This is a genomic window from Halomicrobium sp. HArcel3 (assembly GCF_058933135.1).
This window is the reverse complement of record NZ_JBZYDN010000003.1, coordinates 170,956-286,298: the sequence shown is the minus strand read 5'-3', so window position 1 is coordinate 286,298 and position 115,343 is coordinate 170,956. Positions and strand designations below refer to the sequence as shown.

The 115,343-nt window shown below is 67.3% G+C and carries 92 protein-coding genes and 1 tRNA gene (2 of these 93 only partly in view); 45 read left to right on the top strand and 48 right to left on the bottom strand.

From position 1 onward, the window contains the following. Window positions 1–172, bottom strand: the beginning of a protein-coding gene (locus tag AC5FRV_RS10875; protein ID WP_493561120.1) for an anthranilate phosphoribosyltransferase. 932 nt of this gene lie to the left of the window's left edge; the window shows 172 of its 1,104 coding nt (coding positions 1–172); it begins with the start codon at window positions 170–172; its stop codon lies beyond the left edge, outside the window. A gap of 732 nt (window positions 173–904) precedes the next feature. Here AC5FRV_RS10875 and ahbB point away from each other — a divergent pair. The 3 genes from ahbB (at window position 905) to mptA (ending at window position 3,655) form a co-directional block, all read left to right on the top strand. After that, complete coding sequence (ahbB, locus tag AC5FRV_RS10870; RefSeq protein ID WP_493561119.1) at window positions 905–1,942, top strand: siroheme decarboxylase subunit beta; 1,038 nt, start codon at window positions 905–907, stop codon at window positions 1,940–1,942. Between the two features lie 106 nt (window positions 1,943–2,048). After that, window positions 2,049–2,645, top strand: coding sequence for a response regulator transcription factor (locus tag AC5FRV_RS10865; RefSeq protein ID WP_493561118.1), 597 nt, complete (start codon window positions 2,049–2,051; stop codon window positions 2,643–2,645). Window positions 2,646–2,722: 77 nt separating this feature from the next. Then, entirely contained in the window at window positions 2,723–3,655 is a 933-nt protein-coding gene (mptA, locus tag AC5FRV_RS10860) for a GTP cyclohydrolase MptA (protein WP_493561117.1), read from the top strand. A gap of 133 nt (window positions 3,656–3,788) precedes the next feature. Here mptA and AC5FRV_RS10855 read toward each other — a convergent pair whose 3' ends face one another. Together AC5FRV_RS10855 and truD are read right to left on the bottom strand one after the other, a co-directional pair. Beyond that, on the bottom strand, window positions 3,789–4,826 hold the full coding sequence (locus AC5FRV_RS10855) for a sensor histidine kinase (protein WP_493561116.1): 1,038 nt from the start codon (window positions 4,824–4,826) through the stop codon (window positions 3,789–3,791). Window positions 4,827–4,978: 152 nt separating this feature from the next. Beyond that, complete coding sequence (gene truD, locus AC5FRV_RS10850; protein WP_493561115.1) at window positions 4,979–6,355, bottom strand: tRNA pseudouridine(13) synthase TruD; 1,377 nt, start codon at window positions 6,353–6,355, stop codon at window positions 4,979–4,981. Between the two features lie 252 nt (window positions 6,356–6,607). Here truD and AC5FRV_RS10845 point away from each other — a divergent pair, with 252 nt between their 5' ends. Further along, complete coding sequence (locus AC5FRV_RS10845) at window positions 6,608–7,930, top strand: sodium-dependent transporter (RefSeq protein ID WP_493561114.1); 1,323 nt, start codon at window positions 6,608–6,610, stop codon at window positions 7,928–7,930. 108 nt (window positions 7,931–8,038) lie between these two features. Here AC5FRV_RS10845 and psmB read toward each other — a convergent pair whose 3' ends face one another. The 3 genes from psmB to pth2 form a co-directional block, all read right to left on the bottom strand. Further along, window positions 8,039–8,734, bottom strand: coding sequence for an archaeal proteasome endopeptidase complex subunit beta (psmB, locus tag AC5FRV_RS10840; protein WP_493561113.1), 696 nt, complete (start codon window positions 8,732–8,734; stop codon window positions 8,039–8,041). Then, window positions 8,727–9,470, bottom strand: coding sequence for an archaeal proteasome endopeptidase complex subunit alpha (gene psmA / locus AC5FRV_RS10835; RefSeq protein ID WP_493561112.1), 744 nt, complete (start codon window positions 9,468–9,470; stop codon window positions 8,727–8,729). Before psmA ends, psmB begins: the two co-directional genes overlap by 8 nt. A gap of 92 nt (window positions 9,471–9,562) precedes the next feature. Beyond that, window positions 9,563–9,901, bottom strand: a complete 339-nt coding sequence (pth2, locus tag AC5FRV_RS10830) for a peptidyl-tRNA hydrolase Pth2 (RefSeq protein ID WP_493561111.1) — start codon at window positions 9,899–9,901, stop codon at window positions 9,563–9,565. Window positions 9,902–10,141: 240 nt separating this feature from the next. Between pth2 and dcd the strand changes: the two genes are divergently transcribed. The 3 genes from dcd to AC5FRV_RS10815 all read left to right on the top strand — a co-directional run bounded on the left by dcd (window position 10,142) and on the right by AC5FRV_RS10815 (window position 12,338). Beyond that, complete coding sequence (gene dcd, locus AC5FRV_RS10825; RefSeq protein WP_493561110.1) at window positions 10,142–10,729, top strand: dCTP deaminase; 588 nt, start codon at window positions 10,142–10,144, stop codon at window positions 10,727–10,729. 70 nt (window positions 10,730–10,799) lie between these two features. After that, window positions 10,800–11,699 (top strand): thiamine-phosphate synthase family protein, encoded by a 900-nt coding sequence (locus tag AC5FRV_RS10820; protein WP_493561109.1) that lies wholly within the window; start codon window positions 10,800–10,802, stop codon window positions 11,697–11,699. Beyond that, entirely contained in the window at window positions 11,700–12,338 is a 639-nt protein-coding gene (locus tag AC5FRV_RS10815; RefSeq protein WP_493561108.1) for a class I SAM-dependent methyltransferase, read from the top strand. 6 nt (window positions 12,339–12,344) lie between these two features. Here the strand turns inward: AC5FRV_RS10815 and AC5FRV_RS10810 are convergent, their stop codons facing one another. Further along, window positions 12,345–13,682: a serpin family protein gene (locus AC5FRV_RS10810; protein ID WP_493561107.1), complete on the bottom strand. Its 1,338-nt coding sequence runs from the start codon at window positions 13,680–13,682 to the stop codon at window positions 12,345–12,347. 102 nt (window positions 13,683–13,784) lie between these two features. Further along, entirely contained in the window at window positions 13,785–14,549 is a 765-nt protein-coding gene (locus AC5FRV_RS10805; RefSeq protein ID WP_493561106.1) for a DUF7001 family protein, read from the bottom strand. 96 nt (window positions 14,550–14,645) lie between these two features. Between AC5FRV_RS10805 and AC5FRV_RS10800 the strand changes: the two genes are divergently transcribed. Together AC5FRV_RS10800 and AC5FRV_RS10795 are read left to right on the top strand one after the other, a co-directional pair. Then, the gene (locus AC5FRV_RS10800; protein ID WP_493561105.1) at window positions 14,646–15,383 is read left to right on the top strand and encodes a DNA alkylation repair protein; all 738 of its coding nucleotides are present in this window, start codon (window positions 14,646–14,648) and stop codon (window positions 15,381–15,383) included. Window positions 15,384–15,453: 70 nt separating this feature from the next. After that, window positions 15,454–16,161, top strand: coding sequence for a class I SAM-dependent methyltransferase (locus AC5FRV_RS10795; RefSeq protein ID WP_493561104.1), 708 nt, complete (start codon window positions 15,454–15,456; stop codon window positions 16,159–16,161). Window positions 16,162–16,210: 49 nt separating this feature from the next. Here the strand turns inward: AC5FRV_RS10795 and AC5FRV_RS10790 are convergent, their stop codons facing one another. After that, entirely contained in the window at window positions 16,211–17,755 is a 1,545-nt protein-coding gene (locus AC5FRV_RS10790) for a (R)-citramalate synthase (protein ID WP_493561103.1), read from the bottom strand. Between the two features lie 233 nt (window positions 17,756–17,988). Between AC5FRV_RS10790 and AC5FRV_RS10785 the strand changes: the two genes are divergently transcribed. Continuing rightward, the gene (locus AC5FRV_RS10785; protein ID WP_493561102.1) at window positions 17,989–18,954 is read left to right on the top strand and encodes a hypothetical protein; all 966 of its coding nucleotides are present in this window, start codon (window positions 17,989–17,991) and stop codon (window positions 18,952–18,954) included. 36 nt (window positions 18,955–18,990) lie between these two features. Here AC5FRV_RS10785 and AC5FRV_RS10780 read toward each other — a convergent pair whose 3' ends face one another. After that, entirely contained in the window at window positions 18,991–19,365 is a 375-nt protein-coding gene (locus tag AC5FRV_RS10780) for a DUF192 domain-containing protein (RefSeq protein WP_493561101.1), read from the bottom strand. Window positions 19,366–19,970: 605 nt separating this feature from the next. On the opposite strand from AC5FRV_RS10780, the gene AC5FRV_RS10775 reads away from it, so the two are divergent. From AC5FRV_RS10775 to AC5FRV_RS10760, 4 genes are all read left to right on the top strand, one after another. Then, a complete protein-coding gene (locus AC5FRV_RS10775) occupies window positions 19,971–20,531 on the top strand; it encodes a DUF7097 family protein (RefSeq protein WP_493561100.1) in 561 nt (186 codons plus the stop codon). Window positions 20,532–20,602: 71 nt separating this feature from the next. After that, complete coding sequence (locus tag AC5FRV_RS10770; protein ID WP_493561099.1) at window positions 20,603–21,154, top strand: GMP synthase subunit A; 552 nt, start codon at window positions 20,603–20,605, stop codon at window positions 21,152–21,154. Between the two features lie 39 nt (window positions 21,155–21,193). Further along, window positions 21,194–23,053 carry a DUF2070 family protein gene (locus tag AC5FRV_RS10765; RefSeq protein WP_493561098.1) on the top strand — a complete coding sequence of 620 codons (1,860 nt, stop codon included), beginning with the start codon at window positions 21,194–21,196 and terminating at the stop codon, window positions 23,051–23,053. 330 nt (window positions 23,054–23,383) lie between these two features. Next, window positions 23,384–23,536 (top strand): hypothetical protein, encoded by a 153-nt coding sequence (locus AC5FRV_RS10760; protein WP_493561097.1) that lies wholly within the window; start codon window positions 23,384–23,386, stop codon window positions 23,534–23,536. 414 nt (window positions 23,537–23,950) lie between these two features. On the opposite strand, the gene AC5FRV_RS10755 is transcribed toward AC5FRV_RS10760, so the two are convergent. Next, window positions 23,951–24,035, bottom strand: a tRNA-Ser gene (locus AC5FRV_RS10755). 91 nt (window positions 24,036–24,126) lie between these two features. On the opposite strand from AC5FRV_RS10755, the gene AC5FRV_RS10750 reads away from it, so the two are divergent. After that, window positions 24,127–25,080 (top strand): AAA family ATPase, encoded by a 954-nt coding sequence (locus tag AC5FRV_RS10750; protein ID WP_493561096.1) that lies wholly within the window; start codon window positions 24,127–24,129, stop codon window positions 25,078–25,080. Here AC5FRV_RS10750 and AC5FRV_RS10745 read toward each other — a convergent pair. The 11 genes from AC5FRV_RS10745 to AC5FRV_RS10695 form a co-directional block, all read right to left on the bottom strand. Next, window positions 25,077–25,682, bottom strand: coding sequence for a DUF7519 family protein (locus AC5FRV_RS10745; protein ID WP_493561095.1), 606 nt, complete (start codon window positions 25,680–25,682; stop codon window positions 25,077–25,079). The genes AC5FRV_RS10750 and AC5FRV_RS10745 overlap by 4 nt on opposite strands. Beyond that, window positions 25,679–27,043: a DUF58 domain-containing protein gene (locus AC5FRV_RS10740; RefSeq protein WP_493561094.1), complete on the bottom strand. Its 1,365-nt coding sequence runs from the start codon at window positions 27,041–27,043 to the stop codon at window positions 25,679–25,681. The genes AC5FRV_RS10745 and AC5FRV_RS10740 overlap by 4 nt, the downstream gene beginning before the upstream one ends. Next, window positions 27,040–27,609: a DUF7269 family protein gene (locus AC5FRV_RS10735; protein ID WP_493561093.1), complete on the bottom strand. Its 570-nt coding sequence runs from the start codon at window positions 27,607–27,609 to the stop codon at window positions 27,040–27,042. The genes AC5FRV_RS10740 and AC5FRV_RS10735 overlap by 4 nt, the downstream gene beginning before the upstream one ends. Further along, window positions 27,606–28,544: a DUF4129 domain-containing protein gene (locus tag AC5FRV_RS10730; RefSeq protein WP_493561092.1), complete on the bottom strand. Its 939-nt coding sequence runs from the start codon at window positions 28,542–28,544 to the stop codon at window positions 27,606–27,608. Before AC5FRV_RS10730 ends, AC5FRV_RS10735 begins: the two co-directional genes overlap by 4 nt. Before the next feature lie 135 nt (window positions 28,545–28,679). Next, the gene (locus tag AC5FRV_RS10725) at window positions 28,680–28,922 is read right to left on the bottom strand and encodes a hypothetical protein (RefSeq protein ID WP_493561091.1); all 243 of its coding nucleotides are present in this window, start codon (window positions 28,920–28,922) and stop codon (window positions 28,680–28,682) included. A gap of 176 nt (window positions 28,923–29,098) precedes the next feature. Further along, window positions 29,099–29,605, bottom strand: coding sequence for a DUF7519 family protein (locus AC5FRV_RS10720; RefSeq protein ID WP_493561090.1), 507 nt, complete (start codon window positions 29,603–29,605; stop codon window positions 29,099–29,101). Beyond that, window positions 29,602–31,032: a DUF58 domain-containing protein gene (locus AC5FRV_RS10715; protein WP_493561089.1), complete on the bottom strand. Its 1,431-nt coding sequence runs from the start codon at window positions 31,030–31,032 to the stop codon at window positions 29,602–29,604. The genes AC5FRV_RS10720 and AC5FRV_RS10715 overlap by 4 nt, the downstream gene beginning before the upstream one ends. Next, entirely contained in the window at window positions 31,029–31,610 is a 582-nt protein-coding gene (locus tag AC5FRV_RS10710) for a DUF7269 family protein (RefSeq protein ID WP_493561088.1), read from the bottom strand. Before AC5FRV_RS10710 ends, AC5FRV_RS10715 begins: the two co-directional genes overlap by 4 nt. 94 nt (window positions 31,611–31,704) lie before the next feature. Further along, window positions 31,705–32,646, bottom strand: a complete 942-nt coding sequence (locus AC5FRV_RS10705; RefSeq protein ID WP_493561087.1) for a DUF4129 domain-containing protein — start codon at window positions 32,644–32,646, stop codon at window positions 31,705–31,707. A 41-nt stretch (window positions 32,647–32,687) separates the two neighbouring features. Beyond that, the gene (locus AC5FRV_RS10700) at window positions 32,688–34,250 is read right to left on the bottom strand and encodes a hydantoinase B/oxoprolinase family protein (RefSeq protein ID WP_493561086.1); all 1,563 of its coding nucleotides are present in this window, start codon (window positions 34,248–34,250) and stop codon (window positions 32,688–32,690) included. A gap of 211 nt (window positions 34,251–34,461) precedes the next feature. After that, window positions 34,462–36,462, bottom strand: coding sequence for a hydantoinase/oxoprolinase family protein (locus tag AC5FRV_RS10695; protein WP_493561085.1), 2,001 nt, complete (start codon window positions 36,460–36,462; stop codon window positions 34,462–34,464). A 119-nt stretch (window positions 36,463–36,581) separates the two neighbouring features. Here AC5FRV_RS10695 and AC5FRV_RS10690 point away from each other — a divergent pair, with 119 nt between their 5' ends. After that, complete coding sequence (locus AC5FRV_RS10690) at window positions 36,582–38,219, top strand: BGTF surface domain-containing protein (RefSeq protein ID WP_493561084.1); 1,638 nt, start codon at window positions 36,582–36,584, stop codon at window positions 38,217–38,219. 10 nt (window positions 38,220–38,229) lie between these two features. Here AC5FRV_RS10690 and AC5FRV_RS10685 read toward each other — a convergent pair whose 3' ends face one another. Together AC5FRV_RS10685 and AC5FRV_RS10680 are read right to left on the bottom strand one after the other, a co-directional pair. Beyond that, window positions 38,230–38,844, bottom strand: coding sequence for an ArsR/SmtB family transcription factor (locus AC5FRV_RS10685; protein ID WP_493561083.1), 615 nt, complete (start codon window positions 38,842–38,844; stop codon window positions 38,230–38,232). Between the two features lie 68 nt (window positions 38,845–38,912). Then, complete coding sequence (locus AC5FRV_RS10680) at window positions 38,913–40,214, bottom strand: S8 family serine peptidase (protein ID WP_493561082.1); 1,302 nt, start codon at window positions 40,212–40,214, stop codon at window positions 38,913–38,915. 206 nt (window positions 40,215–40,420) lie between these two features. Between AC5FRV_RS10680 and AC5FRV_RS10675 the strand changes: the two genes are divergently transcribed. Together AC5FRV_RS10675 and AC5FRV_RS10670 are read left to right on the top strand one after the other, a co-directional pair. Next, the gene (locus tag AC5FRV_RS10675) at window positions 40,421–41,554 is read left to right on the top strand and encodes a BGTF surface domain-containing protein (RefSeq protein ID WP_493561081.1); all 1,134 of its coding nucleotides are present in this window, start codon (window positions 40,421–40,423) and stop codon (window positions 41,552–41,554) included. 428 nt (window positions 41,555–41,982) lie between these two features. After that, complete coding sequence (locus AC5FRV_RS10670; RefSeq protein WP_493561080.1) at window positions 41,983–42,153, top strand: hypothetical protein; 171 nt, start codon at window positions 41,983–41,985, stop codon at window positions 42,151–42,153. Window positions 42,154–42,371: 218 nt separating this feature from the next. Here the strand turns inward: AC5FRV_RS10670 and AC5FRV_RS10665 are convergent, their stop codons facing one another. Both AC5FRV_RS10665 and AC5FRV_RS10660 read right to left on the bottom strand, forming a co-directional pair. Beyond that, window positions 42,372–43,019 carry an alpha/beta hydrolase gene (locus tag AC5FRV_RS10665; RefSeq protein ID WP_493561079.1) on the bottom strand — a complete coding sequence of 216 codons (648 nt, stop codon included), beginning with the start codon at window positions 43,017–43,019 and terminating at the stop codon, window positions 42,372–42,374. Window position 43,020: 1 nt separating this feature from the next. Next, entirely contained in the window at window positions 43,021–43,650 is a 630-nt protein-coding gene (locus tag AC5FRV_RS10660) for a VOC family protein (protein ID WP_493561078.1), read from the bottom strand. Window positions 43,651–43,980: 330 nt separating this feature from the next. Here AC5FRV_RS10660 and AC5FRV_RS10655 point away from each other — a divergent pair, with 330 nt between their 5' ends. The 5 genes from AC5FRV_RS10655 (at window position 43,981) to AC5FRV_RS10635 (ending at window position 48,850) form a co-directional block, all read left to right on the top strand. Next, the gene (locus AC5FRV_RS10655; RefSeq protein ID WP_493561077.1) at window positions 43,981–44,415 is read left to right on the top strand and encodes an Hsp20/alpha crystallin family protein; all 435 of its coding nucleotides are present in this window, start codon (window positions 43,981–43,983) and stop codon (window positions 44,413–44,415) included. Between the two features lie 427 nt (window positions 44,416–44,842). Beyond that, the gene (gene rdfA, locus AC5FRV_RS10650; protein ID WP_493561076.1) at window positions 44,843–45,496 is read left to right on the top strand and encodes a rod-determining factor RdfA; all 654 of its coding nucleotides are present in this window, start codon (window positions 44,843–44,845) and stop codon (window positions 45,494–45,496) included. 127 nt (window positions 45,497–45,623) lie between these two features. Further along, window positions 45,624–47,567: an archaea-specific SMC-related protein gene (locus tag AC5FRV_RS10645; RefSeq protein ID WP_493561075.1), complete on the top strand. Its 1,944-nt coding sequence runs from the start codon at window positions 45,624–45,626 to the stop codon at window positions 47,565–47,567. 77 nt (window positions 47,568–47,644) lie between these two features. After that, the gene (locus tag AC5FRV_RS10640; protein WP_493561074.1) at window positions 47,645–48,001 is read left to right on the top strand and encodes a hypothetical protein; all 357 of its coding nucleotides are present in this window, start codon (window positions 47,645–47,647) and stop codon (window positions 47,999–48,001) included. 117 nt (window positions 48,002–48,118) lie between these two features. Continuing rightward, the gene (locus AC5FRV_RS10635; RefSeq protein WP_493561073.1) at window positions 48,119–48,850 is read left to right on the top strand and encodes a ThuA domain-containing protein; all 732 of its coding nucleotides are present in this window, start codon (window positions 48,119–48,121) and stop codon (window positions 48,848–48,850) included. Between the two features lie 24 nt (window positions 48,851–48,874). Here the strand turns inward: AC5FRV_RS10635 and AC5FRV_RS10630 are convergent, their stop codons facing one another. Beyond that, window positions 48,875–49,972: a Gfo/Idh/MocA family protein gene (locus AC5FRV_RS10630; RefSeq protein ID WP_493561072.1), complete on the bottom strand. Its 1,098-nt coding sequence runs from the start codon at window positions 49,970–49,972 to the stop codon at window positions 48,875–48,877. A gap of 627 nt (window positions 49,973–50,599) precedes the next feature. Here AC5FRV_RS10630 and AC5FRV_RS10625 point away from each other — a divergent pair. The 3 genes from AC5FRV_RS10625 to AC5FRV_RS10615 all read left to right on the top strand — a co-directional run bounded on the left by AC5FRV_RS10625 (window position 50,600) and on the right by AC5FRV_RS10615 (window position 58,314). Continuing rightward, window positions 50,600–54,547, top strand: a complete 3,948-nt coding sequence (locus AC5FRV_RS10625; RefSeq protein ID WP_493561071.1) for a PAS domain S-box protein — start codon at window positions 50,600–50,602, stop codon at window positions 54,545–54,547. A gap of 108 nt (window positions 54,548–54,655) precedes the next feature. After that, window positions 54,656–54,961, top strand: coding sequence for a HalOD1 output domain-containing protein (locus AC5FRV_RS10620; RefSeq protein WP_493561070.1), 306 nt, complete (start codon window positions 54,656–54,658; stop codon window positions 54,959–54,961). Window positions 54,962–55,368: 407 nt separating this feature from the next. Further along, entirely contained in the window at window positions 55,369–58,314 is a 2,946-nt protein-coding gene (locus tag AC5FRV_RS10615) for an MEDS domain-containing protein (RefSeq protein WP_493561069.1), read from the top strand. Between the two features lie 115 nt (window positions 58,315–58,429). Here AC5FRV_RS10615 and AC5FRV_RS10610 read toward each other — a convergent pair whose 3' ends face one another. Both AC5FRV_RS10610 and AC5FRV_RS10605 read right to left on the bottom strand, forming a co-directional pair. Further along, window positions 58,430–59,383: a hypothetical protein gene (locus tag AC5FRV_RS10610; protein ID WP_493561068.1), complete on the bottom strand. Its 954-nt coding sequence runs from the start codon at window positions 59,381–59,383 to the stop codon at window positions 58,430–58,432. Between the two features lie 464 nt (window positions 59,384–59,847). Beyond that, window positions 59,848–60,609 (bottom strand): IclR family transcriptional regulator, encoded by a 762-nt coding sequence (locus AC5FRV_RS10605; RefSeq protein ID WP_493561067.1) that lies wholly within the window; start codon window positions 60,607–60,609, stop codon window positions 59,848–59,850. Between the two features lie 215 nt (window positions 60,610–60,824). Between AC5FRV_RS10605 and xacF the strand changes: the two genes are divergently transcribed. From xacF to AC5FRV_RS10575, 6 genes are all read left to right on the top strand, one after another. Beyond that, window positions 60,825–62,276 carry a 2,5-dioxovalerate dehydrogenase gene (xacF, locus tag AC5FRV_RS10600; protein WP_493561066.1) on the top strand — a complete coding sequence of 484 codons (1,452 nt, stop codon included), beginning with the start codon at window positions 60,825–60,827 and terminating at the stop codon, window positions 62,274–62,276. Window positions 62,277–62,828: 552 nt separating this feature from the next. After that, complete coding sequence (locus tag AC5FRV_RS10595) at window positions 62,829–64,088, top strand: glycoside hydrolase family 11 protein (RefSeq protein WP_493561065.1); 1,260 nt, start codon at window positions 62,829–62,831, stop codon at window positions 64,086–64,088. A 228-nt stretch (window positions 64,089–64,316) separates the two neighbouring features. Then, entirely contained in the window at window positions 64,317–65,597 is a 1,281-nt protein-coding gene (locus AC5FRV_RS10590) for a glycoside hydrolase family 11 protein (protein ID WP_493561064.1), read from the top strand. Between the two features lie 232 nt (window positions 65,598–65,829). Then, entirely contained in the window at window positions 65,830–68,169 is a 2,340-nt protein-coding gene (locus tag AC5FRV_RS10585) for an endo-1,4-beta-xylanase (protein WP_493561063.1), read from the top strand. 284 nt (window positions 68,170–68,453) lie between these two features. Then, window positions 68,454–69,590 (top strand): glycoside hydrolase family 11 protein, encoded by a 1,137-nt coding sequence (locus AC5FRV_RS10580; RefSeq protein ID WP_493561062.1) that lies wholly within the window; start codon window positions 68,454–68,456, stop codon window positions 69,588–69,590. 329 nt (window positions 69,591–69,919) lie between these two features. Next, complete coding sequence (locus AC5FRV_RS10575) at window positions 69,920–71,620, top strand: glycoside hydrolase family 11 protein (RefSeq protein ID WP_493561061.1); 1,701 nt, start codon at window positions 69,920–69,922, stop codon at window positions 71,618–71,620. Window positions 71,621–71,944: 324 nt separating this feature from the next. On the opposite strand, the gene AC5FRV_RS10570 is transcribed toward AC5FRV_RS10575, so the two are convergent. Both AC5FRV_RS10570 and AC5FRV_RS10565 read right to left on the bottom strand, forming a co-directional pair. Then, window positions 71,945–75,397, bottom strand: coding sequence for an endo-1,4-beta-xylanase (locus AC5FRV_RS10570; RefSeq protein WP_493561060.1), 3,453 nt, complete (start codon window positions 75,395–75,397; stop codon window positions 71,945–71,947). 239 nt (window positions 75,398–75,636) lie between these two features. Continuing rightward, a complete protein-coding gene (locus AC5FRV_RS10565; protein ID WP_493561059.1) occupies window positions 75,637–77,718 on the bottom strand; it encodes an alpha-glucuronidase family glycosyl hydrolase in 2,082 nt (693 codons plus the stop codon). A gap of 114 nt (window positions 77,719–77,832) precedes the next feature. Here AC5FRV_RS10565 and AC5FRV_RS10560 point away from each other — a divergent pair, with 114 nt between their 5' ends. Next, a complete protein-coding gene (locus AC5FRV_RS10560; protein WP_493561058.1) occupies window positions 77,833–78,738 on the top strand; it encodes a HEAT repeat domain-containing protein in 906 nt (301 codons plus the stop codon). A gap of 58 nt (window positions 78,739–78,796) precedes the next feature. Here AC5FRV_RS10560 and AC5FRV_RS10555 read toward each other — a convergent pair whose 3' ends face one another. The 7 genes from AC5FRV_RS10555 to uxaC form a co-directional block, all read right to left on the bottom strand. Further along, complete coding sequence (locus AC5FRV_RS10555) at window positions 78,797–79,030, bottom strand: hypothetical protein (protein WP_493561057.1); 234 nt, start codon at window positions 79,028–79,030, stop codon at window positions 78,797–78,799. A 161-nt stretch (window positions 79,031–79,191) separates the two neighbouring features. Further along, the gene (locus AC5FRV_RS10550) at window positions 79,192–80,223 is read right to left on the bottom strand and encodes an ABC transporter permease (RefSeq protein ID WP_493561056.1); all 1,032 of its coding nucleotides are present in this window, start codon (window positions 80,221–80,223) and stop codon (window positions 79,192–79,194) included. Further along, window positions 80,201–81,205, bottom strand: a complete 1,005-nt coding sequence (locus tag AC5FRV_RS10545; RefSeq protein ID WP_493561055.1) for an ABC transporter permease — start codon at window positions 81,203–81,205, stop codon at window positions 80,201–80,203. Before AC5FRV_RS10545 ends, AC5FRV_RS10550 begins: the two co-directional genes overlap by 23 nt. 94 nt (window positions 81,206–81,299) lie before the next feature. Further along, window positions 81,300–83,048 carry an ABC transporter substrate-binding protein gene (locus AC5FRV_RS10540; protein ID WP_493561054.1) on the bottom strand — a complete coding sequence of 583 codons (1,749 nt, stop codon included), beginning with the start codon at window positions 83,046–83,048 and terminating at the stop codon, window positions 81,300–81,302. 790 nt (window positions 83,049–83,838) lie between these two features. Then, window positions 83,839–85,077 carry a mandelate racemase/muconate lactonizing enzyme family protein gene (locus tag AC5FRV_RS10535; protein ID WP_493561053.1) on the bottom strand — a complete coding sequence of 413 codons (1,239 nt, stop codon included), beginning with the start codon at window positions 85,075–85,077 and terminating at the stop codon, window positions 83,839–83,841. Between the two features lie 138 nt (window positions 85,078–85,215). Then, window positions 85,216–86,304 carry a D-xylose 1-dehydrogenase Gfo6 gene (gene gfo6, locus AC5FRV_RS10530; protein WP_493561052.1) on the bottom strand — a complete coding sequence of 363 codons (1,089 nt, stop codon included), beginning with the start codon at window positions 86,302–86,304 and terminating at the stop codon, window positions 85,216–85,218. A 183-nt stretch (window positions 86,305–86,487) separates the two neighbouring features. Continuing rightward, window positions 86,488–87,855, bottom strand: a complete 1,368-nt coding sequence (gene uxaC / locus AC5FRV_RS10525; protein WP_493561051.1) for a glucuronate isomerase — start codon at window positions 87,853–87,855, stop codon at window positions 86,488–86,490. A 437-nt stretch (window positions 87,856–88,292) separates the two neighbouring features. On the opposite strand from uxaC, the gene AC5FRV_RS10520 reads away from it, so the two are divergent. Together AC5FRV_RS10520 and AC5FRV_RS10515 are read left to right on the top strand one after the other, a co-directional pair. Beyond that, window positions 88,293–89,276 carry a mannonate dehydratase gene (locus AC5FRV_RS10520; RefSeq protein WP_493561050.1) on the top strand — a complete coding sequence of 328 codons (984 nt, stop codon included), beginning with the start codon at window positions 88,293–88,295 and terminating at the stop codon, window positions 89,274–89,276. Window positions 89,277–89,337: 61 nt separating this feature from the next. Further along, entirely contained in the window at window positions 89,338–90,207 is an 870-nt protein-coding gene (locus tag AC5FRV_RS10515) for a fumarylacetoacetate hydrolase family protein (protein ID WP_493561049.1), read from the top strand. 107 nt (window positions 90,208–90,314) lie between these two features. Here AC5FRV_RS10515 and AC5FRV_RS10510 read toward each other — a convergent pair whose 3' ends face one another. Together AC5FRV_RS10510 and AC5FRV_RS10505 are read right to left on the bottom strand one after the other, a co-directional pair. Continuing rightward, entirely contained in the window at window positions 90,315–90,506 is a 192-nt protein-coding gene (locus AC5FRV_RS10510) for a hypothetical protein (protein ID WP_493561048.1), read from the bottom strand. A gap of 288 nt (window positions 90,507–90,794) precedes the next feature. Next, window positions 90,795–92,327 (bottom strand): glycoside hydrolase family 43 protein, encoded by a 1,533-nt coding sequence (locus AC5FRV_RS10505; protein WP_493561047.1) that lies wholly within the window; start codon window positions 92,325–92,327, stop codon window positions 90,795–90,797. A gap of 351 nt (window positions 92,328–92,678) precedes the next feature. Here AC5FRV_RS10505 and AC5FRV_RS10500 point away from each other — a divergent pair, with 351 nt between their 5' ends. Then, a complete protein-coding gene (locus AC5FRV_RS10500; protein ID WP_493561046.1) occupies window positions 92,679–94,937 on the top strand; it encodes an NADP-dependent malic enzyme in 2,259 nt (752 codons plus the stop codon). A 1,152-nt stretch (window positions 94,938–96,089) separates the two neighbouring features. Next, window positions 96,090–96,962, top strand: coding sequence for an NAD(P)-dependent oxidoreductase (locus AC5FRV_RS10495; protein ID WP_493561045.1), 873 nt, complete (start codon window positions 96,090–96,092; stop codon window positions 96,960–96,962). Between the two features lie 336 nt (window positions 96,963–97,298). Here AC5FRV_RS10495 and AC5FRV_RS10490 read toward each other — a convergent pair whose 3' ends face one another. Then, on the bottom strand, window positions 97,299–98,579 hold the full coding sequence (locus AC5FRV_RS10490) for an MFS transporter (RefSeq protein ID WP_493561044.1): 1,281 nt from the start codon (window positions 98,577–98,579) through the stop codon (window positions 97,299–97,301). 130 nt (window positions 98,580–98,709) lie between these two features. Between AC5FRV_RS10490 and AC5FRV_RS10485 the strand changes: the two genes are divergently transcribed. From AC5FRV_RS10485 to AC5FRV_RS10455, 7 genes are all read left to right on the top strand, one after another. Further along, complete coding sequence (locus AC5FRV_RS10485; RefSeq protein ID WP_493561043.1) at window positions 98,710–99,633, top strand: nucleoside hydrolase; 924 nt, start codon at window positions 98,710–98,712, stop codon at window positions 99,631–99,633. Between the two features lie 40 nt (window positions 99,634–99,673). Continuing rightward, a complete protein-coding gene (locus tag AC5FRV_RS10480) occupies window positions 99,674–100,453 on the top strand; it encodes an SDR family NAD(P)-dependent oxidoreductase (RefSeq protein WP_493561042.1) in 780 nt (259 codons plus the stop codon). Between the two features lie 336 nt (window positions 100,454–100,789). Beyond that, the gene (locus AC5FRV_RS10475; RefSeq protein ID WP_493561041.1) at window positions 100,790–101,674 is read left to right on the top strand and encodes an aldo/keto reductase; all 885 of its coding nucleotides are present in this window, start codon (window positions 100,790–100,792) and stop codon (window positions 101,672–101,674) included. A 94-nt stretch (window positions 101,675–101,768) separates the two neighbouring features. Next, window positions 101,769–102,488, top strand: coding sequence for a class I SAM-dependent methyltransferase (locus AC5FRV_RS10470; protein ID WP_493561040.1), 720 nt, complete (start codon window positions 101,769–101,771; stop codon window positions 102,486–102,488). 78 nt (window positions 102,489–102,566) lie between these two features. After that, the gene (locus AC5FRV_RS10465) at window positions 102,567–103,454 is read left to right on the top strand and encodes an NAD-dependent epimerase/dehydratase family protein (RefSeq protein WP_493561039.1); all 888 of its coding nucleotides are present in this window, start codon (window positions 102,567–102,569) and stop codon (window positions 103,452–103,454) included. A 103-nt stretch (window positions 103,455–103,557) separates the two neighbouring features. Further along, complete coding sequence (locus AC5FRV_RS10460; RefSeq protein ID WP_493561038.1) at window positions 103,558–104,574, top strand: aldo/keto reductase; 1,017 nt, start codon at window positions 103,558–103,560, stop codon at window positions 104,572–104,574. A gap of 102 nt (window positions 104,575–104,676) precedes the next feature. Further along, window positions 104,677–105,768: a M24 family metallopeptidase gene (locus AC5FRV_RS10455; RefSeq protein ID WP_493561037.1), complete on the top strand. Its 1,092-nt coding sequence runs from the start codon at window positions 104,677–104,679 to the stop codon at window positions 105,766–105,768. A 48-nt stretch (window positions 105,769–105,816) separates the two neighbouring features. On the opposite strand, the gene AC5FRV_RS10450 is transcribed toward AC5FRV_RS10455, so the two are convergent. From AC5FRV_RS10450 to AC5FRV_RS10420, 7 genes are all read right to left on the bottom strand, one after another. Then, on the bottom strand, window positions 105,817–108,504 hold the full coding sequence (locus AC5FRV_RS10450; protein WP_493561036.1) for a sugar-binding domain-containing protein: 2,688 nt from the start codon (window positions 108,502–108,504) through the stop codon (window positions 105,817–105,819). Window positions 108,505–108,590: 86 nt separating this feature from the next. Continuing rightward, on the bottom strand, window positions 108,591–109,367 hold the full coding sequence (locus AC5FRV_RS10445; RefSeq protein WP_493561035.1) for an SDR family NAD(P)-dependent oxidoreductase: 777 nt from the start codon (window positions 109,365–109,367) through the stop codon (window positions 108,591–108,593). A 174-nt stretch (window positions 109,368–109,541) separates the two neighbouring features. Beyond that, window positions 109,542–111,035: an alpha-N-arabinofuranosidase gene (locus AC5FRV_RS10440; protein WP_493561034.1), complete on the bottom strand. Its 1,494-nt coding sequence runs from the start codon at window positions 111,033–111,035 to the stop codon at window positions 109,542–109,544. 126 nt (window positions 111,036–111,161) lie between these two features. After that, window positions 111,162–111,752, bottom strand: a complete 591-nt coding sequence (locus AC5FRV_RS10435) for a YesL family protein (RefSeq protein ID WP_493561033.1) — start codon at window positions 111,750–111,752, stop codon at window positions 111,162–111,164. Window positions 111,753–111,858: 106 nt separating this feature from the next. Further along, window positions 111,859–112,725 (bottom strand): carbohydrate ABC transporter permease, encoded by an 867-nt coding sequence (locus AC5FRV_RS10430; protein WP_493561032.1) that lies wholly within the window; start codon window positions 112,723–112,725, stop codon window positions 111,859–111,861. Next, window positions 112,718–113,641, bottom strand: a complete 924-nt coding sequence (locus tag AC5FRV_RS10425; RefSeq protein WP_493561031.1) for a carbohydrate ABC transporter permease — start codon at window positions 113,639–113,641, stop codon at window positions 112,718–112,720. Before AC5FRV_RS10425 ends, AC5FRV_RS10430 begins: the two co-directional genes overlap by 8 nt. Window positions 113,642–113,662: 21 nt before the next feature. Next, complete coding sequence (locus AC5FRV_RS10420; RefSeq protein WP_493561030.1) at window positions 113,663–115,060, bottom strand: extracellular solute-binding protein; 1,398 nt, start codon at window positions 115,058–115,060, stop codon at window positions 113,663–113,665. 254 nt (window positions 115,061–115,314) lie between these two features. Here AC5FRV_RS10420 and AC5FRV_RS10415 point away from each other — a divergent pair, with 254 nt between their 5' ends. Then, window positions 115,315–115,343, top strand: partial view of an ABC transporter ATP-binding protein gene (locus tag AC5FRV_RS10415; RefSeq protein WP_493561029.1) — the beginning only. The gene runs 1,108 nt beyond the window's last position; the window shows 29 of its 1,137 coding nt (coding positions 1–29); its start codon is at window positions 115,315–115,317; its stop codon lies beyond the right edge, outside the window.

Below are 115,343 nucleotides of genomic sequence, written 5' to 3'. Positions count from 1 at the left end.
GCCAGAACGCACCGAGCGTCGTGTCGTCGGGTTCGCCGTCGAGGATGCGCTGGAACGCGTCGCGGGCCTGTTCCCTGTTCATGTCGTCGGCGGACTTGTGCCCCGAGCCGACGACCTCCGTCATGAGCCGCTTGAGGGGCCAGTCGCCGTACTCGCGAGTCGCTTGTGTCATATCGGTGGGTTCGACTGCGCGCGTCTAAAGGCTCCCGTTTCCCGCGAAGGAGGTTCCGGACGGTGTGGCTAGTCGCAACTCGGTACGGCGTCGGGCGATCCGTAAAGGGCGTGTCTGTAACGATCTGGTGTGATTCTGAGCGCATGGGTGTGCTATTGACGACCGCAACACCTCGAAAGCCCTCGACGCGCTCTCTGGAGTCGACAACGATACCGCAACCATCTCGAAAGCCCTCGGCGCGCTCGACTCGTGCGACTCGCTGCGCTCCTCACTCCGTTGCGGTGCTTACTTCGTCGGACTTCGTCGACCGCACCTCGCCCTTTCAGTCCTCCAGGCACAACCTCGCTCGCGCCACGGAGGCGCTCGCGATTGACTCCGCCAAACCTCCCTGGATTCGCGCCGTCCGGCGCGAATCACGCTTCCCAACCGCCCCGCAACCGCGCGGCGGTCGGCCGGGAGCGGCGTTCATGCCGCGACCAGGGGAAGGGCAGGGCTGCGCTGCGGGCCTGGTGGATGAAAGGGCGAGGCGGGCTGGAGGAAGCACGGACCCGCAAGCACGCGAGGGACGAGCGCGCGCAGGGGGTCCGCGCGACTCCAGCGCGCTGAGGGCTTTCTGGGTGTTTGTGCCCTCACGCACAGCAGCACTCACAGATCCATCCCATCGTTACAGAAGCTCCCTATCTCTCGCGAAAAGCGAAACCCGTACAATCGTCCGTCCCAAACTACGGTCGAATGAGTCTCCAGTCGGGCGACTGGCGAGCAGAGATCGGCGAGGTGGACGCTGCGCTCGTCGACGGCTACCAGAGCGGCCTCCCCGTCGAACGGCGGCCGTTAGACGCCGTCGGTGCCGAACTGGGCATCGACGCCGACGACGTGGTTCGCCGGATCGAGGGGCTGCTCGACGCCGGCATCGTCCGCCGGTTCGGGCCGGTCCTCAACCCGCCCGTCATCGGGTCGTCGACGCTCGCGGCCGTGCAGGCGCCCGCCGACCGGTTCGACGAGATAGCCGAAACGATCAACGCCCACCCGCAGGTCAACCACAACTACGCCCGCGACCACGAGTGGAACATGTGGTTCGTCGTGACCGCGGCCGACCGGGCGACCCGCGACCGAATCCTCGGCGAAATCGCGGCCGAGACGGGCTGTGAGGTGCTGAACCTCCCGATGCTGACGGACTACTACATCGATCTCGAGTTCCCCGTCGTCAACGGGGACCGGTTCGCACGCGAATCGCTCCAGGCGACGGACGTGGAGGCGACCCGGATCAGCGAGGCGTCGGTCGCCGACCTCTCCGCGCTCGACCGGCGAGTGTTGCTCGCCGTCCAGGAAGGGTTCCCGCTCTCGACGACGCCGTACGCAGACGTCGCCGAGCGGATCGACGCCCCGGTGGAGTCCGTCCTCGAATCCGTCGAGAAACTGCTCGATGGCGGCTGTATCAAGCGCATCGGCTGCGTCGTCAACCACGTCGCGACCGGCTTCGACAGCAACTGTATGGTCGTCTGGGACGTCCCGGACGACGAACTCGACGAGCGCGGCGAGGCCGCCGGCCGGCTCCCCTACGTGACCCTCTGCTATCACCGGCCGCGACGGCCCGAGCAGGAGTGGTCGTACAACCTGTTCACGATGATCCACGGCCGGGAGACGGCCGCCGTAAACGAGAAGATAGACGAACTCGCGGGCGAACACCTGCCGTTCGACCACGAGCGCCTGTACTCGACCGCGACGCTGAAACAGACCGGCGCCCGGTACGACGACCTCGTCGGAACGTGATCGGCAGTGACAGCCGGTCGGGCGGCGGACGGCAGCCGGGCCGAGTGACGTCACGTGTTACCAACCCCCGCAATACTTTTAAAACTCTTTTCGCATAGGTAGTCCAATGACGGGCACGAACCGCGCGCGGGTCCTCGTCGTGGACGACGAGCGGGAGGTGGCAGACGCCTACGCCGCGCAGCTCTCCGACCGGTACGAGGTGGCGACGGCCTACAGCGGCCACGAAGCCCTCGACGCGCTGACGCCTGACGTCGACGTGGTGCTCCTCGACCGGCGGATGCCAGAACTCGCCGGTGGGGACGTGTTGCGCGAGATCCGCGAGCGCGGACTGGACGCCCGAGTCGCGATGGTGACCGCCATCGACCCCGACTTCGACATCATCGACATGCCGTTCGACGACTACCTGGTGAAGCCGGCGACCAGCGAGGACCTGTTCGATACTGTCGAACGGCTGCTCACCTGTGCCGCCTACGAGTCCCACGTCCGGACGTTCTACGCACTGTCCTCGAAACACGCCGCCCTGCAGGCGACCAAGACGGAGGCCGAACTCGAGAACAGCGAGGAGTTCCGGGAGCTCCGGGCCGAACTCGAGGCCCACCGGGCGGAACTCGACCGCATCGTCGCGGGGTTCGACGAGGACGACTACGAGGTACTGCTGCGCGACTTCGACCCGCAGGACCCGCCGCCGTCGGGCCGCGAGTGACCGCGTCGACGCCCGCTCGGTCCCCGTCGCATGTGCTTTCGAAAGCACTAACCACCGATCCGCTCTAGGGCTACCCAATGAGTCAGCAACTGCCGGACGTCCAGGCCTCGAGTCCCGACGTGGCCGTGGGCCTCAACCGCGTCGGCGTCACCGGCGTCGAGAAGCTGGTCAAGATCGGTCGCGAGGACCAGCGCCCCATCGTCCTGATGGCGGAGTTCTCGGTCTTCGTCGACCTGCCGTCCTGGCGCAAGGGCGCCGACATGAGCCGTAACATGGAGGTCATCGACGAGACGCTGGAGGCCGCCGTCCAGGAGGAAGTCTCCGGCGTCGAGGACGTCTGCGGCGAGGCCGCCGAGCGTCTCCTCGAGAAACACGACTACACCACCCGCGCGGAGGTGAGCATGGAGGCGGAGTACGTCACCCGCGAGCAGACCCCCGAATCCGGCATGCAGACACAGTCGACCGCCGACATCATCGCCTCGGCGACGGCGGACGACGACGGCACCAGCGAGGAGATCGGTGCCCGCGTCACCGGGATGACGGTCTGTCCCTGCTCGCAGGGGATGTCCGCCGCCCGCGCCCGCGAGACGCTGCGCGGGCTGGACGTCGACGACGAGACCATCGACTCGTTCCTCGAAGAGGTCCCCCAGCCGGGCCACTCCCAGCGCGGCCACGCCACGCTGACCATCGAGAGCGAGGGGGCGCCACCGGTGGACCTCGACGACGTCATCGAGGTGGCCCGGGACTCCATGAGCGCACGCATCTACAACCTCGCCAAGCGCCCCGACGAGGACCACATGACCTACGAGTCCCACAAGAACGCGAAGTTCGTCGAGGACTGCGTCCGCGCGATGGCCGAGGGCGTCGTCGACCAGTTCCCCCAGCTTCCCGAGGACGCCATCGTCCGGATGGAACAGTCCAACGACGAGTCGATCCACCAGCACAACGCCCACGCCGAACGCGTCGCCAAGTTCGAGATGCTGGAAGCAGAGGTCAACGGCGACGACTGATACTCATCCCCGTATCGACGTGGCGAGCAAGCATTTTCTCCAAATTACGTGAGAAGAAGTCGCGGAAATCGGTTTCTGACAGCCGTCAGCGCGTCGTCGAACGCCCTGGTCGCGTGGGCGACCACCACCGGACTCACTCCGTCCGGACTTCGAAGCGCGCGCCACCGTCGTGCCCGGTCACGGTCCTGATCGACCAGCCGTGGGCCTCGACGATGCGGCTGACGATGGCGAGTCCGAGGCCGGTGCTTGCGCCCCCGGAGTAGCCCGAGTCGAACACCTGGTCGCGCTGGTCGGAGTCGATGCCCGGCCCGTCGTCCATCACGTAGAACCCGTCGGTCGTGGCGCCGATCCAGATCGTCACGTCGTCGCCGCCATGGTCCATGGCGTTGCGGAAAAGGTTCTCCAGGGCCTGCTGGAGCAGGCGCGGGTCGGCCGGCACGCGGCCGTCGGATTCGATCCGGAGCGCCGCTTCGTCGGCCTGCACCGACTCCCAGGCCTCGGTCGCCACCGCGGACAGCTGGACCGACTCACGTTCGATCGACTCGTTGGCGATCCGGGAGAACTGCAACACGTCGTCGACGATGGTGTCCATCCGGGTTATCGAGCGTTCGAGGCGGTCCAGCGCCGCCTCGTCGCCGTCCTCCCGGACCGCGAGGAGGCTCCCGTGGGCGACCTGGAGCGGGCTCCGCAGGTCGTGGCTGGCGACCGCGGCGAACTCGTCGAGGCGCTCGTTCTGGCGCTCGAGTTCCGCCTTGCGCTCCTCGACCCGTTCGATCCATCGGCCCAGCGCGTAGAGGAAGCTGACGCCCGCAAGGCCCAGGGTGGCGCCCTGGAAGACGAATCTGAAGGCGAAGGGCTGGGCGACGAGGTCGAACAGCATCGCCGTCGTCATCGAGACGCCGAACAGCGTACAGCCGGCGAGCAGCGCGCGGTAGAGCCGCCGGTCGGACCGGACGAAATCGAAGACGAACGGACCGGCGACGGATGCGAGGACGCCGACGAGTTCGAACGCCGGCCCGACGAGGTAGAGCGTCTCGCGCGGTGGAAACGAGACCCACTGGACGATTCCGAACGCGGTCAGGACCGCCGCGAGGGCGCCGCTCGTCGCTGCGGCACTGGTCGTGTCCGCAGCGTCGACAGCCCTCCGAACCTGCGATCGGACTGCTCCCATTCGTCGGATCCACGACCGAGGGCCTGCTAAGCGTTGCCCCTCAGTCTCAAACGTGATAGGGACGCTCCGCCTCGCGCCAAATCACACCGACCCGGTCGTGCGAGCGTGTCTGCGAGGGACGGGCGCGTTCCGGTTCATCCCAGCGTACCGGTTCAGCCGAGGTGTTCGGGGTCGCGCTTGAGGTACTCCCGGAGCACGACGGTCGCGTAGCTCCCCTTCGGCAGCGCGAACGAGAAGCGGACCACGTCCGTCCCCTCGTGCTCGACGCCCAGGTCGGTCCGGACCTGGATCGCCCGGCGCGTCCCCGTCGACTCGAACTCGCCGGGGAGGGCGAAGTCGCCGGGCTCGACGCCGACGTCCCGCAGGACCTCGCGCTCGATTTCACCCGGTTCGCCGTCGGCGAGTTCCGTCTCGGTGCCGACGAGCGGTGCGGTGACGAACGCCCGGCCGCGCTCACAGTGGCGCTCGACGGTCCGGAGCCGGTTCTCGTCGACGCGCTGGAGACGGTCGGTGTCGGGCAGCGCCAGGCCGTTCGGCGCATCGGCGTCTGCAAAGCACACCACGTCCCCCGCGACCGGCCGGTCGAAGGGGAGCCCCCGTTCCAGGCGCTCCGAGAGGATCCGGTTGAAGACGTACGACTGGGCGGCGTTGACGAACATCGTCTGGAGGTTCGTCGGGACGGCTTCCAGCGCCTCCCGGAAGTCTTCGGGCGTCTCGCCCCCGTTCTCCACGAGTCGGTGACACATCGAGCGTTCGTAGCCCAGCGCGCGCGGAAATCTGTCGATAGCGCCCTGCCAGTCCCGGGTCTCTTCGATATACTGGCGCGCCTCCTGCGTCGCCTCGGGTTCGCGCTCGTGGGGTCGGCCAACGTAGGCCAGCACGGCGCCCTCCCAGTCCTCTCGGACGATGGCGAGGCCAACCTCGTGAGTGACCGGCCGGCGGCTGCCGAAGCGCTGCTGACCGAAGTAGTTCGGGACGGCGACAGTGGTCCACTCGCTGGCGGCTCCGTCGTCATCGTAGTCCCCGGTCGCGACGCCCGCGAACTCGCGAAGGTCCTCGGTGATGGCGTCGACCGACTCCGGATGCTCGACGTCGCGCACGGTGATTTCGAACTCGTTGCCCGCCAGGTCGCCGAAGAGGACCGGACGGCCGGCGCGGCCGACCACGTCGACGTCCGCGTCGTTGATCTCGGGGAGGTCGTCGGGGTCGACGCCGTCGACAGAGAACAGCTGCGTCGTCACGGCGCGCTTGTCCTTCGTTCCGGCCCAGGAGACGCGCTCCCGGGAGATGCCGAGACCGTCCGAAAGTCTGCCGGCGAAGTCGTTGGTGTCCCAGCCGCGCAGGGTCGCGCGGAGAACGAGGTGCTGGTAGCCACCCGTGTCCGCGTCGATCGGCTGCACGTCGAAAGCCTCCAGTTCGGTGACGCGGAAGTCCTCGGGCGAGGCGCGCAGGCGGCCACCCGTGCCCTCAGCGTCGCTGACGTAGTAGTCCATCCCGACCGCCTGCTCGATGGGGTGTGCCTCGCGCATCCTGTCGTCCGTTGGTCGCCCCGGAACGCGTAAAGACGTAGCGATGCCAGCGACGCGCCAGCACCGGTGAACGACTCTGTCCGGGACCACGAAACCGGTGAACGACCAGGCAGTGCCGAAACAGGTAGTGGATGTTACACCATCGGTAGACGGGGTAGAAGGCCCGTCACCGTCATCAAGTGGGTGACGAGCGAACATTTTTCGCCCATATGTCTCGAAAATTATTTGTGCGTCTGTGTGCCACAGGGTGCTATGGCGATTCGAGAGACGTGGGCGACACGCATCGGCTTCATCCTGGCCGCGGTGGGGAGCGCGGTCGGGCTCGGCAACATCTGGCGGTTCCCGTTCCTGACCGCCGAATCAGGCGGCGCGGCGTTCCTCGTCGCGTACCTCTTCCTGGTCGCAGTGATCGGACTCCCGGTCATCCTGGTGGAGTTCGTGATCGGTCGGGAGTCCAAACAGAACGTCGTGGACGCGTTCCCGGAGATTGGGGCCCCGAACTGGCAGTTCATCGGCGCTATCGGCGCCCTCGCCGGATTCGTCATCCTCTCGTACTACAGCGTCGTCGGCGGCTGGGTCATCCAGTACATGGTCGGCAGTCTCACCGGCGGGTACGCCGGCAACGCGGAGGCCTTCTTCGGGAGCGCGGCGGAGGGGACGAACGCCGTCGCCTACGACCTGCTGTTCATGGCCATCGTCGCTGGGATCGTCTCCTTCGGCGTCCGTGACGGCCTCGAACGCGCCGCGAAGGTCATGATCCCGAGCGTCGTCGGCCTCCTCGTCCTCCTCGCCGCCTACGGCGCGACGCTGTCGGGCGCGAGCGAGGGGTACGCCTACTACCTCTCACCCGACATGAGCACGATCGTCACCGACGCGATCGGTCTACTACCGGACGCCGCCGGGCAGGCCTTCTTCACGCTCTCGCTCGGGATGGGCGTGATGATAACCTACGCCTCCTACCTCGGCGAGGACCGCAACATGCTCCGGGACAGCCTGTTGATCGTCGTGGTCGACACCTCCATCGCGATCCTGGCCGGACTGGCCGTGTTCCCGTTCCTCTTCGCGCAGGGCGTCGACCCGGGCACCGGCGGCATCGGGACGACCTTCGTCGGCCTGGCGACCGCGTTCGCCAGCCTCCCAGCCGGACAGGTCGTCGGCTTCGTGTTCTTCTCGATGCTCCTGCTGGCGTCGCTGACGAGCGCCTTCAGCATCCTCGAAGTGATCGTCTCCTACGCCATCGACACGTTCGGCGTCGACCGGAAGCCGGCGACGCTCGCCATCGCGGCGGTCATCTTCCTCGTCGGTATCCCGACGGCGATGAGCCTCGACTACCTCACGCTGTACGACGCCATCGCGAACCAGATCCTCCTGATCGGCGGCGGCCTGCTGCTGGCCATCTTCGGCGGCTGGTTCTACGCCAGCGGCGCCAGCGAAGAGCTCCAGAAGGGGATGCCGGGCGGCGAGACGTTCACGACAGTCTGGATCTGGGTGCTGCGCGTGCCCGTCGTCCTCGTCCTGGCCTACGTCCTCTACAACGGCGTCCTCGCCGTCGCCGGCATCGTCCAGGGAATGTGAGGTGACGCGGGTCCCAGTCGGGACTCGTCGGTATCGTTCGCGATAGATTGTTCTCGTGACGTCAATCGGGCGGAAAACTGCCGTCGAGAATACGAGGCCGAGCGGCGCCTACAGGACGTCGTCGAAGTCGTCGTAGCCGGTGATGTCGACGCCTTCGTCGGTGACGAGCGCGAGGTAGACGCCGTTGCCGGAGCCAGTGTCGCGTTCGGTCGCCGCGTAGACGGCGCGGGCCGCCAGCGTCGACGCCTCGTCCATCGAGAGCCCCTCCTCGTAGGAGCCCTCGAGGACACCGTAGGCGAGTTGCATCCCGGAGCCGGTGACGGTGTAGTCGTCCTTCATGACGCCGCCGGCGGGGTCGATGCTGTAGACGTGGCTGCCCTCGTCGTCGACGCCGCCGAGGATGGGGTGGATAGCCATGAACGGCCCGCCGCGGGCGAAGTTGCCCGCGAGCGTGGCCAGCGCGTCGATGCTGATGTCCTCCCCGCGGCGGGCCTCGTAGAGGTCGACCTCCGAGCGGAGCGTCCGGATGAACGACTGGGCGCCGCCGACGCTACCGACGAGGGTCAGCGCGCCGGTGGGGTGAATCTGCTCGACCTTCTGGACGTTCTTGTTCGAGACGAACCGGCCGCCAAGCGAGGCGCGCATGTCCGTCGCGATGACGACGCCGTCCTCGACGGCGATGCCGACGGTGGTCGTCCCCGTCTTGTTGACGGTGTCCTCGTCGTTGCCGGCCTGCGGGTTCTGGGGGAGGTCCTCGAACGAGCCGAGTTCCGGCGCGTACGGGTCCTCAGTGAACTCACTCATCGTCCTCACCCTCGAGGCCGAACTCGTCGACGCGTTCGGCGACGTCGTCCTCCGTGAGCGACGTGAACTGTTCGGACTCGACGTCGACGGTCGCGATGTCGACGCCGGAGGCGTCGAGGCCTTCGTCGCTGACCGATCCGAGCGCCTCGAGCGCGAGCTCGATACCGGATTCGAGGTCCATCTCCTCGGTGTACTCCTCCTCGAGGAACGACTGGATCTCCTCGCGGTCGCCGCCGATGGCGACAGCCTGCCACTCGTAGGGCGTCCCGGAGGGGTCGGTCTCGAAGAGGCGCGGTTCGCCGTCCTCGATGCCGCCGAGCAGCAGCGCGACGCCGAAGGGGCGCGCGCCGCCGGTCTGGGTGTACTCCTGGATGTAGTCGGTGACCTCCTTGGTCAGCGACTCGACGCCGATCTGCTGGCCGTACCGGAGCTGTTCGACCTGGGCCTGGCGGCGGGCCAGATCGATCAGCTTGCGAGCGTCGGCGACGTGGCCGGCGCTGGCGATGCCGACGTGGTCGTCGGCCTTGTGGATCTTCTCGATGCTGTCGCGTTCGAGCAGCGGCGATCGGGCGTGACGGTCCGCAGCCAACACGACGCCGTCCGCGGTGCGGACGCCGACGCTGGCGGTCCCGCGCTTGACGGCTTCCCGCGCGTACTCGACCTGGTAGAGACGTCCGTCCGGCGAGAAGATAGTGATCCCGCGGTCGTACGCCTGCTGTTGGTTCTGTCCTTGCATAGATTCGTTGGTGTTCACCCTGGGTTAGGGATGGGTGTTTATATCCCTTGTGTGCTCGTGGCACGTGAGACGGCGGGTCGCGCGACCCGCTATCAGTACAGGGACAGGTCGCCGGTCACGGCGTCGACCAGGTCGTCCGCCGCCGGCCCGACGGCCAGCGCGCTGACGGTGCCCGGCTCGAGCTGGGTGTGGCCGGCGTCCCTGACGATAGCGTGTGGCAGGCCTTCCGACTCCGCCACGTCCGCGAGTCGGAACAGTTCGCTCTCCCCGCTGGCCTTCAGGACGACCTTCTTCTGGCCCTGCCCCTTCCAGTCGGAGCGGGCCTGCCGGTCGGCGTCCTCGAAGGCCATCAGCGAGGCGTGAGCCACCTGTGCCGCCAGCTTCCCCGCCCCCATTCCGAGGTCGGACCTGGCGACGATGGCCTGCTTCATACGTTCGGGTGCGAGTCCCACGGATAAAGGGCTGGCCTCTCCCCCGCTTTTCGCCGGGTTCTCCCGGCGTCGGCCGGCGAGCACGAGACACGACCGACGGCACCCGGAGCCCCCGAAATCACCGGTCAGTTCGACCGCTGGGGCTCCTTCTACCTCCGTCGAGTGGACGGTCGGCGGCGCCGAACCCGCCGGAGCCCGGAGAACGGAAACCTTTCACTGCCCCCCGTCCGTGATTGGCGTATGATACTCTCGGACGCGGACATTCTCCGCCGGCTCGAGGAGGGCGACCTCGTCGTCGAGCCTCTCTCTGACCCCGACATCCAGGTCCAGCCCGCGAGCGTCGACCTCAGGCTGGGGCGGGAGTTCCTGGAGTTCCAGCACGCCAACATTCCGTGTATCCACCCCAACTCCGAACAGGAGACCGGGGAGTACACCGAAGAGACCGTCGTCGACGAGGACGGCGAGTTCATCCTCCACCCGGGCGACTTCGTGCTCGGAACGACCCACGAGCGCGTCGAGATTCCCGACGACCTCATCGCCCACGTCGAGGGGCGTTCCTCGCTCGGCCGTCTCGCGATCGTGGTCCACGCTACGGCAGGTCTGTGCGATCCCGGCTACAAGGGCCAGATCACCCTCGAACTGTCGAATCTCGGCACTGCGCCGGTCGCGCTCACGCCCGGCATGCGCATCTCGCAGCTCACCTTCACCGAACTCAAGACCCCCGCCGACCGCCCCTACGGGAGCGAACGCGGGTCGAAGTATCAGGACCAGCGGGGGCCGCAGGCGTCGAAGATACAGGGTGATAGGGAGTTCGGAGGCGACCAGTGATGAGCGCCGAGCGTCTCATCACTACGTCGGCGAGAAACGAAGTTGCGTTCGGCGGGGATCAGTAGCGACGATGCACTTCATCGAAGAGGTCGTCGTCGACGAGTTCCTCCCGACGTTCCGGTCGATGCTCGCCGAGAAGTTGCGAGAGCGTAGCCTCACCCAGTCCGAGGTCGCCGACCTGCTGGGCATCAGCCAGAGCGCCGTCTCGAAGTACGTCCACGGCGACGTCGAGCGGAACCAGCGACTGCTCGAGGACAAGCCCCTCCAGGACCTGGTCGAGCGACTCGCCGAGGGGCTGGCCAGCGGCGACGTGACGCCGGTCCAGGCACTGGTCGAGACCGAAGTCTTCGTCCGGGAACTCGAACGCGGCGGCCTGCTCGCCCAGTTGCACGAGGAGGCGGTGCCCGAACTCGCCGACTACGAGGGCGAGTTCGCCGTCCACGACGCCGACAGCCGCATGCGCCAGGCCGAGCGAACGCTCTCCGACGTCCGGCAGGGCCTCCGCGTCGTCGAGAACACCAGCGGCTTCACCGGACTGATCCCCGCCGTCGGGTCGAACCTGGTGCAGGCGCTGCCCGACGCCGACGGCGTCGACGACGTGGCGGGGGTCCCGGGCCGCATCGTCGACGTGAAGGGGCGAGCGACCATCCCGGCCGAACCCGAGTTCGGCGTCAGCGCCCACGTCGCGAGCGTGCTGCTCGCCGCGCGCGAGGCCGGCAGCGATGCGCGCGCGACGGTCAACGTCCACTACGAGGAGGACCTGATCACCGACCTCGAATCGGCGGGCCACACCGCCGTCGAGTTCGACGGTGAGGCCGCCGACCTGGAGGCGGCCGTCGGCGACGCCCTGGCCGACGACCCCGACGCCGACGTTCTCTACCAGACCGGCGGGTTCGGCGTCGAACCCATCGTCTACGTGCTCGGCGCCGACGCCCGGGCCGTCGCCGAGACGGTCCGCGACCTCGTGTGAATGAGCGACGCGACGCGGTCCTTCTACGGTCGCTGGGCCCGACTATACGACGTTCTGGCGACTCTTCCGGGCGTGAGTTCGTGGCGAGCGAGCGCCGCCGACGAACTCGCACTCGACGAGGGAGCCCTCGCCGTCGAGATGGGCTGTGGGACCGGCGCGAACCTCCCCCACCTCCACGAGCGCGTCGGTCCGGACGGCCGCGTCGTCGGCCTGGACGTGACGAGGGAGATGCTCGAACGCGCACGCGGGCGTGGCGACGCCGACCTGCTGCAGGCCGACGCCGCGCGACCGCCGATTTCGGAGCCCGTCGACGGCCTGCTCGGCACCTTCGTCGTCGCGATGTTCACAGACCCCGGCGCGGTCGTCGACGGCTGGTGCGACCTGGTCCGCCCCGGCGGCCGCGTCGCGCTGTTGCACTTCACCCGCAGCGAGCGAACGTGGGCCCGGCCCGTCAACGCCGCCTACCGGGCGTTCGTCTGGCTCTCCGCGACGGACAAGTCCCGGGTTCGTGACGTCGCGAGCGGCCACGACCGCCGGGTCGACGCCGGCCTGGAGGCGCTGGCCGCGCGGACGACCGACTACCGCGAGCGGACGCTGGCCGGCGGGTACCTGCGACTGGCGAGCGGGCGGATATCCTGACGCGAACTACTCCTGGGCAGCGGCGGCGTCGACGACCCGTCCCACGAACAGCACCGTCCCCGTCGGTCGGTCACGGATCACGAAGAGGAACGGCCGGTCGGCGGTGAACAGCGTCCCCGATGCCGAGAGAGTGTTAATGACGACGGCAGTGGCCGCCGCTGCTTCGGTCCCCATCTCGTCGACCGCAATGTGCGTGTCGTGGTACGCCTCGTCGACGTACAGGTCGTTGTCCTTCGTCCCCTCCGTCATTCCCGAGAAGTCCGCGGCCCCCGGGTCGAAGGCGTCTGCCATTCCCATCGCCGAGAGTGTCTGTTCCAGCTCGAAGGCGGAGTCGAACGCGAACCGAGGCAGTGTGACGTTTCCACGACTTTCTTCGAGAGCGTCCACGATCCGGTCCAGTTCGGTGGCGTCGAATTCCGATTCGTAGGACTCGAACTCGCCTTCGGGGGGCAAGACGACGAGCATCGAGACGTCACCGCCGACGTACGGGAGGTCCACGGCACGTGCGCCCTCCACTTCCGCGACGGGAAACACCTGGTCCTGGGACATCATGGGCACTTCGGTGGTCGAACCGCCGAGCGAGGTGAACTCCGCCGGTTCGGTGCGGTCCTCCTGAAAGGGATACCGCCAGTTCGCCATGAAGGAGATCGCGTTGGTGAGGACGAGTCGGGTCTGGGCGCTGAGCGAGTTCGGCGGCAGTAGCTCGTCGATTCGGTCCCCGGTCTGGTCCCCGACCCAGCCGTTGATCCCCTCTCTGACGCCGTCGGGGTCCTCGGTGAAGTCCACCTCGTTGAACCCGCCGCCGTAGTGGTCGACGAGTGTCGACAGGTACGCTTCGGCGAACGGAAAGTCCTCTTGCCCCCAGATGGCGTTCGTCAGGTCGAGCTGGAACGGGACCGGGTCGTCGTCCTCGTCGTACTCCCGGTCAAGTTCGTCTTCGTCCACGTTCTCACCCCGTCCGTCGAGCGTCCGCTGCAGTTCGTTGAACCCCTCGTGAAGCGTCTCGTCGTCCAGCGTGTACCGGAGCGTCTCGCGCATCTGGTCACGAGTCTCGCCAACAGCCCCGGCGTAGGTCATCGCCAGCGCCGTCGTAACGCTCGTCGGCGAGACAAGCAGGTTCCCGTCCTCGCCCTGGGTCTGGAGTTCGTCGAACAGGTCGAACGCCAGCGCGTTCGCACCGGCGACCAGTTCGCCCAGTTGTTCGTCGTCGACGTCCGGGTCGACACCGGGCGTCGATTGCGCTTCCGCGTCGACGGGAGGCGCTGGGTTTGCCTCCGAGAGACAGCCTGCGAGAGATCCAGCGAGGAGGGCACTGGTGAGTGTCAGATAGCGGCGGCGGTCCATGCAGGGGCCTCACCCGGCCACCGAGAAATACTTTCGGACGGTCAAACCGCGATTTGAACGTCGAACTGCCGGTCGGTAGCGAACGACGGGACGCCGAATCAGTCACTCTCCGTACCGCTCGGCGTGAGCGTCGCAGAACGCCGGCTCGTCCAGCTGGGCCTCGACGACGCCTGGCTGGCGGTGTGGATTGGCCAGCCGACAGCCCTCGTGCTCGCAGAAGCCCTCGCCCGTCGCCAGGTAGTGGTAGGCCTGCAGGACGTACCCCTTCAGCGCGTCGGTCGTCCGGGGGTCGTCCTCGACGAGGAACTGGCCTTCCACCTCGTTCTCCAGCACCTCGCGCGGGGGTGAATCGCCGGAGAGGAGCGCGTGCTTCTGTTGTTCCTTGTAGTACTGCTCGGGCTTGGCGGGCGCCTCGTACAGCCCCGGTACCGAGACGAGCGCGGGCTGGCCGAGGACGTTGACGCGCTTGTGCCAGCGGCCGTCGTGGTCGCCCCAGGTGCCGACGACGCGGTCCAGCAGTGGGATGTGCAGGTGGTCCAGCCCGCGCTCGTCGTCCGTGATGCGCCGGCGGAGGGCGTCCTGGACCTGCCGGCCGTCGTAGATAACCCCGCCGGCGCGTTCCGGGTGTTCGAGCGCCCGCTCCTCGTACCGGACGATGCCGAGCATGGTGTTACCGGTGTCGCGCTCATACGGTGAGAGCACACGAGCGTCGGCGAACTCTTCGGCCAGGTCATCGTCCGCATGGAGGGAGAGAAAGCGGTCCCGCACCCTGACGGTTGCCGCCACGCGCGCGTCGAGCCAGTCGGCGACCGCGTCGGCGTCGGCCTCCGTCGTCGGCGCACGGTACAGCGTGACCGTCTCGACCATGTCGGAACGCCGAACGGACGCCCCAAAACTGCTTTCGTTGGGACGGGCCACAGATTATTGATAGCCGGTCGAGTGTGGAACCATAGAACGAGAATCATGGATCTGAGCGATCACGGGCTCCCGGAGATCCGCGAGCTAGCGGACGAGTTCGCCCGCGAGCACGGATGGGACGAGATCGAGGCGCTGGAGGCGAACGACCGGGACCACAAGGCGTTCAAGGCCGAGGCGTGGGCCCGGAAGGCCGTCGCCGAGGGCGACCTGCCGTCGCGACTCGACTACCTCCGGGACCTCTCGGGGGACGAGAACTGGCAGGTGCGGGAGGCCGTCGCGATGGCGCTGAAGTACGTCAACGAGCACGCCTTCGCGCAGGTCGAGCCCGCCTGGAAGGAGTGGGTCGTCCACGACGACAACTACGTCCGGCGGGCCTGCGAGGTCGGACTGATGCGGACGCCGCCCGAGCACGTCGGGCCGGCGCTCGACCTGTTCGACCACCTCGTCGCCGACTCCGACGACTACGTCAAGAAGAGCTGCGGCGCCTTCGCGCTGAGCAACGTCGCGGCGACGGACCCGGCGGTCAGTCGGGAGTATCTGGACCGGTGGAGCCGGGCCGACGACCTCCGGACGCGGTGGAACGTCGCCAAGGCCATCGGCGGTGGGTACGGGCGGGCGACCGATCACGCGGTCGAACTGGCCTACCGACTCTCGGGCGACGAGGCGTACCGAGTGCGCCGGGCAACCGCCTCGTCGCTGAAGAAGCGGTTCGACGAAGATCCCGAAGTGCTCGACCGGGTGGAGGGATGGGACGACCGGGACGAGTTCCGCTCGCTGCTGTAGTCCGTCCGCAGCCCGCCCGCCAGAACCAGTATCGGGCAGATTTATACATCGATGTCCAGAAGTGTCGTTCATGGCAGACGAGTCAGCGAGCGAGGCATTCGAGGTGGACGAGGGGTTCGCCTTCCTCGGCCGGACGTTCGCCGAGTACCGGCGAATGTTCGACCTCGACGTGGAATCGCTCCGGGGAAGAGATGTCCTGGACTGTCCCGGCGGACCGGGGTCGTTTACGGCCGTGGCCGCAGAGATAGCGGACTCGGTGACCGCCGCCGACCCGGAGTACGGCCCGCCGGCGAGCGACCTCGAACCGCTGTGTCGGCGCTCGGTCCAGGAGAACGTCGACCAGCTCGGCGAGAAACGGGACCTGTTCGTCTGGGACTACTACGGTGACGTCGAGACGCGCGGGCGATACCAGCGGGCGGCGGCGGAACGGTTCCTCGCCGACTACGCGACCCACCCCGAGCGCTACGTCGAGTCGGCGCTGCCGGACCTGCCGTTCGCCGACGACGCCTTCGACCTGACGCTGTCGGCGAACCTCCTCTTTCTCTACGACGACCGGCTGGACGAGGGGTTCCACCACGACGCGATGGCGGAGTTGGTGCGGGTCACCGACGGCGACGTTCGGGTGTTCACGCTGGCGTCGCTGGACCGAACGCGCTCCGAGTACGTCGACCCCGTCGTCGAGCGACTACGCGCGGACGGGCACGGCGTCGAGTTTCGCGAGGTCCCCTACGAGTTCCAGCCCGGCGCGACGGCGATGCTGGTCGTCGACGCTGCGTGACGCGCGCGGTGAAAACAGAACGGCTCGTCTACGCGGGCCGACGAGCCGGTCAGTCGTCCGCGATGACGTGCTCGGAGTCCTCGGCGATGAGGCGGTCGATGGCGTCGACCATCGCGTGGACCGACGCGCGGGTGATGTCCGAGTCGCTGGCGGTGACGGCCACCGTCCGGTCGCCCCGGGACATCTCCACCTCGACCGTGACGACGGCGTCGGTGCCGCCGGTGATGGCGTCGACGTGGTAGGATTCGAGGTGGGTGTCGGCGGCGTGGCCCAGCGCCGACTGGACGGCGTTGAGCGCGGCGTCGACGGGGCCGGATCCCACTTCTGCTTCCTTGCGCTCCTCGCCGTCGACCGAGAGGCGGACGCTCGCGGTGGGCGTGCCGCCGCCGGCGACGGTGGTGAGGTCGAGCAGTTCGACCCGGCGGTCGTGTTCCGCGCCCTGGACCTCCTCGGCGATGGTGATGAGGTCGGCGTCCGTCACGCGCCGGCCGCGGTCGCCGATCTCCTTGACGCGCTGGACGACCTCGCCCAGTTCGTCGTCGGTGACGTCGAAGTTGCGCTCCTCCAGCGCGGCCTCGACGCCGGCGCGACCGGCGTGCTTGCCCAGCGCGAGCCGTCGTTCCCGACCGACCTTCTCCGGCGGGTAGGGCTCGTACATCGCGTCGTCCTTGAGCGTCCCGTCGGTGTGGATGCCCGACTCGTGGGTGAAGGCGTTGGCACCCACCACTGCCTTGTTCGGCGGGAGCGGCATCCCGGTGGCGTTGGCCACCAGTTCGCCCAGTTCGTAGGCCTTCGTCAGGTCCATCGTCTCCACGCCGTAGCCGTGGTCGAGGGCGATGGCGACCTCCTCCAGCGCGACGTTGCCGGCCCGCTCGCCGATGCCGTTGATCGTCCCGTGGACCATGTCCGCGCCCGCGGCGACGGAGACGAGCGCGTTCATCACGGCCAGCCCCAGGTCGTCGTGGGTGTGGGTGCTCACGGGTCCGAGTTCGGAGAGCCGCGAGACTGCCTCGACGGCACCGTCGGGCGTCGCGTGGCCGACGGTGTCGGCCCAGCAGATGCGGTCCGCGCCGGCGTCCATGGCCGCGCCGAGTAGCTCTTCGAGGTAGTCCAGGTCGGCCCTGGAGCCGTCCTCGCCGATGACCTCGACCCAGAGGCCGTGGTCCTTGGCGTACTCGACGAGTTCGACGGTGTCCTGGACGTTCTCCTCGCGCGAGGTGCCGACCTTGTCCACGACGTGGCGGTCGCTGGCGGGGACGACGATGTCCACGCCGTCGACACCACACTCCAGCGCCAGGTCGACGTCGTTCTGGATACCGCGACAGAAACTCGTCACCGTGGCGTCGAGGTCCAGGTCGGCGACCCGGGAGATGGTCTTGCGCTCGCCCGGGCCGGTACAGGCGCTGCCGGCCTCGATGACGTCGACGGTGGCGTCGTCGAGCAGCCCCGCGATGTGTGCCTTCTCGTCCGGCGAGAGCGACACGCCCGGCGCTTGCTCGCCGTCACGCAGCGTCGTGTCGAAGAACTGTACGTCGCCGACGTCGGAGAGGGGTTCCGTCAGCGGGTGCTGCCCGAACAGCGCGGACCCGCTCACAGTCCCGTCCTCTGAATCACGCTTGCCGGAGAATTTCACGGCCAGCCGCCGTGAGGCGACTTCCTCTATCCCCGTTGTCGTTGTCCGACATAGTTGAATGAGTTGTTGCCGTCCGCGCTCATCAATCTGTTGGGTTCGCGCCGGGTGCACGCCATGGCCCGGATCACGCGAGCGGAACGCCCATACAGGAACCGGATCGAAATCTTCTCCCCCCGGTATCGGCGAGTGAGCGTGTGTACCGGTACACGAGGCTCGCGGGCTTTCTCGCCCTGCTGGTGACCCCCGTCGCGCTCCTCGCGGCGACGATGGTCCGGCCCTCGACCGTTCGACCGGCGACCGTCCGGTTCGGGACTCTCGGACTCGGCGTCGGCGTCGCCCTCGCCGGCGGCGTCGCCGCCGTCCAGGAACGCGAAGCGCTGATGTTCCACGCGGAGGCCACAGGCTTCGACCGTGAGGACACGGTCGATGTGCTCGCTGTCGTCGTCGCAGCGGTCGTCACCTACCTATTGAGCACCGCGGCCGGTCTCGGTCCGGTGGTCGCCGCCGCGGCGGTCGGACTCGTCGCCGGCGTGGGCACTCCCAGGGTCGCGGTGCCGGCGTACTGCGGGACGTTCGTCGGCATGGCCTCCCCCTCGCTGTTCCCCACCACCGGCTACGTCCTCGTGGCCGGCCTCCTCGCGGCTGCGGCGTTCGTCACGACGACGGAGCTCTTCGGCGGTTTCGGGGGGAAGCTCGGCACCATCGCCTTCTTCGGCTGTGCGACGACGCTCGCGCTCCCCGGCGTCGAGTACGCGACTGCGAGCGGGCTCTCGTGGACCAGCGCGACCGTCGTCGTCCCCGTCGCCGTCGTCGGCGCCGTCGCGACCGTCGCCCTGAGCATTCGCTTCGACCTCGGCGCGGTCGTCGGCTCCGCGTCCGTCGGCCTCGTCGCCGGATTGGCCTTGCCACCACTGGTCCCCGACATGGGGTCGACGCTAGCCGCGGTCGCCTTCTGCGCCTCGTTCGTCGGCATGTCGACGACGGAGCGGCTCGGCCACGAGGGCCACGTCGCCCTCGCCGGCGCGCTCTCCGGGCTGGTGTTCGTCGCCGTCTCGCCCGCGTTCGCGGGTGCTGGGGGTAAGCTCGGCACCATCGCCTTCCTCTCCTGCGTCGCCGCGTTCGGCGCCGCTGAACTGCTGGAATCGGTGACGCCGGGCTGATAGAGAACGGAAACGAGAACGCCGCCCAGAAAACCCTCAGTCCTCGACGACGACTTCGTCCCCGCGTTCGACGCCGTCGGCCGCGCCAGCGGGGAGTTCCAGAATCGTGTCGGCCTTCGCCATTCCGACGCCGCGCCAGGGGGCGAGGGTCTTCACCTGCCGAACCTCGCCGTCGAGGATCCAGATCACGTCCAGTGGGAACCGGACGAACAGCATGTGGATCGACCGCCAGTTGGCGAGGGCGTCGGGCGTCCAGAACGGGGGTTCATCGAACCGGAAGACCATCGCGTAGTCGTCCGCAATCGAGGACCTGAACATGAGGCCTTTCAGCTGTTCGCCCGAGGTGTCCGCCGTCTCGACGTTGGTGGCGAGAGTCGTGGCTTCTCCGTCCGGGTCGTGGACGACGCGCATTGGGACTGAGATGCGTATCTCCCGTGAAAAGCGTTCCGTCGACTATGACGTGGAAGCTCAAGGGTGCGAATAAGCCGAGGTGTGGCTGACGATAGAACCGCAAACAACCAGAAAGCCCTCGACCCGCTCGACTCGCGCGGCTCGCTGCGCGCCTCCCTGCGGTCGGTGCTTGCGTCGCCGTGCTTCGTCGACCGCGCCTCGCCCTTTCAGTCCACCAGGTTCAGCGTTGCTCGCGCGATGAAACGCGCTCGCGATTAGAACCACCACTCCTCCCCGGATTCGGCGCGTCCGCGCCGAATCACGCGTCCTCACAGCACGGCAACCGCACAGCGGTCGGCCAGGAGCGCGTCCCCGAGCAGAAGCGAGGGGCGCGCGACCAGGGGAAGGGCAGGGCTGCGGTCCTGGAGGACTGAAAGGGCGAGGGCCGGTCCGGGAACCCGGACGACGTAAGCACCGCAACGGAGTGAGGAGCGCAACGAGTCCCGGGACCGGAGCGCGCCGAGGGCTTTCAAGGCGTTAGTTGAGTTAGTCTCAGTCGTACTGATAGAACCAGCCAACCCATTTCCTAGCGAGCAATTCAAAAGCCATCGTCACCGTGGGCCAGTATGGAGAAGGCACCGGGCGGGTCGCCCGTGGGCGTCGACGACCCGTACGAGCACGTGGGCCGGTGTGACCACCTCACCGACGAGGGGCAGTGTCGGTGGGCGGTCAAACACGGCCACCACGACCCGGAGTTCGCTAACGAGCGGAGCGCCGACGACTTCCAGTGTCCCGTCGCGGGCGACACCGACGAGGAGGGGCTCACTGGCCCCTGGGAGTGGCAGGACTGCCCGCACTTCCGGTGCCAGAATCGCGAACGCGAGTGCGAACGCTGCGGCCTCGAAGCCAAGCGGATGGCCCACACCGACGAGCGCCCGCTCCTCGAAGAGCACCACCTCTCCTACAGCGAGGGCAGCGACGAGGGGGAGGGCGACCCGACCCACGAGATCACGGTCTTTCTCTGCCGGTGGTGTCACGCGAAGGTCCACAACTCCTGGGCCAGAGTCACCGACGACGTCAATCCCGACCCTGAGGCTGTCGCCGAGCAGGAGGGCCGGAAGTCCAGAGAACTTGACGAGCTGGGGTTCCAGTCCGCTGCGGAGCGGTACGACGGCGACCAGGAGTAACGACGGGGCGTCGGTCGGGTCCCTGCCGATTTTCACGGGATATATACGCACCCGCGGTCTTCTGGCCACTAATGACCCGCATCGCCGTCGTCGACAACCACGGCCAGTTCACCCACCTGGAGCAGCGTGCGCTCCGGGACATGGGCGTGGACGTCGAGACCATCGACAACGAGACGCCGCCAGAGGAGGTCGACGCCGACGGCCTCGTCTTCTCCGGCGGCCCCGACATGGACCGCATCGGCAACTGCCCCGACTACCTCGAACTCGACGTTCCGATACTGGGCATCTGCCTGGGGATGCAGCTCATGGCGAACGAGCTGGGCGGCACCGTCGGCTCGGGCGACTACGGCGGCTACGCCGACGTGACCGTGGATATCCTCGACGACGAGGACCCGCTGGTGGGTTCGCTCGCGCCCGAGACGCGCGTCTGGGCCAGTCACGCAGACGAGGTCAAGGAGGTTCCCGAAGGGTATTCGGTCACCGCCGACTCCGACGTCTGCGGCGTCGAGGCGATGAGCAACGGCGCGGACCGCTTCGGCGTCCAGTGGCACCCCGAGGTCGCCCACACCGAGGAAGGAGAGGAAGTGTTCGAGAACTTCCTCGCGGTTTGCGATTCGAGCTGACGAGTAGATTTAAACAGGTCCAGCGGATGGCATAGACTAATGACGGCGACACAGGGGAACCTCGCCGGCCTCTCCCGATTTATCTTCAAGGCCCCGAGCTGGCACGCGAGCGTCGCCTTCTCCCTCCTGCTCGCCGCAGTGATGGGCGTCGCCGCCTTCGAGTCCCAGTTCGTCTACGAGGACGCCTGGCAGGGCATCTTCTACGTCGGCATCCCGACCGTCGTCGCCAGCGCGCTCACGCCGACGGTGGACCGCGCGCTGGGTGGCCACCTGACACCGAACCGAGCCTCCCTGCTCGCACTGTTCTGCGAACTCGTGGTCATCGTCATCCTCACGTTCGCGGGCCTGGTCACGTTCCTGACCGGATTCGGCCAGCGGTTCGTCATCGACGCGCTCCTGATGTCGCTGGCCTCCATCTTCGCCTTTCGTCTCCTGATCGTCATGGCCGTCTCCCGGCACTCGCTGCCTGTCGCGGCCATTCCGGCCAGCATCCAGACCGCCGCCGCGGCCGTCCTCCTCTCCATCTACAGCGGGACGACGGGGCTCCTGCTCGACAACCCGCTGCTCCGCGACCTGCTCTCTCGGCCCGAAGAAGCACCCCCCGAACTGCTCTCCGTCGGCGCCACGGAACTCGGGTTGCTCGCCATCATGTGCGTCATCTACGCGGGCGCAGTCTGGCTCTTCCTCGTCGTCCTCGACCGCCCGTGGCGCTCCAGCCTCGGCGTCTCGGTGCTGGACTTCCTCCAGGGGTTCATCGGCCACGTCGCCGAGGGGTCCCGGGAACTGGAGGACTTTTTCGAGGAGCTCGGCGAGGACGCCATCGTGCCAGTGACGGTGCTCTCGGTCCGCCGACCCGACGGCGAGGAGAAGGCCCGCTTCGTCCTCCCGATGATCCACCCAGGGCCGATGGGCGAAATCGGCGGCGGCAACCTCCCCCAGCGCGTCGCCTGGGAGGCCGACGGCCTCGCGTTCCCGCCCCACGCCACCGCCGGCCACGACTTCAACCTCGTCACCGAGCGCGAGGTCGACCCCATCCTCTCGGCGGCCGAGACCGCCTACCAGCGCCTGGACTACACCGACCAGGCCACCCAGAGCATCCGCGTCGAGGAGGGGGAGGCGACGCTCACCGGCCAGGCCTTCGGCGACGGCGCCTTCCTCGCGGCCACCTACTCGCCAGGGTTCGCCGACGACGTCGACTACGCCGTCGGCCTGTCTGCGGCCGCGGAGGCCCGCTCGGACGACGTCGACGAGATCCTGCTGGCCGACGCCCACAACTGCAACGACGGCCTGGAGGGCGAGGACCTGGGCCACGTCGTCCCCGGCAGCCAGCGCTCCTTCGACATGATCTACGGCGCCGGCCGCCTCGGCGACCGCCTCGCCAGCGCCCACCAGGACGACCTGCGCTGCGGCGTCGCCTGGGACCAGACCCCCTGGGACCCCCAGGACGGCATCGGTCCGCTGGGCATCCGCGTCGCGGTGTTCGAAACCGGTGACCAGACCACCGCCTACGTGCTCGTCGACGGCAACAACATGGAGCCCGGCCTCCGCGAGTCCATCGTCGACGCCATCGACTCGGTCGATATGGTCGAGGTGATGACCACCGACACCCACATCGTCAACACCATCGAGGCGGTGAACCAGGTCGGCGGCGCCATCCCCGACGACGAACTCGTCGCCCTCATCGACGAACTCGTCGACGCCGCCATCGACGACCTGGAACCCGTCGAGGCCGGTATGGCCAGCGAGAAGGCCGAGGTAACCGTGTTCGGCAACGACCGCACCGAGATGCTCGCGTCGACGGCCAACGCCGTCGTCTCCCTGGGCGGCGCGCTCGCCGCCGCGTTCATCCTCGGCGTGCTCGCCGTGAGCGTCCTGATCTTCTTCCTCGCGGGCGCATAGCGGGGAGTACGCAAGTGCCACGCGAGGAGTAACGACGCGACGACGCACTGGTACCGACATCCCGACCGGGAGTAGCTTCATCTTTCCCCGGCCGGAAGGTTCGATATGGCACCACATGGACCAATCTCAGATAGCCAGAACCGTCCCGACGGCGCCGAGTCGCCCTACGAGAACGACCGGTCGGCCCTTCTGATCGTCGCGACGGTAGTGGCCGTGCTGGTACTCGCGATAGTGTATTTCCTGTAACGGTCGAGTCCGTCGAGTTTCCGTCTCGGACCGAGGGGAGCACGAGCGGGGAAAGGTTTTGTGTCGACCAGGTGACGCCACGGTATGGATCAGGACGCTATATCCAACTCGATGGCCGCCGACTCGACGGTTCAATCCGATGGCACGATCGCCTGGCCCAAGTGGGGCCCGGCCTCCCTGCTGGTGGCGATGGCGGTAGCGATTCTGCTGTTGTTCGTGGTGAAGTATTTCCTGTAGCACACTGGTCACGGAGCTCGACCGGATAGGGCGAGTTCCCTCGAAAACGAGACGATAGTGCGCCCGGGAGAAAGCTTATCTGTCGAACAATAAACACCACGGTATGGGCGACAGGTCTCGTGGTCGGCGTTCCAACACGCAGGTATCCGACGCGATGGCGCAGTCTGGCGACAACACGCCGGGGTCCGACTTCGGCTGGTCGGACCTCCTGGCGGTACTGGTAGTGGGGGCGCTGCTTCTGCTCGTACTCTGGTACCTCCTGTACGGCATGGGACCTATGCCTAGTAGCCCACCTGCATAGTCTGGTCCAGTAGCTGCCGACTACTTTGAGAGAGTTCCAATCGAGTTACAGCCGTCCGATACTCCTCGGTGGGCACAGCTATGCTTGGTACCGTGTTAGTGTATAAAGAGTAGCGCCGAGGAGGCGATTCGAACGCCTGTGTCCGTGAGGACAGTTGCTTTCGAGGCAACCGCCTTGGCCGGGCTAGGCTACCTCGGCTCACTCGACTGTACTGCTATCTGGTCTTTATGGGTTTCGGTTCGGCTGGTAGGCCCGACATGCATATTAAACGCGAGTGACATAGCCGGGTATGGACGTCGCCGAAGCAAGCGAAGTGTGTGACACGGTGCTCGACGAGGTCAGCGACGCGGTCATCGCCGACCGCGAGTTCTTCGAGACGGTGCTGATGGGCGTCGTCGGCCGCGGCCACGTGCTCCTGGAGGACGTGCCCGGGACGGGGAAGACCCTGACCGCGCGGACCGTCGCCGAGGCGCTGGGCCTCTCCTTTTCCCGCATCCAGTTCACGCCGGACCTGCTGCCGGCGGATATCACCGGGACGCACGTGTTCAACGAGCGCGAGCGGACCTTCGAGTTCAACGAGGGACCCATCTTCGCCAACGTCGTGCTGGCCGACGAGATCAACCGCGCGCCGCCGAAGACCCAGTCGGCGCTGCTGGAGGCGATGGAAGAGGGCCAGGTCACCGTCGACGGCGACACGTACGAACTCCCTCAGCCGTTCTTCGTCATCGCGACGCAGAATCCCGTCGAGATGGAGGGGACCTTCGAACTGCCCGAGGCGCAGGTCGACCGCTTCCTCGCGAAGACCTCCATCGGCTATCCGGAAGAAGAGGGCGAGTTCGAGTTGCTCCAGCGCCGCCGCGGCCGCACCGAGCAGAGCCCCTCCGTCCAGACCGTCCTCACCCCGGAGGAGGTCGACGACGTGCGTGACCTCCCCGAGGAAGTCACCGTCGAGGACGACGTCCTCCGCTACATCGGGAAGGTGGCGCGGGCGACGCGGACCCACCGCAACGTCGACGTCGGCGTCTCTCCGCGCGGGACCCAGCGCCTCTTCGAGGCTGTCCGGGCGCGAGCGATCATCCAGGGTCGCGAGTTCGTCACGCCCGACGACGTGAAGGCCGTCACGCAGGCGGTGCTGGCCCACCGAATCGTGCTGACGCCGGAGGCCCGCGTCGAGAACGTGGACGAGGCCGACATCGTCGACGAAGTGCTCGACAGCGTCCCCGTGCCGACCGTCGCCGCCTAGTCGTCGAGCAGCCAGATGAACAGCAGCGCCGCGACCAGCAACAGCGCGACGGCGGTCGTCGGCTGCCCGGTCCGGCTCAGGTCGTAGACGACGAGCGCGAGGACGCCGACGACGCTCGCCACGACGCCCGTCGCCGCGACGTGGACGACCGTGGCCCGTCGCGTCGGCGCGCCCGCACCCAGCTGGTGCCCGAGACTGATCGCGTTCTCCCCCGCGTCCCACGCGACGACGGCGCCGCCGAAGGCGACGAGCATCGCGGCCGGCGAGGCGCCCGCCGCACCGGCGAGCAAGACGCCGGCGAACAGCCCCGCCGTCCCGAACTTGTGGGCACGGTTCGAGCCGCGGCGCACCCCGACGGCGAGGACGAGCAGGCCGGCCAGCGAGAGAACCGCGGCCGCTGCCGAGACGGTCGTCGCGGCGACGGCGACCAGTCCCGCCACGATGGTGGTGGCGACGCCCAGCGTCGAGGGAGACTGGTCGAACGACCAGTGGTCGGCCCCCGTCGGATCGTCGGTAGCCGCCGAGTCGGCAGTCCGGTGGTCGTCGGCCACCGGGTCGTTCGCGGTTGAATCGGCCGTCGACTCCAGCGTCGCGTCGCTCACACCGACCGCCCCCCGCGGATGCGAGCCATGGCGTGGGCGAGCGACTCGTCGAAGGCCCAGTCGGCGACGGGGAGCCCCCGGCGGCGCAGGCGCGTGATGCGCATCCGCCGTTCGACGCTGGCGAGCCGGTGGCCCGACGTGTCCGCCGCCGTCGGGTCGGGCGAGACCACCGTCGTCCGGTGACCGTGGGCGTCCAGCCGCACGGTCGTCCGGAAGACGAAGTCGTCGACCAGCGGCGAGAACAGGATCACCTGGGCGTCCGAGGGGAGCCGCTGGCGGAGTCGCTGGGCGACAGAGAAGACGCTGACGTCGGCGTCCTCGTCGCCGGGGGAGAACGCCGGGTGCGTCGCGAGCGTCTCCCGAAGTTCGATGCGGTGGTTGTCGCTGGCGGCCGGCGGTAGCCAGCAGTCGTGTTCGGAGAAGGCCGCCAGCCCGACCGAGTGCCCCTCGGCTAGCAGCGACGCGGCGACCTCGCGGGCCGCCTCGAGGTTGCGTTCGAGCGTCGACCCGGCCGCGCCGTTCGGGCTGACGTCGGCGCTCGGCCGCGCGTCGATCAAGAGGGCGACGGTGACCGACCGCTCGACGCGGTGTTCGACGGTCCGCATGTCCCCCGTCTTGGCGGTCTGGTTCCAGTCGATTCGGCTCATCGGGTCGCCCATGCGGTACTCCCGGGTCGCGTAGAACTCGACGCCGTCCCCGCCAGCGTCGGCGGGTGTCCGGCCCGTGTACTGGGTGGTCTGGGGCCGCAGCGGGACGTCGAGCGTGGGACTGGGGAGGTCCGGTTCGCAGGCGAAGGCGTCGCCCTGTTCGACTGATGCGATACGTTCGGTCGCACCGCTGACGTCGCGGACGATGGCGGTGAGCGGTTCGAACTCGTGGACGCCCCGCGTCGCCGCGATGGTGTACTGGATGGTGGTCGATTCTTCGGAGCGTAGCGCCGTCGCGATTCGGGGCGACCCGCCGGTGACGGCCGCCCGGTCGGGGACGCCGTCGACGAGGCGCAGGTCCGGCAGCGGCCGGTCGCCGTCGTTGGTGACGGTGAGCGAGACGGTCACCTCGTCGGCGGGGTTCGGGCGGGCGTCGCTGATGGTCCGTTCGATGGCGAGGTTGACCGGCGGCGGTGAGGTGAGCCGGCCGTATCCGGAAAAGGCCATCCCCAGCGCGCTGGCGAGCAGGAGGCCGCCCTGGGCGGTGAACACGCCGACGGCCAGCGCGAGGAGCGCGAACGCCGACACGCCGAACCACCGCTTCGTCTGGTGGTCGGCGGCGTCGCCCGGCCCGACGACCAGCTCCGTCGGCGTCTCGTCGAACTCCGGGAACTCCGCGCCCATCTCGTGGAACGCCATCTGTTCCCCGCTCATTCGCGGTCACCCCCCGATAGCTCGTACAGTTCTCGCGTGACGTGGCGCACCCGGCGGTGGAACGGCTGACGGCGACCGAGTGTCATCCCGATGGTCTCCGTGAAACCCGATCCGAAGCCGGCGCTGGTGGCCAGGAACCGCGCGGCGAGTTCGTCGTCGGTCCACTCCCCCCGGTCGACGAGGCCCTCCGCCGCCGCTTCGGAGCAGCCGTGGTACATGACGAGAAACTCGACGACCACGTCGCGCAGATCCTGTTTGGCCTTCAGCGCGGTCGGGTTCCCGGCGACCGAGGCCCCCGAGACGCGGGCGAGCAGGTCGTCGAACTCGTCGCCCGGGGCGGCGAGTCGGGGGCCTGGCTCCCGGACCGGCGGTCGGTAGTCGCTGGCGTCGTGGCCAAGGAACGACCGGAGGCGCCGCAATCCCACGAGTCCCGCGAGGATGGCCAGCAGCGTCGGGGTGTCGTCCGGGACGGACAGGCCGGCGTTCAGCGACGGAACGAAGGCGATTGCCAGTCCGAAGCCGGCGCCGGCCAGGCCGACGGCGACCGCCAGCAGTCGCCAGTTCACGTCTCCTCGCCCTCCGTTATCGCGTCGAGGGCCGCCCGGGCGCGCCGCTCGGACTCCTCGTCGACGCCGACGCGCCCGTACCGCGCCCGGTCGAACAGCTCCGTCAGGGTCCGGACGGCGTCCCGGTCCATCCCGGCGTCGACGGCCCGTCGCGCCACCTCGCCGGGCGTGTGCGTCCGGAGGCTGGCGCCGTCGGCGGCCTCGGCCATCTCGCGCCAGGCCCGGTACACCGGGTTCGACGCGTCGACGTCTGCGAAGGCCGCCTCAGCAGTTCTGCCGTCGGGCGCTTCTCGGGCCGAGTCCAGGTCAATCACCTTGTCGTCGGCGACTGGCTCGGAATCGGGCGAGTCCAGCGACGGGCTCGAAACGGAGCGCAGGGCAAACGCGGCCACCGCCACCAGCAGGACGACGCCACCCAGCGCGACGACGATAAGCGGGACGTTCCCCGAGGGGACCGACAGCGCCGGGCCGAACGACGACCCGCTGCCGCCGCCCCGTAGCACCCCCGAGACGTAGTTACCGGCTTTCTCGCCGTCGAGAAACGACAGGAGATAGATGACCACGCCCAGGTAGAGGACCGCCGCGAAGACCCCCGTCGTCGTCTGGAGCACCGACTTCACGAACGCGACGACGGTCTCGCGGCCGTACAGGACCAGCGAGATCAGGAGCGGAACGGCGACGAGCGAGAGGGCGATAATCCCCAGTAGTTGCCCGACTATCCCGACGTCGGTCAGCCCCGTTCCGCTGGCGTTCCCCAGCGTCGACGCCTCTCCGCCCCCCATCCCCTCGCCAGCCCCCTCACCGACGCCCTCGGAGGCGGTCGTGCCCGTTCCCACCGAGCGAGTGTCGCGCGAATCGCCGATCGAGGCAGCGGACGCGGAGAGCCCCACGACGCCCAGCACCACCACCACGACGAGGATCGCTCGCTCGTCCATTGTGAGCTAGCATCAGCCGTCACCGTATTTAATCGTTCGTGGAACTGGACGCGCGAGTGCGACGGGTTTGGGTGGAATCAGTGTTACCCAGGTGATGGAATGGTGTGTGAATCGAGCGCTATCGATTTGTGTAAATCAGGCTGAGACTGATTCCCACCGTTCCGTACGCAATCCGATGAAGTAGCTGAGGATGAGTAGAATTTCGACGGTAAATAGTCCGAGAATGGTGTCGAGTACCAGTACCAGTGCAAACCCAAGTGCGAAAACGAGGATGCCGGAGACTAGTGGAGAGCGAGCCTCATATTTCATCGCCAGGAAATAGACGAACGCTGAAAGTAGCGCCTGTACGGTGAGGAATACGAGGCTGATAGCGGGCATAGAGAACTGAACTCGGCAGTTAGGTAAATACGTTCTGGAGTCAGTGAAAATAACCCACTATCGACCAAGTGTTCATTACACACGCGGAACCGAGCGAGAGGTGTGTCCGCTGTATTCATCACACCGTTCGGTCGAGAGCCACGCAAAACAATTCCCCAGCGGTCTTCCAACAACACCTACACGTCGAGCAGATAGCTGAACAGGAGCACAGCCAGGAGTAGTAGCGCCACCCCTGCCGTCGGCTGGCCACCAGTCGCCAGCCGGAAGGCGCCGTAGCCGACGGCCCCGACGAGCACCGCCACTCCGGTCGTCGCGAGCGAGTGGACCAGTTGCAGTCGGCGGGTCGCCGCGGCGGCGCCGAGCTGTCGACCGACGGTGATGGCGTTCGTGCCGGCGTCCCAGGCGACGACCGTCGCGCCCGCGCCGATGAGGACGAACGGGAGCGGGGCGTCGGACGCGCCGGCGACGAGCACCGCGCCGAAGAGGACGACGGCGCCCAGGGTGACGAGCGACCGGGACGCGTTCCGCACGCCGACCGTCAGTACCAGGACGGCCAGGAGGGCGACGGCGACTGCGGGGAGGAAGGATGCACTGGCGAGCGCCGCGACGGCGGCGGGCACCACCGTCAGCACGAGGCCCGTGGGCGAGGGCGAGTCGTCGAACGTCTCGTAGTCGACGTTCACGGCGACCACCGCCGGCGTGTGCGGACGAGGGCGTGCCCGAGGTCTTCGTCCGGGTGCCAGTCGATTACGGGGATGCCACGAGAGCGCAGGTCGGCGATGCGCAGGCGGCGCTCACCCCGGGCGACCAGGTGGCCGGTGGTGTCGGTCGCCGTCGGGTTCGGGCTGACGACGACGACGGCGTAGCCGTGGGCGTCCAGGCGGACGACCGTGTCCGCCAGCAGGTCGTCGTGGAGCGGGCTGAACAGAACGACCTGCGTCTCGGCGGTGAGTCGGCGCTTCAGCCGCTGGGTAGCCCGGTAGACGTTGGTGTCGTCCGCCGGTGGCGTCGGTGAGAGGACCGGGTGGGTTGCCAGGAAGTGCCGGGCCTCCTCACGGTGGGTGTCGCCCCGGCCCGGCGCGAGCCAGCAGTCGACCGGTGCGACGGCGCCGACGCCGACATCGTGGCCGGCCCGCGTCAGCGAGGCGTAGGCCGTCGTCCCGCCGGCGACGGCGCGCTCGACCGCCGACGGCTCGTGGGGCGACGGCGCGAGGTGGGCGGACCGGCGCGTATCGAACACCAGCGCGACACGGACGGTGCGCTCGACGCGGAAGTCGACGGTCGTCAGGTCCCCGGTCCGCGCGGTCCGGTTCCAGTCGACGCGGCTCAGCGGGTCGCCCCGGCGGTACTCCCGGGTCGCGTAGAACTCCAGCCCCGCGCCGCCGGCGTCGCCCGGATAACGGCCGGTGTGCTGGACCGTCTGGGCACGCAGTGGAAACGGTGGCGGGTCAGTCGGGAACCGCGCAATGCACCGGAGCGACGAGCGCTCGCCGACGACGGCGACCCGCTCGGTCGCACCACTGACGTCCCGGGCGACGGCGGTCAGGCCGTCGAACTCGAACGCGCCCCGTTCGGCCCGGACGGTGTAGGCAAACGTCGTCGAGTCGCCCGGCCCCAGCACCGCGCCGTGACGCGGCGTTTCCTCGACGACGCCGAGCCGGTCGGGGACGCCGTCGATCAGCCGCAGGTCTGGCACGGAGCGCTCGCCGTCGTTGGTCACCGTCACCGTCACCTCGACGTAGTCACCTGGTTCCGGGGTGGGATCACCGATCGTCCGCTCGACGGTCAGATCGAGCGGCGGCGGCGACGTCAGGGCTCCGTAGCCGGCGAAGGCCAGTCCGAACCCGCTCGCCAGCAGCGGCGCCGCGGTGTCGGTCAGCACCCCGACGCCAAGCCCCAGCAGCGCGAGCACGCCGATGCCGTACCACCGCTCTGTGTGTCGGTCCTCGACGGTCACGGTGTCGGCGGCGTTCACGGCCGACGCGTCCGCGTCCGTCGCGCCGCGTCCGTCGCGCTGGTCCGCGGTATCGCTCGACTGCCGGGGATCGGGCGATCTAGCCGCCCCGGGCCGACCGTGCTCGTCGTCGGTACTGCGTTCGTTCGTCGTCACGGCTCCGCACCTCGCCCGAGTCGCTCGATCTCGCTGGCCGCGCGTTCGGCGCGACGATGGAACGGGCGCTCGCCGGAGAGCGTCCCGCGCACTGACCCGGTCACCGACCTGGCTTCCCCGGTCGGCGACGTGAAGAAGGCCGCCGCCTGCGGGTCGTCGGTCCAGGTCCCCCGGTCGACCGCCCGCCTGGCCTCCTCGGTCGTGTACCCCTGGAACGTGACGAGCGTCTCGACGGCGAGTTCACGGAGCGACTGACGGAACTGGATCCGCCGGTTGTCCGCCCCACCGCGACCCCCGGTCGATCCGACCGGCGGCGCCCGGGCGAGCGTCGCGTCGACGTCGTCGCCCGGGACGCCGACCGCACTCGGCCGCTCGCGCTCGGCGGGTCGGACGTCACGGCTCTCGTGGGTGAGCCAGGCCCGGCCCCGGACCAGTGCGGCGACCAGCGCGACCACGCCGATCAGCAGCGGCACCGAGGCGGGGACGTCGACGACCGTCACGGCCGGCAGGTACGCCATCGCGATACCGACAACGGCCGTGGCGACGCCGATGGTCAGTAACGCGTCGCGACTGTTCACGGCTGGCTCCCTCCTGATAGTGGTGGTTGTAAGCCCTTACCCGCGTTCGACGTCGCCGGTGCCGGCGAACGCCGGTGAAAAGTTACAACCACCACTATGAAACCTCGGGTTCGTCGATCGATTCGAGCGCCGACTCCGCACGACGGCGGCGGGTATCGGTCACCGGCTGGTCGCCGTAGCGAACCGCTTCGAACAGCGCGGTCAGCTCCCGGACCGCGTCGGGGTCGAACCCGTGCCCGACTGCGGTCGCGGCGACCTCGTTGGCCGTCAGCGTGTCGTCGGTCGCACTCTCGGCCCGGTCGGCCATCTCGCGCCAGGCGCGGTAGACTGGGTTCGAGGCGTGGACGTCCGAGACGGCTTCCTCTTCGGGGAGGTCGGTGAACCCGCCGACGGCGTGACGTCTCCCACGGGAACCGCTGGACGACGACGTCGACTCCGACTCGTCGGTCGCCACCTCGCGGCCCAGCGCGGCCGCCGCGCCGACCGCGCCCAGGAGGCCGAGGACCACCGCGACGCCGGTGACCAGCGACGTCGAGGGAACCGCGACCGAGCGCTCGCCACCCCCGGTCGCGGGTCCGGCCGGCGCCCCACCGCCGAGCAGCCCGCCGCCGCCAGCGCCCAGTAGCAGACTGAGAACGCTCAGTAGCGCTATCAGTCCGAGGAGGAGAACCGCCGCGGCGAGGACGTCCACCAGCGCCTCGCGGACCACCGCGACGAGTTCGTCGAGCCGACCGGTCCAGACGGTGTGGACGACGAAGGCGAGAAAGAACGCGAGCGACGACCAGACGACGACGGCGAGGGGGACGGTCACCAGCCAGGCGGGAAGCTGGATTCCGCCCGGCTCTTCGTCGGCGACGAGGCCCACGTCGTCGCCGTCGCCCAGGCCCGCGCCGTCACCCTCGCCGATTCCGAGACCCGGAGACCGCGCTCCCTCCCCGTCGCCGCCGCCGGCAGACGTGAACCCGCCGGCGACGGTCGCCACGGCCAGGACTGCGACGGCGACCGCCACGCCGCGGAACAGCCGGGTCCGGTCCATCGTCTGTACATGTCGGCCGCGGATATTTATCCGTAGTGTCGTCAGTCGCGCGCCCCGTAGCCGCCACCGCCCGGCGTCTCGACGCGGACGGTCGTCCCCGCGTCGAGTTGCAGCGTCGTCTTCGCGGGGACGGCCTCGTCGTCGACCAGGTTCAGGCCCGTCTGCCCGTCCTCGCCGCCGGCCCGTCCCGGCGGCGCGACGCGACGACGCTCGGTCAACAGCGAAACGGTCGCATCGGTTTCGAGCCGGAGTTCCCGGACCAGACCGTCGCCGCCAAGATAGCGGCCCGCCCCGCCGCTGCCGTCGCGGAGGGCGTACGTCGTCACCCGGAGCGGGTACTCGGCTTCGAGGGCCTCGACGGGCGTGTTCTCCGTGTTCGTCATCCCGACCTGGACGCCGGAGAGGCCGTCGCTGGCGGGGTTCGCGCCCGCGCCGCCGCCGATAGTCTCGTAGTAGGTGAACCCCGACCCGCCGACGATCAGGTTGTTCATCGTCCCCTGGCCCGCGGCGGGGACGCGGTCGGGCGCCGCGTCGGCGAGCGCGTCGAAGACGGCGTCGGTGACCCGCTGGCTCGTCTCGACGTTGCCCCCGACGACCGCCGCTGGGGGTTCGGGATTCAACAGGGAACCCTTCGGCGCGCTGACGGAGATGGGCTCGTAACAGCCCGCGTTCGGCGGCACGTCCGGGTCGGTGACGCAGCGGACGACGTAGTAGACCGCGCTCTCGGCGACCGCCAGCGGCGCGTTGACGTTACCCGCGACCTGTGAGGCCGTTCCCGCGAAGTCGACGTCGAGGGTGGCGCCGTCGACAGTGACCGTCACCACGATGGGGACGTCGTCCCCGGTCACCCCGTCGCCCTCCAGCACGTCGCTGGCCTGGTAGGTGCCGTCCGGCAGGTCCCTGATTTCGGCCTCCACGCGCTCGCGGGAGTACTCCATCACCGCGTCGAAGGCGGTGAGGAGGCGGTCGCCGTGGGTCGATAGGAGGTCCGCGACCCGCTCGGCCCCGCGTTCGTTGGCCGCCAGCTGGGCGCGGACGTCGGGCCGGCGCTCGGCCGGATTACGCACGTTCGCGAGGAAGAGGTCCAGCACGTCCTCGACCACCTCGCCGTCCCGGACGAGTCGAACCGGCGGAATGCGGACCCCCTCTTGCTGAATCTCTCGCGCGCCCGCGGGCATGCTCCCCGGGGCCATCCCCCCGACGTCCGCGTGGTGGGCCCGCGAGACGGCGTAGGCGACGATCTCGTCCTGCGATTGGGGGGCCGAGCCGGGCGCGATGGGCGAGACCAGCGTCACGTCGGGGAGGTGTGTCCCCCCGGCGAAGGGGTCGTTGAGGACGAAGACGTCGCCCGGTTGCGGGTCCCGGTCGAGGACGGCGTCGACCGCTCGCGGCATCGCGCCCAGGTGGACCGGGACGTGTTCGGCCTGGGCGACGAGGCGCCCGTCGGCGTCGAACAGCGCTGTGGAACAGTCGCGGCGTTCGGTGATGTTGGGGGAGTAGGCGCCCCGGATGAGGACCTGCCCCATCTCCTCGGCGACGCTCTCGAGTTGATTTCTGAGTATTTCGAGTTCGACGGCGTCTAGGAATTTGCGATCGCCAGTCATCTCGAATCGCCTCCTTTCGCATCGCCTGACAGACCGCAGTCACCGACGGGAACTCCGCAAACAGAGGAAAGCCCCCGCCGTCTCGGGGCGGGGGCCCGCGACTGCGCTCCTCGCTCGCTGCGGTGCTTGTCGGGTCCGCCTTCCCCGAGACGGCGGCCCCTTTCAGTCCCACCCTTCCGTTCGATCCATCGGCCGAAACCGGTGGTCGCCATCACTCGCTCACCTCCAGGTGGAGGGTCCCCCGGTCGTCCACCCTAACGGTCCAGTCGGGGGGGCAGACGACCGTGCTTTCGCCGCCCTCGAAGACGGCGGGGCCGTCGAGGTCGGTCCCTGTGGGGAGTTTCCGGCGGTCGTAGACCGGCGTCTCTGTGCGGGAATCGCCGAAGACGACCTCGCGCCGGCCGGACAGGGCGTCGCCGTCGGCGTCGTGCGTGAGCGCCGGCGTATCGCCGGGGACCGTCGCCGTCGTCCGGAGGCTCACCAGTTCGACGGGTTCCTCGTCGAGACGATAGCCGCGCGCACTTTCGTGGGCGGCGTGGAACCGGTCGCGGACGGCAGCCGGGTCGAACGAGTCGGAAACGTCGACGGTCAGTTCGTGGCTCTGGCCGGCGTATCGGAGGTCGGCCTGCCGGCGGACGGTCGCCCGGTCCGGATCGGCGGTGTCCGCCAGGACCGACGACGAGAGGTCGTCGAACAGGTCGTCGACGGTACTGGGGTCGGCTTCGGAGAGGGCGACGCGGTAGGTCCGGACGGCGTCGTGGCTCTCGTCGGCGGCGAGCAGGCCGAACGCGGAGAGGACGCCGCTGGCACGCGGAACGACGACGTGGCCCACGCCCAGGCGGTCGGCCAGCGAGGCGGCGAACATCGGCCCCGCACCGCCGAAGGCCCCGAGCGCGAACCCGCGCGGGTCGTGGCCCTGCTCGACGGTCACCCGGCGGACGGCCCGGGCCATGGTCGCGCTGGCGACGCGGACCACGCCGCGGGCGGCCGCGACGGGACCGTCCAGGTCTGCCTCGGTCGCCAGGTCGTCCAGCACGGACTCGGCGGCGTCGGCGTCGAGTTCCAGGCCCTCGCCGAGGGTGGTGTCGGCGCCGAGGAAGCCAAGCGCGAGCGCCGCGTCGGTGACGGTCGGGTCGGTCCCGCCCGTCCCGTAGCAGGCCGGACCCGGGTCGGCACCCGTCGACTGCGGCCCGACGCGGAGGGCGCCGCCAGCGTCGACCCAGGCGATGGAACCACCGCCTGCGCCGACCGTCTCGACGGCGACCATCGGGATTCGAATGGGGTGGCCGCCCACAGCGCCCTCCGTCGTTCGCTCGACCTCGCCGTCGCGGACCAGCGAGACGTCACAGGAGGTGCCGCCCATGTCGAAGGTGACCAGCCCCTCGACCTCCGGGGGTTCGAACGCCGACGCGCCGACGACGCCGGCCGCCGGCCCGGAGAGGACCGTGGTGACGGCGTCCTGGCGGACCGTCCCGGCGTCGGCGATGCCGCCGTTGGCCTGCATGACGCGCGGACTCGGCAGCCCCCGCTCGGTCGCCCGCTCGTCGAGCCTGGCGAGGTAGTCGTCGACGACGGGCGTGACGGCGGCGTCGGCGACGGCCGTCGCGGTCCGCTCGTACTCGCGGAATTCGGCGAGCACCTCGTGACTCGCCGAGACGGCGGCGCCAAGTTCCTCGCGGAGGATGTCAGCCGCGCGACGCTCGTTCTCGGGGTGGGCGTACGCGTGGAGAAAGGAGATGGCGACCGCGTCGACGTCGCCATGCTCGCGAATTTCGTCGGCGACGGTCCGAATCTCCGCTTCGTCGACGGGCCGTTCGACCCCGTCGACCGTCGCGCGTTCGTCCACCTCGAAGCGGCGCTCGGCCGGGACGAGCGGGTCGGGTTTGCGCGCCTCCAGGTCGTAGAGCGCGGGGCGGTCTTGCCGCCCGATTTCGAGGACGTCGCCGAAGCCAGCGGTCGTGACCAGGTAGGTCTCCGCGCCGGTCCCCTCCAGCAGCGCGTTGACGGCGGCGGTCGTCGCGTGTCGGAAGCGACCGACGTCGGCAGGGTCGACGCCAGCGAGGTGGCACGCCATCTCGACGCCGCGGAGGACGCCGACGTGCTGGTCCTCCGTCGTCGGCACCTTCGCCGTCGTCAGGTCCCCGTCGGCGAGCAACGCGACGTCGGTGAACGTACCGCCGACGTCGACGCCCAGCGCCGCACCGTCGTTCATGGACGTCAGTGGCGGCCCGCGCCGCTAATCGGTTGCGGTGGTGGCAGCAATAGCGATCCGTTCAATCGCGATTGAAGCTACCGGGGAGGCTTTAGTACAGGCCGGGAAACGTCGACCAAATGCGACGCAGCTTCCCTCCCCGAACACTGCTGGTTACGGCCCTCCTCGTCGGCGCACTCGCTCTCGCAGGCGGCGCGACGGCACAGACGACCATCCTCGTCTACGACGGCGACGAGATGTCGCTGGCGGCCGGCGAAGGACAGGTGATCCGCGGCCAGACGAGCCTCGAACCCGGGACGACGGTTCAGTTACACATCCAGTCGGAGAATCCGTCGTCGCCGTTCCTGTCACGGCCCGAAGCCGAGGTCGGTGCGGACGGTGAATTCACGGCCTACGTCGACCTCTCGAACGTCGAACCGGGGTCGGCCGCGACGGTCTCGGTCCACCACGACGGCGAGGAACTGGCTGCCGCGGACGCCCGCGTCGGCGAGTGCGACGGTGGTTGTAAACCAGCGGCGACCATCGACCAGCAGGGTCCACGACTCTCGTTCGAGTCCGGCCCCGGACAGGAGATCAGCGGCGAGACGTCCCTCGACGCCGGCTCGTCGGTCACCGTCCGCATAGAGTCGAAAGAGTCCAGCGAGCCGTTCCTCGTGGCCAGAGAGGTCATCGTCACGCAGGGCGGGTCCTTCTCGACGCACCTGGACCTGAGTAACGTCGACCCCGGAACGCCGTTCGGGATCGCGGTCCTCCACGACGGCGAGCAGTTGAACGAGACGACTGGCGAGGTGGTCGCCTGCGACGGCGACTGTGAACCGGCGACGACCGAGACGCCGACCCCGCGCCCGTCGATCGACCCCGGCGAACTCGACTTCGAGTCGGTGACCGAAGTCGAGACGACGGAGACGGCCTACATCCCGGTGGCGCTCGGCGAGGCAGACGCCGCGACGCTCGTCTTCGGCAGCGACGACGTCAACTACGTCACCGTCGCCACGGTCCGCGACGGCAACGGTGACAACGTCGTCGGCGTCTACTTCGACGCGGCCGCCGCGGGGACCGACGAACGGACGCTCTCGGCCGCGGACGAGGGCGACGAACTCACGGTCGTCGATCAGGAGCCCGATCTCGGCGACAGCATCGACCCCGCCACCTACGACGTGGCGCTCTACCGGGGAGACTCGGCCACAGGCGACCCCGAAGCCGTCGGCGCCTTGATCGTACTGGAGTCGGGTCCGGAAGGGAACGACCTGGCGCTCGAGAAATCCATCGTACGAACCGACGCTGGCGAGAACGCCACGATCCCGGTCCGCATCGGCGACGCCGACGCCGCGACCGTCACTATCGGCGACGCGCCCGAGGGCTACGGAATTAACGCGACTGTCGACGACGGTGACGGCGACGGCCGGGTCACCCTCTCGTTCAGGACGGCTAACGCCGGCACCGACCGTGCGACGCTCGGCACGGTCTCCGCGGACGACGACCTGACGATCAGGGAACCGGAACCGACCCTCGACGGACCGCTCCCGGCGGGCGCGTACGACGTGCGACTGTACCGGGGACACCAGGCGATCGGCCGACCGGTCAGTATCGGCACGCTCTCGGTCGGCGACGGCGCCGACGGCCCAAGAACGGCAGTGCTCGACGATTCGCGGGCCGAGGACCGCGGTCTCGACCTCGGCGGAATCGGTGCACTGGCCGCGGGCGCGGTGTTCGCCGTCGTCGGCGTCGGCCTCCTGCTGGGCCTGTTCCGGTCGTAATCGCGACGCGTTAGCGAGCGCGTAGCAGCGCGACCGCGCCGACGACGGCGAGACAGCCGAGGAAGAAGAGGACGCCCGGTTCGACGACTTCGAAGACGACCCAGGCGACGGTGCCCCGCGGCGGCGTGACGGTGGCGTCCGGCGACGCGGGGCCGACGACGTCGGGCGCGCGGCTGGCCCGTTGCATCAGGCGTTCGGCGCCGAACTGGACGAACAGGCTGGCGAGGCCGAGCACGCCGAGACCACCGACGACATCGGTCAGGGACTGCTGGACCGCCGGCGTCCGTCGCTCGTCGCCGACGAAGACCAGCGGGTCGCTGGCCGGCCCGTAGACCGCCATCTCGTTGCCCTTCTCGGAGTAGACGGTGTCGATGGGTTCGACGAGGTCGGCGTCCTGCAGGTTCGTCAGATGGTAGTGGACGTTCTGGACCGACGTGTCGACCGCGTCGGCGATCTCGGAGGGGGTCCCGGGGTCGTCGAACAGCGTCCGGAAGGTGGCCCGCGCGGTGTCTGACGAGAGGGCGTTCAGCACCTCGTCGGCGTCCGCGTCGGCCATCTCCAGGACGCGCGCGTGTTCGTTCGACGTCGCCGTCCGCTCCTGTATCCGGTCGATGAGTCCCGACATACGTGCCAGCGTCTGTTCGCTCCTCGAAGGCCGACGTACTAAGCGCTGTGCATGGCTTAAAACTGGCTTTAACCCGTCTCGTTCCGGGCCCGTTCGACGGCCGATGCGGCGTCGACGCGGCCGTGGCCGGCCGCCGGATCGGGGCCCGGCTCGCCGACGTCGATCGCACTCGCTTCGACGATCCGTTCGACCGCCTCGCGGTCCAGGTCGGGGTTCGCGTCGAGGACGAGCGCTGCGATGCCCGCGACGTACGGCGCCGCGGCCGACGAGCCGACGAACCCGTCCGGCCGGCTCGCGGCGCGGAATCCGTCCGGCGCGACGACGTCGACGCCCCGCCGGCCGTCCGCGGTCGGTCCGCGCGAACTGAACGGCTCAACCCGGCCGGTCGCGTACTCCGAGGCACCGACGGCGAGGACCGACTCGGCCGTCGCGGGAGCGACGATACTGCCCCCTTCGGTCCGGTACTGGAGCGCGTGCGTCGGCGAGGAGAGGCGCAGCGACGTCCCCGTCGCGTTCGCGGGCCCGCGGACGACGAGGAAGTACGTCCCGCCGGCGAGGCGGACCGAGATGCGCTCGTTGGGGACGTGATCGGCCTCGTAGGGCCGGGACCGCGCGACGAGGTTCGCCGTCGACCCGTTCGTCCGGTACAGTTCGGCGGTGTAGTCCTCGTCCGCGCGCGATCGGTCCCAGGAGAGCCAGATCGTCAGATCCCGGGAGTCGTTGCCCCGGAGGTAGTTACGCGTGCCGCCCTCGAAGCGGAGTTTCCCGTCGGAGACGGCGTCGTACCGGCCGGTCCAGTGTCCCTGCGCGAGGTTCCCGGCTGGGGCGACGACGACGGTGTCGTCCGTGGCGACCCGGTCTGCGACCTGCGCGACCCGGGCGGAGCCGTCACCGGGAGTCCCGTAGAAGGAGACCGGCGCGACGACGACGTCGACGTCGGCCGACCGGAGCCAGGCGAGGGCCGACTCGTACTGGGCGGCGGTGTCGAAAGAGGCCAGATAGAGGTCGGCGTCGGGGGCGACTGTCGTCACGAGCGACGCCGCCGCGGTGCCGTGGCCGTGACGGCCACCGTTGCGGACCGTCTCCTGGGGCGCGAAGGCACGCGTGGCGGCGACCTGGCTCCGGAGCGCCGGGTGGTCCGGGTCGAATCCGGTCACGTCCACGACGCCGACCGTGACGTTCTCGCCGGTCACCCCCGCGTCGTGGATCGCCCCGACGCCCGCCACCGGATCCGCTGCCTGTCCCGCGGGCCGGGCGACCACGTCCGTCTCGGCCGTCGGCGCGGTGAGTGCGAGACCGCCGATGACGGCGGTGAGCGCCAGGACGGCGACGGCGACGCCCGCCAGCGACCGGTCGACTCCCGGGTCCATCGTTCGCGCCAATGGGGACCCGGACAAAAACGCTGACGGAGGCGGTACGCCACGTAAAATTCGATTTAACCTATCGTCGAAGATAGTAGCTCCCGCCCCGATACCTCGACTGGCATGAGAGCCACCCCTCCAGCCGGGACCGTCCCGGTCGACCGCCCTGACGCCTCGCATCGCGCGACGAACACCCGCCGCCCGGAGGTGCGCGGATGAAACGCCTGGCGCTGGTGGTCGGCGCCGTCCTGATCGCAGCCGCGCTCGCGGCGACGGCCGTTACCTTCGCCTCGAGCGGCGGGACCACCATCGACCACGACGGCGAGAACGTGACGCTCGCGGCCGCCCCCGGTCAGACGGTGAGCGGCCAGACCGACCTCGACGCAGGAACCACCCTCGACGTCCGCCTCACCTCCACCGACGCGAGCAACCCCTTCCTGCAGACCAGGGAGGCGACAGTCGCCGAGAACGGCTCGTTCGCGACAAGGCTGGATCTCGGCGCGGTGTCCCCGGGCGCGACGGCTACTCTCACCGTCCGCCACAACGACAGCGTTCTGGCCAGCGAGAGCGTCGCGGTCGTCCCCTGCGACGACGACTGCGAAGCGAACACCGAGTCCGGCGACCGACAGTCGGGAACGACCGTGGACCGCGAGGGCGAGACGCTGACCCTCGTCTCGGGGACAGCGTCGAAGATTTCCGGCCAGAGCGACCTGGAGCCGGGGACGGAACTGGAACTGCTGGTCGAGTCGACGAACGTAACGCGTCCGTTCCTGATTCGAGAGAGAACCAACGTCACGGATAACGGCACCTTCGCCACGACGGTGGACACGCACTCGGTCGCCGGGCCGTTGAACGCCAGCGTGACCGTGATCCACGACGAGGAGGAACTGACCGAGGTCGACGCCCGGGTCGTGCCCTGTGATGACGATTGCGAGGAACAGTCGTCAGGCCCCGGAGAGGGGACTCCGCCGTCTGAGTTCGGCCTGGAAGAAGACGTGCCCGTGGCCTCGCAGAACGAGACCGCCGAGATCCCGGTCGCCGTCGGCGACGCCGACGCCGCGACGCTCAGCGTCGGCGACGAGGACGACGTCAACTACCAGATCAACGCGACCGCGCACGACGAGAACGGCGACGGCCGCGTCGTCTTCGTGCTCGACCCTGCTGCCGCAGGGAACGAATCGACCCCGACGATGACGGTTCGCGACGACGGTGACACGGTCTCCATCAACAGCGAAACCGACGTCGACGGGCCCCTCTCGCCTGCCACGTACGACCTCGTGCTGTACCGCGGTGAGTCGGCCGACGGGAACGCCGACGACGTCGGCGCGCTCGCCCTGGAGAGTTCGTAGCCGGCGAGTGGAGAATCGAGCAGTATCGGACGGGTCGCTCCCGGCCCACGAACTATCGGCTGCTACAACCATCGGCTGCCACATCCCCGGGCGCCGGCAGTCGGTGTCCGTCCATTTCAGTTTTCCAGCAGCTGCGAAAAGAGACGGGACGGGACCGATGGATCGTGACAGCCTGTGGTGACTCGGTGGCGGTGACTCGGTGGCGGTGACAGCGATAGTTCACCTCTCGGGGACGTGCAAGTGAGGAGACGGACACCTGGGTAGAGTCGTTTGCTACGAGGGATCCGGAGTACTATTGATCCCGCCCGAACGGGTTCGTTTCGCGTGTTGCAGACCGGCCTCCGAGAGCGACCTGGGAAGCCTCAGACGCACGTCATTTGTGCACAGTATCGACAATATTAACCAGGGAGAGGAATCTACCGTCTGGCATGACGCCCCTCCAGCTGGCCGGAATGAACCCGCTAGGTAGTTTAGTGCTGGCGATCGTGATCCCCGTCTTGATCATCGCCTTCGGGACGTACGTGGGAGTGCTCGTGGCGCTTCAGTCGTTCTTCGGCGAGTCGTCGTGGCAGGACGTTTCGAATGCGAACGAGGATTGAGCGTGTCGGTCGCCGGCCATCCCCGGTTCAGGTGGTGTAGTGCACGATACGGCAGTTGCTGTGAACGATTCCCTGGATTCGGCGGGTCGAATCCGATAGTCGTCAGAGCGATCGACCGCGTCTCCGGTACCTGCGTGACCGACACCTCCCGGATCAAAGACGGGAGAGAGCGGTTCGAAGCGGGCACGGAGTTTCGCAGAAGCGCAGCGAAGAGAGGTTCAGACTGACTCTCCCAGCGCACCGATCATCTCGTCCACGGCCGCCAGTTCGTCCTCGTTGACGGTGTGACCCATCCCCTCGTAGATGCGCTCGTCGACGTCGCCGTCGAGGTCCTCGAGCACCTCGGCCGTCTCGTGGACGCGCTCCAGCGGGATGTGCGGGTCCTGGTCGCTGCAGCCGATGAACACCGGGGTTTCGTCGAGCGAGCCCTCGTACTCGCGGGGGGTCCCCTCGGGGCCGATGAGGCCACCGGAGAGGGCGGCCAGGCCGCCGTAGCGACGGGCGTTACGCGCCATCGTCTCCGAGGCCAGACAGGCGCCCTGGGAGAACCCGAGCAGGACGATGTTCTCGGCCGGGATGCCCGCGTCCTCCACGTCGGCGACGGCCTGGTCGGCCCGGTCCAGCGCCGCGGAGAGCCACGGTTCGTTCTGCTCCATCGGCGCCATGAACGACTGGGGGTACCAGGTATTGCGGGCGGCCTGGGGGGCGACGTAGGCGACGCCGTCGTGGTCGAACTCGTCGGCGAACGAGAGGACGCTCTGGGCCGTCGCACCGCGGCCGTGGAACATGACCACGGCGGCGTCGGCGTCCTCCAGCGTGGCGCCGGCGGTCCGGGTCGGCTGGTCGGCGTGGATGGCGTCGCTCATCTCACTCCACCCCCGCGCCCGTCGCGGCATCGCCGAGGTCGACCGCCTCGCTATCCAGGCCAAGTTCGTCCAGCGCGGCTTCGAGGTGCTCGGCCTCGGCGTACTCCGCGCCGTCTTCGACCCGCTTTGCCTGGGCGAGCGCGAGCACTTCCCCGCGGCGGTCGTCCGGGATCTCGTACTTGTCGGTGGCGAACTCGAGAGTGAGGCCGTTGTGGTCGCGGGTGTACAGCGAGTGGAAGATGCCGCGGTCGAACTCGTTGAACTGGTAGCCGTTCTCGGAGAGCCCCGATTTCACCTCGTCGAAGCGCTCGGGGTCGACCGTGAAGGCGACGTGGTGGACGCCGCCGATGGGAGTCCGGAGCGGCTGGCGGCTGGAGTCCCGATCGTCCTCCACGAAGAACGTGAGGATGCGACCGTCGCCGGTGTCGAAGAAGAGGTGGGTGACCTCCGGCTGGTCGAGATTCGGCTGGCGGAGCACCAGCGGCATGCCGAGGACGTCGCGGTAGAACTCGATGGTCTCCGCCTCGTTGCTGCCGATGAGCGTGACGTGGTCGAGTCCGGTCGTCCGGAACGCCGACTCGGGGGGCGTCGCGGTGACCGGCGCCTCGTCCGTCGATGGGCCTGTTGTCATTGGTCGGTCTCGTCTACGCTCCCGAGACGGAAAAACGGGCCAGTGACGTCGAAGTCACCTGTCCGCGGCGGGCGGTCGACCTGACAGTGGGAGCAGCGAGGGACCGGACGGCCAGACCCGTGCCCGCCCTGTCGCCGTGCCGAGGTTCAGCCCTGCTTGTCAGGGAGTAACACGTGCTTTGCCCGTCGCGACCGGCCCGGTGGAGTCCGTTCTCGGGCGGTCGTCGGCTCTCCACGGCGGACGCTCGCTCGTGACAGAGACGGGCGGACGGACGGTCGGAACATCGCGTAACGACGACGTAACAAAGGTCGACCGGGTCCGAGTACGGGTATGTCTCGACGCACGCCGTTCGACGAGATCGAGCGACTCATTGACCAGATGGGCGAGCAATTCGAGGACGCCTCTCGGCAGTGGGGTGGGCTGAATCCCCAGCAACTCTCCGGCGCCTCCTCCATCGACGTGGTCGACCGCGGCGACGCGTTCGACGTGCGGGCGGACCTCCCGGGGTTCGAACCCGACGACGTCGACGTCCGCGTCGTGGACCAGACCCTCCACCTCGACGCGACCCGGAGCGACGAAATATCGACCGAGGATGGGGAGTTCGTCCACCAGGAGCGGACCAGCGAGTCCATCTCGCGTCGCGTCCGCCTGCCCGAACCCGTCGACGCCGACGACGTCACGGCCACGCTCGAACAGGGCGTCCTCTCGGTGACTATCCCGAAGGTCGCTCCCGACTCGACGGGCCACTCCATCGACATCGAGTGAGCCCGTTCTGGACGGCGCAGATCCGGTAAACGTAATATTTTGTAGTATTATATCGATTCGATATTGTTGGTGAGAGTGGCCGGTGACTCCCCCGGTACCGACGACTCGGAGAACGTGTGGGTCGCCCGAATCGCGGAAGTACCGGCCGATTTTTCGACATTCGGACCGATCCAGTACATCACCGTCGATCGTGATCGACGTCGTCGGGCGAGACGCTAATTCAGACAGCAATCAAATGTAACTCCGGAATAGACACAGATCCATTACGTTAGTCGGCAGTCCGTTCTCGGTCGCGAGCGGGGAAGCCTATCTGTCGATAACAGACGTATGCGTGTTATCCGATCCGCGGGAAGGCGCGGCGTCGGCGTGGTGCGAGCGAGGCATCATAAAGTTAAGGTACGCCGGTCCGGTACTCGAAGGCAAGTAAATGGCATCGGGTAACGGAAGCACCGGCGGGGCCACGCAGACGAAGGTGGGCCGACTGATCGAGGGCTACGACCTGGGACCGGAGTACGGCGGGAAACTGGAGGCGGCCTGGACCGACGACGGCACGGAGCGGAAGAGCCTCCGCGACCTCGCCGAAGAGTTCAACCGGCGGCTGCTGGCGGCGGCAATGAGCGACGCCGGCATGTCCACGCTGGACGGGGAAGTCGACAACATCTTCCGGCTGTTGACCGCCGAGGACGTCACGTCGGGGACCCGGACGGAGGCCCGCAGCCGGCTCGAACGCAACGGCATCGACGTCGAGCAGCTCGAACGCGACTTCGTCACCTATCAGGCCATCCGGTCGTACCTCCAGAACGAGCGCGGGGCCGAGTACGAGGGGGCCAGCGACGAGGACCGACTGGAGCGCACCGCCGACAGCATCGAGCGACTGAGTTCGCGCCTCTCCTCGGTCTGCGAGACGAATCTGAACCAGCTACGGGAGACAGACCGGATCACCCTCGACGAGTTCCGACTGTTCGTCACCGTCGACGTGCTCTGTGAGAAGTGTGGCTCGCAGTACACCGTCGCCGAGTTGCTCGAACGCGGCGGCTGTGACTGCGACGACGACGTCGAGACGGCGCAGGCCGAGGACTGAGCGCTCTCGACGGGAAGAGAGTCCGTGCGTCCGGCGGTCACGGCTTCGAACCGGGGTCGGTGGGCGCGTCCCAGACGGACAGAAAGATGAATACTTATTAGAGATAGACGTACCTACCCGACTATCAATGACGACGACACAGCACGCTGACCAGCTCGCCCGGTTCCAGGTCGAGAAGATCGGGGGGATCGACGAGACCTCGGTCGACGTTCCGCCAGGCGTGACGGTGCTCGCGGGGAAGAACGCCACGAACAGGACGTCGTTTCTCCAGGCGATACAGGCGGCGCTCGGCAGTACGAACGCGTCGCTCAAGGGCGACGCCGACACCGGAGACGTGCAGCTCAACCTCGGCGAAGAGACGTACGAGCGCAGCCTGCAGCGGACCAACGGCCACGTCTCCTTCTCCGGGAACGGCTACCTCGACGACGCCACCGTCGCGGATCTGTTCGCCTTCCTCCTCGAGGCGAACGAGGCGCGCCGGGCCGTCGCCAGGGCCGAGGACCTCCGGGAGATCATCATGCGCCCGGTGGACATCGACGCCATCCGCGAGGAGATCCGCCGCCTCGAGGACGAAAAGGAGACGATAAACGACGACCTCGCGGAGATCGGCTCGCTCAAGCAGGAACTGCCGACGCTCGAACAGCGCCGCACCGCGTTGCGAGACGACATCGCCCAGAAGCGCGACGAACTGGAGGCCAAGGAGGAAGAGATCGAAGCCTCCAGCGCCAGCATCGAGGAGACCCGCAACGAGAAGGCCCAGTTCGAGGAGAAACTCGACGAGCTACGGGACACCCGCAGCGACCTCGAACAGGTCCGTTACGAGATCGAGTCCACCGACGACAGTATCACGTCGCTGAAACAGGAGCGCAACGACCTGGAGGCGGAACTGGCCGACCTCCCCGAGGCGCCGATGGGCGACCACGCGGACCTGGACGCGGAGATCGACCGCCTCCGGAAGCAAAAACAGACCGTCGAGCGGGAGATACAGGACCTCCAGAGCGCGATCCAGTTCAACGAGGAGATGCTCGACGACGAGGGCGAGGGCGTCCTCGACGAACTGGTCGAGGACGGGGACTCCGACGTCACCGCCAGGCTGGTCGAGGACGACGAGGTCGTCTGCTGGACCTGCGGCTCCGAGGTGACGGCAGACCAGATCGACTCGACGCTCGAATCGCTGCGGTCGCTGCGCGAGACGAAACTCGGCGAGACGAGCGACATCGAGGACCGCCTCGAGGAACTGCAGTCAGAACAGCGCGAGGCCGAACGACAGCAAGAGCAGCGGACGAAGCTCGAACGCCGGCTCGACGACGTCGACTCGGAGATCGAGAGCCGTCGGGACCGCCTCGACGAACTCCGGACGGAGAAGTCGGCGCTGACAGACGACGTCGAGTCGCTCGAAACCGAGGTCGAGAAGCTCGAATCCGACGACTTCAGCGAGGTGCTCGACCTCCACAAGGAGGCCAACCAGCTCGAGTTCGAACTCGGCCGCCTGGAGTCCGACCTCGAGGACGTCTCCGGGGAGATCGAGTCCATCGAGGAGGCCATCGCCCGCGAGGACGAGTTGCGTCAGGAGCGGGAAGGGCTGCTCGACGAACTCGAGGAGTGTCGCACCCGGATCGACCAGATCGAGGCCGACGCCGTCGAGCAGTTCAACACCCACATGGAGGCGATCCTCGACGTGCTCGGCTACGACAACCTCGAGCGCATCTGGATCGAACGGCTCGAACAGACCGTCCGCCAGGGCCGCGAGAAGGTGACGACGACGGTGTTCGAACTCCACGTCGTCCGGAGCACCGAGAGCGGCGCGGCCTACGAGGACACGGTCGCACACCTCTCGGAGTCCGAACGGGAGGTGACCGGCCTCGTCTTCGCGCTCGCGGGCTACTTGGTCCACGACGTCCACGAGGAGGTCCCCTTCATGCTGCTGGACTCGCTGGAGGCCATCGACTCCGACCGCATCGCCGCGCTGGTCGACTACCTCTCGGAGTACGCCTCCTACCTCGTCGTCGCGCTCCTGCCCGAGGACGCCCAGGCGCTCGACGACGAGTACACCCGGATCACGGACATCTGAGAGAGTCGGTCGTCCCTCGCATTCGCTCATCGAGCGTAATCGACAGTCCCTTACTCGATCGATCCCCCACACCACGTATGCAACGCTACGACACGCGCATCGACGACGGGACCCTCTACATCGAGGCCGGTGAGGGTGACCTGGAGATCGGGTCGATGGACGACGTCTGCGAGATGCTGGGGGAGACCTACACCCTGGAGTACGACGAGGAGGCCCAGGCAGCGGGCTGGCTCCAGACCGACGACGACGGGACGATCACGTTCGACGTGCGCGAGACCATCGACGACCTGGACTACAACGAGACTTTCGTCGAGAAGATGGCCGCCGAGCCCATCGACCGGGAGAACCCCGACGGCTACCCCGTCCGGACGGCCGCCTTCGCCGACCTGATGGCCGAAATCTGGGACTCCAAGGGGAGCTACGAACTGGAGTAACGGTCCGGCCGGCGCCGGGTGCCAGCGACCACCGTCGTCAGCGGTCCCCGCTCGCACCGCGCCGTCCTCCGTTGCCGCTACGGGAACCCGTTTTGGCGAGAGCGTCCACCCTCCGGTATGGCACCTACAGTCACCGTCTGGAACGAGTACGTCCACGAGCGGGAGGACGACGCCGTCGCCGACGTCTACCCCGACGGCATCCACGGAACCATCGCCGACGCGCTCGCCGACCGCGGGTTCGAGACGGAGACGGCGACGCTCCAGGAGCCCGAGCACGGCCTGACCGAGGACGTCCTCGAGGGGACCGATGTCCTCGTCTGGTGGAGCCACATCGCACAGGACGACGTCGAGGACGCCGTTGCCGAGCGAGTCGCCGACGCCGTGCGAGGTGGGATGGGCCTGATCGCCCTCCACTCGGCCGTCCTCTCGAAGGTGTTCCGCTCGCTGCTGGGGACGACAGGGACGCTGAAGTGGCGCGAGGCCGACGAACGCGAGCGCCTGTGGGTGACCGAGCCGACTCACCCCATCGCCGACGGCATCGACGAGTGCCTCGAACTGGAGCCGACGGAGATGTACGGCGAACCGTTCGACGTCCCGACGCCCGATTCGGTGGTGTTCACCTCCTGGTTCGAAGGCGGCGAGGTGTTCCGTTCGGGCTGTTGCTGGCAGCGCGGCAGGGGAAAGATATTCTTCTTCCGACCGGGCCACGAGACCCACCCGATCTACCACGACGACGAGATTCAGCGCGTGCTCGCGAACGCCGCCGAATGGGCGACGCCCGTCGGCGAGCGCGAACTCCCGGCGCTGGAGAACGTCGAACCGCGAGAGCGAATCGGCGACGGCGACTGACTGAATTCCCGTTCGAGCCGGCCGTCACTCACCGTCGGCCGCGGCCGCTTCGGCGTCGGCGAGCATCGACTGGACGTCGACGGCCTCACCCGTCTCGTCGCTCTCGATGGCGGCGAAGACGGTGGCCATCGCCTGGAGGTTGTCGCGGGCGTTGGTCTCCATCGGCTCGCCCCCCTCGCACCACTCGGCGAACCGTTCGACGAGCCAGGCGTTGCCCCACTTCTCGCCCTCCTCCAGCGCGAGCAGTTCGCCGTCCCCGATGCGGGTGTTGCCGAGGAAGTCCTCCTCGGCCGCGTCGTAGGGGAACGACCGCAGTTCGTGGCCGTCCAGCAGCAGCGTCGCCTCGGCGCAGTCGACGCGGACGTGTTCGTCGCCCCAGCCGTTGAACGTCACCGCGCTCGTGTTCGACGCCTCGTAGCTGACGCTCGTCCCGTTCGCCATCACCAGGTGGACGTGGGCGTTGGGGTCGCCGGCGAACTCCGAGTACGGCGGGTTCCAGGCGTTGCAGAAGACGGTCGCGACGCGGTCGCCGGCCAGGTCGGCGAGCAGGTCGAGGTGGTGGATGGCGCCCTCGACGAGCATGGGGTGGTTCGCCACGTCGTAGAGGCGCTCGGGCTTCCAGGTGCCGTAGGAGCGCGCGTTGACGGCGTAGCGGCTGTAGATGGCGTCGACGTCGCCGTACTCGCCCGAGCGGACCCGTCGGCGAAGGGAGGTCACGTCGTCTCGGTAGCGCTGGGTCATCGTGACGCCCAGCTTCAGGCCGGCGTCCTCGACGCGCTGAACGATGCGGGCCGCCGTCTCCAGCGAGTCGGCGAGGGGTTTCTCGCAGAGCACGTCAAGGTCGTGTTCGACGGCCAGGTCGACCAGCGATTCGCGGACGTGTGGCGGGACGACCAGCGCTAGCGCGTCGGCCTCGTGAGCCGCCACGGCGGTCTGGGCGTCCGTGTAACACCGGTCCGGCGAGAGGCCGAGCAACGCTCTGCCCCGTTCGAGGGCGTCCTCGTCCGCGTCGACCGCCGCGACGACTTCGACGGTGTCGTCGGCCTCGTTCGGGGGCAAGAAGTCCCGACACCACGCCTCGCCCTGGTTCCCCGTGCCGACGAGCACGATCCGTACAGTCATGACCGTAGGTGGGTGAGAACCGGGGTGATGCTACCGAAACCGGCAAACGCGGCGCGGCCAGTCCCGGAGTCGTTGCCCACCCCGGTGACCGGCGTGACGACTTGCCGAGAACGCGGCCCAGGCGTGGCCAGTACCTCGGACCTGTCCGAACACTAGCGAGTCTGAATGGTTTCAAGTCAGTATTCGTGGACGTCTACGGGCACGACAGCGGTCGTGGCCGTTCACGACCAGGAGTCAGTTTGAACACGGCAACGAACCAGTCTTCAGCCGCGACGTTCCGACAGACCCAGTTGTCAGGACACAGTCGTGTTCCATCGATCCGGACTGACGTGTTCACGAGACATCGAACGGCAACCCGTGCCATCGAGGGGCGATTTCGAACGGCCCTCGTGGCCCCGACCGCATCGCCAGAAAACGGGAACCGAAACCGCGGATTTTGTTACGAACGCGTCAGAAGTACTCGCCGGAAACGGCCACGGCAGCCGTCGAGTCGGTTCCGTCTGTCCCCAGACGAGCCACCATTGTTGCTCCACGTCACAGCAGACCACACACCGCTCAACCTGTGATGGCAGTGATTTGTTACCGTTAACAGAGTTTAAATAAGGCTGCCCTGTCCCATACTCGGACATGGTCAGCAGGAACCGGGACGGGCGGGAATCGGCCCTGGCCGTCTTTCGGTCCACCGACGCACGGGACGAGCCCCTGACGACGGCCGAGGTCGCAGACGCCCTCGACTGCTCGCAGCAGGCCGCCAGCGAGCGGCTGGAGGGACTCGTCGAGGAGGGGGAGCTGGCGCGAAAGCGCGTCGGCGGGACCGAACACGTCTGGTGGGAACCGGACGGCGACGGGACAACGGACGCAGTAGACGGGGTGACGGACGCGGTGGACGACGAGGGAGAGAGCGAGAACGGCCGCTTCCGGTCCCTCGTGGAGGCCACCGAGGAGTACGCTATCGTCACGCTCGACCCGGACGGTCACGTCATCAGCTGGAACGCCGGCGCCGAACGGATCACGGGATACGAGGAGTCCGAGATCGTCGGCGAGCACTTCTCGACGTTCTACACGGACGAGGAGGCGGCTGCAGGCGTGCCGGCGGAGAACCTCTCGTGCGCCCTCGAGGAGGGGTCGGCCGAGGACGAGGGGTGGCGCGTCCGGGCCGACGGCTCCCGGTTCTGGGCGTCGATCACGATCACCCCGATCCAGGACGACGACGGCGAACTCCACGGGTTCGCGACGGTCACCCGCGACACGACCGACCGGCGCGAGTACGAGCGACAACTGGAGGAGAAAAACGAGCGGCTGGAGACCCGGCGCGACGAACTCGAGAGCGAACTGAACGACGTCTTCGAGCGGGTGTCGGACGGGTTCGTCGGCCTGGACGACGAGTGGCGCATCACCGCCGTCACCGACCACGCGGCGGACGTGCTCGGCCGGCCCGAATCCGAACTCCTGGGCGTGCGCATCTGGGACGCGTTCGACGGGACAGCCGGGTCGGCGTTCGAGGCGGCGTTCCGCGAGGCCGTGGAAACCCAGGAACAGATCCACTTCGAGGAGTACTACCCGCCCCTGGGGACGTGGTTCGAGGTCGACGCCTACCCGTCCGAGTCCGGCCTCTCGGTGTACTTCACCGACGTCACCGAGCGCAAGGAGCGCGAGCACGAACTCGAACGGTACGAACGGATCGTCGAGAACGTGCCCGTCGGCGTCTACCGGAACACGCCCGGCCCGGACGGGGAGTTCGTCGCGGGGAACGCGGAACTGGCGGCGATATTCGACGCCGACTCCGTCGACGAACTCGTCGGGTCGCCGGTCAGCGACCTCTATACGGACCCGGAGCGACGCGCCGAGTTCAGCCGGCGCCTGATGGCGGAGGGCGTCGTCGAGGACTACGAACTGAAACAGGAGACCCTGGCGGGGCGGACGATCTGGATCTCGGTGACCGCGATGCGGACCGAGGAGGACGGCGACGTGTACTTCGACGGCGTCGTCCAGGACGTCACCGAGCGCAAGGAGCGCGAACGGGAACTCGAACGCTACGAGACGCTGTTCGAGGAGTCACAGGACGTCAACGCGATCATCGACCCCGACGGTACCCTCGGGTACGTCACCCCGTCGGCGAAGCACGTCCTCGGCTACGACCCCGCGGATCTGGCTGGCGAGAACGTCTTCGAGTACATTCATCCCGAGGACCGGGAGGCCATCCAGAACGAGTACGCGGGACTGGTCGAGGACCCGGACCACAACCCGCTGGTCGAGTTCCGGTTCGAACACGCGGACGGCTCCTGGGTCGTCCTCGAAGCCAAGGGTCGGAACCTGCTGGAGGACCCCACCGTCGACGGAATCGTCACCTACACGCGCGACGCGACCGAGCGAAAACTGTTCGAGGACACGCTCCAGGCGCTCCACGAGTCCTCACGCGAGCTCATCCGCTCGCAGGACGAGAGCGACGTCAGCCGGACCGTGGTCGACGCCGCCACCTCCGTGATCGACCTCCCCGGCGTCGTCGTCTATCGCTACGACGGCGAGGCGGGCGTGCTGACACTGGACGAGCTGTCCGTCGACACCGACTTCATGCGGGAGGCGCTCCCGGAGTTCCCCGTCGACCACTCGAGCATCGTCGGCCACACCTACTGCGACGGCGAGGCGAACTACTACGCGGACGTGCGCGAGTCGGACCACCTCATGGCCAGTCCCGACGAGGTCGACATGACCGCCGGGCTGTTCGTCCCGCTAGGTGACCACGGGGTACTGGCCGTGGGCTGGCAGGATGAAGACGCGTGTGACGAGCGAACCCGCCGGCTCATCGAGATCCTCGCGTCCAACGCGGAGGCGGCCTACACGCGCGTCGAACGCGAACGCGAACTCGAGGCCAGGGCCCGCCAGCAAGAAGTAGTGGCGGACCTGGGCCAGCGCGCGCTCGGCTCCGAGGACCTGGACGGGCTGTTCGACGAGGCCGTCGACCTGGTGACGGAGACGCTCGACAGCGACTACTGCAAGGTGTTCGACCTCGACCGGAGGGCCGAGGACCTGGTGGTGCGCGCCAGCGCCGCGATGGCGCCCGAGCGCGTCGGCTCGGCCGCGGTCGACGTCGGTCGCCAGTCGCAGGCGGGGTACACGCTGCTGGCCGACGAACCGATCGTCGTCGAAGACATGGCCGCGGAGGACCGGTTCGAGCGACCCGGCAACCTCGTGGCGGGCGACATCGAGAGCGGGATCAGCGCCGTCGTCGGCTCACGTGCGAGTCCCTGGGGCGTCCTCGCGACCCACGACACCGACCGTCGGGAGTTCTCCGAGGACGACGCGCTGTTCGTCCAGTCGGTCGCCAACATCCTCGCGGCGGCCGTCGACCGGCGCGACAACGAGCGCGAACTTGAGGAGCAACGCGAACACCTCGCCGCGCTCGACAACCTCAACGGCGTCGTCCGCGACATCAACGAGGCGCTCGTCGCCCAGTCCACGCGCGAAGAGATCGAACAGACGGTGTGTGACCGGCTCGCCGACTCAGACACCTACCAGTTCGCGTGGACGGCCGAGGTCGACCCCCGGACCGACTCGCTGACGCCACGCGTCGAAGCGGGCGTCGAGGGATACGTCGCGGACGCCGAGATCAGCGTCGACGGTGACCGCCCCGCGGGACAGGGCCCGGCCGGCCGCGCGGCGCGCTCGAAGGAGGTCCAGGTCGTCCACGACGCGCTCTCGGACCCGACGTTCGAGCCCTGGCGCGACGTCGCCGAGGCGTACGGCTACCGGAGCTGTGCGGCCATCCCCATCGTCCACCAGGACACGCTGTACGGCGTCCTCGGCGTCTACACCGACCGGGTCGGCGCGTTCGCCGACGAAGAGGAGGAGGTGATCGCCCAGCTCGGAGAGATCATCGGCCACGCCATCGCCAGCATCGAGCGCAAGCAGGCGCTGATGAGCGACGACGTCGTCGAGATCGACGTCCAGATCGACGACGTCCTCGCGGAGGCGGACCGCTCCGTGTCGGGGACGATCACCGTCACCCAGACGATCTCTGTGGGCGACGACACCTTCCTCCAGTACGGGACCGCGGAGGGCGAGGCCCTGGACTCGATGGAGTCGCTCGTCGACGAACTCTCCCACTGGGAGGCGCTCACCGTCCTCGGCGACGACTCGGACGGTGGCGAGGAGAGCCGGTTCGAGCTCAAGCTGTCGGAGCCGCCGGTGGTCTCCGCGGTCGCGGACAGCGGCGGGTACGTCGACGAGGCGCGGGTCGAGGGCGACACCATGCACGTCCGGGTCCACCTGCCACCGACCATCGACGTCCGGCGGATGGTCGACGACGTCCGGGACACCTACGCGGACGCGACGCTGGTGACCCGTCAGCAGGTGAGTCGCACCGACTCCCGCCAGCGGATCGAACGGACCCTGATCGAGGAACTCACCGACCGCCAGCGCGCGTCGCTGGAGGCGAGTTTCCACGCCGGCTTCTTCGACTGGCCCCGCGAAAGTTCCGGTGAGGAGGTGGCCGAGTCTCTCGACGTGACCGCCCCGACGTTCCACCAGCACCTCCGGAAGGCCCAGCAGAAGCTCCTCGACTCGATCCTCACCTGATAGCGGTGGTCGCAGACCCCCGGACCCGATATGGATAGGTCCCGACGTTTCCGGGCCCTATCGATATCGCGAGCACGCATATGCCACGGGCGGGCATTGGTCACGACGATGAATTTCAGTTCGGACGCGACTGTTCACGAGACGTCAGTGCACGAAGCGGTCATCTACGCCGTCGCGGACGCCGACGACGTCGACCCGGTCGACCTGGCCCCGCTGTACGAAACCATCGACCCGGAGGCGCTGGACGCGCTCTTCGACGGCGGCTGTGCGGGGCAGGTGGCGTTCACCTACGAGCGTCACGAGGTCGTGGTCACCGGTGACCGGGTCACCGTCGACGGCGTCGAAGTCGACGTCCGGCCGCTCCGGGCCGCCGGGGTCGGGGAGGACTCCCGGGCCAGCGCGGCCGGGCAGTGATCCCCTGACGACCGGGCCACGGCCCGGTGCGAACGCGCCGTTCACAGGCCGTCTCCAGCAGATTTGTCGTTTTCGCGGCCCTCGTTCTCGCCCCCGAACGCCGCCGGCGTCGATCCGAAACTGGTAACGAACCGGCTCGCCATCGGTGTCAATCTGCAGATCTGATTGTCGGAGCACAATTCTTATGCACCAGTGAATCATCCGGCCAAGTGGTTACGAACCCGGGGACGCCGGGAATTTCCACGCGGGATCCGGTGGGCCTCGGACGACCTGAGTGAGACAATCATGTCTGAACTGCAACCATCCTCTCGATCGTCACAGATCGACACGGGCGCCGCGTCGACAGCACTCGAACTCGCCACGGACTCCCGCACTGGACGGCGAGTATCGACGGTCCGGGTGGTCGCATGAGCCTGATCGAACGGGTATCGCGCGAGGAGGACGACGTCCTCACCCTGGAGAGCGGCCTCGACGCGCTCCGGTCGAGCCCGTCGTTCCGCGGCCCCGTCGAGTCGCTCGACGGGCACGAAGCGAACGAACACATGGCCCTGATCTACGAGGACCGGGCCGAACAGGTCGCAGCGACCGTCCCGTACCTGGTACAGGGCCTCCGCCGGGGCGAACGGTGCATGTGCCTCCTGGAAGCGGCGAGCAAGGACGCCGTCCTCGCGGGCCTTCGACGCACCGACGTCGACGTGGACGCGGCGCTCGACACCGGTGCGCTCACGTTCCACACGGTCGAGGAGACCTACCTGCGAGACGGGCAGTTCGACCCGGACGACATGGTCGCGTTCTACGCGGACGTCATCGACGAGGCGACCCGCGAGTACGAGGCGCTCCGCATCGCGGCGACCGTCGGCTGGTTGCTCGAGGAGTCGACCTCCACGGCCGACTTCATGGCCTACGAATCGAAGGTGAACGACCTGTTCCACGGCGAGGACTGCATCGCGCTGTGCCAGTACGACCGCTCGCGGTTCCCGCCGGAGGCGCTCGGGACCGTCATCCAGACCCATCCGCACCTGGTCTACGACAACACGGTCTGCCACAACGTCTACTACACCCCGCCCGAGGAGTTCTTCGGGCCGGACCAGCCCGACCGCGAGATCGACCGTATGTTGCGGACGCTCACCGAGCGGGCCGAGGCGAAAGTCGCACTCCAGGAGCGTGAACGCTACCTCCGCGAACAGAACGAGGTCGTCGCCGACCCCGACAGGCCCTTCGAACGGAAAGTGAAACGACTGCTGGAACTGGGCCAGGAGCGCCTCGGCCTGGACTGTGCCGCGCTGACCCGGTGGGACGGCGACGAACTGGCGACCGTCGCGGCCGTCGGCGGTCACGAGCAGTTCGACGACGGGGAGCCGTCGCCGGTCGAGGAGACGTACTGCCGGAAGGTCCTCTCCCGCGAAGCGCCCCTGACCGTCGAACACGCGGCCAGGCAGGGATGGGACGACGACCCGGCCTACGACGTCTGGGGCCACGAGAGCTACGTCGGGACCACGGTCACGCTCGGGAGCGAACTGTACGGGACAGTCTGTTTCGCCTCCGGGTCGCCGCGGACGGAACCGTTCACGGCCCACGAACGGGCCGTCGTGGAGCTGACGAGCCAGTGGATCGGCTACGAACTCGAACGCGAACACCGGGAGGCCCAGCTCGCGGCGCTCAACGAGATGGCCCGGGACCTGCTCCGCATGGAGAGCCACGAGGACGTGGCCGAGGCCGCCGTCGGCCACGCCGAGTCCACGCTGAAACTGCCCGTCTCGACCGTCCTCGGGTACGACCACGACGAAGGCGGCCTGCACGCCATCGCAGAGACGGACGACGCCGCCGACGGCATGCCGACCGAGTCGCTGTGTGATCCCGAGACGGGGCCGTTCTGGGAGACGTTCGTCGCGAACGAGGTGCGGACGGTGGACGACGTGGGTGAACTGCCCGGCGCGAACGACGACCTCACCGAGGCCGTCGCTATCCCCCTCGGCGCCCACGGGCTGTTCGTGACGGCGACGATAGACCGCGACGGGTTCGGGTCCGCCGAGCGCGACTTCGTCGAGGCGACGGCGGCCACCCTCGAGACGGTGACGGCCCGCGTCGAACGGGAACGACAGCTCCAGGAGCGCGAGCAGACCCTGGAGACGCAGAACGAGGCGCTCGAACGGCTGGACCGGGTCAACGACATCATCCGGAGCATCGACCAGGCGCTCGTCCAGGCGTCGACGCGGACGGAGATCGAGTCCGTCGTCTGCGAGCGGCTGGCGACCGGCGGCCCCTACGAACTCGCGTGGGTCGGCGACGTCGACCGGGTCACCGGGGCGGTACGGCCGCGGGAGTCCGCGGGCGCCGAGAAGGGATCCCTCGACGGCCTCACGGTCGACGCCGACGAAGGCGAGGAGAGCGACCACCCCGCCGCTCGCGCCGTCGAACGCCGGGAGCCCCAGTTCGCCAACGACGTGCTCTCCGACGAGCGCTGTGCGTGCTGGCGCCAGGCGGCCCTGAACCGTGGCTACCACGCCGCCATCTCGCTCCCGCTGGTGTACCACGACACCTGTTACGGCGTCCTCACGCTCTACGGGGACAGCCCGGGCGTGTTCGACGAACTCGAACGGTCCGTGCTCGGCGAACTGAGCGAGACCATCGCCCACGCGATCAACGCCGTCGAGAGCAAGAAGGCGCTCGTGAGCGAGGAGGCCGCGGTCCTCGAGTTCGCCGTCGACGACGACGCGCTCCCGCTCGTGACGATCGCCGACGAGGCCGACTGTTCGGCGTCTCTCGACACCGTCGTTCCCCGGCCCGACGGCCGCCTGCGCGGGTACTTCACCACGACGGGTTCCCCGGCCGACGACGTCCTCGCGCTCGAATCGCGCCTCCCCGTGACGGACCTGGACCTGGTTTCGGCCCAGACCGACGACGGCGACCAACGCTGTCACTTCGAGGCGACGCTCGAGGCGGAGAGCCTGGCCGGGACGGTGCTCGAACACGGCGGCCGCCTCCGCGAGGGGACCGCCGCGGACGGAGAGGCGACGGTGGTCGTCGAACTCGCCGCCGACGCCGCCGTCCGCGAGTTCGTCGAGATGTTCCGGACCAGGTACCCCGGGTCGGAGCTGCTGGCCCGCTACAGCGACGAACGCGACTGCCGAACGACGGCGGAGTTCCACGGGACGATGACCGACGACCTGACGCCCCGCCAGCTAGAGGCGATACAGACGGCCTACTTCAGCGGCTTCTTCGAACGTCCTCGTCCCCGGACCGGGAAGGAGATCGCCGAGACGATGGACATCAGTCAGCCGACGTTCAACGGCCACCTCCGGAGCGCCCAGCGGAAACTCTGTCGGCGCCTCTTCGACGCCGACTCGGTCTGATAGTCTTCGACGCCGACGCGGTCCGATAGTGTCGGTTGTACTTTTTTCCCGGCGTTCGACGGCACCAGTCAGGTCGAACGACGGTTAGGGCTCCCAACCGACACCACGAGACGGGTTACTCCTGGCGCGGCAGGTTCCGCTGTTCTCGCTCGTCTGGTCCGCCGGCCTGGCGCTGCTGGCCGCTGTGCTGACCCCGTTGCTGGGCGCGCTGTCCCTGCAGACGCTGCTGGCTCTCCTGGCCGTAGCCGCCCTGCTGGCCCTCCTGGCCGTAGCCGCCCTGCTGGTCACCGCCATACTGCTGGTCAGCCTGCCCGTATCCACCCTGCCGACCACCGCTTCGCTGCTGGCCACGGGGGTGAGTGCCCTGTTGCTGCCGCTGCTGGCGCTGTTGTCCCTGCTGGGCCTGGGAGCGACGCTGCTGTGGGCCGTCCTGATCACCGCCGACCTGTGGGTAGGCCTCCTGGGAGTAGTGCTGGTCCTGTGGCGACGACTGCGGCTGGGTCAGTTGCCCGCCCTGTTCGCCCTGCCCGGGCTTGCCGAAGCGCTGCTGCGCGCCGACGTGGTGGGGTGACTGGCCGTGACGGGCCTCGCCGCCGTACTGCAGGCCCTGGGTCGTCTGACCCTGCCAGCCGCCCTGCTGTCCGCCGCCTCGCTGGCCCGGCTGCTGCTGGCCGAGTTGCTGGCGGCTTCCCTGCTGGCCAGATTGCTGCTGGCTGCGCTGTGGGCTGGACTGGGGGGTGAAGCCCTGGCCACCAGCCCGCTGCTGACCGCCCCGGTGACCCGCCTGGTCCCGCTGTCCCTGGCCGGTAGGCTGGCGCTGCTGTCCGCCACCTGTCTGCTGAATGTGCTGCTGTGACTGCCGGGGCGGCTGTGACTGCTGGCCGCGCTGCTGTGACTGCTGGTGTTGCTGAGGCTGCTGGTGTTGCTGTGCGCCCATCCGACCCGGCCCCTGCTGGCTCGCAGCGTGTCCGCCCCGCTGGTCGCGCTGGCCGCCGCGGTGCTGGGCCGGCTGTCTGGTGCGATGCTGGCTTCGCTGCTGTCGGGAATCGTCGTGGTCGTGGTGAGTCATTGTGTTCGTCGGAGTCGGAGTCGTGGCTGTTCTGCGGGCGATACAGTGGTCGACGAAGCGCGCCAGCGGTCGATTGGGCCCGCTTCCATCAGAATGTTGGCCCGGCAACTGCAAGACGACGGTTGCGACGAACCCGAGACGTACGTCCCAGTCCCCACCGCCTGGATGCCATTCAGTATAGTCGACAGCTAGCTGGCCTCGCGGGGTCGGTCCGGGCGATAGTTTCCGAGACCGGCGCTGAAGTGGCACCGAGGCGCCGACGAGATACTGACCGTCCCATCGGATCGAGCGATCGATCTGTATTTCAGTGGCGGATCGCAGTCGACGCGGCGGCAGGTCAGATAACAGACGTACCGGTGTTAGGCGCCGACGACGGAGAAATTCGACCGAATAGGCCCGCCGGCTTGCGAATATGCGGTCGGTCAGGCCGCGTATTCATCGATCGTGAACGATACGGTCGGCCGTCAGGAGTAGGTGACGTTCAGTTCGATGACGTTCTGGACTTCGAGGAGTTTCTGGGGGAGTTCCTCCCTGTACCGGGTGTCCCGGAGCCGGTTCGTGGGCCCCGAGACGCTGATGGCCCCGACGACGTCGTCGTTGGCCAGGATGGGCGCCGCGACGCAGCGGAGCCCGCGCAGTCGCTCCTCGTCGTCGAAGGCGAATCCCCGGTCGCGTATCCGTTCGAGTTCGTCGAACAGTTCGTCCCGGTCGGTGATGGTCTCGGGCGTCGAGGCGGGCATGCCGTGGTGGTCGATGACGGTCTCGACGCGGTCCTCGGGGAGGTGCGCGAGGATGGCCTTGCCGAGGCCGGTGCTGTGGAGGGGTGCGCGCGTGCCGACGTGGCCCTTGACCTGGACGGCCATCTCGCCGCGCGTCCGGTAGAGGTAGGATCCCTTCCCGTGTTCCTCGACGAGGAGGTTGGCGAGTTCGCCCGTCTCGCTGGCCAGGTGTTCGAGTTCTGGTTTGGCCACCTCGAACATCTCGACCTGGTCGCGGGCGTACGCGCCCAGATCGAGAAATCGCAGGCCGACGCGGTAGGTCGTCCCCTCCTTGACTACGTACTCCTCCTGTTCGAGCGTGGCGAGGTAGTTGTGGATGGTGCTCTTGGGGAGTTCGAGGTGGTCGGCGAGCTCGGTGACGCCCGCACCGTCGAGCTCCTTGAGAGCTTCGACGATAGTGAACATCGCCTCGATCGATTTCACCGGGTTCGTTGCTGACGGGCCCATGGTTCCTCTGGCGGTGCCACCTATAAAAATCTGTTCAGTATTTACGAACGTGAGTTCGGCAGCGGGCGACCGCCAGATCACTAGCAGTGCGGTCGAGCGGCCGATCTACGGCGTCCGAAGGTGCACGTGGAGAGGGCCGGCGACCACTCCGGGACTCGCCGCTCTGTCTCCCGGAAGGGAAATAGTAAGTAACCGGGCGTCGATCTTTTCAGTGTATGCCAGAGCCAAAGCAGAACTACGTCAACGGGGAGTGGGTCGCCGCAGAGTCCGGCGACACGGTCGACGTGACCAACCCCGCCGACACGACGGAAGTGGTAAACACGTATCACTACGGGAACGAAGAAGACGCCGAAGCGGCAGTCGAGGCCGCCTCGGCTGCCCAGGGCGAGTGGGCCGACATGCCGGCACCGGACCGCGGCACGATCCTCCGCGAGACCGGCGCTATCCTCGAAGAGCGTAAAGAGGAACTGACCGAGCTGCTCACGCGCGAAGAGGGCAAGCCGCTGTCCTCGGCCAGCGGGGAAGTCCAGCGCGCCATCGACATCTTCTACTACTACGCGGAGAAGGCCTTCGACTTCGGCGGGACCGTCAAGGGCGCCAGCGGCGGCCGCACCTCCGTCTCCACGCGGAAGGAGCCCGTCGGCGTCGCCGGCATGATCACGCCGTGGAACTACCCCATCGCCATCCCGGCCTGGAAGATGGCGCCCGCCCTCGCCACGGGGAACGCCGTCGTCCTCAAGCCCGCCACGCAGGCGCCCGGCCCGGCCCTCGAACTCGCCAAGGCGCTCGACGAGGCCGGCGCCCCGGACGGCATCGTCAACGTCGTCGTCGGGTCCGGCAGCAGCGTCGGCACCACGCTGACCGACAGCGAGGACGTCGACGCCGTCTCCTTCACCGGGAGCACGCAGGTCGGCCTCCAGGTCTACGACGCGGCGACCGACGACACCAAGCGCGCCCAGGCCGAGATGGGCGGGAAGAACCCGACCATCGTCACCGACAGCGCTGACGTCGACCAGGCCGTCGACATCGTCGGCGCCGGCGCCTTCGGCGTCACCGGTCAGGCCTGTACCGCCACCTCGCGCGCCATCGTCCACACCGACGTCTACGACGAGTTCGTCGCGGGCATCACCGAATACGCCGAGAGCCTGGACATCGGCCCCGGCCTCGACGACCCGGGCATGGGCCCGCACGTCAACGAAGGTGAGTTCGAGTCGACCCTCGACTACGTCGACATCGCCAAGACCGAGGGTGCGACCCACGAGTTCGGCGGCGACCGCGCCGACGAGGGCGACCTCTCGGACGGCTACTTCGTCACGCCGGCCGTCTTCTCCGACGTCACTCCCGACATGCGAATCTTCCAGGAGGAGGTCTTCGGTCCGGTGCTCGCCGTGACCGAGGTCGAGGACTTCGACGAGGCCATCGAGGTGGCCAACGACACCGAGTACGGTCTCTCGGCCAGCGTGGTCACCGACGACCTCGCCGAGGCCCACGAGTTCGTCGACCGCTCCGAGTCCGGCGTCGTCAAGGTCAACGAGAAGACCACCGGTCTCGAACTGCACGTCCCCTTCGGCGGCTTCAAGCAGTCCTCGACGAACACGTTCCGCGAGCAGGGCGACGCGGCCATCGACTTCTTCACCCAGATCAAGACGGTCTACATGAACCACTAGTCGGTTTCGCGACGCAGCCAATTTTTCGTCAGTTCGACGTCGATAGCGGTTGCGATGTCGATAGCGGCAGTACAGCGGCGTCGTTTCGCGAGCAGTGTCTCGGCTCTCGGGCGCCTGTCGCCTCGAGCGACGCGTGAGCACGCCCACAGAGCGGAATCGGACGAATACGTGCCACCGATTTACTCGTTATTACAACAATCTTTCTAGGTAATTTTTAACTACATACGGCTCAATGGCCAATTCGTTGGTAACACAACGCAACTGACGAGACGGTAGACGACGTACTACACGGGCCGGTACGGCCGGTTCGACGGGTATGAGAGCGTACGAGCAGCGGGGGAGTGTCCTTCGCGGTGCGCCGGGCAGACCACGTTCCCGCCGAGAGCGGGGACGGCGAAGGCCAGGTTCGCGGACGAAGAGCGGTAGCTACGCGACAGACGCCCCACGGTAGCGGTTTCGCCCCGTCGAAACGTCTGGCGAGACGGTGCCAGCCCACCGGTGGTCGACGAACCCCGGTCCGAACAGCGATGCGGCTATCCAACGAACACGACAATGACGAACGACGATACAAGCGACACGGGAGTATCGACGGACGAACCGAGCGACATCGAAGCGACCGCGGACGCAGACGACGGCGTGCTCGACTCGATGGGACGGCGCGACTACATGAAGTCGGCCGTCGCCACTGCAGCGGTCGGCCTCGGCGCCGGCGCCGTAGCGAGCCCGGCCGCCGCCATCACCTCGAACCAGACGGGGAACCACGGCGGCTACTACTACTCCTTCTGGACGGACTCCGAAGGAACGGTAACGATGAACCTGGAGTCCGGCGGGAGTTACAGCGTCAACTGGAGTGACACCGGCAACTTCGTCTGCGGGAAAGGATGGAGCACCGGCTCACGCCGGAACATCGACTACAACGCCCAGTACAACCCCTCGGGTAACTCCTACCTCTGCGTGTACGGGTGGACGACGAACCCACTCGTCGAGTACTACATCATCGAGGACTACGGCAGCTACAAACCCGGGGACTCCTATCAGGGCACCCACACGACCGACGGCTCCACCTACGAGATTTACACCTCCGAGCGAGTCAACAAGCCCTCCATCGAAGGGAACGCGACCTTCACCCAGTACTGGTCCATTCGCCAGAACTCGCGAACGAGCGGGACCGTCACCACGGGCAACCACTTCGATGCCTGGGAGAACCACGGCCTGAACATGGGCAGCCACGACTACCAGATCATGGCCACCGAAGGCTACCAGTCCAGCGGCAGCGCCAGCGTCACCGTCGGCAGCTCCGGCGGCGGCGGCGGCGGTGGTGGCGGTGGCGGCGGCGGCGGCGGTGGCGGCGGCAGCGACGGCGGCTCCGGCGGGTCCACCGGATCGCTGTCGAGTGGCACCTACAGCATCCAGAACGTCAACAGCGGCAAGGGCCTCGACGTCGCCAACGAGTCCACCGAGGACGGCGCCAACGTCCAGCAGTACTCCTACTGGGGCGGCTCCAACCAGCAGTGGAACGTCGAGGACACGGGCAACGGCTACCGCATCCAGAACGTCAACAGCGGCAAAGTGCTCGACGTCGCCAACTCGTCCACGTCCGACGGCGCCAACGTCCAGCAGTACTCGGACGGCGGCGGCGACAACCAGCGCTTCCACATCCACGACCAGGGGAGCGGCCAGTACCACATCCAGCCCGTCCACAGCGACATGGCCGTCGAAGTCGAGAGTGGCTCGACGTCCGACGGCGCGAACGTCCAGCAGTACGACTGGAACGGCAACGGTAACCAGCTCTGGACGTTCCAGTCGCCGTAGTCGGCGCAGATCCCTTCTGACCGCACCCGATTTTTTCGCGGTCAACGCTGGCGCGACGTTCGACCTCCGCCCACGACGTGCGGCCGTGACGGGCGCTGGCGTCGGTGGCCACGTCGCCACAGCGTAGATCGGTGCTTGATTATTCCGAAGTCTAAATATAATTCATTAAAGAATCTATAGGTTTTATTAACAATGGCATCTATTGGAACGACGGTGTGAACAGACACCATGACAGACGACGACACGCAATCGAAGCGGGACGGATCGAACTGCAGTGACGACGGCCGCGGGGACGTCGAAGACGTAGCTGCCGAGAACGACGGGAACGGCCTCGGTGGGATGGGGCGGCGAGACTACGTGAAAGCAGTGGGCACCGCAGCGGCGACGGCAATCGGTGTCGGCGCCGCGACGAACCCCGCCGCCGCCATCACCTCGAACCAGACGGGGAACCACGGCGGCTACTACTACTCCTTCTGGACGGACTCCGAAGGAACGGTAACGATGAACCTGGAGTCCGGCGGGAGTTACAGCGTCAACTGGAGTGACACCGGCAACTTCGTCTGCGGGAAAGGATGGAGCACCGGCTCACGCCGGAACATCGACTACAACGCCCAGTACAACCCCTCGGGTAACTCCTACCTCTGCGTGTACGGGTGGACGACGAATCCCCTCGTCGAGTACTACATCATCGAGGACTACGGCAGCTACAAACCCGGGGACTCCTATCAGGGCACCCACACGACCGACGGCTCCACCTACGAGATTTACACCTCCGAGCGAGTCAACAAGCCCTCCATCGAAGGGAACGCGACCTTCACCCAGTACTGGTCCATTCGCCAGAACTCGCGAACGAGCGGGACCGTCACCACGGGCAACCACTTCGATGCCTGGGAGAACCACGGCCTGAACATGGGCAGCCACGACTACCAGATCATGGCCACCGAAGGCTACCAGTCCAGCGGCAGCGCCAGCGTCACCGTCGGTAGCTCCGGTGGCACGGGTGGCACTGGCGGCACGACCGGTGGTGGCACGGGCGGTGGTAGCGGCGGTACCACCGGTGGTGGCAGCGGCTCGACGGGGTCGGTCGCGAGTGGCACCTACCGCATCACCAACGTCAACAGCGGGAAAGTCCTCGACGTCTCCGGCCAATCGACCTCCGACGGCGCCAACGTCCAGCAGTACTCCTACTGGGGCGGCTCCAACCAGCAGTGGAACGTCGAGGACACGGGCAACGGCTACCGCATCCAGAACGTCAACAGCGGCAAAGTGCTCGACGTCGCCAACGCGTCAACCGGGAACGGCGCGAACGTCCAGCAGTACACGGACTACGGCGGCGACAACCAGCGCTTCCACATCCACGACCAGGGGAGCGGCCAGTACCACATCCAGCCCGTCCACAGCGACAAGTCCCTCGACGTCGAAAGTTCCTCGACGTCCGACGGCGCGAACGTCCAGCAGTACGACTGGTACGGGGGCAACAACCAGCTCTTCACGCTCGACTCGGTGTAGCCCGCGCAGATTCCTTCCGACCGCACCCGATTTTTCGACGGTCGCCCGCCGCACCGAGGGACCGATTCGCTCGACGGAATTGCCTCGGTATCGGTCCGCAGTGCGCGCCGCTCTGGGCACGGAGAGCACGCCCGCCCAGCAGTTTATCTCAGTTAGTGTGTCGATAATTCATCGTTTGATGATCCGGTTTTATTAGCCGCCCAGCCATCGGTGGTGCTGGTGAACTGACAGCATGGAAGACGACGACAGGCGATCAGTGAGAGACGAATCGAACGGGAGCGAAGACGAGCCACGGGACGTCGAGGTCGTACCCGAAGACGAAACGAAACCCAGACGAAACGACTTCGCAGCGATGGACCGGCGCGACTACATGAAGGCGGTGGGCGCCGCCGCGGCCGCCACGGGACTGGGCGCCGCAGCGTCGTCCCCGGCGGCGGGCGCGACGGCGGACACGTCCAAGACGCCCGAGGAGCGCATCCAGGAGCATCGCACCGGCGACCTCGAAGTGGTCGTCGAGATTTCCGACGGGTCCACGGTCTCGGGGGCGGAAGTGAGCGTCACCCAGCAGTCCCACGACTTCCGGTGGGGAACGGCGGTCCACGCCGACACGCTGATCAACCAGAACAGCGCCGGCGACAACTACCGGGAGTACATCCCGGAGCTGTTCAACACGGCCGTGATGGAGAACCAGCACAAGTGGGCCCTCTGGGAGCAGAACACCCAGCTCGCCGACGACGCGACCAACTGGATCCTCGACCAGGGCATGGACATGCGCGGGCACGTCTGCGTCTACGGCGTCGACTACGCGGTTCCGAGCGACGTCCAGACCGCCATCGACAACGGCGACACGGAGACGGTCCGCGAACTGGCGATGCAACACATCGACGAGATCATGAACCACTATGGGAGCGACATCCACGAGTGGGAGGTCCTCAACGAGGTCCAGCACTCGACGACGATCATCGACCCGTTCACGTCGAACCCCGAGACCGCGCAGATCGTCGCCGACTGGTACCAGCGGGCCGAGGAGGTCCGTCCCAGCGGCACGACGCTGGCGGTCAACGACTACAACGCCATCGCCGGCGACTACAGCAGCGACCAGCAGGGCTACCAGACCCACATCCAGCACCTGCTCGACAACGGTATCGACCTGGAGACGACGGGGCTGCAGTGTCACTTCGCCCAGAACGAGACGCTGAGCGACAGCCAGATCATCAGCATCCTCAACGAGTACGGGCAGCTCACGGACACCCTCAAGATCACCGAGTACGACCAGTCGGGCAGCAACTGGGACGAGTCGGCCAAGGCCGACTGGTTCGAGCGCTTCCTCCGGCTGACGTTCAGTCATCCCGGCGTCGGGTCCTTCCTGGTGTGGGGCTTCTGGGACGGCCGCCACTGGGAGGACGACGCGCCGTTCTTCTACGAGGACTGGTCCGAAAAGCCAAGTCTCGACGTCTGGCGGAACCTCGTCTACGGCGAGTGGTGGAACGACGAGAGCGGCACCACCGATTCGAGCGGGACCTACTCGACGAACGCTTTCCTCGGCGACCACGAGATCTCCGTCTCGACGGACAGCGACTCGACGACGCAGACGGTCTCGGTCACCAGCACCGGCGGGACGTCCGTCACCGTCACGGTCGACGGGAGCGGTACCGGCGACGGTGACGACGGTGACGACGGTGACGATGGCAGCGACGGTGACGACGGCAGCGGCGAGCAGCAGCCCTACAACGGCTCGCCCCACGCCGTTCCCGGCACCATCCAGGCCGAAGAGTACGACGAGGGTGGCTCGGGCGTGGCCTACAGCGACAACACCACCGAGAACGAGGGCGGTGCGATGCGCACCGACGAGGCCGTCGACATCTCCTCGAACTCCGCCGGCTCTGGCTACTCCATCGGGTACATCGAGTCCGGCGAGTGGGTCGAGTACACCGTCGACGTCCAGCAAGCCGGCGAGTACACCCTCGAAGCGCTCGTCGCCTCCGACTCCGGCGGCGGATCCTTCCACCTCGAAGTGAACGGTCAGGACGTCTCGGGCACCGTCAGCTTCGGCGCCACGGGCGGCTGGGACTCCTGGGAGACCGTCTCCACCGCCGGCGTCTCCCTCGACGCCGGCCAGCAGGTCATCCGCGTCTCGATGGACGAGAGCTGGTGGGACCTCAACAACGTCTCCCTCTCGCTCGACGGCGCCGGTAGCGGCGGCAGCTCCGGCGGCGACGGCGATGGTTCGGGAGACACCGGCGGCGACGGCGGGACCGGCGGTGACGGTGGAACTGGCGGCGACGGCGATACAGGTGGCGACGGCGATACCGGTGGCGACCTGATCGCGGAGATCTCGCCCAGCACCACCGCCGCCAGCGTCGGCGACCTCGTCCAGTTCCACATCAACGACACGTCTGGGTCCGGAAACTGGATCACGTCCCTCGAATGGGACCTGGGTAACGGCTCGACCGGCACCGGCTGGTACACCGACGAACGCTACCAGTCCGCCGGTAGCTACACCGTCACGCTCACCGCGACGGACAACGAGGGAACCTCGACCACCGACGAGGTGACTGTGACCATCTCCTGATCGAGTGTCGGGTGGTCGCGGACGGCCGGCGACGGTCCCGACGGCCACCACCACCACGGCGCCGGTAGCCTGACGAACAGCCCGGACGGTCGAACCACCGTCCCAACCGCGATTCCTTCGGAGTGTCAATGTCCGCCGGTCGGACAGTTCAGGATCGCTCGCTTGAGTGTAATCCTTCGATAATTTGTCTACAGTAATTAATTAATGTATAGATAAATAATTAAAATGTCTTCAGGCTTTATCAACGTTCCAGCCAACGGAATACGTGCCGGTGAATTGACACCATGACAGACGACGGCACTAGCGACACGGGAGCATCGACGGACGAACTGAGCGACATCGAAGCGACCGGGGACGCCGACGGCGGCGTCCTCGACTCGATGGGCCGGCGGGCCTACATGAAGTCGGCCGCCGCCACCGCGGCCGTCGGCCTCGGCGTCGGGGCCGCCACCGCCCAGCAACAGACGATCACCTCGAACCAGACGGGCACCCACGACGGGTACTTCTACTCGTTCTGGACCAACGACGAAGGCTCGGTCTCCATGACGCTGGAGTCCGGCGGCAGCTACAGTTGCGAGTGGAACAACACGGGTAACTTCGTCCTCGGCAAGGGCTGGAGTACCGGTTCGGACAGGACCATCGATTACTCGGCCGACTACAACCCACAGGGTAACTCGTACCTCTGTCTCTACGGGTGGACGACCGACCCGCTCGTCGAGTACTACATCATCGAGGACTACGGCAGCTACAAGCCCGGCGACCAGTCCCAGGGTACCCACACGACCGACGGATCGACGTACGAACTCTACACCTCCGAACGTGTCGAGCAGCCCTCCATCGAGGGGACGGCGACGTTCCCACAGTACTGGTCCATTCGAACGAACTCGCGAACGAGCGGCACCATCACGACGAGCAACCACTTCGACGCCTGGCAGAGCGCCGGCCTCGACATGGGCAGCCACGACTACCAGATCCTGGCCACCGAGGGCTACCAGAGCAGCGGCAGTTCCAGCGTCACGGTCGGCAGTACCGGCGGGTCGTCCGGCGGGACCAGCGGTGGCTCGTCCGGCGGAACGACCGGCGGTTCCACTGGCGGATCCACCGGCGGCAGCACCGGTGGCAATACTGGTGGGTCCAGCGGGGGCAGCACCGGTGGCACCGGCGGCGACCTGGTCGCGGAAATCGACCCGAGCACGACCTCGGCGAGCACGGGAGACCTCGTCCAGTTCCACATCAACGACACCTCGGGATCCGGAAACTGGATCACGTCCCTCGAATGGGACCTGGGTAACGGCTCGACCGGCACCGGCTGGTACACCGACGAACGCTACCAGTCCGCCGGCAGCTACACCGTCACCCTCACCGCGACGAACAACGAGGGCGCCTCGTCCACCGACGAGGTCACGGTCCAGATCTCGTAATCGGCTTTCGACGACTGTGTAAGTAGCGGTCGAACGACGTGACGCCGCGCCACCGGAAGCCGGTGGTAGCGGCGCCACCGCGTTTCGCCGACGCGTCGTCTTTCCTTCCCGGGCGTCCGTAACAGGGGGACCGCTCGTCCGGGGGAACGAGCCCACGATAGCGCTCCGAAAGGTCGAAAGCGGCGTTTCTGTTGCCGGAGAGGCGTCGAGACGTACCGTCGTTCCGTCTCGACCGCGTAATAATTAACTACTGTAAGTGATAATAATTAAAGTATCTCTGGGTTTTATCAAGTCGCCAACCTACACGATCGTTGCTGGTGTTTGACAGCATGACAGACGACACAGAGCGAGCGACACGAGACGTACCGGAGAACGCGAACGAAAGCAACGAGCCCCGGGAGACGGGTGCCGACGGGGGCGACGGCGTGCTCGACTCGATGGATCGGCGCGCCTACATGAAGTCGGCCGTCGCCACCGCGGCGGTCGGCATCGGCGCCGGCGCCGCCGCTGGCCAGCAACAGACGATCACCTCAAACCAGACGGGCACCCACAACGGGTACTTCTACTCGTTCTGGACCAACGACGAGGGATCGGTCTCCATGACGCTGGGATCCGGCGGCAACTACAGCTGCGAGTGGAACAACACGGGTAACTTCGTCCTCGGCAAGGGCTGGTCCACCGGATCACGCCGGAACATCGACTACAACGCCCAGTACAACCCACAGGGGAACTCGTACCTCTGCCTCTACGGGTGGACGACGAATCCCCTCGTCGAGTACTACATCATCGAAGACTACGGCAGCTACAAGCCCGGCGACCAGTCCCACGGGACCCACACCACCGACGGCTCCACCTACGAGATCTACACCTCCGAACGTGTCGAGAAGCCCTCTATCGAGGGGACGGCGACGTTCACCCAGTACTGGAGCATTCGACAGAACTCCCGGACGAGCGGGACCATCACGACGGGCAACCACTTCGACGCCTGGCAGAGCGCCGGCCTGAACATGGGCAGCCACGACTACCAGATCCTGGCCACCGAAGGCTACCAGAGCAGCGGCAGTTCCAGCGTCACGGTCGGCAGTTCCGGCGGCACTGGCGGCACTGGTGGCACTGGCGGCACCACCGGTGGTGGCAGCGGCGGTTCGGGCGGGGACACCGGCGGCGGATCCGGTGGCGGCGGCAGCCAGCAGCCCTACAACGGCTCGCCCCACGCCGTCCCCGGCCAGATCCCGGCCGAGGAGTACGACCAGGGCGGCTCTGGGGTGGCCTACAGCGACAACACGTCCGAGAACGAGGGCGGTGCGATGCGCACGGGCGAGGGCGTCGACATCTCCTCGAACTCCGGGGGGACCGGCTACTCCGTCGGGTACATCGAGTCCGGCGAGTGGGTCGAGTACACCGTCGACGTCCAGCAAGCCGGCGAGTACACCCTCGAAGCGCTCGTCGCGTCGGATTCGGGCGGTGGGTCGTTCCACCTCGAAGTGAACGGCCAGAACGTCAGCGGGAACGTCAGCTTCGGCGCCACTGGTGGCTGGGACTCCTGGGAGACCGTCGCCACCTCCGGCGTCTCCCTCGACGCCGGCCAGCAGGTCATCCGCGTCGCCATGGACGAGAGCTGGTGGGACCTGAACTACATCGACCTCTCGCTCGGTAGCGGCGGCACCACCGGCGGCGACTCCGGCGGCACCACCGGCGGCGACTCCGGCGGCACTACTGGCGGCGACTCCGGTGGGACCGGCGGCACCACCGGCGGAACGGGCGGTGGAACCGGCGACCTCGTCGCGGAGATCTCGCCCAATACCACCGCCGCCAGCGTCGGCGATCTGGTCCAGTTCCACGTCAACGATACGACCGACTCGGGCACCTACATCTCCTCGCTCGAGTGGGACCTGGGCAACGGCACCACGGCAACCGGCTGGTACACCGACGAACGCTACCAGTCCGCCGGCAGCTACACCGTCACCCTCACCGCGACGAACAACGAGGGCGCCTCGTCCACCGACGAGGTGACCGTCGACATCTCCTGATCCCGCAGGCGGGCACCCGACCGGGGGCAGTACACGCTCTTTTTTCGAGGCACCGTGGTCGTACCGAGCGCCACTGGGTCAGCACCGGCCAGCGAGATGCGTCACTGTCGGTCTCGTTGACGGTTCGGGTGTACGGGCAGCCCACCGCCGTCACTCGGACGTACTGGTTGCGGCCGTGACTCGTTCGAACTGGTGGCGGCCGTGACCGGAGGGACTGGCAGCGGCCGTGAATCGGATGTACTGGCGGCACAGCAAAGAAGAGCGCCGGTTCCGCGAGAGCGCGGCGGTCGGTTCAGTCGGTCGAAACCGACGGGAGTCGGTCCGTCAGGAGACGGTGATCTCCACTTCGTTCGTGGTCGAGTAGCCGAGGTTGTCGGTGGCCGTCAGGGTCACCGTGTAGGTGCCCGACGACTCGTACTCGGTGGCGGCGAACCAGCCGGACTCGGTCGACCCGTCGCCCAGATCCCACTCCAGGGTGTCGATCCAGCGACCCTGGCCGGACGTGTCCTCGACGCGGAACTCGACGCGCTCGCCGACCGACGCCTCGGTGGTGCTCGGCCGGGCGACCGCCAGTTCGCTCTGGAGGTCAGCGACCCAGACGACGACCTGGTCGGTCGTGGTCGTGCCCTCGTTGTCGGTGACGTGCAGCGACACCGTGTAGGCGCCGGGCGAGTCGAAGCGGTGCTCGTTCCACCAGCCGGTCGCCTCCGTCCCGTCGCCGAACTCCCACTCGATGGTGTCGATCCAGTGACCGCTGCCGGTCGTGTCCTGGACGTCGAAGGTGAACCGGTCACCGACGACGCCCTCGGTCGCACTCGGCACGAGCCGGGCGTTCAGGTCGTCGTCCTCGCCGATCTCGTCGTCGACGACCTCGAAGTCGAGTTCGAGGTCGGTCGTGACGCCGCCCTCGCTGGTCGCGCTCGCCGAGAGCAGGTTCCGGCCGCGGGCGGTGAGCTGGCCGTCCGAGAACGCCTCGCCGTTGAGCGTGACCGTCTCGTCGGTCACGTCGCTGTCGTCGTCGGCGATGGCAACGCTGGCGGGGTGGGGCGCCTCGTACGTGTCGCCGTCCTGGACGCCGTCGACCAGGACCGTCGGGCCGGTCGCGTCCACGCCGTCGAGGTCGGCGGTGTCGCCCCAGATCTCGACGGAGCCGACGTTGACGGCCCAGTTGTTCTGCGACTCGGAGATCGTCACCCGGAGGTAGGTCGCGTCCCCGGAGAGCCCCGAGGTGACGAGGTAGCGCCGGTGGTCGAAGTAGTCGTTCGACTCGGCGGACGCTTCCACCGTCGTCGGTTCGACCTCGACGGTCTCGAAGCTCTCGCCGTCGGCCGAGACCTCGAACGTGAGTCCGTCGTAGACGTCGCCGTCGCCGTCGAACTCGCCGTAGTTCACGTAGACGCCGGTGCGGAACGCGGAGAGGCCGTCCTCGACCGCGTAGGTGATCGACCCGCTCTGGGAGGGGTCGGCCAGCCGGAAGCGCGCGCCGTCGCCGTGGCGCTCCTGGTAGTTCGTCACCTCGACGCCGTCGACCGAGGCGGTTTTCGAGAGGTCCGCCGCCTGGTCGTCGACCGTCGGCTCGCCGTAGGCGGCAAAGCGCGCACTCGCCGCGGCGGTGTCGCCGTAGGCCGAGACCGTCGCGGTCACCGTCGCGGCGCCGGTGCCGACGACGGAGACGGTGCCCGACTCGTCGACCATCACGGCGTCGGGGTTGTCTGTCTGGTAGGTGACGTTGTCGGCCGGCAGCGGAAGCTCCGCGCCGCCCTCGTTCCGCACGGTGACGTCGAGCGTGGCCGTCTCGTCGCCCCACAGCGTGTTGGCGTCGACCGCCAGGTCCACCTCGGCGATGGAAGCCGGCGTTATCTGGACGGTGACGGTACCGGTCTCGTCGACCGTGGCCGTCGTGCTCCCGGTCCGGGTCCCGTCGGAGGCGACGACCTCGTACTCGCCCTTGAATCCGCGCGTGGTGTAGACGCCGTCGTCGCCGGTCTCGCCGCGCTCCTCGGTCCACCACTCGTCGAAGACCAGGTCCATGAACTGCTGGCCGTGGGGCCGGATCGTCCAGTCGGAGTCGTAGTAGGCGCCGGTCGGTCGCCAGTGGTCCTCCGCCCAGAAGCCCCAGGACATGACGCCCTCGACGGCCTCGTGGCTGAAGGATGCGTACAGGAAGTCCCTGAGGAAGTCAGCCTGCCACGCGACCTGGTCCTCGTTGTCGCGGCTGGCGATCTGGATGTCGAACTCCGCGATGAGGATCGGGAGTCCGAGTTCGGCGAACTGGTCGTAGGTCTCGACCAGTTCCTTCGGCGGCGTCACGTTGCCGTTGGGGAACTGAACGTGGCCCATGAAGCCGACGCCGTCGACGGGCGCGCCGTCTTCCAGCAGGCGTTCGACGAGGTCGTAGTGCTGCTGTCGGAAGAAGTCGCCCGCGACGTTGCCCATCTCGTTAGTGTACAGTTCCGCGTCGGTGGCCTCGTTGCCAGCCTCCCACCACTCGAGAACCGCGTCCCAGCCCAGGCGGTCCCTGATGTTGGGCTGCCAGATGGGGTGGTTGTGCATGTCCCACTCGGTCACCTCGTCACCGATGTCGGTGGCGTGGTCCGTGATCCGGTCGAGCATCTGCTGCTGGACTTCCGCGTCCGTGAGCGAGTCGGGGTCCACGATCCCCATCCCACCGCCGCCCTCGGTGCTGTACTCCTCCCAGACGAGGTAGTGACCACGCGTGGGGACGTTGCGCTGGTTGAGCCAGTCGAGGGCCGCCTTGGCGCCCTCCTTGCTGTCACCCCACTCGCCGAGGAACGCGGGGTACTTCAGGCCGTTCTCGATGACGGCCTTGTTGAAGTTCTCCAGGAACGTCTCCCGGTAGATCTCGTCGTCTTCGCTGTCGCCGTTGATGTGTTCCGCCGAGACGGCGCTCCCAAAGTCGAAGGCGTGTTCCTGCATCGCCAGGTCGACGGTCGCGCCGGGGACCGCGTTCCCGTCACCGTCGACGACTTCGACTTCCAGATCCGTCTTCCGGATCTCCTCGATGCGGTCCCGGGCGTCCTGGCGCCACTGGGCGCCCTCCTCCCGCCCCTCGTAGCTGAGCAGCGGGTTCGGTCCCCCGTCGCTCGCGCCCGAGGGCAGGTCGCCGACCGAGACGTCGGTCCCGCTGTAGTCGATCAGGGAGATACCGCCGAACTCGAGGCTCTGTTCCTGGAACCCCGCCCAGAACTCGAGGTACGGTTCGAACTCCGAGCCGTCGGGTTGCTCGCCGATTTCGACCGGGAAGTAGTACCGCGTCCACTCCCCGTCCGGCTGGATCGACGCGCCGTCCTGGACGAACGTACTGCTGTAGGACGTGCTTCCCTCGGAGTCCTGGTACCGATACTTGAAGCCCGCCTGGGTCTCGGCGCCGTCCGTGTCGCTCCGGACGTACGCGACGCCCAGGAGAACGTCACCGGCGCTGAACGACCGGTCGGTGACGTACCCCTGGTAGGAGTAATCCCAGTTGTTGCTCGGTTCCTCGTTGACGTCGACGCGGACGGCCTGCGTGATCGGGACGTCCGAATCGCTGACCTCGAACGTCGACGTCGACCCGCTCCCCGCGCCGGAGAACGAGAAGGCGTCGACGACGTCCTGCTCTGTCAGTCCGTAAACGAACTCCCCCTGCGGGAGTTCGTGGTTCTCTTGTAAATCGCCCAGGAGCGTGTTGTGGTATTCGTCCGCGCCCTCGACCTGTGCGACAGCGCTGCCCACCGTCCCGGTGCCGCCGAGTACGCCGAGCGCCGCGAGTGATTGCAAAAACGTCCGTCGATGACTTCCCACATCGTCAAATTCTCTTTCCATCTTAAGCACCCGGTAAGATCGTTAATTGCGGATTATAAAGTAGTTGCCCTCCGGTAAGTAACCACCTAATACATACTGGAACGGGAGTTAAAATTGCCCCCGTCTGTCGGACACAGTGGAAATCAGGAGACCCCGGCCGAACCGAACGACCGCCGCCCGCGCCGACGGGCGGGCCCCGGCTCGTCTCACGCGAATCAGTTCACCAGCGGGACGCGGCCGCGTTCGTCCGCGACTCCCGAGTAGTCGTAGAAGTACTCGACGAGCGTGTCGCGCCAGCGCTCGGCCTGTACCACCTGTTCGTCGAAGCGTTCGGCGACGTGTCGATAGCGCTGCTCGTCGATGCTCCCCTCCAGCGACCGCCACTGCTCGCGGAGTCGTTTTACCTCCTCGACGCCGGCGAAGCAGTTGTCGTACAGCGTCTGGACGACCGTCCGCCCGTCGTCGAGTTCGTGGTCCCAGGGGAGGTGGTGGAAGAACAGCAAGAGTTCCCGCGGACAGGTTCCGGGATCGTCGTACCGCTCGGCCACAGGGTCGGCGAACTGGTCGACGTAGTCACTGCCGCTGGAACTCCGGTCGTAGCCGATCCCCTCCTCCGTCGCGCCGGTGTATCCGGGCCACTCCGCCGGGGCCGGATCGTAGTGGTTCTCCAGGCGCGCCTCGCCGTTGTACATCATGTGGATGAGGCCGAGGCCGCCCGTCTCGTAATCGATGGTAGCCTCCCAGGAGTCCTGGAGGATCCCGACCACGGTCTCGACCACCTCGGGGTCGTCGCCGAACGTCAGCCGGACCCACTCCTCGGTGACCGACTCGCCGTCGAGCGTGGGGTCCCAGGCCAGTCGGCCGAAGCCGTAGAGGTTGACCCCCGAGAGGTAGTTCCCGAACCAGTTGCCGTCCTCGCCGACGTTGCCGACGCCGGCGATGCCCTCGCCGTCCGTGCCGGCGAACGTCTCCGTAACTGGCGTTCCCTGGCCGTCGGCGTGGGTGTCGAACGCGAAGAACTCCTCCCAGAGCGGGACGTGCGAGCAGACGTGGACACCCTGGCCGGTGTACTCCTGGGTGATCTGGAGTTCGCAGGCGAGGTGGGTCTCCGGCATGTCGCCGAACAGCGTCGAGACGGGCTCTCTGGGCTGGAAGTCGATGGGACCGTTCTTCACCTGGACAGTGACCTTCTCGTGGAAGTCGCCGTCCTGGGGTTCGAAGATGGCGTGGGCCTGGACCGCGCGGTCGTCGTGGTCCGAGTAGACGAACGCCCGCCAGAAGACGCGTCCGTCGTACGGTTCGAACGCCCGGCCGAGGACGTTGGCCCCCTCGGCGTGACTCCGGTCGTAGTCGTATGGGCCGGGCTGACCCTCGGAGTCGGCCTTGACGAGGAAGCCGCCGAAGTCGGGGATCAGGTCGTACACTTCCGCGACCTTCTCGGCCCACCAGGCCTCGACCGCGTCGTCCAGCGGGTCGGCGGTGTCGAGGCCGCCCACGAACATCGGTGAGGCGTAGTTCACCGAGAGGTACGTCCGGATGCCGTACCGCCGGAACACCGCGGCCAGCGCCGCCACCTTCGGGAGGTGTTGCTCGTCGAGCAGGTCGACGCCCTCGAACTCGCCGGTGCCCGCCAGGTCCCCGGGCCGCTCGGGCCGCGTCGTGTTGACGTCGTTCAGGACGACGCCGTTGATACCGACCGAGGCGAGCAGGCGCGCGTAGTCGAAGTACCGTTCGCGCAGGTCCGGCAGGTGTTCCCACTTGAAGATGGACTCGCCGCCGTAGCCCCGCTCGACCGTGCCGCGGAACGGTTCGTCCCACTGGTTGATCAGCCGCTCCGCGTTACGGGGCTCCTCGACGACGTCCAGGTCGTCGATGGGTTCGCCCGTCGCCATCAGGCGGAGGAGGTGGAAGGTCCCGTAGACGAGCCCCCGGTCGGTCGGCGCCGTGACCACCGTGACCTCGGCGCCCTCCCACGTCGTCGAGCGGAGGTGGTAGCCGTCGTCGTCGAGCGAGCGGACCATGCCCGCGTCGACGGAGTCGGCGACGACCTCCATCAGGTCGGGCTGACCGACGACGAGGAAGCCGTCGGCCGACCGCGGCGGATGCTGCCAGAGGTGGGGCTCGCTGCCGAGCATCCCCTCGATACCCTCGCGCAGTTCGTCGCGGATCGCCCCGTGCTGGGGGGAGGTCTCCCCGGCGTAGACGTGCAGACATCGTCTGGCGTAGGACTCGCGGCGGTCGGCGTCGTCGACCCGCGGATACCGGAGCCAGCACTCGTCGTAATCAGCGTCGAGCATGACGTTGAGATGCCCGTGGGCCGACGTAAAGCTATGGACACGGCCGCGTCCTGCTGGCGCCGGCCGCCGCTCGTATCCACACGTATATGCCGCTCGAAACCGATCCCACTCGCAATGAGTAACGACACGTCCGTCCCGGTCGGGGACGTCGATCCGGAGTCAGGCGAGCTGAGTGAGCGAGACGTCGCCCAGATCCGCGAGGCACTCCGGGCCGAGAAACCGACCACCCGCCAGGATGGAACGCGAACCTGTAAACTGGTCGTCCAGGAGGATCCCAGCGCCCTCCAGCCACTCCTGGACGATCTGGTCGCCCTGCTCGAAGACGACAGCGTCTCGGTCGCCCAGCAGGCCGGAACGGTGCTGCTCAGCTTCGCCACGGAACACCCGGGCGAGCTCACCGACAGCGTCTCCGAGATCGTCACGCTGGCCACCCACGAGGTCAACGCAGTCACGCTGATCGGCGCCCAGCTCCTGTCCAAGGTCGTCGTCGAACAGCCGGCCGCGGCGGCCTCGGAAGTCGACCGGCTCCTCCCCATTCTCCGCGAACACCCGGGATCCTTCGAACCGAGCGACGGCGTCGACATGGTCGACAACCCGGACACCCGCCAGAGCATCGTCGCTCACGAGCAACAGGAACACGGCATGCAACTCCAGGCACAGGGAACCGTCGCGAACGTCCTCGTCGCCGCCGCCGAAGTCGAGCCCGCTGCGTTCACGGACCACGTGGACGAACTGGTCGCCCTAGTCGACCACGACGACCCGTCGATCGCTGGGCTGGCCGTCGAGACGCTTACCGAAGTCGGCGAGGCTCACCCCGACGCCATCGCGCCGGCCTACGACCAGTTCGTCGACGCGCTCGACCACGACGACCAGCGAGTGTACGTCCGCGCCGTCCGCGCGCTCGGCGTGCTCGGCGACGACCGCGCCGTCGAACCGCTCCGCGACCTGGCCGATTCGACGGACGACGAGGACGTCAGCGAGCTGGTCGAAGACACGGCGACGTTCCTCGAGAACCAGTAGCCGCGACAGTACCCGGCGAGTCCGCACGGAAGGCCCCCTCGCAACGCGATTCGAGCCCTCACTCCTCCATCCCGCGCTTGATACAGTACCAGTAGGTCCCACCGAAGAACAGCAACGAGAAGCCGATCAGCGCGAAGTCGAGGACGAGTATCGGAAAGGCCTCGTCTCCCGGCGAGACGAACAGCGCCGACAGCAAGAGCAACAGCGCCATCGTGATGATGACGGTCATCGCGAGCGGGATCTGTTCTCGCTGTTGACAGACGAGCTCGACGAACTTCGATCCGTTCGGCACGTTCGGAGGTTTCGGCCGTCACTATTGAACTTCCCGGTTCGCCACGTCCCCCCTGGCAGTGGCCCGGAGTCCTCGTCGCAGCGACGTGGCGCTCACGGTGCTGTAGTCACTCGCGAATCGAGAGAGGAGAGAAAAGATGGCCGCAGTTGCGTTCCCGACAGTTAGAGCGTGCCGCCGGTGATCGAGTCGTCTTCACCTTCCTCGGTCGTCTCGGACTCGCCGGCGAGGCGGGTCCGGACGCGGGGGTTGAACACCTTGTCCATCCCCTGCCCGAGCAGGATGAGGCCCAGTGCGAGGCCGACGATGGCGATCATCGGTGCGATGAGCCAGTGGGCCGCGTCGGGAACGAACAGCGCGCCGTTGGCCTGCGCTCGTGCGAGCGTGACACCCCACGTCTGCGTCGAGTAGGGCAACACGCCGAGGAAGTACAGCCCGACCGAAGCGAAGATGGTGTACCGGGCCGCGAACACGAAGTTCACGGTCACGTACGGCATCAGGTTCGGGATGATGTCCTTCACCATGATCTGCCAGGTGCTGACGCCCATCGTCCGGGAGGCCTCGACGTAGCTGTCCTCGCGGATCGTCAGGACCTGCGAGCGAAGCGAACGGCCGAGTCCGGCCCAGTAGTTGATCGTCAGGATAACCCCGACGAAGATGGGGTTCTCCGGGCTGAACGTGATCGCGAGGATGATCACGAGCGGGAGGCCGGGGATGGCCATGAAGAAGTCGGAGACCGACATCAGGATGTTGTCGATCATGCCGCCCTTGTAGCCCGCGAACACCCCGACCAGGAGCGCGACGCCGGTCGCCCAGACGCCGCCCGCCAGGACCATCAGCAGGATGTCCGACGTCGAGTGGATGATGGCCGCGGTCAGGTCGACGCCCGCGGAGGTCGTTCCCAGCGGGTACGCCATGTTCTCGAACATACCGAGCAGACGCGGCGCCTGGCTCGTCGACGGTGCCCGCCAGAGCCCGAGTTCGCCGATCAGCGCGAGCAGCAAGTAGAACGTGATGACCACCAGCCCGATGCGCGTCCGGAGGTCGGACCACGCGATGAGCATGGGCTGGTAGACCCGGTGCTCGTAGAACTCCCAGAACCGCTCGCCGCGAGTCAGTTCGACGTCGGAGCTCTCTGCGTGCCAGTCGAATCCGTCCGCCGGTGCGTCTGTTTCAGTATGCTTCACGGGAATCACCTGCGCTGATACGTGGGTCGATTTTGCTGTAGGTCAGGTCTGCGATGTAGACGCCGACGACGAGTGCGACGGTGATGACCAGGAACGTGCCCATCATCAGCGGGTAGTCGTTGCCGTTGAGACCCTCGAGCATGTAGTAGCCGAGCCCGGGGTAGTTGAAGATGTACTCCAGGATGATGGTCCCGCCCAGCCGGAAGCCGAGCAGGAGCAGGAAGCCGGTGTACATCGGCAGGATGGCGTTCCGGGCGACGTAGCGAGTCGAGATGCGGGTGTCGGAGAGGCCGCGGAGTCGCGCCACCTCGACGAAGTCCTGCCCGAGCACCTGGATGCTGTTCCCGCGCATCGCCAGCGCCTGGGAACCGATCCCGGTAATCGTGTACGCGAAGACCGGTAACGCGGCGTGTTTGAGGACGCTCACGAAGAACGCCAGGCTCCAGTAGTTGTCGATGCTCGAATCGGCGGTCCCCGACGGCGGGAACCAGCCGAGCCGGTAGGAGAAGACCAGCAGAGCCAGGATCGCGATGACGTAGAACGGGATAGACATCCCCGCCATAGAGAACGTCGAGACGATCCCGTCGAACTTCGAGCCCTCCTTGTACGCCTGGAGCGCCCCGAGGACGATCCCGAAGGCGAACATCAGGACGGTGGAGACCACCACGATGAAGATCGTCCAGGGCGCGGCCTGGGCGAGGATCTCGACGACCGGATCCCCCTTGCTGATGGACTGACCGAGATTCAGCTGGAGGACCGAGACCATATAGTTGATGTACTGTTCCCACAGCGGTGCGTCAGGGCGGATGTTCTGCAGGTTCTCGATCTGCTGGTTGACCTGCTCCGCAGGGACCCCTGATCGGAGCAACTGCGCGCGCAGCTGCGAGTACGGGCCTCCCGGCAGGAGACGGATCAACCCGAACGTCACCGACATCACGGCGAAGACGGTGGCGAACACCCGGGCAGTTCGTCGGACGTAGTAGTTGACCATGCGTCTGGTATTGATTTTTAACGTGCTCTCTCTAAGGTGTGACGGATTGTATCGAAAGATGTGGAGCGATTCGAATACGGGTCCGGTTACCCGATTACTCCTGGGCCGTCAGCTTGCCCTTCCGGGGCAGCCAGAACGGCGGCCACTTGACGGCACGGTCCGGGTCGCCTTCCTCGACGATGTCCCACTCGTCGTTGGTCAGCCAGGACTGCTCGAACTTGGAGACCAGCGAGAGGAACGGCAGGTCGACGTTGTTGTGCCAGGCCGCTTCCTGGACGATCGGCATCGCCTCCTCGTTGGTCGGGACCGTCGCGATCTCCTCGACCTTCTGGAGGGGGTTGATCGTCGTCTCGCCGTCGCCGCTCATCGCGGGGATGGTCTGCTCTTCCTCGGCCGGGTAGTTGTGCCCACCGTCCATCGCGTCGAACGCCAGCTGGTGGCGCAGCGGGAAGTAGGGGAACGTCGAACGCGCCTGGCCCGGCAGCCAGTAGAACGCGGCGATGTCGAAGTTGGAGTCGATGATCCGACCCTGCCAGTCGCTCGTCGGTGCAGTCGCGACCGTCAGGTCGATACCGAAGTCGCCGAGCCGGTCGACGATGGTGTTGGTCATCGTCGTGAAGTCGGACCAGCCCGCCGGCGTGAGGTACTCGGCGCTGAGGGCCTCGCCGTCGGGAGACTGCCAGGTGCCGCCGGACTTCGAGTAGCCCGCGTCCTCGAGGACCTGCGTCGCCGACTCGGTGTCGCTCTCGCCGACGCCGTAGTCGTTGAAGTTGCCCTTCTGGTCACCGAGCCACTGGTCGATGTTCTTCGGCGCGATCCCACAGGGGACGCTCGCCGGGAACTTCGTTCGCGGGCCCGCGTTCTCGACGAGCTCCTCGCGGTTGATGACGTAGGCGATTGCCTGTCGGACCGCGCGGTCGCCGAAGATATCGCTGTCGTGGTTGAAGACGGTCCCGTAGCCCCACTTGGCCAGGATGGACCGGATCTCGACGACGTGGTCCTGATACCCTTCGACCGTCTCCGGCGGCGCGAACGCGCTCCAGGAACTGTCGAAGCGGCCGCCGCCCGCAGTGAAGTCCTGCTGGGGGACGCTCGCTTCCTGGTAGGCGTCGAACTGCCAGTCGCTGAAGTTGATGTTGTCCGCGTCGCGGAACTCGGGGTTGCGCTCGAAGTTCCACTCCTGCTGGCTCCGGTCGACGTACTTGAACGGACCGCTCACGAGGACGTCCTCGTCGCTGTCCTCCCACACCCAGGTCTGGACTTCGGAGGCGTCCTGGTCGAGGAACTGCTCGAACACGGAGGCCGGCGTGGAGACCCACATGTTCGACAGCTGGAACTTGACCATCTGCGGGTTCGTCTCGCCCGAGAGGTTCAGCTGGTAGGTCAGGTCGTCGATGACCTCCGTGCTCTCGACGTAGCCCCAGATGGCGCTACCGGTCTTCTTCTGAAGCTGGAACTGGGTGTCGATGTCCGTGGTGGTGACCTGGCTCCCGTCGGACCAGGTGAGGTCGTCGCGGAACGTCAGGGTGACCGTCTTCCCGTCGAACTCCCAGTCGTCGAGCGCCTCGAGCTGGAACTCGCCGCTTTCGAAAGAGTACGCTGCGTATCGGTCGAACGCCAGTCGCGAGGCAGGCTCGGAGGCGTTCTGCGTGTGGTGTCGGTTGATCGTGTCTTCGGTGGGGTTCGTCTGCAGTGCGCTGACGTGGGTCTTGTCGATGACGCCACTCGCACCGCCATCGTCGCCGTCGCCGCTCGTCTCGTTTCCGTCGCCACCGTCGCCACCGTCGCCACCACTGTCACAGCCCGCGAGGGCCGCGGCGCCTGAAACGCCAACTAGCTCCACAAACCGTCTGCGGTCTACTAAGGAACGATATTTTGTGTTATCAGCTGCCATGATCCACTGTAATGGCCTACAGGAGTCATAATAAAACTACTGAAAGCGAAAATGGCCATCGTACCTTACAGCAGGGCTTTATCAGCAGAGATTGTCCACCGTTAGACGCCAGTTACTCGGCGAACGACGCCCCCTCAATTTGACGACTCCCTGGTACCCGGTTCGTGGACCGTGCTTCGCTCGCCGTTGGTTTCCCCACGCTAGTGCCGAAATCTTGTGCCGATCCTCCCTGATCGAGTCGTATAGATCCAGCCGCCGGTTCGCGCGACATGCTGTTCCTCGACCGATAGCTTCGGCCGACACGTTCGTGGATGCGCGACGAGTGAGCGGCTCGACGGCAACCTCCCGGTCTGGTCCGACGTCAGGCGTCGATCGGGACGAGCACTCACCGTCGTTCTGTCGGAGACCGGACCGCCAGAGAAACGGTACGAAACGGCGGCTTATCTTCCCGGGTCGCTCGTGCTCGCACGGGCCACTCCGTTCACCGTTCGCTGTATAGCTGGTCGCTCACAGAGCGACCAGCCTACGCCTCGTCGAACGCCTGAAATCGAAAAGATTCTGGCTCGAAGAAGCTTCGCTACGCTTCGTCGAACACCGACGGACTCGCTACGCTCGCCCGTCGAGCTCGACGAGTCGTTTCACTCCTCGTCGAACGCCGCCGGAGCAAGCTCCGGCGAGCACGACGTCGGCTTACGCCTCGTCGAACAACGCAAATCAAAGATTTGCTGGCTCGACGAAGCTACGCCTCGTCGAACAGCGTCTCGCCCTCGACCATGTGCTCCTCGACGGCGTCGAGATTGAGCGTCAGGCCGAGACCGGGCTCTTCGGGGATCTCCATGCGGCCGTTCTCGATGAGGTTGTCCTCCTCGACCAGGTCCTCCCACCAGCCGAGCTGGTAAGAGTGGTACTCGAGCGCGAGCGAGTTCGGGATGGCCGTGGCGACCTGCGCCGAGGCCATCGTCCCGATGGGGGAAGAGACGTTGTGCATGGCGACGGGGATGTAGTACATCTCCGCGAGGTCGGCGATCTTTCGGGTCTCGCGCATGCCACCGACGCGGGGCAGGTCGGGCGCGATGATGTCGACGGCCTGCGGTTCGAGCAGCGTGCGCTGGCCGTACTTGCGGTAGACGTTCTCACCGACGGCGATGGGCGTCGTCGTGGACTTCGTGACGTTCTCCTGGACGTCGTGGTTCTCCGGCGGGACGGGGTCCTCGAGCCACCAGACGTCGTACGGTTCGAGGGCCTCGGCGAGTCGCTTGGCCGAGCCGCCAGTGAACGACCAGTGGCAGTCGAAGGCGACGTCGGCGCGGTCGCCGACGCGCTCCGTGACCTCCTTCACGATCTCGACCTTGTGGTCGATCTCGGGGTTGCGGAGGTGGCGGTTGGCCCGGTCCTTCTCGTGACCGGAGGGAACGTCGAGATCGAACTTGATGGCGTCGTAGCCCAGGTCCTCGACGACGCGCTCACCTTCGTCGGCACAGGCCACCGGGTTGGCCTCGTCTTCGGTGTGGAGGTCACAGTAGACGCGGACCTCGTCGCGGTACTTGCCGCCGACGAGCTGGTAGGCCGGCACGTCGAGGAGCTTGCCAGCGACGTCGTGGAGTGCGATCTCGATGCCGGAGATGGCGGAGATCGTCTTGCCGGAGATGGAGCCCTCACCGGACATCTTCTGAATGAGGTGCTCGTAGAGCCGGTCGATGTCCAGCGGGTTCTCGCCGACGACGAAGGGCTTCATCCGCTCGATGATAGCCGTGTCGCCGCCGCCCCAGTAGGACTCACCGGTGCCCACGACGCCGGCGTCGGTGTAGACGCGGACGAGAATCCACGGGTAGTTCCCGTCGACCATCGTCGTCTGGACGTCGGTGATCTCGACGTCACGCGCGTCGCCGCGGCTGTTCGTGAGTCCCATCGTCTCCGAGGAGAGGTCGCGCATCGTGTACTCCGCGTTCGGATCACGGAGCTTGGCGTGGTCTACCATCCTACTCCGACGATGCCGAGCGAGTATAGTAAAGGTTCTGAAGTAGCGGCCGGATTCCGCGTCTCCGGCGATGGTTACGCCACCTGAACGGCGGTACGACGCGGAGCGCGAACGGGGAGATTCGGGGTCGGGCGGTCGCTACTCGACCGTCACGCGTTCGCCGGTCTCTGCAGCGTCGTAAATCGCCTTCAGCGCGTACATGTCGTCCAGTCCGTGCTCGCCGTCGGGGCCGATGGGTTCCTCGCGGAGGACGCGGTCGGCGAAGTAGTCGAACTCCTCGGTCATCTCGCTGCCCATCATGTCGCGACGACCGGAGTCGATCTCCACCGTTCGGTCGCCCCGCCGGAGCGTCAGCGTCTGGGGCGTCTGGCCGAGGAAGATGGGCTCGATGGTCAGTTCGCCCTCGGTGCCGATGACGCTGAAGCGGCCCGAGAGCTGTGCGTTCTGGCTCGCGGTATACGCCGCAGTCGTCCCGTCGGCGTACTCGACGGTGAAGCTGGCGTGCTCGTCCGGAACCTTCGAGAACGCCTGGTGCTCACTGCGCATCATCGCCGTGGCCGCGACGGGTTCGGCGTCGAGGACGAACCGCGCGGTGTTGAGCGGGTAGATTCCCAGGTCCATGACCGTCGCGCCGTAGCCCGCCTTGTCGGGGTTCACGCGCCACTGGTCCACGTCGTCCGAGACGACGTCCAGCATCGTCTGGGTCATGTGCCCCTCGACGGCGACAGGCTCGCCGATGGCCCCCTCGCGGATCAGTTCGCGCATCCGCCGGACGTCGGGGTCGGTCTGCATCCGGTAGGCGGTCATCAGCGGGATGTCCTCGGCGGCGGCGACGAGCTCCTCGGCGCGCTCGACGGTCGCCTCCAGGGGCTTCTCGCAGAGGACGGCCTTGTCGTGTTCGGCGGCGGCCTCGACGTACTCCTTGTGGTAGGCGTTGGGCGTGCAGACGTAGAGGGCGTCGTAGGAGTCGACGGCCTCGCCGTCGATCAGCTCGTCGTAGGTCAGCGCGACCTCCACCGTCTCGTTCTCGTCGCGCACGCGAGCGGCCTTGTCCTCGCTCCCGCTGACGACGGCCGTCGTCTCGCAGAACTCGGAGTCTTCCACCGCCGGCATCGCCTCCTCCATCGTCCACCAGCCCAGTCCGACCATTGCGACGCGGAGCGTCCCCGAGTCCAGTTCCTGCCAGTCCCGTTCGGTGAACGTCGCGAGGTAGTCCTCGATTGCCATATTCTGGAGTTCCTGTGGACCGCAAAAAGTGTAGCCATCTGCCCGCGACGGGCGGTGGAGAGCGCCAGCGCCCGAGCGAGTGAATCGGCCGCTGGCCGGCTCATACTGGTGGTTGTAACTTTGCACCGGCGTTCGACGGCACCGGCCACGTCGAACGCCGATACGGGCTTACAACCACCAGTATCAGAACCCGTACAGCTCCCGGGGTCGGTCGTAGGCGACGTGCCTGACCAGTCGCTCGGCGTTGCCCTCCGGAATCTGGCCGCGCTCGACCATCCGGCCGACGACGTTGGCGAGCGTCCGCCGGAACATCTCGAAGCGCGAGCCGTAGGAGACCAGCTTCCGCGAGTCGCTCACCATCCCGGCGTGGTTGGCCAGCAGGTCGACGGAGGCGGCGTACTCCAGCTGGTCCTCCATCCCGTAGGGGCTGTCGTTGAACCACCAGGCCGGCCCGATGCTCACGTTCGGGTACGCGCGGGCGACTGTGCCGACGCCGTAGTAGTGACTCGGGTCGAGCACGTAGAGGACCACCTCGAACTCGCCGTCGAAGCGGTCGAGGAAGTAGTCCAGTCCTTCGACGACGTCGACGTCCTGCGTCGAGACGTCGCCGCCGGCGTTCGGCCCGAGTTCGTCGTACAGCGACTGGCGATAGCTCCGCACGGCGCCGACGTGGAGCTGGGTGACCCACTCCCGCTCGGCGTTCAGTTCGCCGACGAACTCCAGGACGTAGGCCTTCCAGTCGCGGACCTCGCGCTCTGAAATGTTCTCCCCGCGGCGCGCACGTTCGTAGATGCCAGCCGCCCGGTCGTCGCTGACGGGCCGCGAGATGGGGTCCGTCCCGGTGCCGACGTCGCAGGCGACGCAGCCGTGGTCGGCGAAGTACTGGTGGGTCTCCCGGAGCGCGGCGCGGAAGCCGACCAAGTCGGAGACGTCGGGCTCGGTCGCGTCGTCGAGTTCGGCGACGAAGGCGTCCCACGCGTCGGTCTCGATCTTCAGCGCCCGGTCCGGCCGCCAGGTCGGACGGACGTCCACGCCGTCGACCTCGTCTTCGGCGCGCTCGTGGTATTCGAGCTGATCTGTCGGGTCGTCGCTGCTACAGAGTACTTCGACGTCCATGTCACGGAGCACCTGCTGGGGCCGCATCGCGTCGGACTGGAGCTGTTCCTTCGTCTCCGCCCAGATCTCGTCGGCCGTCTCGGCGTTGATCGTCTTCTCAATGCCGAAGCGGCGCTTCAGGTCGAGGTGGACCCACTCGTAGGTCGGGTTGCCCGCCAGGTCGGGAAAGACCTCGGCGAGGGCGTGCCACTTCTTCCGGTTGCTCGCGTCGCCAGTGATTTTCTCCTCGAGTACGCCGCGCTTGCGCATCAGCTGCCAGACGTAGTGGTCGGTCGCGCCCTCGACCTCCCAGACGTCGCTCCAGTGCTCGTTCTCGACGACTTCCGCCAGGTCGATGTGGTTGTGCGGGTCGACCACGGGGAGGTCGGCGATGGACTGGTAGAGGTCCCGTGCTGCGTCGGATTCGAGGAGATAGTCGTCGTCGAGGAAGCTCATATCAGTGGAATTGGCTGATCTGGGCATCAAAGTTTCCCTAGGCATCGTTCGATGATGTTCCGGGAGAACAGCGAACGGAACAGGGCCCAACAACAGCCCGAAAGCCCCCGGGTGCTGGACCGGCCGGGACTCGCTGCGCTCCTCGCTCACTCCGTTCGCTCCGGTGCTTGCGTCGTCCGGGCCGGATCCAGCACCCGGCCCCTTTCAGTCCCGCCCGGTCGGCTGATCCACGGGGCGGGACTGAAAGGGGCCGAGCGGTCGTCGAGCGAGAACCTGCAAGCACGGCCGAAGGCCGCGCGCAGCGGGTTCGTAGCCGACGAGCGCGAGGGGGCTTTCGGGCTGTTGTTGGTTCCAGTAGTGCCGTCGCAGTTTCCAGGACATCCGCCATCACAATGCATGCCGAAGGTATATTGCCGAGCTAGACCCAACCCCGCTCCATGAACACGACGGTCATGCTGCCGCCGCGGCCGGACAGGCGCTGGACGCTGGCGAAGCAACTGGGAATCGACACGGCGGTGGTCCGGTTCTGGGGCGAAGAGGAGTGGTGGGAGTACGACTCCCTCGTGCGCACGAAGAACCGGTTCGAGGACCACGGCCTCTCGCTGGACGTCGTCGAGGACCGGCCGCCGATGGAGCAGACGGTGCTGGGTAAGGAGGGCCGCGACGAGGAGATCGCGACGGTGAAGCAGCTCCTGCGGAACATGGGCGAACTCGGCATCGAGGTGTACTGCTGGGTGTGGACGGAGTTGCCGGTGGGCGTCCCCAGAACGTCGGACTCCATCCCCCTGCGCGGTGACTCGCTGACGACGGGATACGACCACGCGGACATGGAGGGCGCGGGCCCCCATCCCGAGGCCGGCATCACCGAGGAGGAACTGTGGGAGAATCTCCAGTACTTCCTCGACGAGGTCGTCCCCGTTGCCGAGGAGGCCGGAGTCAAACTCGCGCTGCATCCCGACGACCCACCGATTTCGCCGGTGCGAGGCGTGCCGCGGCTCGTGACGTCACTCGAGAACTTCGAGCGCATCCTCGACATGCACCCGAGCCCGAACCACGGCGTCACCTTCTGCCAGGGGAACTTCGCGGCGATGGGCGAGGACGTCCCGGCAGCCATCGACCGGCTGGCCGACGACATCCACTTCGTCCACTTCCGCGACGTCGAGGGGACCCCCGACTCCTTCGTCGAGACGTGGCAGGACGACGGCCCCACGGACATGCTGGCGACGATGCGGGCCTACGAGGCGGCGGGCTTCGACGGACCCATCCGGCCGGACCACGTCCCGAAGATGGTCGGCGAGGACGACCGCGACGAGGCCCACGCCGGCTACACCGACATGGGCCGGTTGTTCGCCGTGGGGTACATGAAGGGGCTCATGGAACAGGCGGCCGACGAACCGTCATTGGACGAACGTCGAAACTGACCGGCTCGCCGTCCCTGAGATGCGATAACACTATTTACACGGAGGGGATTTTCCAAGGTGCATGAAATACTATCGCGTCGCGGCCGACGGCTCCCCGCGTCTCGCGGTCCGAACGGCCGACACCGCCTACGATCTGACCAGTGCGAAGGCCGAACTCACTTCCTTTCTCGACCTCGTTCGCGCCGCGAGTATCACCGACCGGACTATCGACGAGGTGACCGACCAGCTCGTCGAGAACGCCGACGAGATCGACGTCGACACCCTGGAGAGCGATATCGCCGCACCTGTCGCGCCCAGTGAGGTCTGGGCCGCGGGCGTCACCTACCAGATCAGCGAGGAGGCCCGCGAGGCCGAGAGCGCGATGCCCGACATGTACCGCGAGGTGTACAACAGCGAGCGCCCGGAAATCTTCTTCAAGGCGACGCCGAACCGCACCGTCGGGCCGAACGACCGCGTGGGGATCCGCGAAGACTCCGAGTGGGACGTTCCGGAGCCGGAACTCGCCGTCGTTCTCTACCGCGGCGACGTCGTGGGCTACACCATCGGGAACGACATGTCCAGTCGCTCCATCGAGGGCGAGAACCCGCTCTACCTCCCGCAGGCGAAGATCTACGACCGCTGTTGCTCCATCGGCCCCTGCGTCACCTCCGCGGCGGGCGTCGGCGACCCCCACGACCTGGAGATGTCGATGACCATCGAGCGCGACGGCGAGCAGGTGTTCGAGGGCTCGACCACGACGGCGAACATGGCCCAGACCTGCGAGGACCTGGTCTCCTACTACAACCGCCACAACGCCGTCCCCGAACTGGCCGTCCTGCTGACCGGCACCGCCATCGTCCCCGACGAGTCGTTCACGCTCCAGGAAGACGACCACGTCAGCATCGACCTCGAGAAGATCGGAACCCTCGAGAACGACGTCACTGTCGTCTGATAGTGGTGGTTGTAAGCGCTTACCGGCGTTCGACGTAGCCGATTCCGTCGAACGACGGTCAAAGTTACAACCACCACTATGCGGCGGCGACCGCGACGACAGTCGCGCTACTTCTCTGTACCCACAGATCCGGTCAGGACGGCCGAGTCCGCCGGATTCCAGCCGGAGCGGTACTCAGTTTCCGCGGCGGCGAGTCTGGCAGAGGCGGCATCGACGTCGACATCGACGCCGAAGGTTGTCCCAGGGTCCCCGACAACGGTGACCGGGAGGTCCTCCCCGTCGAGTGCCTCGGCCCGCATCCCTCGTCATCGGTGCACGTCCGACGGGTCGGGAACGAAGGTACCTCATTCATCTAACATTCACGGGTTCGTTCTCTCGGACTGTCGGATCCAGTTATCACGGCAGATACGAACGATCGAGGGGCAGACCGCGGAAATCACCCGGCTTCGTCGGATACTCCGCCCGGCCGATCACTATATTGATTCAATTCTGAGTGAATATATTCTTCCAAAATCGATCGTCTCAGATTTTGTGACACTATACGATTCGTGATATAACGATCTCAACTCGCGTTCGTCGCGGGGGAGCTACGACTCCATCGGCCCGTACTCGAAGTCGGTGAATCGGGCGGCCGATTCGCAGTCGCTGCCGTCGCCCGTCGCGTAGAGGCCGAAGTAGACGCCCGTAAAGCCAGTCGCCACCTCCGTCGAGAGGTAGCGGGCGTCGGCCGTCGCGAGCGTCGTGGTACTCGCGGGCGCGCCGTCTGTCGGTCCGGCGAACAGGTCGTAGGACCGGGGCGAGGCCTCGATAGAGAGAGTCACGGGACCGTCCGGAAGCGACACTTCGGCCACTTCCTCCGTCGACGGGCCGATGCGAAGACGGGCGAGGGCGCGGCGTTCGCCCTCGCGTTCGACGACGGCGACGTCGTAGTGGTGGTCCTCGTTCATCAGCGCCGTCAGGCCGGCCTCCTCGCCCGGGTCCGGGTCGAAAGAGAGTCGGCACGTGGCGCGGGAGTCGTGGTGTTGCTGGCGTCGGCCGACGAACGTCGCGTGGGGGTCCTCGAGTGTGTCCGGGCCGCCGGAAAGCACGAGGGCGTCCCCCTCGATACGGTAGCGCTCGCGGTCGGGGTTGCGCCGGTAGTTCCACTCCGGGCCGAGGTCGTCGGTGTCCGTCGCGTCCGCGAACGGGTCGACCGTCCGCGTCCACGCGCGATCACCCGTCGCTTCGAGGTCGGTGTCGTCGACGGACATCGCCAGTTCGACGACGTCGCCGCCGTTGACGACGGGCCAGCCCGTCTCCCAGGTCACGGGCGCCAGGAACGTCTCGCGGCCGAGCTGGTGGTAGGGGACGTGCTCGCCCTGCTGGCGGATGCCCAGGAAGGTCAGCCACCACGACCCGTCGTGGGCCTGCACGAGGTCGCCGTGGCCCGTCGCGGCGATGGGTTGCATCACGCGCGAGCGGTGGGAGAATATCGGGTTGTCGGGGTGGTCCTCGAACGGCCCGGTCGGGTCGTCGCTCCGGGCCACGGAGACCATGTGCTGCCCGTGCGTCCCGCCCTCCGCGGCGAGGAGGTAGTAGGTCCCCTCGACCTCGTAGAGGTGCGGAGCTTCGGTGAACGCGTCGTCCAGGCCCTCCCAGATCGTCGCCGCGTCGCCCGTCTCACCGGTCTCGCCGGTTTCGAGGTCGACCGTCGTCTGTCGAATGGCGTCGTCGTTCGCGTACGTGACGTAGACCTGGCCGTCGTCCCAGAACAGGTCCGGGTCGTAGCCGGGCGCGTCGATCCAGACCGGGTCGGACCACTCGCCGCGGGGGTCCTCGGCCCTCACGACGAAGTGACCGCCCGCGGCGACGTTCGTCGTCACCAGGTAGAAGGTACCCTCGTGGTGGCGCAGCGTCGGGGCGAAGATGCCCTCCGAGGCGTCGACGTCGTCTAGCGGGAGCTGTTCGTCCCGCGTGAGTGCGTGGCCGACCGGCTCCCAGTCGGCGAGGTTCTCGCTGTGGTACAGCGGGACGCCGGGGAAGTACTCGAACGTGCTCGTCGCGAGGTAGTAGTCCTCGCCGGCGCGACAGACGGTCGGGTCCGGGTGGCAGCCCGGAAGCACGGGATTCGCGTAGTCCATGCCACGTGACGGCGTGGCACTGTCTTCAGCCTGTTGCCTTCGTGGGACCGAAAATTCGACAGTCGTCGTAGACAGGTTTTAGTATCGTCGACGTGAGGTCCCGAATAGATGGAGACCAGCTGTCCACGCTGCCAGGAGTCGATGCAGCGAACACACGGAAGCGTCACGTGTCCCCACTGCGAGTACGTGCCCCCGCACGGGTCGGACTGATAGTGTCGGTGAAACGTTCCGACCGACACTACGAGCAGTCGGCCGGAGTCGACGTCGGCGCTCCGGCGAGCACCGCCTGTCGGATTCGCGCTCGTCGATAGCTGTAGTGACCTTTAACAGGCAGTTCCACGTACACCGAACATGGGACTCGACGACGAATCACGGGAGTATCACCGCGCCGACCCGCCGGGGAAGATAGCCATCGAGACGACCAAGCCCACGAACACCCAGCGAGACCTCTCGCTGGCGTACTCGCCGGGCGTCGCCGCTCCCTGCCGCGACATCGACGAGGACCCCGAACAGGCCTTCAGCTACACGGCCAAGGGGAATCTCGTCGGGGTCGTCTCCGACGGCTCTGCCGTCCTCGGGCTGGGCGACATCGGTGCCCAGGCCTCCAAACCCGTCATGGAGGGGAAGGGCGTCCTGTTCAAGCGCTTCGCCGACATCGACGTCTTCGACGTGGAACTGGACACCGACGACACGGACGCGATGATCGGGGCCATCGAGATGATGGAGCCCACCTTCGGCGGGATCAACCTCGAGGACATCGCCGCGCCGGAGTGTTTCGAGATCGAACGGCGCCTGAGCGAGGAGATGGACATCCCGGTGTTCCACGACGACCAGCACGGCACCGCCATCATCTCGGGGGCCGCGCTGGTCAACGCCGCCCGCATCGCCGACAAGGAGCTCGCGGACCTGGACGTCGTCTTCTCCGGCGCGGGCGCCAGCGCCATCGCCTCCGCCCGGTTCTACGAGAGCCTCGGCGTCGACGAGGACAACATCGTCATGTGTGACTCCGGCGGGATCATCACGACCGACCGGGTCGAACACGAGGGGCTCAACGAGTTCAAGGCCGAGTTCGCCCGCGACATCCCCGAGGGAGACCTGGCCGACGCGATGGAGGGCGCGGACGTGTTCGTCGGCCTCTCCATCGGCGGCATCGTCGACCAGGAGATGGTCCGGTCGATGGCCGACGACCCCGCTATCTTCGCGATGGCCAATCCCGACCCCGAGATCTCCTACGAGGACGCCAAAGACGCCCGCGACGACACCGTCATCATGGCGACCGGGCGCTCCGATTACCCGAATCAGGTCAACAACGTGCTGGGCTTCCCGTTCATCTTCCGCGGCGCGCTTGACGTCCGCGCGACGGAGATCAACGAGGAGATGAAAGTGGCGGCCGCCGAAGCGCTCGCCGAACTCGCTCGCGAGGACGTCCCGGACGCCGTCGTCAAAGCGTACGGCGACCAGCCGCTCCAGTTCGGCCCCGACTACATCATCCCGAAACCGCTGGACCCCCGCGTGCTGTTCGAGGTGACCCCCGCGGTCGCCGAGGCCGCCATCGACTCCGGCGTCGCCCGCACCGACACGGATCTGGACATGGACGCGTACGTCGAAGAACTCGAGGCTCGCCTCGGCAAGTCCCGCGAGATGATGCGCGTCGTCCTCAACAAGGCCAAGAACAACCCCAAGCGCGTCGTCCTCGCGGAAGGTGACGACGAGAAGATGATCCGCGCCGCCGCCCAGATCGTGGACCAGGGCATCGCCGAGCCCGTCCTCATCGGCGACGGCGACGACATCGCCAGAACGATCGACCGCCTCGGACTCGAGTTCGAACCGACCGTGGTCGACCCCAGCGAGGGCGAACTGGCCGCCTACGCCGACCGGCTCTACGACCTGCGCAAACGCCAGGGCGTCACCCGACGCGAGGCCGGCGAACTGATCCGCGACGGCAACTACCTCGGCAGCGTGATGGTCGAGATGGGCGACGCCGACGCGATGCTGACGGGGCTGACCCACCACTACCCCTCCGCGCTCCGCCCGCCCCTGAAGGTCATCGGGACGGCGCCGGACGCCAACTACGCCGCCGGCGTCTACATGCTGACGTTCAAGAACCGCGTCGTCTTCTGCGCCGACGCGACGGTGAACTTCGACCCCGACGCGGACGCCCTCGAAGAGATCACCCGCCACACCGCCGAACTCGCCCGGAGCTTCAACGTCGAACCGCGGGCCGCGCTGCTGTCGTACTCCAACTTCGGCAGCGTCGACACCGACGCCACGCGGGCGCCGCGCGAGGCCGCGAGCCGCCTCCGGAACGACCCGACGGTCGAGTTCCCCGTCGACGGCGAGATGCAGGCCGACACGGCCGTCGTCGAGGACATCCTCGAGGGAACCTACGAGTTCTCGGACCTGGACGACCCGGCGAACGTTCTCGTCTTCCCGAACCTGGAGTCCGGCAACATCGCCTACAAACTGCTCCACCGACTGGGCAGCGCCGAGGCCATCGGCCCGATGCTCGTCGGCATGGACAAGCCGGTCCACGTCCTCCAGCGCGGCGACGAAGTGAAAGACATCGTCAACCTCGCGGGCGTCGCCGTCGTCGACGCACAGAACGAGTAACCGCCGCGAGCACAGCGAGCGCTCGGCATCCACGCGAGCGCAGCGAGTGTGGGCTCGCGGGAGCAACGCTCCCGCGGTGTTTTTGGTCCAGATTTTTGCACGAGCGGTTCGCCGGAGGCGAACCCGAAGTGGAAAAAGGTGGTCGTCAACCTCGCGGGCGTCGCCGTCGTCGACGCACAGAACGAGTAACCGACGCGAGCACAGCGAGCGCTCGGCATCCACGCGAGCGAAGCGAGTGTGGGCTCGCGGGTACAACGCTCCCGCGGTGTTTGTGGTCCAGATTTTTGCACGAGCAGGGAACGCGGGGACGGATACGGCCAGCATTCCTCCCGCACCGTCGCCTTCGACGCGGACGAGTGCTTTGCGCACAACTGTTCACCTTTGCTGAACAATACGGCGCCCGATCCGGGCTCCGTCTCCGGGTCGGACCGGATTTCCGGGTATGCGTCGCACCCGCGTCGATCCAACCGCGTGGGCCGACGGGAATCGTGGCTACGACTCGATCAGGGACGGCAACCGTCGACAGTCGAGACGGCGCCGGCGCGATACGTTGCGTGGCGACCGGAAAGTTGGCGAGAGAACTGATCATCCACACAGTACCCCAGAAAATGCATCGATTCTAGCATATCAGTAGCAATATATCCAACCATGCTGGCGATTATTTCTGACTCAGTCCCATATTCGTCATATTCGTTCTGTTTGCGCTCTCGTTCCCTCTTCCTGAACGGATCGGCATCCAGCGTCTCAGAATGGCCCTCCTTGTGCGCGACTCAGGTCGGTGCTCGCGAAGCAGGTGCCTCACAGAGTACAGTCGATCACCGGTGAGCGTTCCAGCAGATGGACCAGAGCCGCCACACAACGACTACTGGATCGCTCACCGGCACCCCGATGGTGGTCGATACCTGCGACCAGTCGTGCCCTGCCGAACGTCTCGACGACGAGATTGTTCAGAATTGGGGAACCCGACTGGCGGAGACGACGGACATGCCCCAGCCCACTCAAATAACAAAATTAAAACCGTTATTTCTTTCGTCCAGCTTCCTCGTACAGGTGGTCAGCGGCAGACGAGTGACGACGTGGGGCTGGTGAGAGTGACGACACACAGTCCGTCGGGACACTTTTTGTCCGGCCGGCCGACGATAGACGCGATACATGAAGGCAATCGGCATCGTCGGCGTCGGATACATCGGCTCGCTGTTCCTCGACGAACTGCTCGACGCGGGATACGACGTGTCGGTCGTCGACGTCGACGACGAACAGGTTCGGGCGGCGACGAAGCGCGGCGCGTCACACGCAGGCACGCCGGCCGAGCTCGCGCGAACGACGGACGCCGTCGTCATGGCGCTGCCCGGGTCGCCCGAGGTGGAGGCGACGATGGAAGGCGAGGACGGGCTGCTGGCGGGACTCGAAGCGGGCCAGGTCCTCGTCGACGCCACGACGACGCTCCCGGAGACGTCCGTCGCCTGCGAACGACTGTGTCGCGACCGCGACGTCCAGTTCGTGGAGGCGCCAATCACCGGGGGCTCGCCGCGGCCTGGCTACCACGTGATGGTCGGCGGGACCGAAACCGCCTACGGCGCCGCGAGGGAGATCCTCGACGCGATCTGCGACGACCACGTCCGCATCGGCGACGTCGGCGACGCCACGGTGTTCAAGCTCGCGCTCCAGTTGCGCTACGCGGGCCAGCAGGCCGTCGACGCCGAGGTCGTCGAGTTCTGTCGCGACAACGGCGTCGACCCGTCGCCGCTCAACGAGTTCCTGGAACTCGGCGTCTGGGACCGGTACTTCACCAGTGAGTACGAACAGGCGATCCAGGGGCTCGGCGGGCTCGCCATCTGGCACAAGGACGTCGGCTACGCTCGCCAGGTCGCCCGCGAGAACGGCACCGCGCTCCCGCTCGCGGCCGTCGTCCACGAGGCGTACAAGGCGACGGTCCGCCGGGTCGACGAGAACGAGGGCCACGCCGCGGCGTTGATCGAGTACTGGCGGGCGCTCAACGACGCCGAGGACCGCGACGCGCGGTAGTCAGCCCACCGACCACGTGCAACGACGGATGGATGGAGCGGCGCGAGAGGATAGCGTGTCACTCCATCACACGAATTTCGGAGATCGTCCGGTACTGGCGGACGGTACGGCCGGGCACTCTCGTCGGATTCGGGCCCAGATGCTGCTGATTCGGCGGAGAAACGTTCTTCGAGGGGTTTACGGCAAACTGAGCCTTCCGTCATAGCCGGACGGAATTTCGGATTTCGCGAGGAATTCGGAACTAAGCGCCGAAATTTGCCACAGAGACCGTCTAGCGCCGTTTCGATTGGAATTTATCCGGTATCGCCGGAAGCAGGAAACGGGCGGCCGACGACGTCACTGTTGCTCGCCGGCGACGGGTTCGGGCGCTGGCGCGTCCTGCAGGCGGAAGACGATGGCAGCGGTCAGGGCCGTCGCCAGCGCCGCGACGGCGGCGACGGCGAAGAAGGCGACCTGCACGTCGAAGCGATCGATGAGGAAGCCGAACACCGGCGGGGCGACGGCGCTGCCGAGCATGATGCCGATGGTGATTATCGCGAAGCTCTTGCCGACCGCGCCCTCCCCGGCGAGTCGCTGGGTCAGCGTGTCCCTGGCGGGTCCCTCGAGGCTCCTGACGGCGCCGACGAGCAGGAAGAGGCCGACGGCCGCGAGCGCCGGGACGTACCCAGTCGCGATGATCCCGACGAGCGCAGTCAGGCCGACGAAGCTCCCCAGCAGGACCGGCGCCGGCGAGAAGCGGTCGGTGAGGGAGCCGCCGACGAGGACGCCGACCGCGCCGGTGAGGAACAGCCCCGTCAGCGCGAGGTTGGCCCGGTCGAGCGAGACCGCGTAGGTGTCGGTCAGGAAAACGACGGCGTAGGAACTCAGCCCCCAGTTGGCCGTCGAGGCGACCAGCGCGAGCGCGGCGAGGACGAGGATAGCGGGGTCAGCCGCCAGCGACCGGAGCTCCGACCGGACGCGGTGGGCCGCGCTCGCGGAGCCGGTGGATTCGGCGACGTTCGGTCCGGTGATCGACCGGTCGACCCGGCGGGCGAACAGGACGGTGACGAGGACTGCGTACGCCAGGCCCACGACCCCGATGAGGCCGATAGCGTGGCGCCAGGTGAGACCGGGGACGCCGATGATCGCGGTGATGACGACCGGCGGCGTCGCGAACCCGAACGTCCCGCCGACGTTGTACACCGAGAACGCGCGCCCGCGGACCGCCTCAGACGTCGCGTCCGTCAGCAACGGGTAGTGGGCGGGGTGGTGGCCGGCGACGCCGATTCCCACGATGGCCTGGCCGACGACCAACCACTCGAACGTCGGGGCTCCTGCGACCACCAGGACGCCCGCCGCACCGAGGAACGAGGACAGCGCCAGGGCCAGGGTCCGGTCGTAGTGGTCCGCGAGGTGACCGAACGGCAGCTGGAACAGGGTGTTCGTCAGTGCCTGGACGCCCAGCGCGACGCCCAGCAGCGCGAGCGACACCTCGAATTCCCCGGAGAGCACCGTGAGTATCGGCGGCAGCAGGACGAGGTACATGTGGTTGACGTACTGCGACCCGCTGATCAGACCGACGACCAGCGCGGACTCTCGGGGGATCCGACGAACGGCAGCGAGCGCTCCGTCCAGCATCTGTCCGGTACCAGGCGACGTGGTGTCTAAAAGGGTGCCACTGCGGCAACGGGGCTCGACGGTCCAGCCACGCGCTGGCCGACCCGAAGACCTGAGTGGCTTTACAATCCCGGTCACCGTCACACCGGGTATGCCGACGTTTCCAGCACTATCCACCAGCGACCGACTCGACGCACTCACGCCCCCGGCCGGCGACGTGTCGGTCGTCGTCGACACCGACGCGTACAACGAGATAGACGACCAGTTCGCCCTCGCTTACGCCCTCTCGGCGACGGGCCTCGACGTGGAGGCGGTCTACGCCGCGCCGTTCCACAACGCCCGCTCGTCGGGCCCCGGCGACGGGATGGCGAAGAGCTACGAGGAGATCCAGCGCGTCGTCGACCGGGTCGGTCGAGAGCCCGCGAACGGCGTCTTCGAGGGGTCGACGGAGTACCTTGGTGGCCCGTCCGAACCCGTCGACAGTCCGGCCGCCCGGGACCTCGTCGAACGCGCCCGCAGTCACGAGGGCGACGACCCGCTCTACGTCGTCGCCATCGGCGCGCCGACGAACGTCGCGTCTGCGCTGCTCCGCGCGCCCGAAATCCTCGAAGACCTGGTCGTCGTCTGGCTCGGCGGGACGCCCCACGACTGGCACACGGCCGAGGAGTTCAACCTCCGGCAGGACGTCCACGCCAGTCGCGTCCTCTTCGACTCCGGCGTCCCGCTCGTCCACGTCCCCTGTCGCAACGTCGCCGAGCACCTCCGGGTCTCCCTCCCCGAACTCCGGGAGTACCTCGACGACGGCGCGCTCTCGTCGTACCTCGTGGAGATCACCGAGGCGTACTTCGAAGAGCGAGCGGGGCCCGGTCCCGTGCGCTCGACCGTCCAGTGGGACGTGGTCCCGGTCGCCTGGCTCCGGGACCCGGACCTCGTCCCCACCGACGTGGTCCACAGCCCGGAGCTGTCGAGCGAACTGACGTGGAACCGCGACCCCGGCAGACAGTTCGTCCGGGTCGCCCGCGAGATAGACCGGGACGGGATCTGGACCGACTTCTTCGAGTCGGTCCGGCGGTGACCGGAGGAAGGCATAACACGGACTCCCGTGAATTGCCGGTGTGCCACTAGATTACACTCACACGCCTATCGGAGCGGACGGCAAGACGGTCGTCGCGGTCGGCGCGACCAGCGGCATCGGTCGCGCCATCGCGCTCGGGTTCGCCGAGGAGGGCGCCGACGTCGTCGCGACGTCCCGGTCGCCCAAGCGCGTCGAACGAACGGCGGCCGATCTCCGGGAACGAGGCGCCGAGACTATCGAACAGACCTGCGACGTCACGGTTCGCGAGGACCTGGTCGACCTGCGCGACGCCGTCGTCGAGGCCTTCGGCGGCGTCGACGTGCTGGTGTACGCCCCGAGCTACATCGCCCGCGAGTCGGTCCTCGACGTCACCGAGGCGCAGTGGGACGACGTCGTCGACGTCCACCTCAAGGGGGCCCACCAGGCCACACAGCTATTCGCCCGCGAGATGGACGAGGGCGCCATCGTCCACGTGGCGTCGGCCTCCGCGAAGACAGCCATCCCGAACCTGGCGGCCTACTCCGTGGCGAAGGGCGGCCTCGACACGCTCGTCCGCGTCGCCGCGGACGAACTCGGTCCGGAGATCAGGGTGAACGCCGTCCGACCCGGATTCGTCCGCAGCGAGCAGACCGAGGGAACCTACACCGAGGGGGAACCCCGTTTCGAGACGATTCGCCAGCGGACTACGGGCGAACGGCTCGGGAAGCCCGAAGAGATCGTCGGCGCGGCCGTCTACCTCGCGAGCGACGCGGCGAGCTACACGACCGGCGAGATACTCACCGTCGACGACGGGTTCATCGCGGCGACGTTCGAGGAGTGACGACTCGGGGTCGGTCAGGAAAGGTGGGGTGGGTGGAAGTCTACAGCGCTACCCTCCGAAGTAGCGCCGGGCAGACAGGTACAGGCGACCGGGCCGTCCCGAACTACCACTGATGACGGGTGGATCACGGCAACTGTTGGGAAACTGACTCGGGTGCTTGTGCCTCGTCATCGTGAACGATGACGACGTTGTCGCCTGTACAAATGGCTTCTCACGGATATTATAAAAAGGTTTGGGAGAGAGTCACAGTCAGTCGGCCGACTACACCTCGCCAGCGGCCGGCCACCGACTGCGCCGTCCACCAACTGTTATGTGCGGCCGCACCAACTATCCCGTATGGAAACGCGTCCACTGGGCGAGACCGGCCACGACAGCACCGTCATGACGTTTGGGACCATCGCGCTGAACTGGCTCGAACAGGAGGGAGCCAACCAGATGGTCGAACTCGTCCTCGACCACGGCGTCAACCACTTCGACGTCGCGCCGACGTACGGCGACGCGGAACTGAAGCTGGGGCCGAAGCTCCGCCAGTACCGCGACGACATCTTCCTCGGCTGCAAGACCCAGGAGCGAGGGTACGAGGGGACCAAACGGAAGATGGAGGCGTCGCTGGACCGGCTCGGCGTCGACACCATCGACCTCTACCAGGTCCACGGGCTGGAGTACGAGGAGGAACTCGACCGCATCACCGCCGACGACGGCGCTCTCGAAGCCATGCGAGAGGCGAAAGCCGACGGCGTCATCGACCACATCGGCCTCACCAGCCACGGGAACCCGCAGCTCATCCTCGACGCCATCGACCGCATCGACGACCTGGAGACGCTGATGTTCCCGCTCAACCCCGTCGTCGCCGGCAGGGACGACGAGGACCACGACTACCAGGCAGTGCTCGATCGGGCCAACAAGGAGGGTATCGGCACGCTCGTCATCAAGGCCTTCGCCAAGGGGTCGTGGCCCTCGACGGACGACCTGCCCGAGCGCGACCGCCCGTACGCCAACTGGTACGAGCCGGTCGACACGCCCGAGGAGACCCGCGAACGCTTCGACTTCGCTGCCTCGCAGGACGTGACGACCGTCGTCAACCCGGGCGACCCGAAGCTCGTCGCGATGACCCTCGACGCGGCCAGCCGGTACGAGGCGATGGACGAGGCCGCTCAGCGCTCACTCGTCGAGGGCGCTCGCCACGACGACAGCCCCGTCCCAGAACAGCTCCACCACTGATAGTGGTGGTTGTAACTTTTTACCGGCGTTCGACGTGGCCGGTGCCGTCGAACGCCGGTACGGGCTTACAACCACCACTATGAACGGGACCGAGATGGACGTCCCTCGGACGGTGACGGCGGCGCTCGCTGACCGGCCCGTCGACGGGGCGACCTGTCTCGAAGCCGGCGCCGGCGTCGGGAAGACGACCGCCGGTCTGCTCGCCAACGGCGCCGACCGCGTGTACGCGATGACGAACGACGCCGAGCACGCCCGAACGGTCCGGGAGCGGGTCGGACGGGACCACGCGGACCGGGTCGCGGTCCTCGACGCCGACCTGGTCGCGACGCCGCTCGATACCAATTCGGTCGAGATCGTCACCGCCCACGGCCTGTGTAACGTCCTCCCGCCGGCCACCCTGGACGACGTCCTCGAAGAGCTGACCCGGATCGCCGCCCCGGGCTGTCACCTCGTCGTCGACGACTACGAGCCCCTGCCCGAGGACGCCGCGATGCGGGACCTCTTCGCCGTCGAGAACGCCGCGCGGGAACTCGCTGACGGCCGCCCGGCGCTCACCTTCTATCCCGCGGCGACGCTCCGTCGTCTCCTGGCCGGCCACGGCTGGGAATTCGACCGCGAACGGACGCTGCTCGACCCGGTGCCCTGGACCGCGAACCACGTCGCAGCCCACGCGAACGCGGCCCGCGCCAGTGCACGGCCGCTGCCCGACGCACTGGGCGATCCGCTGCTGGCAGAAATCGACCGGCTCGTCGCCGCCATCGGCGAGGAGTCGACGGGGACGATGTACAGCCTCGCGTTCCGGTTGCCGGGGTGAGCGCCGCCCTCCGGAACCGGGCTCGCAGACCGGCGGCCGAAACCAAGGATTATGCCGAACGGGCACCGAGAACCGGTCGTGACCGACACTATCGTCGTTACCGGCGCGCTCGGTGGATCGGGAAGTTGGATCGTGGACGCACTCAGGGAGGACCACGACGTCGTCGCGGTCGACCTGACGCTCCCGGAGACGACCGACGTCGACGGCGTCAGCTTCCAGGCGCTGGACCTGACCGACCAGGGTGCGATCTGGGAGACGGTCCTCGACGCGGACCCGAGCGCCGTCGTCCACTTCGGCAACATCCCGCACGAGGAGAACAACCCCGGCGGAGACGTCTACGAGAACAACGCGGTGAGCACGTTCCACGCGCTCGAGGCCGCGGGACGGGCCGGCGCGGACGTCGTCTGGGCCTCCAGCGAGACGGTGTACGGAACCCACTGGCCCGAGCCGACGCTGCCCGAGTACCTCCCCGTCGACGAGGACCATCCGGTCGAGCCATGGAACGGCTACGAGACGTCGAAGCTGGCCGGCGAGGCGGCCGCCGAGCGCGTCGCCAACCGGTTCGGCGTCTCCGTGGCCTCGATCCGTCCGTCGTGGATCCAGTACCCCGGCCGGTACGCGATAACGCCCTTCCGGGAGGAGTTCGACCTCGAGAGCGCCGACCGGTTCGGCAACCTCTGGTCCTACATCGACGTCCGGGACGTCGTCTCGCTCGTCGAGGCCGCCCTCGACGCCGACGTCGAGGGTCACGAGGTGTTCAACGCCTTCGGCCCGGACAACTTCCTGGGCGTAGACACGGCGACGGCCATCGAGGCCGGCTACGGCGACCTGCCCGAAGAGTGTGACCTCTCCAGTGACGAGTCGGCCTACTCGACCGAGAAGGCCGCGGACCTGCTCGGCTGGGAACCCGAGCACTCCTGGAAGACCGCCGAAGACGAGACGGTCGCGGGCCCGTCGTTCGTCTGAAACGGTGGACCAGCGCGTGGCGCGGGCGCTGTGCCGGCTCACGCCGGCGACCCGCGAGCGACGGACCACATCCGTTAAGCCCCCCACCACCGATTAACAACACATGGAGTACGTCAGACTCGGCACGACCGGACTGGAAGTCTCACCGATCTGTTTCGGCACCTGGCGGTTCGGCATGGAACACGAGGACAGCGGCGTGATGGAGACCGACCGGGAGGAGGCCCACGAGTTGCTCGACGCGGTCGAGGAGCGCGGCGGCAACTTCATCGACACCGCGAACGGCTACGGCGAGGGCCGCAGCGAGGAGTGGATCGGCGAGTGGCTCGAAGCGCGGGACCGCGAGGACTTCGTCGTCGCCTCGAAGTGTTACTGGTCGCAGGTCTCGCGCTTCCAGGAGAACCTCTCGCGGAAGAACGTCCGCGCCGAGGTCGAGGGCTCGCTCGACAGGCTCGGGACGGACTACCTGGACATCCTCTACCTGCACCGCTTCGACGACGGGACGCCTATCGAACGCACGCTCCGGACACTCGACGACCTCGTTTCGGAAGGGAAAGTCCACTACATCGGTATCTCGACGTGTGACGCCTGGAAGCTGACGAAGGGGCTGTGGAAAGCGGACGTCAACAACTACGAGGCGTTCACCGTCACCCAGCCCGAGTACTCGGCGGTGTACCGTGACCCCATCGTCGACGACCTGGACCAGCCGCCCGAACACGTGGAACCGATCGCGGAGTACCTCGACGTCTGCGAGGAACAGGACCTGGCTGTCTGCCCGTACTCGCCGCTCCACGGCGGCTTCCTCACCGGCAAGTACGAGCGCGTCGACGGCGAGATCCAGGCCCCCGACGGTTCGCGCGCCGAGATCGACCAGCAGTTCGAGTCCGACTACGTCGCCGAAGCGGCGTGGAACGTCCTCGAGGCGGTCCGCGCGGTCGCCGACGAGGTCGACGCGTCGCCGGCCCAGGTCTCGCTGCGCTGGCTGATGGACCACGAGCGGTTCACCTGCGTCCCCATCGTCGGCGCCCGCACCGTCGACCAGCTGGACGAGAACTTCGGCGCCGTCGACGTGTCGCTCTCCGAGGACCAGTGGGCGCGCATCGACGACGCCATCGACGTCTGAGCGACCGGGCGGTCACTGCGAGACGCTCTTTTGCGTCCGGTGCTGGACGAACGCGACCGGTTTTATGATGGGGTGGGCAGATGAATAGATCGAGACGAACACATGACCGAACAGGCCAAGCTCGACCGGCTAGACGCGTATCTCGCGACGAACGACCTCGGATCGGTGTGGTTCGCGACCCCGCCGATGTTCGCCTGGCTCACCGGCGGCGACAACCTCGTCGCCCGCGAGGGGGCCGCCGGCGTCGCGGCCGCTGGCTACGACGGCGAGGAGGTGACCGTCGTCACGTCGTCCATCGAGGGCCAGCGACTCCGCGACGAGGAGGTCGACGCCGACGTCCGCCTCGTCGAACATCCCTGGCACGAACGCGGCGTCGAAGAAGCAGTCGCTGACGTTGCGGCGACGCCCGCGGCGGCCGACGTCGCGTGGGACGGCTTCGACCGAGTCGTCCGGTCGGACGTCACCCAGCCGCTGACCGACGACGACGTCGAGCGCTACCGCGACCTCGGCCGAGAGACGGCCGAAGCGGTCGAGGAGGTGACGCAGGGCGTCTCGCCGACCGACACCGAGCGCGAACTGGCGGCCCGACTCCACTACCAGCTCCAGCGCCGCGGCATCGACTCGCCCGTGGTCCTCGTCGGCGGCGCGGACCGCCTCCAGCGATACCGGCACTTCACCCCGACCGACGTCGAGGTGGGGAGCTACGCCGTCCTGACCGTCGTCGGCGTTCGCCACGGGTGCAACGCCGCGGTCACGCGCACCGTCGCCTTCGACGACGCGCCCGACTGGCTCGGCGACCGGCACGCCGACGTTAGCCGCGTCGCGGCGACGGCCGCCGCGGCGACTCGGCAGGTGGGAAGCGAGGGCGGCACCGCCGGCGACGTCTTCGAGGCTATCCAGACTGCCTACGACGAACTCGGCTACGAGGACGAGTGGGAGAACCACCACCAGGGCGGCGCGCTCGGCTACGCCTCGCGAGAGTGGACGGCGACCCCTGGCCACGAGGCACCGGTCAAAAATCCGATGGCCTACGCCTGGAACCCGACCGTCCAGGGCGCCAAAAGTGAGGACACCGTGCTCGCCACCGCGGACGGGGTCGAGGTGCTCTCGACCACCGGCGAGTTCCCGACGCTGACGGCCGAGGCGGTGGGGATAGAAGCCGAGCTGACGCTCCCGGACGTTCTCAGGAAGTAGCGGCGTCGGTGCGAAAGGGAAGCAGCGGAAATTGAACGCTTTCGCGGACTACAGCGTCCGGAGGAGCCGGTCGACCAGCGTCGTCGCCGTCGGGTGGTCGCCGTAGGCGTCGGTCACGCGGAAGGTACAGCAACAGAGCGTCCCGTCGCCGTGCTCGCGGGTGACGAGCGGGCTGCCCCAGTTGGCGATCCAGCCCTCGACGGAGCCTACGTGGACGTCGTCGGCCGCGGCGTCGAGGTCGACGACCAGGTCGTGGGGGAACAGATCCTCGAAGGCCCAGCCGACGCGGGCGTCCGGGCAGAGGTCCGCGACGAGGTCGCTGTCCTGGTAGAGCAGCGAGGCGACCAGGTTCCAGCTCTCCCCGGCCGGCAGGTTCCGGTACTCGAAGCGGTCGTTCGGGACCATCCGGCCGTCGGGTTCCGGGACGACGACGGCGCTGTGTCCGCGCTCGACGAACGCCGAGACGTCGTCGTCCAGGTCGGTGACGACGGCGACGTCGGCGTCGGCCAGGTCGTCGGTGACCGTGACGCCGTTGCCGTCGAGGGAGTCCCCGACCGGGCCGGTCGCGTACACCGTCTTCCCGCCCGCGTACTCCGGGGCCACGACGACGACCGGTTCCGCGTTCGAGACCACGCGGTCCCCCGTGTCCAGCGTCACCTCGACCGAGTGGGGGCCCGTCTCGGTATCGAGCGACGGGGCGACGGTGAGCACCGACTCGTACGTCGTCGTGCCGAAGCCGTCGATGGCGACCGACTGGCCGCCCTCACCGCCCGCGCCCGTCCAGCTGAGGACGCCGTCCAGCGCGTCGGTCGTGTCGTTGACGACGTGGACGTCGACGGCGACTTCCTCGCCCGGCGCGACGACGTGGCGCTCGGGTTCGACGACGACCAGCACCTCGCCGTTGACCGTCGCGAACTCGTCGGCGAAGGACTTGGGGTCGCGCAGGTAGTCGAGGACGCCGTTGAACTCCCACTCGATGTCGGAGAACTCCGTGAGGACGTAGCCAGCGATTCCCTCGTGCGTGCGCATCTCCTCGATGACGCCCTTCAGCGACGCCGACTCGCGGGCCTGCCACACCTCGGCGAGGTCGTCGTAGCCGTCGAAGACGTCGGGCAGGTCGGTGGCCTCGTAGCGGTCGTCGACGCCCTCGGGACGCTTGAGCGGGTCCTCGAGGAAGTCGTGGGCAAACCACGTCGGGTCGCCGCCGTAGTGGTCGCGGAGCTTCGGCAGGTCGGGGAACCCCCAGGTGCCGAACTCCGAGATCAGGATCGGCGCGTCGTCGGCGGGCGTGTTCTCGACGGCGTAGTTGTCCCCCGGGTTCGCGACGATGTCGTCGAGGTCGTCCTCCCAGGCCGCGTGGCGGTCCGGGCTGACGAAGTACTCGTGGTAGTCGTTGAGGTCGGTGGCGACGTGGGCCCACCCGGAGTTGTCGCAGATCGGTCTGGTGGGGTCGAGTTCCTTCGTCTCGTGGAAGAGCTCGGTGAGGTAGGCCTGTTTCTCCTCGTCGTTCCACAGCCGGCCCTCGTGGTCGGAGTAGTCCACCTGGTCGAGACCGATGCCCCATTCCTCGTTGTAGAGGCTCCAGATCACGACGCTGGGGCTGTTGTAATCCCGGTCGATCAGCCCCCGGATCTGGTCCCTGACTTCCTCCTTCGAGCGGTCGGTATAGAGGTCGGGGTTGGCCGGTTCCTCCCAGACGAGAATGCCCAGCCGGTCCGCGGCCTCGACGAAGTCAGGGTGGGCCGGCTTGATGTGCTTGCGCAGCATGTTGAACCCCAATTCCTTCGCCTTCCGGATCTCGTACTCGAAGAGGTCGTCCTCGAACGGGCGATACAGCGTGTCCGGGTAGTAGGCCTGGTCGAGCGCGCCGCGGACGTACAGGGGCTCGCCGTTGAGGTAGAGGCGGTCGCTGTCGACGCTGACGCTGCGCATCCCGAAGTAGTCCTCGTAGCGGTCGACGACGCTTCCGTCGCCCTCGTCGTCGCTCCGAAGTTCGACCGCGACGTCGTACAGATTGGGGTCCTCGGGCGTCCAGTAGGCCGGGTCGTCGAGCGCGATCGTGCACTCGGCCTCGCCGTTCTCGACGGCGACGTCCGCCGTCGCGACCGCGTCACCGTCTCGCAGAATCGTCACCGCCGCCTCGACGCCGTCGCTCGGGCCGTCGACGGCGACGTCGAGAACAACGCTGTCGTCGTCGAGGTCCGGGGTCACCTTCACGTCGGCGACGAACGTCTCGGGCCGGGATTCGAACGTGACCGACTGCCAGATGCCGCTCGAACGGGTGTACCACGGCTCGCCCTGCTTGCCGTGGGGAATCTCGTCGAGGTTCTCAGGGTCGGTCACTTCGACGACGACGGCATTCTCTCCGGCCGAGATGGCGTCGGTGACCTCCACCTCGAAGGGGAGGTAGCCGTCGCGGTTCGTCCCGACCTGTTCGCCCGCGACGTAGACCGTGGCCTCGTAGTCGACCGCGCCGAACCGGAGGAAGACTCGGTCGCCGTCGCGGTGGTCGTCGTACTCCACGGTCGTCCGGTACCAGGCCGTCCCGGTGTACTCGCGGTACGTCTCGTCCTCCTGCCAGGCGTGGGGGACGGTCACCGTCTCCGCGTCCGTCGGCCACTCCGCGTCCGGATCCGGGAGGCCGCGCTCCTCGCCGTCGTCGTCCGGGTCGGTCAGGAACGACCACTCGCCGTCGAGCCGAGTCGTTACTCTCGGCTGCTCGTCGAACTGGGGCATGCTCTCCCGTACCTTCTCGGGCATCCCTCAAAATGCCATCGTTGCCGTTGCGGCGAGCGCTGTAGGACGGACCCGACCGGTCCGCCCTACCGATTGTCGTGTTTCCAGCTGTCGATGGGCACCTGTCCGCCGTCGACGCGGAGTTCGTGGCCGTTGACGTAGTCGCTCGCGGGCGAAGCCAGGAACATCACCGCGTCGGCTATCTCCTCGGGCTGGGCGAACCGGTCCAGTGGGTTCAGGTCGACGATCTGCTCGGTCGTCTTCTCGGAGAATCCCTCGGTCATCCGCGTGTCCACCCAGCCGGGGGCGACGGCGTTGACCCGGACGCCCTCGCGGCCCAGTTCGAGCGCGAGACTCTTGGTGAGTCCGAGGAGGCTGAACTTCCCGACGTCGTACTCCGGCGACATGCCGACGCCGTTCTTCGTGTGGATGGAGGTGATGTTGACGATCTTGCCGTACCCCTGCTCGACCATGCCGTCGACGACCGCCTCGGTGCAGTGGATGGAACCCCACAGGTGCGTGTCGAGATTGAGTTCGAACAGCTCGTCGCTCTCCCGCGAGAGGAACGGGCCCGACTGGCCGACGCCGGCGTTGTTCACCAGGATGTCAATCGTCCCCACCTCGTCGACGGCCTCGGCCACCATCGACTCAACGGCCTCCTTGTCGGAGACGTCGGCAGTCAGCGCGATGGCTGCACCTCCGGCGTCCCTGATCGATTCGGCTGTGGATTCCGCCGGCCCCGCTTCGAGGTCGTTGACGACGACGGTGGCGCCGTTCTCGGCGAGTTCCTCGGCTATCGCGTTTCCGTTGCCGCGTCCGGCGCCCGTCACGAGCGCGACGCGGTCGCTGACGTCGATGTTCATGCGTCGTCTGTAACTCGGTAACGAGGCACTTGAAGGTACGTGCCGTCGGTCCGCGAGTCGCTGGCGTGCTGGCCGCTCCAGTTCACTGGTGGACGACGAACTGGCGCGAAAGAGACGGCGAAGGGTGCGAAAAAACGGCAAACGAACGGAAAATAGCGACGACCGTGGGCCGGCTTACCGGATGGAGATACCGGCGACCGTCGACGGTTCGAGTTCGGCGGTGAGGACGCCGTCCTCGACGGTAGCGTCGAGGTCGTCGGCCGCGAACTCGTCGGCGTTGTCGGCGTCGACGACCATGTCGGGCTCCTGGCCCTCGAAGAGGACCTTCGCGTCGACGTCGCTCCCGGCGTCACCCACGAGGTCGATCTCGACGGTGTGGGTACCGCGGGTGTCCATGTTCGTCGCCGTGACGTAGACGCCGCCGTCGTCGTCGACCGACGCGGACGCACCGACGAGGGGCAGTTCCTCGTCGCCGACGTCGCGCGTGGGCGCGTCGATGGACGTCTGGACCGCCTCGTTGCCCTTGTGGGGGGCGTAGAGGTCGAAGACGCGGTAGGTGGGTCGGGCCCAGGCCTCGTCGCCTTCCGTCTCGACCAGGCACTGCAGGACGTTGACGGTCTGGGCGATGTTGGACATCGTCATCACGTCGGCGTGGTCGTTGAAGATGTCGAGGACGACGGCCGCCGACAGCGCGTCGATGACGGTGCCGGGCTGTTCGAGGCCGCTCTCGGCGACGGCCTCGGTGTGCCAGGCGCCCCACTCGTCGATGATGACGCCGATGTCGCGCGTCGAGGCGAAGGCGTCGATGGTGGAGGCGATGCGCTCGATGTGGTGGTCCATCTCCAGGGCCTCGACGAGGAACTGGTCGTAGTCGTCCTCGTCGGCCTCGGCGACGGACATCGTCCGGCCGTAGTAGTGGTGCAGCGTCAGGTGGTCGAGCGGGTACTCGACGCCCCAGCTGGACTTGCCGACCTCCTCCATGAAGCGGTGGTTCCACTCGTGGTCCTCGAACCCGCAGGCGATGAGTTCGAGCTCTTCGTCGAGCATCAGGTTGTCCATCGATCCGACGTAGGTGGCGAACCGGCGGTACTCGCGAGCGTACTGTTCGGGCGACATGCGGCCGCCACAGCCCCAGTTCTCGTTGCCGATGCCCCAGTAGGGGACGTCGTAGGGTTCGTCGCGACCGTTCTCGCGTCGGCGGTTCGCGAGTTCGGTGTCGCCGTCGTAGCAGGCGTACTCGACCCAGTCGGTCGCCTCCTGCGGGTCGCCCGAGCCGACGTTGGTCGCCAGGTACGGCTTGGTCCCGACGCGTTCGCAGTACTCGAGGAACTCGTCGGTGCCGAACGTGTTGGGCTCTTCGGGGACCTCAGAGCGGTCCTGGGACCAGAAGAGATTGCGCCGCCGGGGCCGGTCCTCGCGGGGCCCGATGCCGTCCTCCCACTGATAGTCGTCGGCGAAACAGCCGCCGGGCCAGCGGAGAACGGGCATGTCCAGGTCCGAGAGCAGCGTCATGACGTCTTCGCGGAAACCGTCACCATCGGCGTCCTGACTGTGCCAGATGCCGTCGTAGATACAGCGCCCGAGGTGCTCGGAGAAGTGGCCGTGCAGTTCGGGTTCGATGCGGTCGATAGCCGCCTCTGTGTGGACGGTGACGTTCGCGTCTGTCATACAGGTACATACTATCCAAGCCGGATTATAAAACAATCGGTCACGGCGGTCCGGCGGCGGGATTTCTGGCCACACGTGATCCGTCACGGGCGATTCGGCGCCGGGTGAGCTGGCGACCGAGACTGCTCAGCTCGCGCCCCGGGCGCCGTCGGCGCCGGCGTAGATCGTCTCGTCCTGCTCGGCGGCCTGCTCGTGTTCGGGCGGGTCGAGGAGGACGTGGACGTGAAACGCCGTCGCGAAGCCGGCGAACACGAGCGGGAAGGCGATGGTCAGCAGGCCGGTCACGAGGAAGGCGACGAGCGTCGCCATCGCGAGCGTGACGGCGCCGACGGCGTTGGCGCTGGTCCAGCGAAACCCGCCCCGGACCGACGCTTCGAGGTCGCCCCCGGTGGCGAGGCCGACGAACGTCGGCACGAGGACGAGCGCCGCGTACGCGCCGGCGTAGGCCGATCCGACCGAGAGGGCGAGCAGGAACGTCGACGGACTCGCGAAGTACTCCAGGACGTACAGGACTGAGACGACGCCGAGGACGAGCGGGACGCCGGAGAGGAGCATCGCCGAGACGCCGTGGCGCTTCAGGACGCTGGCGACGTGCTCGCGGTCGAATTTGTACGTCTCCCGGACCGAGACGACCGCGGCGTAGGCCCCGAGCGTCGCCGGGCCGATCGTGACCAGCGGGAGCGAGCAGACGAACCAGACGACGCTCAGCAGTACCATTCTCGGACCGTACTCGTAGAAAAAACGGGTCGCAGCGATAAACGATCGATAGACCGATTTCGAGTCCGCGTCCCTCATGACGCGAACGGATGGGGCGGGGCGTTAACTAGGTTACCCCTTGCATCTCGACGGCGGACATGAGCTGTTCCTGCAGCAACAGGAACAGGATGAACAGCGGTCCGGACGCGATCAGCGCCGACGCCATCGTCACCGCCGGCTGGTAGGTGAAGTTGTCCTGGAGCACGACGACCCCGATGGGTAGCGTGTAGGCGGCCTCACTCTGGAGCACGATCAGGGGCCAGAGGAACTGGTTCCAGCTCCAGACGAAGATGAACAGCGCCAGCGCCGTCAGGATCGACTTCGAGAGCGGCAGGATGATGTGCGTGTAGATCCGCAGGTTCGAGAAGCCGTCGAGCTGTGCGGCCTCCTGGAGTTCGTGTGGCAGGTCCCTGAAGAACTGGGCCAGGAGGAACACGCCGAGCGGCCCGGCCGCGAACGGCAGGATCACCGCGGCGTAGTTGTTGAGTAGCCCGAGGTCGGCGATGAGGATGTACAGCGGGATGATGTTGACGAAGCCCGGGACCATGAAGCTCGCGATGATGAGCCCGAGGACGTAGCGCTGGCCGGGCCAGTCGAGCCTGGTCAGCGCGAACGCGATCATCGAGTCGACGAGCAACACGAGCAGCGTCGTCACCGACGCGATGATGAGGGTGTTGATCGCCCACTGGACGATCAGCGACCCCGTCAACAGGTTCGTGAACGCGGCGAACGTGATCGGGTCGGGGATCCAGTGCATCCCCTCGGAGACGGCCTCCTGCTGGGTCTGGAGGGACGTCGAGATCATGTACAGGTACGGCAGCACGAACAGCAAGGCTGCGCCGTACATGGCGACGTGGACGCCGACGCTCCGCATAGAGACGTCGCCGACACTGAACGATTCAAACCGGTTTACGGTTGCTGATGAGTCACTCATTGTCGCCTCCGAGGAAGTAGTAGTTCGCGATGGAGACCAGCACGAGGATACCCGTCAGGACGTACCCGATGGCGGCGGCGTAGCCGAAGTTTCGCTGGCTGAACGCCGACTGGTAGAGGTACATGACGAGCGTCTCCGTCGTCTTGCCCGGACCGCCCGAGGTCATCACGTACGGCTGGCCGTACACCTGGGCCGCCCAGATGATGTTGATGATGATGACGAAGAAGATGGCGTGGCGGATCTGGGGAACGGTGACGTCCCTGAACTGCCGCCAGGTGCCCGCGCCGTCGAGCTGGGCCGCCTCGTAGAGGTATTCTGGCACGCTCTGACGGGCAGCCAGCAGGATGACGAAGCTGAACCCGACGAGCCACCAGACGGTCGTCATCGCGATAGCGGGCATCGCAGTGAGTCTCGTCTGGAGCCACTGCGGTGGATTCGCCATGATCATCCCCAGATAGTGGTTGATCATCCCGTACTGGGTCGAGTACAGGTCGATCCAGACCAGCGCCGTCACCGAGACGGTCAGGATGTACGGGCTGAAGAAGATAGCCCGAAGCAGGCCCTTCCCCTTGATGTCGCGGTTGACACCGAGTGCGAGACCCAGTGCGACGACGAGGATCGACGGGACGGTGAGCACCGCAAAGTAGCCGGTGTTCTTCAGGGCGTTCCAGAAGCCATCGTCGCCCATGAGCTGCTGGTAGTTCTCGAGCCCAATGAAGACCGACTGAGTCGGGTCGATGGCGTTCCAGTCGAACAGGCTCATGTACCCACCCATCACGAGGGGGTACAGCAGAAACGTGCCGAAGATGACGAGGTAGGGGAGCGAGAACAGGATTCCCTCGATCAGCTCCTTCCGCGAGCGACTGTCGGAACTGATCACCCCCTTGATCCCGTCGAATCGGTCAGTGACAGACATTGTGTGCGTGTACCGGTATTGTCACTGCAGCTGGGAGTTCCAGGTGTCCACGCCCTGCTGGATGGCGTCCTCGGGCGGGGTGTTCTGGGAGTAGGCGTCGGTCAGCCACGTCCAGTTACTGCCAGAGTACAGGTCAGCGTTCGGGAGCTGCGGCCAGTAGGCGAGCTGGTCGTCCTGGGCCATCTCCATGTAGTCCTGCAGCGTCTTGTCCCAGATGTCGGCCTCCCGGAGCTCGTCGCCGTTGAGTATCGGGTTGTAGGCAGGCAGGTGACCGGCTTCGGAGCCCCACTGTGGGTTCTCCTGGGCGATCCACTCCGCCGCGTCGACGGTGGCCTGGAGGCGCTCTTCGCTGGCGTTGGACTTTTGCGGAACGATGATCGTGTGGCTGTCGGCCGTCGTCGCCAGTTGCTCCGCGTTCGGGACGACGTACGGCTTCTGGAAGCCCCACTCGTACTCCTGTTCGCGCATGACGTTGACGTACCAGGTCCCGTTGACCGTCATCGCGATGTTTCCGTTCCGGAAGCTCTGGGCGACGCGGTCCTCGGAGATGTCCGCCTGGTCCCAGCCGCGTTCACCGGAGATGCTCACGAGGTATTCGAGCGCCGCGGTCCCGGCCTCGTCGCCGAAGGTGGCCTCCGTGAGATCGTCGTTGAAGAGGCTGCCGCCGAGCTGATTGAGCGCCATGAAGTACTGGCGGAAGCCGCCGCCACCACCCCAGTAGGGGTCGGGGCTGAACGGCATGGCGTCGGTGTTCTCGAGAATCGCGTTGCAGGCCTCCTCGAACTCGCCGAAGTTCTCGAACGGTGGCTCGACGCCCGCCTCGTTCAAGATGTCCATGTTGTAGTACAGTCCGACCGGGTGGGAATCGAGCGGAACGGCGTACTGACTGTCCTCGAGGACACACGCGTCGAGGATAGACTGGACGTAGTCGTCCGTCGAGACGTAGTCGTCGATAGTCATCAGCGTGTCCTGAAACCGACGGATGTAGGACGCGTGCGAGATGGCCATGTCCGGCGGCTCGCCACCGGTCATCGAGGTGAACAGCCGGTCGTAGTGCTCGTCCCACGGGGTCCGTTGGCGATTGATCGTGATGTTGTCGCCGAGCGGTTGTTCCTCGTTGAACTGGTCGATCATCGCCTTCATGATCGCGCCGTCGCCGCCACCGAACAGCGTCCAGTACGAGAGTTCGATGTCGCCGCCGCCCCCGCTGCCGCCGGTGCTGCCGCCGTTACCACCGCCGCCGTCGCCGCCGTCGCCACCGTCGCCGCCGCCACCGAGTCCGAAACAGCCGGCGAGACCGGCGATACCGGTCGCACCCGCTGCCTGGAGGAACCGACGACGGCTGCGACTCTCTTTCGTCGTTCGCCGATTCGACTCACTGCTAGAGCCACTGCCACTACCACTGCTATTTGTTGGCATCACTATCGGGGTTGTTCTTAATGATAATAAAGGTTACTGCGGTTGTAACATGGATTGTGGAGGAGATGGTAATATTAACCAGGACAATCGTGCAACGATGTCCCACTCCTCTCGTCCGTGACTGGTGGTGATCGACCAGAACAGCAGGGGGGATACATACCGGCCAAATACGTCCCCTAATTAATACCAGAGATACCGGTCAAGAGTTCCCAAACACGAAAACGTTTTTACCCTGTCTGGGCAATCATTGAGGCATGAGTGAGGTTACCATCGAGAACGTGTC

What these genes read in the sequence shown, in the direction of transcription:
- AC5FRV_RS10440 (WP_493561034.1), bottom strand. Translation starts at nt 111,035, where the DNA reads ATGACAGACGCGAACGTCACCGTCCACACAGAGGCGGCTATCGACCGC.
- AC5FRV_RS10805 (WP_493561106.1), bottom strand. Translation starts at nt 14,549, where the DNA reads ATGGTCGAGACGGTCACGCTGTACCGTGCGCCGACGACGGAGGCCGAC.
- AC5FRV_RS10775 (WP_493561100.1), top strand. Translation starts at nt 19,971, where the DNA reads ATGGAGAAGGCACCGGGCGGGTCGCCCGTGGGCGTCGACGACCCGTAC.
- AC5FRV_RS10580 (WP_493561062.1), top strand. Translation starts at nt 68,454, where the DNA reads ATGACAGACGACGGCACTAGCGACACGGGAGCATCGACGGACGAACTG.
- AC5FRV_RS10625 (WP_493561071.1), top strand. Translation starts at nt 50,600, where the DNA reads ATGGTCAGCAGGAACCGGGACGGGCGGGAATCGGCCCTGGCCGTCTTT.
- AC5FRV_RS10495 (WP_493561045.1), top strand. Translation starts at nt 96,090, where the DNA reads ATGAAGGCAATCGGCATCGTCGGCGTCGGATACATCGGCTCGCTGTTC.
- AC5FRV_RS10655 (WP_493561077.1), top strand. Translation starts at nt 43,981, where the DNA reads ATGTCTCGACGCACGCCGTTCGACGAGATCGAGCGACTCATTGACCAG.
- AC5FRV_RS10460 (WP_493561038.1), top strand. Translation starts at nt 103,558, where the DNA reads ATGGAGTACGTCAGACTCGGCACGACCGGACTGGAAGTCTCACCGATC.
- xacF (WP_493561066.1), top strand. Translation starts at nt 60,825, where the DNA reads ATGCCAGAGCCAAAGCAGAACTACGTCAACGGGGAGTGGGTCGCCGCA.
- AC5FRV_RS10700 (WP_493561086.1), bottom strand. Translation starts at nt 34,250, where the DNA reads ATGACTGGCGATCGCAAATTCCTAGACGCCGTCGAACTCGAAATACTC.
- AC5FRV_RS10760 (WP_493561097.1), top strand. Translation starts at nt 23,384, where the DNA reads ATGGATCAGGACGCTATATCCAACTCGATGGCCGCCGACTCGACGGTT.
- AC5FRV_RS10515 (WP_493561049.1), top strand. Translation starts at nt 89,338, where the DNA reads ATGAAATACTATCGCGTCGCGGCCGACGGCTCCCCGCGTCTCGCGGTC.
- AC5FRV_RS10695 (WP_493561085.1), bottom strand. Translation starts at nt 36,462, where the DNA reads ATGAACGACGGTGCGGCGCTGGGCGTCGACGTCGGCGGTACGTTCACC.
- AC5FRV_RS10475 (WP_493561041.1), top strand. Translation starts at nt 100,790, where the DNA reads ATGGAAACGCGTCCACTGGGCGAGACCGGCCACGACAGCACCGTCATG.
- AC5FRV_RS10665 (WP_493561079.1), bottom strand. Translation starts at nt 43,019, where the DNA reads ATGAGCGACGCCATCCACGCCGACCAGCCGACCCGGACCGCCGGCGCC.
- AC5FRV_RS10420 (WP_493561030.1), bottom strand. Translation starts at nt 115,060, where the DNA reads ATGCCAACAAATAGCAGTGGTAGTGGCAGTGGCTCTAGCAGTGAGTCG.
- rdfA (WP_493561076.1), top strand. Translation starts at nt 44,843, where the DNA reads ATGGCATCGGGTAACGGAAGCACCGGCGGGGCCACGCAGACGAAGGTG.
- AC5FRV_RS10535 (WP_493561053.1), bottom strand. Translation starts at nt 85,077, where the DNA reads ATGGTAGACCACGCCAAGCTCCGTGATCCGAACGCGGAGTACACGATG.
- AC5FRV_RS10675 (WP_493561081.1), top strand. Translation starts at nt 40,421, where the DNA reads ATGAAACGCCTGGCGCTGGTGGTCGGCGCCGTCCTGATCGCAGCCGCG.
- AC5FRV_RS10815 (WP_493561108.1), top strand. Translation starts at nt 11,700, where the DNA reads ATGAGCGACGCGACGCGGTCCTTCTACGGTCGCTGGGCCCGACTATAC.
- AC5FRV_RS10435 (WP_493561033.1), bottom strand. Translation starts at nt 111,752, where the DNA reads ATGGTACTGCTGAGCGTCGTCTGGTTCGTCTGCTCGCTCCCGCTGGTC.
- AC5FRV_RS10635 (WP_493561073.1), top strand. Translation starts at nt 48,119, where the DNA reads ATGGCACCTACAGTCACCGTCTGGAACGAGTACGTCCACGAGCGGGAG.
- AC5FRV_RS10520 (WP_493561050.1), top strand. Translation starts at nt 88,293, where the DNA reads ATGAACACGACGGTCATGCTGCCGCCGCGGCCGGACAGGCGCTGGACG.
- AC5FRV_RS10500 (WP_493561046.1), top strand. Translation starts at nt 92,679, where the DNA reads ATGGGACTCGACGACGAATCACGGGAGTATCACCGCGCCGACCCGCCG.
- pth2 (WP_493561111.1), bottom strand. Translation starts at nt 9,901, where the DNA reads ATGAAGCAGGCCATCGTCGCCAGGTCCGACCTCGGAATGGGGGCGGGG.
- AC5FRV_RS10820 (WP_493561109.1), top strand. Translation starts at nt 10,800, where the DNA reads ATGCACTTCATCGAAGAGGTCGTCGTCGACGAGTTCCTCCCGACGTTC.
- uxaC (WP_493561051.1), bottom strand. Translation starts at nt 87,855, where the DNA reads ATGAGCTTCCTCGACGACGACTATCTCCTCGAATCCGACGCAGCACGG.
- AC5FRV_RS10610 (WP_493561068.1), bottom strand. Translation starts at nt 59,383, where the DNA reads ATGACTCACCACGACCACGACGATTCCCGACAGCAGCGAAGCCAGCAT.
- AC5FRV_RS10685 (WP_493561083.1), bottom strand. Translation starts at nt 38,844, where the DNA reads ATGTCGGGACTCATCGACCGGATACAGGAGCGGACGGCGACGTCGAAC.
- AC5FRV_RS10595 (WP_493561065.1), top strand. Translation starts at nt 62,829, where the DNA reads ATGACGAACGACGATACAAGCGACACGGGAGTATCGACGGACGAACCG.
- AC5FRV_RS10560 (WP_493561058.1), top strand. Translation starts at nt 77,833, where the DNA reads ATGAGTAACGACACGTCCGTCCCGGTCGGGGACGTCGATCCGGAGTCA.
- AC5FRV_RS10490 (WP_493561044.1), bottom strand. Translation starts at nt 98,579, where the DNA reads ATGCTGGACGGAGCGCTCGCTGCCGTTCGTCGGATCCCCCGAGAGTCC.
- AC5FRV_RS10690 (WP_493561084.1), top strand. Translation starts at nt 36,582, where the DNA reads ATGCGACGCAGCTTCCCTCCCCGAACACTGCTGGTTACGGCCCTCCTC.
- AC5FRV_RS10575 (WP_493561061.1), top strand. Translation starts at nt 69,920, where the DNA reads ATGACAGACGACACAGAGCGAGCGACACGAGACGTACCGGAGAACGCG.
- AC5FRV_RS10730 (WP_493561092.1), bottom strand. Translation starts at nt 28,544, where the DNA reads ATGGACGAGCGAGCGATCCTCGTCGTGGTGGTGGTGCTGGGCGTCGTG.
- AC5FRV_RS10865 (WP_493561118.1), top strand. Translation starts at nt 2,049, where the DNA reads ATGACGGGCACGAACCGCGCGCGGGTCCTCGTCGTGGACGACGAGCGG.
- AC5FRV_RS10750 (WP_493561096.1), top strand. Translation starts at nt 24,127, where the DNA reads ATGGACGTCGCCGAAGCAAGCGAAGTGTGTGACACGGTGCTCGACGAG.
- AC5FRV_RS10795 (WP_493561104.1), top strand. Translation starts at nt 15,454, where the DNA reads ATGGCAGACGAGTCAGCGAGCGAGGCATTCGAGGTGGACGAGGGGTTC.
- AC5FRV_RS10660 (WP_493561078.1), bottom strand. Translation starts at nt 43,650, where the DNA reads ATGACAACAGGCCCATCGACGGACGAGGCGCCGGTCACCGCGACGCCC.
- psmA (WP_493561112.1), bottom strand. Translation starts at nt 9,470, where the DNA reads ATGCAAGGACAGAACCAACAGCAGGCGTACGACCGCGGGATCACTATC.
- AC5FRV_RS10605 (WP_493561067.1), bottom strand. Translation starts at nt 60,609, where the DNA reads ATGGGCCCGTCAGCAACGAACCCGGTGAAATCGATCGAGGCGATGTTC.
- AC5FRV_RS10590 (WP_493561064.1), top strand. Translation starts at nt 64,317, where the DNA reads ATGACAGACGACGACACGCAATCGAAGCGGGACGGATCGAACTGCAGT.
- AC5FRV_RS10845 (WP_493561114.1), top strand. Translation starts at nt 6,608, where the DNA reads ATGGCGATTCGAGAGACGTGGGCGACACGCATCGGCTTCATCCTGGCC.
- AC5FRV_RS10800 (WP_493561105.1), top strand. Translation starts at nt 14,646, where the DNA reads ATGGATCTGAGCGATCACGGGCTCCCGGAGATCCGCGAGCTAGCGGAC.
- truD (WP_493561115.1), bottom strand. Translation starts at nt 6,355, where the DNA reads ATGCGCGAGGCACACCCCATCGAGCAGGCGGTCGGGATGGACTACTAC.
- AC5FRV_RS10445 (WP_493561035.1), bottom strand. Translation starts at nt 109,367, where the DNA reads ATGAACATCGACGTCAGCGACCGCGTCGCGCTCGTGACGGGCGCCGGA.
- AC5FRV_RS10670 (WP_493561080.1), top strand. Translation starts at nt 41,983, where the DNA reads ATGACGCCCCTCCAGCTGGCCGGAATGAACCCGCTAGGTAGTTTAGTG.
- AC5FRV_RS10640 (WP_493561074.1), top strand. Translation starts at nt 47,645, where the DNA reads ATGCAACGCTACGACACGCGCATCGACGACGGGACCCTCTACATCGAG.
- AC5FRV_RS10620 (WP_493561070.1), top strand. Translation starts at nt 54,656, where the DNA reads ATGAATTTCAGTTCGGACGCGACTGTTCACGAGACGTCAGTGCACGAA.
- AC5FRV_RS10585 (WP_493561063.1), top strand. Translation starts at nt 65,830, where the DNA reads ATGGAAGACGACGACAGGCGATCAGTGAGAGACGAATCGAACGGGAGC.
- ahbB (WP_493561119.1), top strand. Translation starts at nt 905, where the DNA reads ATGAGTCTCCAGTCGGGCGACTGGCGAGCAGAGATCGGCGAGGTGGAC.
- AC5FRV_RS10645 (WP_493561075.1), top strand. Translation starts at nt 45,624, where the DNA reads ATGACGACGACACAGCACGCTGACCAGCTCGCCCGGTTCCAGGTCGAG.
- dcd (WP_493561110.1), top strand. Translation starts at nt 10,142, where the DNA reads ATGATACTCTCGGACGCGGACATTCTCCGCCGGCTCGAGGAGGGCGAC.
- AC5FRV_RS10765 (WP_493561098.1), top strand. Translation starts at nt 21,194, where the DNA reads ATGACGGCGACACAGGGGAACCTCGCCGGCCTCTCCCGATTTATCTTC.
- AC5FRV_RS10470 (WP_493561040.1), top strand. Translation starts at nt 101,769, where the DNA reads ATGGACGTCCCTCGGACGGTGACGGCGGCGCTCGCTGACCGGCCCGTC.
- AC5FRV_RS10855 (WP_493561116.1), bottom strand. Translation starts at nt 4,826, where the DNA reads ATGGGAGCAGTCCGATCGCAGGTTCGGAGGGCTGTCGACGCTGCGGAC.
- AC5FRV_RS10505 (WP_493561047.1), bottom strand. Translation starts at nt 92,327, where the DNA reads ATGGACTACGCGAATCCCGTGCTTCCGGGCTGCCACCCGGACCCGACC.
- AC5FRV_RS10450 (WP_493561036.1), bottom strand. Translation starts at nt 108,504, where the DNA reads ATGCCCCAGTTCGACGAGCAGCCGAGAGTAACGACTCGGCTCGACGGC.
- AC5FRV_RS10455 (WP_493561037.1), top strand. Translation starts at nt 104,677, where the DNA reads ATGACCGAACAGGCCAAGCTCGACCGGCTAGACGCGTATCTCGCGACG.
- AC5FRV_RS10615 (WP_493561069.1), top strand. Translation starts at nt 55,369, where the DNA reads ATGAGCCTGATCGAACGGGTATCGCGCGAGGAGGACGACGTCCTCACC.
- AC5FRV_RS10740 (WP_493561094.1), bottom strand. Translation starts at nt 27,043, where the DNA reads ATGAGCGGGGAACAGATGGCGTTCCACGAGATGGGCGCGGAGTTCCCG.
- AC5FRV_RS10485 (WP_493561043.1), top strand. Translation starts at nt 98,710, where the DNA reads ATGCCGACGTTTCCAGCACTATCCACCAGCGACCGACTCGACGCACTC.
- AC5FRV_RS10425 (WP_493561031.1), bottom strand. Translation starts at nt 113,641, where the DNA reads ATGTCTGTCACTGACCGATTCGACGGGATCAAGGGGGTGATCAGTTCC.
- AC5FRV_RS10630 (WP_493561072.1), bottom strand. Translation starts at nt 49,972, where the DNA reads ATGACTGTACGGATCGTGCTCGTCGGCACGGGGAACCAGGGCGAGGCG.
- AC5FRV_RS10725 (WP_493561091.1), bottom strand. Translation starts at nt 28,922, where the DNA reads ATGCCCGCTATCAGCCTCGTATTCCTCACCGTACAGGCGCTACTTTCA.
- mptA (WP_493561117.1), top strand. Translation starts at nt 2,723, where the DNA reads ATGAGTCAGCAACTGCCGGACGTCCAGGCCTCGAGTCCCGACGTGGCC.
- AC5FRV_RS10510 (WP_493561048.1), bottom strand. Translation starts at nt 90,506, where the DNA reads ATGCGGGCCGAGGCACTCGACGGGGAGGACCTCCCGGTCACCGTTGTC.
- AC5FRV_RS10705 (WP_493561087.1), bottom strand. Translation starts at nt 32,646, where the DNA reads ATGGACCGGACCCGGCTGTTCCGCGGCGTGGCGGTCGCCGTCGCAGTC.
- gfo6 (WP_493561052.1), bottom strand. Translation starts at nt 86,304, where the DNA reads ATGGCAATCGAGGACTACCTCGCGACGTTCACCGAACGGGACTGGCAG.
- AC5FRV_RS10565 (WP_493561059.1), bottom strand. Translation starts at nt 77,718, where the DNA reads ATGCTCGACGCTGATTACGACGAGTGCTGGCTCCGGTATCCGCGGGTC.
- AC5FRV_RS10430 (WP_493561032.1), bottom strand. Translation starts at nt 112,725, where the DNA reads ATGAGTGACTCATCAGCAACCGTAAACCGGTTTGAATCGTTCAGTGTC.
- AC5FRV_RS10680 (WP_493561082.1), bottom strand. Translation starts at nt 40,214, where the DNA reads ATGGACCCGGGAGTCGACCGGTCGCTGGCGGGCGTCGCCGTCGCCGTC.
- AC5FRV_RS10770 (WP_493561099.1), top strand. Translation starts at nt 20,603, where the DNA reads ATGACCCGCATCGCCGTCGTCGACAACCACGGCCAGTTCACCCACCTG.
- AC5FRV_RS10545 (WP_493561055.1), bottom strand. Translation starts at nt 81,205, where the DNA reads ATGGTCAACTACTACGTCCGACGAACTGCCCGGGTGTTCGCCACCGTC.
- AC5FRV_RS10780 (WP_493561101.1), bottom strand. Translation starts at nt 19,365, where the DNA reads ATGCGCGTCGTCCACGACCCGGACGGAGAAGCCACGACTCTCGCCACC.
- psmB (WP_493561113.1), bottom strand. Translation starts at nt 8,734, where the DNA reads ATGAGTGAGTTCACTGAGGACCCGTACGCGCCGGAACTCGGCTCGTTC.
- AC5FRV_RS10810 (WP_493561107.1), bottom strand. Translation starts at nt 13,682, where the DNA reads ATGGACCGCCGCCGCTATCTGACACTCACCAGTGCCCTCCTCGCTGGA.